Here is a 111,636-nt window from a genome sequence, read left to right on the forward strand (position 1 = left end):
CAATGTCGGATGAATTGTCGCAGGTGATGCAGGCATCGGCCTATGTAAATGCCGCCAGCGAGGGCCGTTTTGACACCACTATCGGCCCGCTGATTGAACTTTGGGGCTTTGGCGCACCCGGCGCGGCCGAGATGCCAAATCCCGACGCGGTTGCCCGCGCTATTGAGATGTCAGGTCAAGCCAACATGCTGTCCCTGGGCGCGGGCCAAATGGCGAAGCGTCAGGACCATGCGCAGGTTTACCTTGCCGGGATCGGGAAGGGCTACGGCGCTGACTATATCGGTCAGGTCCTCGAACGCTTTGGCGCGACTGATTATATGGTTGAGATCGGCGGTGACCTTTATGCATCTGGCCGCAACCCTGATGGGATGCCTTGGCAGATTGGGATTGAGACACCGAACGCGGCTGATCGCAGCGTGATTGATATTGTCGGTCTGTCCGGTCTTGGTCTGGCCACTTCGGGCGACTACCGCAATTATTTTGAGGTAGATGGTCAGCGCTATTCGCATCTGATCGATCCGGCGACTGGCTATCCGGTGACGCATAACACCACATCCGCAACCGTGCTGGATGAGAATGCGATGCTGGCGGATGCCTGGTCGACCGCGATGCTGATCCTGGGCCGTGAAAAAGGGCTTGAGATCGCTGAAGCCAATGGCGTGGCCGTGCAGTTCATCGAGCTTGATCGCGCGGGCGGGGCACCTACCTATAAGACAACGCTCAGCCCTCAATTTGAGGCTCTGACCGCGTAATCACTCTGGCTAAGGCAGCATCATGGCAACTTTCGCACTGACCTTTACGCTTCTTCTGTTGATCATGCTGGGCATGTCGCTTGGCGTGATCTTCATGAATAAACGGATCAAGGGCAGCTGCGGGGGGCTGAATGCCATTGGTGACGGGGATGAGTGCCTTGTCTGCCACAAGGAAATCGACCCGGATTCGCCGCTTCGGGAACGTCTGGAATGCCCGCGCGCCCGCAAAATGCTTGAGCGGGCGGGCCTGGACGAACAGGGCTAGCCGGGTACGGCGATCGGGATAAATCCCAATACCAGCAGCCCAGCAGCGGCGGTTATGCCGAACACCCAATATTGATAGCGCGGCCCTTCGGTTTTCCACACCCGGCGATAGCGGAAACCTGCGATGCAGGTCACGCAAAAGATAAGCGTGGCCAGCACGGGGCTTAGGGTGATGCTGCTTGAGATCATGATGCCTCTTTCGGATCAGGTGCCAGGTCGCCCTGGCGTATGTTTGACGTACATAATCCGTACAGAACCTGTATGTACAGTTTCCCGTTTGCGACCTGTACGGGAGGGGCACGTCACTTTTGATCAAACATAAATTGATACACTATTGATATATAATATATCCTGCGCTAGCGTCGGGATGTTCTCAGGGCGGGGTGAAATTCCCCACCGGCGGTATGGGGAAATCCCGAGCCCGCGAGCGCCCGGTTTCGACCGGGGTCCAGCAGATCAGGTGCGATGCCTGAGCCGACGGTTATAGTCCGGATGAAAGAGAGCGGGTAAGCCGGTGCGTGGATGCGCCCGGTATGTCCTGTTTTGCCTTGGGTCATACGCGGCAAGAAAGGACAATGCGATGATCCAGATGGAAATGAACCGGGCGCCACTTGTTGGGCCTTTCTATTTTATCACCGCCGGGGCGCTGTTCGCAGGGTCCAACACGGCGGTGCAGGGGGCCGGAATGCTGCATGGCGTTCCCGCCCCGACAATCGCCTTTTGGCAATATGCGATTGCGCTGGTTGCGGTTTTGCCGCTGCTATGGCGTGCCGGATTGCGGACCCAGCATCTGGTGGCGCATATCGGGCGGGTGGTCTTGGCGGCCATTGGGGTCCAGCTTTGGATTTCCGGCCTCGCGCATGTGCCGATCTGGCAGGCGGTCGCTTTGATCCTGACCTCGCCCGTGTTTGTCACTTTGGGAGCCTGGATTTTCCTGCGCGAGCAGATGACGGCCCCGCGGATTGTCGCATTGCTTGCAGGGGCGTTCGGGGGCTGCATCATTCTGGCACCATGGCATGATGATTTCACCTTCGCCGCCGTCTTGCCCGTGGCGGCGGCCGCATTCTGGGCCGCATCATCGCTTATCGCGAAACGCCTGACCGCGACCGAGAGCGCTGGCACCCTGACCTTGTATCTTTTTGTCCTGCTAGTGCCTATCAATTTCGCCCTGTCTTGGCAGGCAGGCTTTGCTGTAGGCGCGTCAGGGCTGTGGCTGGTGGCCCTGGCCGGGCTCGCGGTCGCGGCGGCGCAATATCTGTTGGTGCGCGCCTATGTGCTTTGCGACGCGGCCTATTTGCAGCCCTTTGATCATCTCAAACTACCGCTGAATGTGATGCTTGGCCTTATTTTCTTTGGCTTTGCGCCAGCGGGGACGATGTGGATCGGCGCTGCGATCATCATCGTAGCAAGTGCCTGGCTGTTGAGGGAAGAGGCTTGATCCGCTCAGGGCGCCATTGAAACGTCAGTAATGCTTACCTATATGGAGTCTATTGATGTAAATCAGGAGATTTCATGCACCGATTGAATAGTCGCTTTCCAACCGTATTGGCTGCCAGTTTGATGATGGCCAATGCAACAACCGCTGATCAAATTGCAGACGGCACGCGCCACGCCTATTTTGCACAATATACTGTTCTGGGGCCGCAACCGGGGTGTGAAGCGGCAGGAATGACCGCTTATCAATTGGATTTTGCGGCCTCCGACGTGCCGTTTGCGGTGGAACATCGCCCGACTGGACAGGTGCAGAGTTACCGTCAAGAAGACAAAAATAGAGTGCCGCAAACAGCGCCGAACGGCACCGCGCAACCCATCGTGGAGGCGATCGTCGTAGAGCCCGAAGAACGATGCTTCATTACGGAGCGGCGGGGCGGCGAACACTTCCAACAAGAGATCGCGTGCTCTGGTGACAGGCAAATCGTTGATCCCTTCGCTTTGCTGGAGGCGCAGGATTTGGCGTTGTCACTTTCCGGGCAGGCGATGGTCTGTGTCTCGTTGACCGGGTCTGCAGTTATGGGCGGGTCGTGGACGGCCAATCTGGACAGCGGCTTTGAACAGGTGTCGCATTCAGGCGCGTCTTTTGCGTCTAACCTGCGCAGTTGTGATGAGGAACAAGACGCACAACCCTCGGTGCGGTTCAATCATGTTATGCGCGGCATCTTGGGGAACCCGACAGAGTGGGGCGGTTACCGTATAAGAGAGGATGAACCAACGGCTGCGGGATTTCACCTGGCCCTGGACAATGTTCCCTTGCCGACCGAAAGCAGTATCGCTTCGCGCTTTAAGGTGCGCGCTAACGCCTATTTCTTTCCGACTTTTGAAGGCGATGCAGACTGCCCTGGTGGCATCTGCCGCGTGCCGACGTCAGAGCCTTGGCTCAGACCCCGACCACACCGCTTGATTTGTGATTAGAGTGGCGTGATCAGATACGGCGCATTTGTCGTCGATGATCTGGTGGTTCGACGCGAGGGGGAGGTCCCGGGTCAGGCCCGGGACGGGATGTCGCCCGTCTTTAGCCGTCCTCTGCCTCGAACGCGAGCGCAACCCCGTTGATGCAATACCGCAGCCCTGTGGGCTGTGGCCCGTCTGGAAAGACATGGCCGAGATGCGCATCACAGCGGTTGCAATGCACTTCGGTCCGTTTCATGAAAAAGCTGCGGTCGATGCTTTCGCCCACATTGTCCGGGTTAGCGGGCTGGTAAAAAGACGGCCAGCCTGTCCCGCTTTCGAATTTATGCGCCTGATCGAAGACGGGCATTTCACAGCAAATGCAGTTGTAAGTTCCTGGTTCTTTTGGAAAATCGTCATGGGTGCCTGCGCGCTCTGTCCCATGTTTACGCGTGACCTTATATGCCAGATCAGAGAGCTGCGCGCGCCATTCTGCATCGGTTTTGACAAGTTTTTCCATCTAACTTTGATATCCTTCCGTCGTCCTGCACTCTGACATAGAGTGCAGGTGAGATTTCGCCAAGGTGACCCGTGATGACAATTCCGTTTCAGAAAGGCCGCTATGCCCTGCGCTTTGCTGCCAATGCGGCGGATCGGTTGGCCTGTCAGCGTCTACGTCACGTGTGTTTCTTTGGTCGCCCGGGTGTCGATGAAGATGCGTTTGATGCGCGCGCGCGTCATGTCATGATCACAGATCCTGCGGACCGTCTTGTCGCCACGATGCGTCTGATGGACGGGGCTGATGGCTATACCGCGCAGTTCTACGATCTGACGGGTCTTGCAGAACGCGGTTTGCCAATGCTTGAGATCGGCCGTTTTTGCATTGCGCCCGATGTGCTTGACGCCGATGTGCTGCGGCTCGCCTGGGGCGGATTGACGGGATATGTTGCTGCCCGAGACGTGCAGATGTTGTATGGCTGTGCCAGTTTTTCGGGAACCGATCCTGCGGTTTTTGGGCGCGCGCTAGGCCGTTTGGGCCGCCATCGGGGGCCAAAAGAACTGCGCCCGCCGGCCCGGAATACAGCGTTGCCGCTTGCTGCCCTGTGTCATGGCACAGGCCAAGCTGCGTTGCCGCCATTGCTCCGCACCTATTTGGCGATGGGCGGCTGGGTTGGAGATCATCTTGTGATCGATAGACATATGCAAACCATGCATGTCTTTATGTGCCTTGAGATCGCGCGGGTTCCCGCCGCGCGCGTCCGGGCGTTGCAAGCGGTTGCGTTTGACCCGGTGATTAATGGGCATGGCGCTAGTTGATTTGATTGGGATGCGGTATGTTAGCTGCGATTTGGCGCAGCTTTGCGTGATTGAATGCAGCTAGCGTCTGACAAAACCGACATCTGCATAGGCGCCTGATCAGGCCAATTTGCTGTGCGTCTGGTCGTCAGGCGGCCAGAGTTTGGCGTCCCTGGACATCGCGCGACAGTGTAAATTGTTGGACCGACTGTTCGAGTTGCCCCGCATATTCATTGAGATTTTCGCAGGTCTCTCGGGCCTCTTGGACCATTGTGGCCGTCTTTTGTGTTACCGTATCCACCTGGCCGACGCCCGAGTTGATCCCCTCAAGTTCGGCAGCCTGTTCGACCGAACCTTCAGCCATACTTGAGACGAGGTTCGAGATTTGAGTGACTTGTTCGACGATGGATTTGAGTGCAGATCCGGCTTTGTTCACCAGATCGACGCCGCTGCTCACATGAGCGGCACTTTCGTCGATAAGGGACTTGATTTCCAAGGTCGCCTCGGATGAGCGTTGCGCAAGCGCGCGGACTTCGGATGCGACGACAGCAAAGCCGCGTCCCGCCTCCCCTGCGCGGGCGGCTTCAACACCGGCGTTCAGTGCAAGTAAATTGGTCTGGAAAGCAATATCTTCGATCAGCCCGATGATTTGCGCGATTTGTTCGGACGATCCTGAAATCTCTTGCATGGCGTCAATCGCCCGTTTGACTACCGGGTCACTTTCCAGCGCTTCTGCGCGGGCCGTTTGTGTTGTTTGGCGGACATCACCCGCATCTTTGGCGGAAGATCGGACGCTTGACATAACCTCTTGCAAGGTTGCGGCGGTTTGCTTGACAGTTTTCGCCTGTTCCTCTGCCCGCAAGGAGAGGTCAGCTGACGAATCCCGAAGCGCGTCAGAGCCGGAGCGGATGCTGATTGTCGCATCCGCCACGTCGCAAAGCGCCGAGTTCAGTCTGGCGACAGTCGTGTTGAAATCGCGCCGAAGACCTTCATATTCTTCGGGGAAGGCATCGGCGAAATGCTGAGTCAAATCACCCTCTGACAGCCGGTTTAACCCATTTCGGATGGCCGTCACGACCTGGTCCTGTTCTTGCTTGATCCGCTCTTGATCAGCTTTGAGGTTTTCAGCATTTTTTTGCATTTCAAGTGTGTCTTGCTTGAAGTGATAGATCGCGCGGGCCATCCGGCTCAGCTCATCCTTGCCGTCGATACCATCAATGAAAATCCCGAAATCACCTTTCGTGAATTTATGAATCACGCCAATGAGGTATTTGACGCGGGCGATCATTCTTTCGAAAGAGAACAGGGCGAAAGACAATACGAATAGGGTGGTCAATGAGCCAAAAATTACCAATCGTTGGAAAGAAGCGCCGACCTGTGTTTCGACCTGTGTCGCCAATTGCGTTACGTTATTCACAAGTTTGAGTTCTTCGGCACGCAGCAGGTCGATCCAGGCTGTTGAAATGGCGAACCACTGACCAGCGGTCAGCCCATCAAAATCGCCTGTTTCTGCACCGGTAAAGATCTGTTCGCGTGCGTTTTGAATGGCGTTGTAAGCATCGGATTGCTGTATATTTGCAAGCCATTGGGAATCGTGAAGAATGCTGGCAGCTTCCACAAGCAAGATAGTCTGCGCACCGTTCAGTTGAAGATATCGGTTGTAGACGCTCGTGTTAAAGCCGCCACCCAGACCCGTGGCACCCATGGCGCGTTCCAAACCTGCGGATTCCTTGGCCGATCCGATTAATGCGCGTGCCGTCATTGCAGCGACCATCTGGCCTTCGTCGCTTGCCGTTCCACCCGGGTGCGAAATCTCTAGCAACAGGTTGATGGTCCCGGTGTAGTAACGCACCATTTCCGGCACTGTCAGCGCCAAACGGTCAACGTCCGACCGGATTGTGCGAAGCTGATCCAACCTTGTCCTGATTTCCTGGGTTTCTTGTGGCCATAAATCGGCCAGAATCGAAAGCTCCGTTAAAAAAATGCGACGTTTTCGTCGGTTGCCCTGCGTTGTTCACCCAGTTCTTGTGGGAAGTTACCCCCAGCCGACGAAATGAATCCGGCAGAGTAACCCCGTTCCTTCTGCAATTCATGCACAAGTGATCCAGCAATTGCCCCTTCGGCGACCGTTACGCTGTTGGCATGTGCCTGAGCCAAAAGGGCCCTTTGCGCCCCGACTTTGTCAAACATCAGATACCCGGCCAGTGCAAAAAGAGGCCCGATAACGAGCAGCATAATCAAACGCAGTTTCATGGTTGGGTTCCGGTCTGGTAGCTGAATATTCAGGATGTCTAGCCACAATCTCCTTTCATTTCGTAAACTCGGGATCGGACATCTGATCACCAGGGGATGGATCGACCCTTGCGCCTTGGCTGGCGCTGGCATAGCAGGCGCATATGGCCCGTGCACCTCTTTTACAGCTCTCGCAGATTGCGCTGACATTTGGCGGCGATCCTGTGTTCGAAGATCTTTCATTGATTGTCCAACCGGCGGATCGGGTGGCTTTGGTGGGGCGCAATGGCTCGGGCAAATCGACCTTGATGAAGGTTATGGCCGGGCTGGTTGAGCCAGATACCGGCACCCGCGTGGCCGCCCCTGGTGTGCAGGTCGGCTATATGGAGCAGGACCCCAGCATGGCCGGCTGCGCCACATTGGGTGATTATGCCGCCAGCGGCCTGCCCGCAGAAGAGGCATATAAGGTTGATATGGTTGCCGAGGGCCTGAAATTTGACCCTGGCGGCGATGTTGCCACGGCGTCTGGCGGTGAGCGGCGCCGTGCCGCATTGGCCAAACTGATGGCCGAGGCGCCTGAGCTGATGCTGCTGGATGAGCCGACAAACCATCTGGATATCGAGGCCATCGCCTGGCTCGAACAAGAGTTGAAACAGACCCGCGCGGGCTTTGTGCTGATTTCGCATGACCGTGCATTTTTGCGCGCTTTGACCCGGGCCACCCTATGGATCGACCGCGGGCAGGTCCGCCGCGCCGAGCAGGGGTTTGAGCGCTTTGAGGAATGGCGCGACAAGATCTGGGAAGAGGAAGACCAGCAGCGCCATAAGCTGAACCGCAAAATCAAGGCCGAGGCCCGTTGGGCCGTCGAAGGGATCAGCGCCCGCCGCAAGCGCAATCAGGGCCGCGTGCGCGCCTTGCAGGAATTGCGTGCCGAGCGGGCCGCGCAGATTAAACGCCAGGGCACCGCCGCGCTGTCGTTTGAGGGCGGCCAGGCATCAGGGCGCAAGGTTATTGAAGCTTTTGGCCTGTCCAAGTCATTTGCGGGCAAGCAGATCGTCAAAGGCTTTGATCTGACCGTGCAGCGCGGCGACCGCATTGCTTTGGTTGGCCCCAATGGGGTTGGCAAGACCACCCTGATCAAGATGCTTCTGGGCCAGACCACCCCGGATGCGGGATCGGTCAAATTGGGGACCAATCTGGATATCGCCTTTTTCGATCAGACACGGGCCGCACTGAACGTGGATATGTCGCTTTGGGAAAACCTGGCCAATGATCCCGAACTTGGGGTCTCTGGCAAATCTGATCAGGTCATGGTGCGGGGCAATCCGCGCCATGTGGTCGGCTATCTGAAGGAGTTTCTATTCGATGAGGCCCAGGCCCGCGCGCCTGTTCGTTCACTGTCGGGGGGCGAAAAGGCCCGCCTGCTTTTGGCCCGGCTGATGGCGCGCGAAAGTAATCTTTTGGTGCTTGATGAGCCGACTAATGATCTGGACATCGAAACCCTTGATCTATTGCAGGATATCTTGGGCGAATATGACGGCACGGTGCTGCTGGTCAGTCACGACCGGGATTTTCTGGACCGGGTCGCCACGACCACAATCGCGATGGAGGGCAACGGCCAAGCGGTCGTTTATGCGGGCGGCTGGAGCGATTATCGCGCCCAACGTGGCGGTGATTTCGCCGAGGCCCCCGAGGCGCCCAAACCTGCGCCCAAGAAGGAAAAACAGGCCGAAAAGAAACAGGCCGCATCTGGTTTGTCCTTTACGGAAAGACACCGGCTTGAGGCGCTGCCAGCCGAGATCGATCGGCTGACGGCCGAGATTGCCAAGCTCGAAGAACTGCTGGCCGATCCCGATCTTTTCACACGCGAGCCGGTGAAGTTCCAAAAAGCCACCGACGCGCTTGTCGCGCGGCAAATAGCCCTGGGCGCAGCCGAGGACGAATGGCTGGAGCTGGAGGAAAAGGCGGCCAGTTGAAATCGGTGTTGTTGCCGACGGCGAGGCATTTACGGGACGACGCGGAAGTCGGGCGGACTTGCTCTGACGTGCGACTTGTGGCGTGGTCCACCTGACATGGAAAAACAACAGAAACTTTTCGTGCCAGAAACCTAGACACAATCCGAATGCGATCTGATGGTTCAGCTCTGTCGGTACCATGCTCAGGTACTGTATTCTGTCAGAAATAATTTTGACTTCGATAAGTGTTTTGCCAAGGTAAACCGTTGCGGTCAGGTTGGCCCAATCGTTTTCGTCTGCAAGAGCTTTGACGTGGTTTAACAGGCTTTCACCGATACCATTTCCGCGGTGTCCTTCAACGACATGAATGTCGACAATGTTTACAGGAAATGCCTTGAGTTTAGGGATAGAGTCCCGACGGGAAATCTGAATGTAGCCGACCACTTGATCGCCTTGCATTGCGACGAAAATGACCGGGCTTGTTTTCAGCGGGTGGCCCAAAGGATCCCAGAAAGCGCTTTTGATTGCTGGTGCGCTGAGCGTTTCATAGCTGTTTGTCGGAAAAGCAAACGGTTGCCGCAGTCGGTGTTCCTTGAAGGTCTGTTGACGTAACTCTTCGATCTTTGATTTCAGTGATCGCGGTGCGGGAATGGTTTTGATCGTCATAAAGGTGCTTGATACAAAAATGGCGGACGCTTATTGAAAAGCGTCCGCCACGTGTGATGGGGCAAGACCCATCTTACGGCTTAGTTTTTGGCTTTGTCGACCATCTTACCTTCGGAAATCCAAGGCATCATCGCGCGCAGTTTCGCACCAACCTGTTCGATCTGATGTTCGTCATTTGCCCGGCGGGATGCTTTGATCGTTGGCTGACCCACAGCGTTTTCCAGCATGAAATCACGCACGAACTTGCCGGATTGGATGTCTGCCAGCGCCTCTTTCATCGCCTTCTTGGTCTGCTCATAAGGCAGGATGCGTGGGCCGGTGACATATTGACCATATTCGGCAGTGTTCGAGATCGAGTAATCCATATTCGCAATCCCGCCTTCATAGATCAGGTCCACGATCAGCTTGGTTTCGTGCAGGCATTCGAAATAGGCCATCTCGGGCTCGTAGCCAGCTTCGACCAGTGTTTCAAAGCCCAGACGGATCAGTTCCACGATCCCGCCACACAGCACGGCCTGCTCACCAAAGAGGTCAGTTTCGCATTCCTGACGGAAGTTGGTCTCAATAATGCCCGAGCGTCCGCCGCCGATGGCTGAACAATAGGAGAGGCCGATTTCTTGGGCTTTGCCGGATGCGTCTGTGTCGACCGCGATCAGGCAGGGCACGCCGCCGCCTTTGGTGTATTCGCCGCGCACAGTGTGGCCGGGGCCTTTGGGGGCCATCATGATGACGTCGACGCCGTCTTTTGGCTCAATCAGACCGAAATGAACATTCAAGCCGTGGGCGAAGGCGATCGCTGAACCAGGCTTGATGTTGTCATGGACGTATTTCTTGTAGGTCTCAGCCTGCAGTTCATCGGGCATTGTGAACATGATCAGGTCGCACCATGCGGCGGCCTCTGCGATGCCCATGACCTGCAGGCCTTCAGCTTCGGCTTTGGCCGCGGAGGGCGAGCCTTCGCGCAGGGCGACAACAAGGTTTTTTGCGCCGCTGTCGCGCAGGTTCAGCGCATGGGCGTGGCCTTGGCTGCCATAGCCCAGAATGGCCACTTTTTTGTCTTTGATCAGGTTCACATCGCAATCGCGGTCGTAATAAACGCGCATGGGCTTGGTCCTTTGCTTGGTTGATTTGCGGCGTGTTTAGCGAAGTTTGGCGATGATTGTGAGTGTGAAAATTTGAGTATTTTTGGAAATGTGATGATTGCTATGCGCCGTTTTACGAATTAGTGGTGTTTTCATGCTTGATGATGTTGATCGCCGTATTCTGCGCTTGATGCAAAATGATCCCGCGCAAAGCCTGCCGGACCTGGCCAAGGCAATGGGCATGACGCCTGCGCGTGTGACCCGCCGCGTTGAAAAGCTGCGTACAGATGGCGTGTTGCAGCCTAGCCGTGCGGTGATCAATTGGCGCGCTCTGGGCTTTTCGATTGAGGTGAGCCTGCGCATCACCCTTGATAAGACCCAGCCGCGCGCCTTTGATGAATTTCTGGAAGCCGCCCGTGCGGTCCCGGCGGTCATTGAAATTCAGACATTTCTGGGCCGTGTTGATGTGCGTCTTTCGCTGATTGCCCGGGATCTGCCCGACTATCAGCGCCTTTATCGCGAGGCGATCCTGACCTTGCCCCATATCGCCGATATCGAGGCATTGATGACCGTGGCCAATGTTAAATCAGACGAAAGCCTGCCGATATGACCCTGGATGAGACGGACCGCGCAATCCTGCGCGCATTGGCGCAGAACGCTGATCAATCCACATCGCGGCTTGGGCAGAAACTGGGGCTCAGCCAGCCTGCGACCTGGCGCCGGATCAAGCGCCTGCAAGAGGCGGGCGTGATCGCAGGACGCCGCTTGATGCTGGATAGTGCCAGTCTTGGCTTTGGCGTCACCGTTTTTCTGGGTGTGAAACTGGCCACCAAGGGCCGGGTCAGTCTTGAAGATTTTGAGCGCGCCATTGGCGCGATCCCTGAAGTGCAGACCGTTGAGCATGTGCTGGGTCTTTATGATTACCGTGTCCGGGTCATTGCCCGTGATCTGGCCGATTTCGAACGTGTGCTGCGCCGCCGGATCATGACATTGCCGGGGGTCGGGGATGTTGAGGCCAATGTTCTTCTCAGCGAAGAGCGGTTATCTGGCCCCCTTGAGCAATGAAATAGATTTCCTACACGGCTGCGTTTCGTCTTTTGTGATGTCTTAACCGCACGTCGTTACAACGCCACCATGATCAATTTGCGGCATTTTAAGAATTGCTTGATGGTGACCATCTTAGCTTGCGTTGTCGCTGGGGGCGCAATGGGTGCGTTCGAATTTTTTGTTCATGGTCAGGGTGCAGTTGATCATCAGCATCGTCATCTTGAAACGGCTATGTTTGGTACAACAATTTTCACTCATGTTATTCTAACGGTCCTGGTCGTCGGGCCGGCGGCACTGATTGCCACGACATCGCTCCGGCGCGCGACGTTGATGTCTGATGAATTGTTGCGCCTTGTGAATTCGGACCGTTTGACCGGTGTCGCCACACGCGATTGTTTTTTCTCTGAATTGGCCCAATGTGAGGCATCTTTTGGCGTGTCACTGATGGTCGATATCGATCACTTCAAGCGTATCAATGATACCCATGGTCATTTGGCAGGGGATGAGGTTATCCGGTCCGTTGCCGAACGCCTGCGTCAAAATTTGCGGGAGGGGGACATCATTTGCCGGTTTGGCGGGGAAGAGTTTTTGATTTTTTTGGACCGGGCAGATCACCAACATTCTGTGCAGGTGGCCGAGCGGATGCGATCCAGTGTTGCCGATCAGAAAATCGAGGTTGATGGGGGGGCAGTTTTCGTGACCGTGTCCATTGGTGGGGCATCCAAGGCACAAAATGAAGATATCAATGCGGCAATCAAGGCCGCTGATGATGCGCTGTACTGGGCAAAGGGACTGGGGCGCAATCAGACTTACTTTATGACGGGTGCCCTTGCACGCACAGGCTGAACGATGTCTTTGCGCAACGAATTTTCCAATCGCGCATAGCATTTGGTATTGGCTGGCGTTGTCATGCTGGAATTTACTTTACCGCAATGATGGTGCACGAGTAACCGGCGACGAGGCAAGTAGGAGACGCAAATGGTTGATGCAGTCAGCACTGTTGACCCGGATGGACTAATGGAATTTTCGGTTGTCTTTACCGACCGGTCCTTGAACCATATGTCAAAGGCGTTTCAGGGCGTGATGACCGATATTTCAGCCATGCTGAAAGAGGTCTACAATGCCGATCAGGTGGCGATTGTACCCGGCGGAGGCACCTACGCGATGGAGGCTGTTGCCCGTCAATTTGGCGGCGATGCCCATGCGTTGATCGTGCGGAACGGCTGGTTTTCCTATCGCTGGACCCAGATTTTTGAGGCAGGCCAATTCACTGCCGAAACAACCGTACTGAAGGCACGCCAGACGGGCAATGACAGCCGCGCCCCCTTTGCTCCAGCCCCGATTGAGGACGTGGTTGCAGGCATTCGTGCGGCCAAGCCGGATGTTGTTTTTGCCCCGCATGTGGAAACCTCGGCCGGGATTATTCTGCCGGATGATTATCTTAAAGCCATGGCGGACGCTGCCCATGAGGTTGGGGCGCTGATGGTGCTTGACTGCATTGCCTCGGGCTGTGTTTGGGTGGATATGAAGGACACCGGTGTCGATGTGTTGATCTCGGCGCCGCAAAAGGGGTGGTCTTCCACCCCCTCTGCCGGGCTTGTGATGATGTCTGATCGCGCGGCGGCGCATATGGAAAAGACCAGTGCCAATTCCTTTGCCGTTGATTTGAAGAAATGGCACAGCATCATGCAGGCCTATGAAAATGGCGGGCACGCGTATCATACCACTATGCCCACGGACGGGTTGCGCGCCTTCCGCGATACGATGTTGGAAACACGCGCATTCGGATTTGCCAAGCTGAAGGATGCACAATGGGCCTTGGGTAATGCCGTGCGCAAGGTGCTGGCCGATAAGGGCATTCGTTCGGTTGCTGCTGAAGGGTTCGGCGCGCCGGGTGTCGTCGTCAGCTATACCGATGATCCGGGCGTTCAAAACGGGTCAAAATTCGCGGCAGAAGGCATGCAGATCGCAGCAGGGGTACCGCTGCAATGTGATGAACCCGCCGATTTCCGCACTTTCCGCTTGGGCCTGTTTGGTTTGGACAAGCTTTATGATGTGGATGGCACTTTGGCCCGGCTTGTGCCGGTGCTAGACCGGGTGCTTTAGGGCGATTGCCTTAGCGCGCGCCCAGACCCAGTTCCATCAGGCCGTGCCGCATGGGACTGATGCCAAAGAGCGTCTCAATCCCTTTGCGCCGTAGATCCTGCAATATCGGACTGCCTGCGATCGAAGCACGGTTGAGCGCGTCAATCCCTGCGACGCGCAGCCTGATATCGGGATGGCGCTGGCTTGCATAGGTATCCAGCATCTTTTGGCTGCCCAGCCGTCCGGGGCTGGCAACCGCGAGGTCCAGCAGACATGCCAAATCCTGCAGCGACATATTCAGCCCCTGCGCCCCGATTGGGGGCATCACATGGGCGGCTTCGGATACAAGCGCGCAGCGCGGGCCGGTGATTGTATCGGCGATCTGGCTGATAATGGGCCAAACGCTGCGACCCGTGACAAGCCGAAGCGGGCCGTAGGTGTCGGCGGCGCGTGCTGTTGCAGCGGCCTCAAACGCGGGAGCCGGTAGATCGGCCAGCGCCTGCACTGCGGGCCCGTTATCCATCCAGACAACGGCAGAGCATGGTTTGCCGCAGTGATCGGGCAATGGCACCAGTGTGAAGGGCCCGCCTTGCTTGTGAATTTCGGTGGAAATATTGCGATGCGGGGCGTCATGGGTGACTGCAAAGGTCAGGGCCTTTTGGCCGTAACGCGTTGTTTTCACGCCAATACCAGCGCTTTTGCGCAGGGGTGATGCACGCCCATCGGCCCCGATCACCAGTTTTGCATCCACTTGGGCGCCATTGCTGAGCGTGACGATAGCGGTCTGCGTCCGGGCCAGCATCCGGGCAAAGCCGGTGCCGGGCCGGAAATCGACATTGGGCAGGGCCGTCAGCCGCGCGACCATCTCGCGCCGCAATAGCCAGTTCGGCAGGTTCCAACCAAATGGCAGGTCCGAGATATCAGCGGCGTCAAAGTCGCGGATGACATGCGGCGTCGCGGCGGCATCGATGATCCGCATCACCTGGAGCGGGGTGGCATGTGGGGTGAGGGCGGCCCACAGTCCTGCGCGTTCCAGAAACGTCCGTGCGGGCTGTAAAAACGCGGTTGTGCGCAGATCAGAGCCGGGTGCGTCGGGGCTTGTCACCGGTGCCGCAGGATCGACGATGATGACGGAAAAGCCAGCCGTGCCAAAGGCCGCAGCGGCGGTCAGCCCGGCGACACCGCCGCCTGAAATCAGGATATCTGTGGTTTCACGCTTCATATGCCCCAGATAGGCCTGTTCGGTGCTTGCGAAAAGGGTTAGCGCGCCAGCTGCGACAAGAAAGCCGCCAGATCATCGGTGTGATGATGGATGTGATCGGCCTGAGCCTGCTGCGGGTGCACATGTACCGTGCGCATCCCCAAGGCGTGGGGCACTTTGAGATTGCGCGGCTCATCTTCAAACATGGCGCTGGATTTGGGCATAACCCCATCCTTGGCAAAGACCGTGTCAAAGGCGATCTGGGTCGGTTTTGGTTTGAAATCAGCATGTTCAACCCCGTAAACCGCATCAAATTGCGCGGTCAGGTCGCGGGCGGCCAGGACCCGCTTGGCGTGGTTGCTCGACCCGTTTGTATAGACGATCTTGCGCCCCGGCAGGGCGGTCAGGGCGGTGCGCAGCTGATCACAAGGGGTCAGATGTGAAATGTCGATATCATGCACATCGGCCAGAAAATCATGGGGGTCGATGTCGTAATGTTCCATCAAGCCAACCAGTGTCGACCCGTAGGCCTGCCAATAGTCCTGGCAAAGCGTATAGGCCGCGGGTTGATCCAACCCGGTGATGCGCTGCACATAGGCCGAAAAACGGCTGTCCATAAGGCCGAACAGATCAGCAGATGGCGGATAAAGCGTGTTGTCGAGGTCAAAGACCCAGGTTTTCACATGGGCAAAATATGGTGCGATCATGGGCGCAAGATAGGCGCGGGGGCAGGGGCATGCAATCGCTTTGGCTTGTGGCGCTTGGGGCAGACGCGTATGCTGCGCTGATCACAAGAGGTTCCACGCCATGCAAGACCCCCGTGCCGCGCATAAAGATGCCTATACCCTCATTCTTGAGGCGATTGACAACCACACTTACACCCCCGGGGATCGGTTGGTTGAAAGCGAATTGGCTGAACGTTTCGGCGTCTCGCGCACACCGATCCGCGAGGCATTGCAGCGCCTTGAAACCCAATCGCTGCTGACGCGCGATGGCCGTTCGCTGATCGTCGCTTCGCTTGATCATACGCAATTGTCCGAACTTTACGTGGTGCGCGGCGAGCTTGAAGGGTTGGCGGCCCGGTTGGCGGCCCGCCATGCAGCACCTGAGGAAATCAAAGTGCTGCGCGATATGTTGGAAGAAGATCGCAAGTTGGTAGGAGATCCCGCTGCACTGAGCCGGGCGAACCGCCGCTTTCACAGCCAAATCCACCTTGCTTCGCATAACCGGTTTCTGATGCGCCAACTTGATTTGGTGCACCGGTCCATGGCGCTATTGGCGACTACATCGCTTGCCGCCGAGGGGCGCAGCGCTGAGACGCTGGAAGAACATAGCGTCATCGTTGCCGCGATTGAGGCCGGTGACGGGGACGCGGCAGACAAGGCGCTGCGCGATCATATCTCAGAGGCCTATGTCACCCGTCTAAGACTGGACGCCCAAGCTGTTGAGGCGGCGCAGTAGTTTTGGCGTGCCAGCCCTTTGGCAGCAACACACCATGGGCGGTTTTATCCCAATAAAACGGCCTGCGCGCCAACTCCCAAAGCCCCTTATAGGCGGCCATTGCCCCCAGCGGAAAATAGAATTGCAGGGTGAGCGCCCATTTGATCAGCCAGGGTTTTTCCGCCTTGCGCAGACCTACGATTGCGGCGGCAAATCCCACCAATTCGGACAGTATGAAAAGCCCCGCCAAGGCCCAAAAGCCCCATGACGGCAGCAAGCCGCTGAGCGGATGCGAAAACCCAAAGGGTGAAAGCCAGAAGCTCCATAAAAGGGGCGCCAAGACGAATTGCGATAGCGTGCCCAGAAACAAAAGCTGCACCCCGAAGAACCGCCAGCCGCCCAGATCCTGCCAGAGCGCGCCGGGATCGCGCATATGCACCCCATAGGTGATCGCATATCCCTTGAGCCAGCGAGAGCGCTGTTTGACCCATGGCCAGGCGCGGCCATTTGCCTCTTCCTCGGTGACGGTTTGGATCAATTCGGTGCGATAGCCATGCCGGGCCAGCCGGACCCCAAGATCGGCATCCTCGGTCACGTTATGGGCATCCCATCCGCCCAATTCCTCAATCACGCCACGCCGGAAAAACAGGGTTGTTCCCCCCAGCGGGATGACCAGCCCCAGCCGTTGTAAGCCCGGCAGGATCACCCGAAACCAGCTGGCATATTCGATTGTAAAACAGCGGGTCAGCCAATTGGTGCCCGCGTTGTAATAGTCCAGCGTGCCTTGCAGGCAGGCCACCTCGGGCCCGTGTTTGGCAAAATGGTCCGCAACGATACGCAATTGATCGGGGGCGGGTGCATCTTCGGCATCCCAGATCCCGATGATGCTGCCGCGTGCGAAATCCAACGCGTAATTCAAGGCACGGGGTTTGGTTTTCACGGTCCCTTTGGGCACGACAATTGCGCGCATCCAGGTCGGCAGGGTCGTGCGGCCCAGCGTGGCGCGTGTGGTCGTATCATCCGCCTCAAGCACAAGGCAAATATCCAAAAGCGCCCGGGGGTAATCGAGCGCTTTGAGCCGGGCAAGCAGATGCTCGGCGATGGCGGTTTCATTATAAAGCGGGACGAGCACGCTGATCACAGGCAGGCGGGCGGGGGTGACATTGGGGGCCGGAACGGGGCGTGTGCGCCAGCCGATAAAGGCCGCGACGGCCTTTAATGCGGTGGTCAGCACCAGCGTAATGATGGCCCAGCCGGTCAGCAGGGCGATAAAGGCCTGCGGCGCGAAGATGGATGCCAAAATGGCCGCCAGAAGGATTAAGATACCGACCCAAAGCGCGCGGCCTGGGTTCCAATCGCGGCAGCTTTCTGAAGGCCGGACCTTGGTTTCTGCGGCTTCGACCAGCAGGTCACCGCAAAGCGTATTGATCGAGCGGTACAAATGTTCCCGCGTCGTGACTGCCATGCGAACCGGCCCAAAAATTGCGCGCAATGTGGCGCTGTGTTGGGAAAACCATTCGGGGCGTGTCGTCAGAACAATCGTTTCGCTGCCGATCTGGCGCCAGGGCATGAGCCCGTTGCGCAGGCAGGATTGCGCCCCGTAACGCAGGATCAGGCTAAGATCGGGGCGCTGTTCGACCGGGTTGATCAATTGGGTTCCGGCCCGTTCCGCCAGAAGACCCGCAATTGAAAATTCGGGGACGTCAAAAGTGCGCCACAAAACATCATGAAGCGGCACCGCCTGCCGGCGGGCAATCTGCCGTGCCTCTGCCGCGTCCTGCGGTGTCAGCAGACCGTCATGGATCAGCTCTGTGGTCAGATCATCATGATCGACCACAGGCAACCTGCGCGCATCACCGTCGCTTATCTGATCGCCGAAATGCAACATACGAACCCTAAAACCCAGCCGGCAAAGGATCGTATAGCTTGGTTAAGCAAGAGTTAAACCGCTAGGAGACACTGGTCTTTTAGGAGACACTGGCCTTTTTCGCCTTGTCCATGGCATCGGCAAAGCGCTCAAACAGATAATAGCTGTCTTGTGGGCCGGGGCTTGCCTCGGGATGATATTGCACACTGAAGACTGGACGCCCCTCAAGCCGGATACCGCAATTGCTGCCGTCAAACAAAGACACATGGGTTTCGACTACACCGGCCGGCAGGCTTTGCGCATCCACCGCAAAGCCGTGATTCATTGATGTGATCTCAACCTTGCCGGTTTCCTTGTCTTTGACCGGATGGTTCGCCCCATGGTGGCCGTGGTTCATCTTAACCGTTTTGGCCCCCAGCGCTAGGGCGAGCATTTGGTGCCCCAGGCAAATCCCAAAGACCGGGATATCGGTGTCCAGAACGCCCTTGATCATCGGCACAGCATAAGCGCCCGTTGCCGCCGGGTCGCCAGGACCGTTGGACAGGAAGACCCCATCGGGGTTCAAGGCCAGCACGTCTTCAGCGGTGGCCGTCGCGGGCAGCACAGTGACATCGCATCCGGCACTGGCCAGGCAGCGCAGGATGTTCCGCTTGGCGCCATAATCAATGGCAACGACCTTGAATTTGGGGTCCGTTTGGCGCGGATAGCCATCCGGCCAGGCCCACCGCATTTCATCCCAGTGGTACGACTGGGCGCAGGTGACGTCTTTGGCCAGGTCGAGCCCTTCAAGCCCTTGGAAAGCCCGGGCTTTTTGGACCAGCTTTTCGATGTCGAAATTGCCATCGGGGTCATGGGCAAGCGCCACATGCGGGGCGCCTTGCTGGCGGATCGCGCGGGTCAGACGCCGTGTGTCAACACCGCCCATCCCGATCCGGTCGCGGCTGACCAGCCAGTCCGTCAATTCCTGTGTTGCCCGCCAGTTTGAGGCAAGGGTCGGGTCCCATTTGACGATCATGCCTGCGGCAAACGGATCGGCAGTTTCGTCATCCTCGGGGGTGACACCGGTATTGCCGATATGGGGGAAGGTGAAGGTAACGACCTGTCCGGCATAGGACGGATCGGTCATGATTTCCTGATAGCCGGTCATGGCGGTGTTGAAACACAGCTCAGCCACGGTTTCGCCGGTTGCACCAAAGCCGACCCCATAGAAGATCGTGCCATCCGCGAGGGCCAGACAGGCGGTCGGTTTCTGCGTCATTGCGGGATCCTCAATTTGCCAAATTGGCCCGGGTTTAAGGGGGCTGGCGGGCAGGGTCAAGGCGCAGATGTCTGCCTTGCAAACAAGGCTGACCCGACGCAAGGGGCGCTTGTCACTGGGCGGCGGCACAGGTAAGCTGAGGTTTCGTTTGACGGGACAGAACGGAACAGATCAATGGACATGCGCGACCGGGTCAATGCGGCCCTCAAGGATGCGATGAAGGCGAAAGAGGCTGATCGCCTTTCAACTTTGCGGCTGATCAATGCCGCAATCAAAGACAAGGATATCGCGCTGCGCGGCTCGGATAGCGAGGCAAGCGGTGTCGGCGATGCCGATGTGCTGACGATCATGGGCCGTATGGTCAAACAGCGCCAGGAAAGCGCACGCGCCTATGAAGAGGGCGGGCGGCTGGAACTGGCTGAAAAAGAGTTGGCTGAGATCAAGATCATCGAAGAATTCCTGCCCCGGCAATTGGATGCCGATGAAACCTCGGCTGCTGTTGATACTGCGATTGCGCAGGTTGGCGCATCCAGCATTCGGGATATGGGCAAGGTCATGGCCGCGCTAAAGGGCGAATATACCGGCCGGATGGATTTCGGAAAAGTCGGGCCGATGGTCAAGACAAAGCTGGGGTAAGGTTATGCAAGATGGGTTCAAAGCCTATCTTACGTGGCTAAACGGGTCGTAGCGCCCGTTTGAGATCGTCGTAAAGTGCAAGCCGCTCAGCCGCATCGAGAAACGCGCCGATCTCAACCTCGCGGTCGCCGCCTCGCAAGGTGATATAGTTTTCAACCGGACCGCCTTTGGGGTGCATATGCACGGTCACCCAATACCGATTGGCTTTCCATTCCTGCCGGTCCCCGGTCGGATTATGCCGGACCAGGGCGGCCTGCGTTTCGCCCACGGTAAATTCTTCCAAAATCTCGCCCCTCCGGTAGCTGACATGCAGGGCGAACCACAGGCCGGCGATCATCATCGCAAAAAACGGCAGCAGCGCCCAAAGGACTGCAGTGCCCAGTACAGTGATCAGCGGCAGGCTAACGAGCAGCGCGGTAGCCCCGATGAACAGGACAAAATCCTTGCGCAAAAGCGATCTGTAAGGCCAAAGGCTCAGCTGCCATTGGGGGGCTGCATCCGGCTGTTTCGGTGACCATTCGTAAGGCATACGGGTTCTTACGCCAAAGCAGTAACGCAGGACATGCGTGTTCCTGTCGCGGATGTGGGCTTTACCCTAGGGCGCGATGCCTGTCCCCGACCCGTTTTCCAGCCAATCCCGATCTGAGGCTGTCAGTTGCGCATCCATCATGTGATCATATGCGGTCAGTTCTTGATCGCTCAGCTTGCCGCGCCAGGTCCCGTGTGTGCCACTGTGAAAGAACGCCGAATCCGATTTGAAAAAGCCCCGCCCGCCCGCAGGCGCGTAGCGCGCGGCGTGCTGTTTCATATGGTCAAAGCCAGCGGCCTGCACCAATGCAGCCATTGTGTCTGTGTCATGGGAAACATCCAGCAGGCCCGCGAGTTTGCTGAAAACCCCCGGCAGATCCCGTTTCATATCCGCATAATGTATCAGCGTGACATTGGGCCGCGCATCCCGCGCCTTGGCCGCTTTGTAGTGCCGCAGCAGATGGGCCAGGGGCAGGGCGTCGCAATCATCGCCCGCCGCCTGACCATTGAGAAAATGATGAAATGCGGCGGTGCCTGTTTCATCTGCGGGGTACCAGTTCTTAAATAACGGCATCTGAATATTTGCCACATGCCGCCGAAAGGAAAAATGCGCATCAAGCGGGTGACGAAAGACGCAGATGTAATGCGCCTGTTCATCAATGGGCAAACCGTCCAAAGGTGTATGGCTTTTCATGCTGCGCCGCTCGGACATGGCCGCAAGCCGCCCGGCCAGTTCGGTGATGTCCCTGTGTTTGATATCGACCCAAGGCATGTTGGTTGAAATATCGGGCGCAATATCCGGATCACCCGAAAGCAATAGCGCCACAATCGTTTGCATCCAGGTCGTACCGCATTTGGGCGGCGTCACGACAAACACGTCATCGGGCCGGATGGTGATCTGGTCCCAGCGGCTGCTATCGGTCAGCGGGCCAAGATAGTGTTGTCGGCTTGTCATCATGAAATGCTCCACCTCTTATCGCCCTATAGAAAAGCGGCTGTTGGGGCAAAACGCAACAGTGCGAGGGAGGGGAAAACAAAAAGCCCCGCCAAATTATTGGCAGGGCTTCTTGTTTTGGATTGCAATGGCTTAGTGAGCCGGTTGCTTGTCCCAATCTTCCTGCTTTGGCAGGATTTCAAATGTATGCTCTGGCGGTGGGCTGGGCAGCGTCCACTCAAGCGTATCGGCATACTCGTTCCACGGGTTGCTTTCGGTCACACGTTTGCCTTTGGTCAGGGTCCAGACCATCACGCCGATGAAGAACACGAATGACGCGAAGGACAGGAAAGCACCCCAGCTTGAGACATAGTTCCAGGTCGCAAATGCCTCTGGATAGTCGATGTAGCGGCGCGGCATGCCCTGACGGCCCAAGAAGTGCTGTGGGAAGAATGTCAGGTTCGCACCGATGAACATCGCCCAGAAATGCAGCTTGGCCGCCCATTCAGGATACATCCGCCCAGCCATTTTTGGCAGGTAGAAATAGATACCTGCGAAAATCGCGAAGACCGCCCCAAGCGACATCACATAGTGGAAATGCGCAACCACGTAATAGGTGTCGTGATAGACCCGGTCGACGCCTGCCTGTGACAGCACGATACCGGTGACACCGCCCACGGTGAACAGGAACAAGAAGCCAAAGGCCCAAAGCATCGGTGCCCGAAACTCAACCGAGCCGCCCCACATCGTGGCAATCCATGAGAAGATTTTCACCCCTGTTGGTACCGCGATCACCATCGTGGCCAGCATGAAGTAAGACTGCTGTGTCAGCGACATGCCCACGGTGTACATGTGGTGCGCCCAGACGACGAAGCCCAACACCCCGATGGCAACCATCGCATAGACCATTGGCAGATAGCCAAAGATCGGCTTACGGCTGAACGTGGCGATCACGTGGCTGATGATCCCAAAGCCGGGGATGATGATGATGTACACTTCGGGGTGACCAAAGAACCACAGGATGTGCTGGTAAAGGATCGGATCGCCGCCTTGCTCAGGCTGGAAAAAGCCGAAGCCAAAGTTGCGGTCCATCAAAAGCATGGTGATCGCACCGGCCAGCACGGGCAGGGCCAGAAGGATCAGCCACGCCGTCACGAAGATTGACCAAGCGAAAAGCGGCACCTTGTGCAAGGTCATGCCGGGCGCACGCATGTTCAGGAAGGTCGTAATCATATTGATCGCGCCGAGGATCGATGAGGCCCCCGATAGGTGAACCGCAAAGATTGCCAGATCCATCGACATCCCACCTTCGCTGGTTGAAAGTGGTGGGTAAAGCACCCAGCCAACGCCTGAGCCAAGCTGCCCGTTGCCGCCGGGGGCCAACATTGACGCGACGCCCAGTGCAGCACCGGCGGTGAACATCCAGTAGGACAAGTTGTTCAGACGTGGGAACGCCATGTCTGGCGCGCCGATCTGCAAGGGCATGAAATAGTTACCAAAACCGCCGAACAAGGCCGGGATCACGACGAAGAACATCATCAAGACGCCGTGGTAGGTGATCAACACGTTCCACAAATGACCGTTTGGCGTACAGGGCGATGATGCGTCCGCGAACATGCGGGCGCCTTCGAGGCACATATACTGCACGCCGGGGTTCATCAGTTCGAGCCGCATGTAGACAGTGAAGGCGACCGAAATGAAACCAAGAGCACCTGCGGTGAACAGGTACAAAATTCCGATATCCTTATGATTTGTCGACATAAACCAGCGGGTGAAAAAGCCCCGCTCGTCCTCATGTGCGTCGCCGTGGATGGCTGCGTCGGCCATGATGGCTCTCCTCGTATTGGCTACAACTGTGCACCCGCGATTCATCGCCAGGCGCGCATTTGGCCCGGTTCTAAAGCGTTGTGCTTAAAGGAGCAATAAAGGAAGCGCATTTGCACATGGGATATATTGGCGCAGGCTGGGGCAACCCGACGGGGTGCAAGAGGGCGTACAGAAGCTGTACAGAATGCGTATGTACATGTGACGCCCGGCCCGAGCGTTAAGCAACTTGCGCGTCGGGGGCGGGCAGGCGGTGTTGACGGCACGACGCGGCTCGTCCACTGATTGAAGTGTATTCTGAAATGCAATTTTGACGTGGTTGATCATGCCGACATATCTTGAGGGCGTCGCTGTCCAGTTCTACCGGGGCATCGGCCCCGAGACCCAATACATCGCGCCGTTCTCGGACATGAACTTTTTCGTGGGGCCGAATAATGCGGGGAAGTCGGTTGTTCTGAATTTGATTAAGGATCGATTGCCATCATTCAAGGGTGATGTTCGTGCCAGACGTCGAGAGTCAACGAACCCCGGACTATCGGAAGCGGAGAGTTATCGAGGAGCCGAGACAGGCCAATTCCGCGCCTTGTTGGGCAGATCGATTAACAGTTTCGCTTGGCAGGAGATCAATCGACTTCGTGAAAATCTTGAACAACAATCCCAGCTCCGCGGGAATTCAAATGTGGAGCTTATGGATTTTCTTGAAGCAAGCCTCGTCGATCTGGCAATAGACGTGTCAAATAATGAAGCAATGTGGTTCGGCACTACGACCGACAAACTTACATTTTCGACCGACGACCACCCCGATTTCGACGCCGCTGCCGCTCGGCGTGATATGGGCGTGTGGCGGATTTTGTTAAGGCAGCTTGGCAGGGTCCGACAAACCAATCCAGTACAGGCCGCTAGGGCTGTGATTGAAGCGATTGCTACAGGTATGGTTTTTGATTTTCCAGTCCGGATGCTCATCCCAGCGAAGCGACAGTTAGAGGCTGGGGCCGATCCTTTTGATGACTTATCTGGCAAAGGACTTATCAAACACCTCGCAGAAATCCAGAACCCCGATCATCACGAACGTGAACGCAAGGAAGTCTTCGATCAAATCAATACATTTGTTCAAGAGGTTACTGGTAAGCCAGACGCGCTATTGGAGGTTCCCAACCACCGTCAACATCTGTTGGTCCATATGGATGACAAGGTGCTGCCCCTGGCTTCGCTCGGGACGGGGATACATGAGGTGATCTTGATCGCGGCTTTCTGCACTATTCACCAGAAAAAGATCATGTGCATCGAGGAACCGGAGATCCACCTCCACCCTGTGCTGCAGCGTAAGTTGATCCGGTATCTGCAAGACAAGACCGAAAACCAGTACTTCATTGCCACGCACTCGTCTGCGTTTATCGATACGCCAAATGCCTCGGTGTTTCGTGTCCATAACGACGGCGTGCAGACCTATGTGACCCCGGCCATCACCAAAGGTGCGCAGCGGCAGATTTGTGATGATCTGGGCTATCGCGCCTCTGATATTTTGCAGGCCAATGCGGTGATCTGGGTCGAGGGGCCGTCGGATCGGATTTACATCCGCCATTGGTTAGAGGCCGTGAGCCCTGATCTGATCGAAGGTGTGCATTACACGATCATGTTTTATGGGGGTGGGCTGATCAAGCACCTCAGCGCTGATGATGACGCTGCGGCGGACTTTATTCGGTTGCGCGATCTTAACCGGCATATTGCCGTTGTGATCGACAGTGACAAAGAGGGGCCACGGGCAGGCCTGAAACCAGCGGCGCAACGGATCAAGGACGAGATGACTGGTGACGACAGCGTCGTTTGGATCACCAAGGGGCGCGAGATAGAGAACTATGTGAAGCCCGATGTTCTGCATGAGGCCTTGGCCGCTATTCATACTAAGGTCTATGGCGGGATGCGGGATGTCGGCCCCTATGACCACGCGTTCTACTTTTCCAGGAAGGGACCGAAAGCAACGACTGACCCGGTTTATAAGGATGGCGACAAAGTTGGCGCGGCAGAGCGGGTTTGTCAGCAGGCGGCTGACTTGGATGTGCTTGATTTGCGCGAACGGGTTACGGCATTGGCCGCTATGATCGCAAAGGCGAATGGGTTGATAGAGCCGGATTGATGTGGGTTTCACCCACCCTACATTATGGTTTCGAATGTGTGCCGTAGCGCCACGTCCACATCCTCCATCGTCACGGGTAGCCCAAGATCCACCAGCGAAGTCACCCCGTGGTCGCTGATCCCGCAGGGGACGATGCCGTCGAAATGGCCAAGGTCCGGTTCCACGTTGATCGATAGCCCGTGGAAGGACACCCATTTGCGCAAACGGATCCCCAGAGCGGCGATTTTGTCTTCGGCGGGGCTTCCATCGGGTTGGGGCGGCTTTTCCGGGCGCTGGACCCAGACGCCAACGCGGCCCTCGCGGATTTCGCCTTTCACGTTGAATGTCTCCAACGTGGCAATCACCCAGTTTTCGAGATCTTTGACGAATTGCCGCACATCGCGGCCGCGTTTGCCCACATCCAGCATGACATAGGCCACCCGTTGCCCCGGGCCATGATAGGTATATTCGCCGCCGCGCCGCGCCTCATGCACGGGAAAGCGGTTGGGGTCGATCAGATCGGCCGCGTTGGCCGAGGTGCCAGCGGTATAAAGGGGGGGATGTTCGAGCAGCCAGATACACTCATCCGCGGTGCCACCAATGATGCCTGCCACGCGGTTTTCCATGAAGGTCAGAGCCTGATCATATTCGGTCAGCCCGTCTGAGATGATCCATTCCACCATGCCTGTCGGGTAACCCTGCGGGGCGCGGATGAAAAGGGGATGATTTCCCTCTTGGCATCGGAAAACACGTCGTCTATGAGTGCCGCACTTACCAGCTAAGATCGTGCGGTCGTGGCGGAATTGGTAGACGCGCAGCGTTGAGGTCGCTGTGAGGTAACACTCGTGGGGGTTCGAGTCCCCCCGACCGCACCATTTCAAAAAACATGTTTATAATCAATAACTTACGACTACCGCGGGTTCTTCGGGGAATAAATATTTAACATTTTAAATCAGTAACTTAGCGCCATCCCCTCATATTTTTTGGCAAGTTATCAACTACGCCTAGATTACGCCTGGGGCGTAATTTTTCATATCGCCCTTCAGGCCTTTATTATCCTACCCGCATACGGAAATTGTCTCTGGCTAGCACTGCGGCGTTAGCCCTAAGTAACCTGCACCAGCATGCAAACCACTTTGCATGGTTGGAAGACAACAGCCGCACTGACAACGGCACGCTGGCGCATATCGTTGTGTCTAATGCGATGGACGCACCTGTAAGCCTTAACTGGAAGAGGTATTGCAGCGGGCGGAGTAGGGTTGCACCACCAAAGATTGCGCTGGATATATTGAGTCAACCACGCCATAACTAATTTTTAAGATTTTAGCTTTAGAGAGTTTTGAGATGTTTGACGCCGATTGGCTAAAGGAATTCCGCCTGTTAGTAGCGGATCTTGGCCTAGGTCCCTACCAGACACTTGCTTTGCTGGTGGCCCTCATGATCACTCTACGTATCGGAACTGTGTTAAAACATCGCCGTGAGATGGCTGAAATAAAGGCTGATTCTGCCTTAGAAAATGCTAAATTACAAGCTAAGATTAAACGACAGACCTCTAAGAGAGAACATAAGCGTTTGAAAAGTAAGAAAAAAGGTGGATCAGACAATGATTGAGTGGGTTGGGGTTATCATCCTCGCGGCCTTATTTTTGTTGGGTTTCGAGCTATATTTGCGAGCTCGCGGCCTGGCGAACCGGGTAATGGAGAACGCATCACGTGACTTTTTTGAATCTTCAAACAGCATGATGGATACACCTGACGATGTCCCGGACATGGTGTTGGACATCCTTTCTCAAATGGGGAATATGGCTCAGGATAAATCCGTTAGCTTTGATCTGGCACGCGTTGGTACGAAACTACGGGCGGGCGGAGCGGCCTCATCGGAAGAAGTTCTAGTGTTTCGGGCTGAAGTAGAGAGCATGCGCCCAGAACTGAAAGAACTCTTCAAAAAGGCCGTCACCGCATGGTTGGGCTATGTAACACATCAAAACGTATTTAACATGCTACGAATATACTATGCTGAATTGCGGTACCGCTCTCAAGGAATGCGGCGTGAACAGGCCGAAGAGGCTGTAGGTTTGCAATTTTTGGGCATGGCTGGCGGACGTCTTTGCTAGACCTACAACAAGCGACGGGATCGGCGGGTTTTGTAACCGTCCACAAACACCCATCCGGTCCGAAGTCCTGCACCACACGCGTTACCTTCTGTTCCTACTACGGGCTCTAACTGACCTTATTGTGATGACCAGCCTCGCTCATAGTGGTCAGAGAACCCGAAGAGGTGGCAGCTGGCGCGCGCGAAGAGCATCAAATCGAGGCAGAAAAACAAAAAAATGATTACGATTAGATCACGTTTGCGGGTTGTAAGATATTACTTTTATTATAGTGGCGGATGCACTCCGACCGCACCAATACTTCTTTGAAAACTTGACCGGGTGATGTGATTTGGGCGCGGTGCCATGGGTTTGGCAGGATGCGCCCTCAGTTCGAAGTCCGTTGGGCGTCTTCTGTGTCGTTGTCCCAAGCAAAGAACTTGATCGTGGCACGTCCGATTACGATCAGCGTGACGCCCCACCCTCGAGCACATGTTCAGAGACAGCAGTGTAACGGCAACCATGTATGAACCCCAACACAAAGCGGTTATGCGCTTTGTGTTGGGGTTCAGTTCCCGTTTTGTTGGAACATGCGCGCATCTGCTGCCGCTTTGCGGATCGCTTTGGATTTATGCACGGTTTCTTGATATTCAGCCTCGGGGTCGCTGTCATAGACCACGCCGCCGCCCGCCTGGATATAGAGCTTTTCGTCTTTCAGCACCGCTGTGCGCAGCGCGATGCACATGTCCATGTCCCCATTCGCGCTGAAATATCCGCAGCCGCCGCCGTAGATGCCGCGCTTTTCCGGCTCAAGCTCATCGATGATTTCCATGGCCCGTACTTTGGGTGCGCCTGAGACCGTTCCGGCCGGCATCCCCGCAAAGAATGCGCTGAGCGCGTCTTGATCATCGGCCAATTCGCCTACCACGTTTGAAACGATATGCATCACATGGCTGTAGCGTTCGACAATAAATTTTTCGGTCGGATGCACGCTGCCGATTTTGCTGACCTTGCCGGTGTCGTTCCGTCCCAGATCGAGCAGCATCAGGTGTTCGGCCAGTTCTTTTTCATCGGCGAGCAGATCGGCTTCTAGCGCTGCATCCTCTGCCGCTGTTGCTCCGCGTGGCCGCGTTCCGGCGATGGGCCGGATCGTCACCTCTTTGTCGAAAACACGCACCAGAATTTCCGGGCTGGCGCCCACCACCTGGAACCCGCCGAAATTAAAATAGAACATGAAAGGCGAGGGGTTGGTCCGCCGCAAGGACCGGTAGAGCGCGAAGGGCGGTTCAGGAAAATCCTGTGTCCAGCGCTGTGAAGGTACGACCTGAAAGATATCGCCCGCCCGGATATATTCCTTGGCCTTTTCGACGGCTGCCAGATAGGCGTCATGGGCGAAATTGGACACGGGCGGTGCGATTGGAGCCGGTTCCGCAAAGCTGCGCGCCTCACTTGGCATTGGCCCTTCAAGTGCGCGCTGTGCGTCCATCACCCGCTCAGCCGCTTGTGCATAGGCCGCCCGCGCGGACAGGCCAGAGTTCACATAGGCCGGTGCCACCAGAATCACGTCGCCTTTGACCCCGTCGAGCACCGCAACAACCGAAGGCCGCAGCATGACCGCATCGGGGACATTTAGCGGATCGGGATTGATATCGGGCAGATGTTCAACCAGCCGGATCATATCATAGCCCAGATACCCGAACAGCCCGGCGGATGCCGCAGGCAGGTCGGAGGGCAGGTCGATCTTTGATTCGGCCAGAAGCGCCCGCAGCGCTGTCAGCGGATCATCATCTTGGTCCACAAAACCAGCATCATCAAACCGCGCATTGCGGTTGATCCGCGATGTCGTTCCCCGGCATTCCCAGATCAGATCAGGGTTCATCCCAATGATCGAATACCGCCCCCGCACTTCACCGCCCGTGACGCTTTCCAGCATGAAAGCGTTTTTGCCCGCCCCGGAGAGCTTGAGCATCAGTGAAACGGGTGTGTCCAGATCGGCGGCAAGCCGGGTATAGACGATTTGGTTTTCGCCCGCTTCAAAGCCAGCGGCGAAACGGTCGTAATCAGGCAAGAGGGCCATGTATCACCTATTGAAACAGCGCGTTGACCGCGTTGACGGTGGTTTGATTGATATTGACCTCAGTGTCTTCCTGAAGCGCTGTTGCATAGGCTTCAAAAATGTCCTGTCTGATCCCTGCGGCGGCCGTATCCGCAATCGCTTCGCGCTGTGCGATTGTGTCTTCTGCGGTCTCATCGGGTGCTGCGATATCGTCAAGGCGGACGATGATGGCCCGGTCGAATGCATCGATGACCCGCGTTTCGCCGATGGTCATTTCAAAAAGCGCATCATTGAATGCAGGCGGGGTGCCTTCGACGAAGCTGCGCCGTGTCAGCGCTTCTTCGGTCAATGGTTCCAGGTCCAGCGTGCTGAAATCAGTCAGTGGCTCAATGGATGCGGCGATTTCTTCGGCGCGTGCAATCACGGCTTTTTGGCGTGCCTGGGTCTGCCATGCATCGGTGACCGCTTCGCGGACGTCATCAAGTGGCTGCAGCGTGGGCGGGGTGATTCCGTCAAGCCGCAGCACGAAGATGCCGCCATCTGACAGATCCTGTAGTTCCGGAAAATCGCCTTCGGCGACGCTGGCCGCTTCGCGCCGGAACGTATCATAGGCAGCGATCCCTTCAGAGAGTTCGCTGGTCCAGTTGATCATGCCCAGTTCAAGGTCCGTCCGTTCGGCCAGATCTTCGGGGGTTGCACCGCCCGCCAGTAGATCGACGATCCCATCGGCGCTGTCATTGATAAACTCGCGCGCCGCATTCCCGGCCAGCTCTTCGCGCAACCGCGGTGTTGCTGCTTCAAGCGTTGTTTCCTGCGCGGCCAGGATCGCGTTCATGCGGAACAGTGCGGGCCCAAGCGGCGTGTTGAACGGCCCTACGACGTCGCTGGGGTCTGCGGCGAACACAGCCTCACCCGCATCGCGCAATTCGTCCTGGCTGACATCGCCCAGATCGATGTCGGATAGCGCGAGCCCGCGCTCGGCCACGAGATCTTCGAATGTGGCCTCGCCCGCGTCCAGCTGTGCCATGGCAGCTTCAGCCCGGGCCTGATCGACATAAACGAGCCGTTCGACCAGCCGCCGTTCGGGCTGCACAAATTCACCGATCCGCGCCTCGTAAAGTGCTGCGATTGCCTCATCCGTGACCTCCATCTGATCCTGGATCATCGACGGTGTCAGCCATGCATACGTGATGTCACGGGTTTCGGGCAGGGTGAATGCCTCGGGGTTTGCATCGTAATAGGCTTGTTGATCGGCCTCTGTCGCGCCCGGCACAGGCGATTGCAAAGCGTCCGCAGTGATCGTGGCCCATGTGATGCTGCGCTGCTCGCCGATATATTGGACAAGCGCGTCTGCATAGGCATCAATCGGAGGTACCCCGCCCACAACAGCGCCCTGAAGCAATGTGCGCGCGATTTCTTCGCGCAGACCGGTTTCATATTCGGCCTCGGACTGGCCCGATTGTTGCAGAGCAAGCCGATAGGTGTCGCGGTTGAATCCGCCGCCGCCCTGGAAGGCGGGGTTATCTTGCAGAACGTCAAAAACGGCTTCGTCACCAGCCGAAATGCCCAGCTGAGTTGCTTCGTTATCAAGTGTGCGGAACAAGATGATCTGGTTCAGCGCGCTTTGATCAACGCCAAAGGAATGCGCCTGTTGAAAAGAGATCGCTGTGCCGAATTGCTGCGACAGCGCCCGAATTTGTTGGTTCAGCGCTTGCTGATAAGAGGCGACGCTCACGTCCTTTTCGCCAACCGTGCCGAGACTGCGCACATTTCCGGTCAGCCCACCAGTGCCAAAACCGGCCAGACCCACAAGAACCACGCCGACAACAATCCAAGCGCCGTACCGTTTATTGCCTTTTTGTGCCATTTGAATGCCTGTTCCGCCGGTTGAGGTTGCGCATGAATAGGGCGATGCGCGGGGCGGTGCAAGGGTCAGTAGGGCAAGTCTGAAAGCCGCTCGAACAGCGTTTCGATTCCACTGCGATCAATGTTGGCAAATGCGATCCGAAATTGCGTCTCGCTGCCAGGGATGTCGGCTGGCATGAACATTGTCCCTGGCAGCAGCAGCACGCCCGCATCGCGCACCAACTGGGGCGCCAGTTGGTCTGATGGCTGCCCAAACGGGTGCCTTGCATAGGCGAAATAGGCCCCAACGCCCAAAAGGTCCCAGCCTTGCGCGGCCAGTTTGGGGAAATTGCCTGTGATTGCCGCGCGCCGGTCTAAAATCTCATGCCGTTCGCCCGCCAGCCAATCCTGTAGGTTTTGCATACCCCAGAGCGCGGCCCTTTGCCCCAGCTGGTTTGGGCAGATCGCCACCGTATCAAGAAACTTTTCGATCTCGGCCAGTCTTGTCTGATTGGCGATGACGGCCCCAACCCGGTGCCCCGTCAGCCGGTATGCCTTTGAAAAGGAATACAGATGCACCAGCGTGTCGCCCCAATCGGGGTCCATAAACAAATCATGCGGTGCGCCGCTGCGGCTGTCGAAATCCCGGTAGGTTTCATCGACAATCAGCGCGATTTTATGTTTGCGTGCCAGATCCATAAAAGCCCGCAGTGTTTCTGCCGGGTATTCAACACCGCAAGGGTTATTGGGACTGACAAGGGCGATGGCCCGCGTGCGCGCTGTGATCAGCTTTTCGGCGGCAGGCGCTTCGGGGAGCATGGCCGCATTGGTCATCAGCGCCACGGTTTTCACACCGGACATATCCAGCCACATGCGGTGGTTAAAGTAATAGGGCACGGGGATGATGACCTCATCCCCTTCGGTGCACAGCGTGGCGATTGTGGCCGCGAAGGCCTGATTGCAGCCCGACGTGATGGCCACCTGCGCGGGCGCAATGCTGCCTTTGTAGGCCGCGCTCCAATTCTGGGCGACTTCGGCCCGCAGGGCAGGGAGCCCGAGCACCGGCCCATATAGATGTGTTTCGGCATCATCGACGACCATCCGCGCCATCGCTTCGCGCATGTTCAGCGGGGGCGGGTCAACCGGTGCGGCCTGTGAGACATTCAGCAAGGGGCGGCTTGCTGGATGATCAACACCGTCAAGCCAACGCCGTGCCTCCATCACCGGGGGTGGAAAGGTATTTGCCGTCCGGGACAGGGGCATCGCAGGATCCTTGCGTCAGAATGGAAGGGCTAGTCTTTGCCCCGGTAGGGTTCGACATATTGCAGTGCCATGTCCCACGGAAAGAAGATCCATGTGTCCTGGCTGACTTCGGTGATGAATGTATCGACCTGCGGGCGCCCTTTGGGTTTGGCGTAAACAGTCGCGAAATGCGCCTTTGGATAAATATCCCGCACCAATTCAAGCGTTTTGCCGCTATCAACCAGATCATCGATGATCAGAATACCAGTGCCATCCCCCATCAAAGCCTTATCGGGTGATTTGAGCACTTGCGCCTGTGATTGGTCCTGATGATCGTAGCTTTTGACGCTGATCGTGTCGACGGTGCGAATATCCAGCTCGCGCGCGGCGATCATGGCCGGGGCCATGCCGCCGCGTGTAATCGCAACGACCGCTTTCCATGCGCCATTATCGGGCCCCTGACCGTCAAGGCGCCAAGCGAGCGCCCGGCTGTCGCGATGCAGTTGGTCCCAGCTGATGTGAAAGCCTTTTTCGTGGGGCAGGCGGTCTGTCATCTTGCTGTCCTATTCCTTGGTAATGTCTGGCGCGTCGACCGCTTTCATGCCGACGACATGATAGCCTGCGTCCACATGATGCACCTCGCCGGTGACGGCGCTGCCCAAATCAGAGAGCAGGTAAAGCGCTGATTTGCCCACCTCTTCTTGTGTGACGGTCCGGCGCAGGGGCGAATTATATTCGTTCCAGCGCATGATCAGCCGAAAATCGCCGATGCCAGAGGCGGCCAAAGTCTTGATCGTGCCAGCGCTGATGGCGTTCACGCGGATGCCGTCTTTGCCCAGATCTTCGGCCAGATAACGCACCGATGCTTCCAAGGCGGCCTTGGCCACACCCATCACGTTGTAATGCGGCATCACCTTTTCGGCGCCATAGTAGGTCAGCGTCAAACAAGAGCCGCCGGGATTCATCATTTTCTCGGCACGCTGGACCACCGATGTGAAGGAATAAACCGAGATATCCATCGACATCAGGAAGTTGTCGCGGCTGGTATCTACATAGCGTCCACGCAGTTCGTTTTTGTCCGAAAAACCGATAGCATGCACAATAAAATCAAAGGTTCCCCATTTGTCGCGCAGCGTATCGAACAGCGCATCGACCGAGCTTTCATCCGCCACATCACAGGGCAAAACCAGATCGGAACCCAGCGAGGCCGCCAGCGGCCCCACACGCTTTTTCAGCGCTTCGCCCTGATAGGAAAATGCGAGCTCTGCGCCGGCATCCGCGCAGGCCTTGGCAATGCCCCATGCGATTGACTTGTCATTGGCGAGCCCCATGATCAGGCCTCGTTTGCCCTGCATCAATTGAGAGGTCATACGCGATATCCCTTCATCGGTAATTTTTCGTTTCGAACCATTTAGGCGATTGCACGTCCATCAGCAAGAGATTGAACACGCGGCCAAAAACGGTTGCCTGCCTGCGGAATTGACCCTACTCCTACGGGCGGGGACGTTTTGAGGGATCGGTCATGCCTGATCGGGACAGTATTTTTGCGGGGCGTGATCCTCTTGCTATTGCCCAGCAATGGCTTGAAGACGCACGCGAAACTGAGCCTAATGACCCCAACGCCATGGCGCTGTCGACAGTCGATGACACAGGTATGCCGAATGTGCGCATGGTGCTGCTAAAGGACATTGAAGCAAACGGCTTTGTCTTTTACACCAATTACAACAGTCAAAAGGGCACCGAATTGGAACATTCGGCAAAAGCCGCTTTTGTGCTACATTGGAAGTCGTTGCGGCGGCAAATCCGGGTTAGAGGCCTGGTGTCCAAGGAAGACGGTCCGCAGGCGGACACATATTACAGGTCCCGTTCTCTCAAAAGTCGTTTGGGAGCATGGGCATCACAGCAATCGCAACCGCTGTCATCACGTGAGGCATTGATGGCGGAAGTGGCGAAAGTGACAATGCAAAAGGGTACGGATCCGAAACGACCGCCCTTTTGGGGTGGTTATCGTATCGCACCTATCGAGATCGAGTTTTGGTCCGATGGTGCATTCAGATTGCATGACCGGTTTCGGTGGTCACGCAAAGCGGTCGACGATGGGTGGGAGGTAACCAGGCTAAGCCCGTAATTTCACGTATCGTGAAATTCTGACGCTTGCAGTCAGGTTAATTTTCTGTTGGAGATCGTTTGGTACAAGAAGTGAAGGGCGCACAAGCCACGACGTGACGCTCTGAGGAAGAAAAATGGATACGCAGGACACCAGCGAAACGCGCCGGGTGCAGGGACAGGTTAAGTGGTTCGACCCTTCAAAAGGGTTTGGTTTTGTGATCGCCGATCTCGGTGGACCGGATATTTTATTGCATGCCAACGTGCTGCGCAATTTCGGGCAAGGGTCAGTTGTGGATGGGTCCACGATTGAAATCATGGTCCAAGACACTCAGCGCGGTTTACAGGCCGTTGAGGTGCTTGCCATCACGCCGCCCCAAAGCGACAGCTCTGTGCCGCTACGCGATATGGTCGAGTTTTCGGCAGATGACATCGCCAACCAGCCCATTCATCCGGCCCGGGTGAAGTGGTTCGATAAGGCCAAGGGCTTTGGTTTTGCCAATGTCTTTGGCAATAATGAAGACGTGTTTGTGCATGTCGAGGTATTACGCCGGTCGGGTTTGTCCGATTTGCAGTCAGGCGAGGCCGTTGGCCTGCGTATGGTTGACGGTGAACGTGGCCGTATGGCGATTGAGGTCGTCGGCTGGGAGCTTGCTGCAAAGTGAGGCTATTTTTCTCAGCTCTTGCTTTGCTTGCTTCGGCGCATCCGGCTTTGGCCGCATGTGCCGATGATAAGGTCACCATCCAAGGCGATTGGGGCCAGGCCCATTTCACCGTTGAGATCGCCGATGATTTTGACGAACGCGGCCGCGGTCTGATGTTCGTTGAGCAGATGCCGATGCTGTCGGGCATGCTTTTCATCTATGAACGGCCGCAATCGGTGAGCTTCTGGATGAAGAACACGCTGATCCCGCTGGATATGATTTTTACCGCCCCAGATGGTGAAATCCTGTCGATCCATGAAAATGCGATACCGCATGATACAACCCCGATCCAAGGCGGTGATGGGGTGCAGATGGTGCTGGAAATCAATGGCGGTTTGTCATCGCGCCTGGGAATCGCTGTGGGTGATGTGATGCAGCATCCCAGCTTTGGACCGGATGCGATCCTGCCCTGTGAGCTGGCATCTGAAGGGTAGTGGCCCCTTTTGCCAATCTTAATCGACCTGTTTGGCGGGGCTGACACCCGTGCCTTCGCTGAATGTGCGATGAAATCTGAAGCGGCATCAAAGTTTTGCTGATTTGGGGCTTTTCAAATCAGTTTGGTGGGTCTAAAGACACTCTCGGTTCGGGGCGTAGCGCAGCCTGGTAGCGCATCTGTTTTGGGAACAGAGGGTCGGGAGTTCGAATCTCTCCGCCCCGACCATATCACCAAAGTAATGGTTCAAATGAACGCTCTGCCACAGCAGAGGCGTTCGTTTGGTGTTTGGTTTTGGCGCCTGTATGTTCATTTATATAGGAATGAACGAAGGGGCCGATGATGGTTGTTCGGCGTATTGTCGTGGATATTGCAGCGGATAATGTCGCAGAGCTGCGCCGCTTTTATGAAGCATTATTTGCGCTGAAAACGGTGATGGACCAGGGATGGATCGCGACCCTGGCCGCAGGCACGGACGGTCCGGTGCAAATCAGTGTCGCCCGTGAAGGCGGGTCGGGGACTGCTGTGCCCGATGTCTCGATCGAGGTTGATGATGTTGATGCGCTATATGCCAAGGCGCGGTCCCGTGGTCATACGATTGTCTACCCGTTGACGGATGAGCCTTGGGGTGTGCGCCGGTTTTATCTGCGTGACCCGGCAGGCAAGGTGCTGAACATTTTGTCCCATATCGGCGACAGCCACGAAGTCGATCACCTTTTGTCACAGAGGTGAACGCGGCCAACATGGAAGAGCGGACATTCGCGCACAGTGCAGCGAAGCGCGGGTTTGAGCCCATACCAACAGCGTTTCCGCGGTACGACGAACGTCTGCTTCGTCAAAATCTCGCCCGCGCATTGTAGTCTCTACAACAATTAATTATACTGTGTATAATATCAAGCTTTGGAGACTATTATGCCTACTGGACACGTCATGATGGCCATCACGTTAGATGGATACGTCGCGCGAAAAGACCATTCGCTAGATTGGTTGATAAAGCAGAACACTGCCGATGAAGATCATGGGTTTGCAGAGTTCCTCGACAACATTGATGTGATTGTTATGGGCAGCGGATCATACCGCACAGTGCTTGGCTTTGATGCTTGGCCATATGAAAAACCTGTTGTCGTCTTGAGCAATTCACTCACGAGCGAGGACGTACCGCCCGAATTGTCTGATAAAGTGGAAGTCGTGAAGTTATCGCCGCAGGAACTGATGGCCGAGATGGAAAGCCGAGGATGGCAGCGCATATATGTTGACGGCGGCGCTATCGTGCAGTCGTTTCTCAAATTGGGGCTGATTGAAGACTTCAAATTGGCGATCGTACCCATTCTGCTTGGAGACGGCATTCGGTTGTTCGGTGACCTTTCGTCAGATGTAGACCTCGAGCTAACGCATACGAAAGCCTTCTCATCAGGATTGGTTGAATTGAGATATAAAGTGACCTGATCTGTGCCTGAGGTGAAACGCAGAGGAAGACCAAAGAAGCAGTCGGGAGGTGTCGACAAAGCGGCCGTGCTGCGCTGTGCTCAGTCAGTCCTCGAAACACACGGACTGGAGAAACTGACCTTTCGTGCACTTGCGGCCAAGCTGGGTGTAACAGCAATGGCCGCTAAGTATCACGTTGGTAGCCGGGACCAATTGCTGAGTGATCTGGCCGCTCAGATATTCGAGGGAATTGATGCCGGTGATGCTGGTGAAACACCAAGCGCAGAGCTTCGACAATTGTTGGTTCGCTATAGTGAGCTTGCCCTGAAGAACGCCGATCTCGTTCGATTTCTGCTGAGCAATCCGAATTGTATGCCAAAGGCACTCGGCGAATTTACGACCCAAGTCCGGCGAAGAACACAGGCCATCAATCATGGTGATGCCGGCGATGTAATGCTGAACTTGTTGATCGACTATGTTCACGGCTTCGTCTTCGCAGCAGACGCAGCTCCAACGGGGGTTAATCTCACCTTGGATAACTGCATGAGTAGCATCGACTGGCTGATGGATGTCATGGAGAGCAGACGTTGAACTGACGTAGGTGAAAGGGCGCTTTGTCCCGCTTGGTAGACATTGCCCGCGGACCAGTTGAACGGCCGCCTTTCGGAAATGATGCGGTTTTCGGTGTTGGGAGCGTTCACTGACATTGACTGTACGTGATTAATCTCAATGATCGTGGGTGTCCAATTGGCTGACTGCCGCCATCATTTCGCGCCGTAACCTTGGGGAGGGCACGGATCGGTTTTGTTTGCTGGCGCGCCTTCACGATCTTCGGATCATACATCAGCTTCGTGTGCTGATTTTCTTCCCATGCGGTTCCGATTCGGCGGAAAATTGATGACCCACATCTTGTAGGCGAGTTGTGCAGGGCGCCCGCTCCCGCCCGGTTAATACTTTGTTAATGCTGGTTAATTGACCCACAAGCTGGCGCTCAAGTTCACATCTTGGCTCAAGCATTTGCGCTAAGTGGGCCGAAGATAAGGGCTTTCCCAATTTTGTGAACAACGTTGTGTTGTGGATAAGCTTGTGCGTGAATCATGTCGGCCGCGCGGGCAAAACACGCTCTTTTGCCGTCAAGCGATTTAATCGACATTTAGTATTAAAATTCCGTTGACCCCCTAGGCCTAGATGCGTCAGTTTGTGCGGGCCAACAGAACGGACACAATATGTGGTGTTGGCACGGGGAAGTTTCAATATGATGGGGAATCGCGGCGAGGCGACCTCAACGCTGATAGCGGGCTTTTGGTCTGCTCTCAGGAGGCGGCGGCGCTTTCTCAAGTGAATGGTTTTAGGGATGCGTTACGCGTCCAAAATGATGTTGGGCCGCAACGACGGTCAATAAAACAAAGGGGCAGATGCAATGAAAATCGAACGCAATTTTACCAAGGCAGGGCAAGATGCGTACGCGGAACTGGAATTTAAATCCACGACCTCGGAAATCCGAAACCCTGACGGGACGGTTGTGTTCAAATTGGATAATTGCGAGATCCCAGGCGGATGGAGCCAGGTTGCATCTGATGTCATCGCCCAAAAGTATTTTCGTAAGGCGGGTGTCCCTTCTGAAGTAAAGCCAGTGAAGGAAAAGGGTGTTCCTAAGTTCCTATGGAAGTCCGTTCCGGCCAAAGGCGCGACATTCGGCGGTGAGACATCGTCAAAGCAAGTGTTTGATCGTCTGGCTGGTGCCTGGACGTATTGGGGCTGGAAGGGCGGCTATTTTTCCTCTGAAGACGACGCGCGCACCTATTTCGACGAAATGCGCTATATGCTGGCCACACAGCGCGCAGCCCCCAATAGCCCGCAATGGTTCAACACCGGCCTGCATTGGGCCTACGGTATCGATGGCCCTGCCCAAGGGCACCATTATGTCGATTACCAAACCGGCGAGCTGACCAAATCTGCATCCAGCTATGAGCACCCGCAACCGCATGCCTGCTTTATCCAGTCTGTCGATGATGATCTGGTCAACGAAGGTGGCATCATGGATCTTTGGGTGCGCGAGGCGCGCCTGTTCAAATATGGCTCTGGCACAGGCACGAACTTTTCATCCTTGCGCGGTGAGGGTGAGCCTTTGTCCGGTGGCGGTAAATCCTCGGGCCTTATGGGCTTTTTGAAAATTGGTGACCGCGCTGCGGGCGCTATCAAGTCTGGCGGCACCACTCGCCGCGCCGCCAAGATGGTCATCGTCGATGCTGATCACCCGGATATCGAAGAGTTTATCAACTGGAAAGTCATTGAAGAACAAAAGGTTGCGTCCATCGTTGCCGGTTCGAAAATGCACGAACGGTATCTGAATTCGATCTTCCAGGCGATCAAAACCTGGGACGGCGACGAAACGGCCGCCTATGATCCCAAGACGAACGAAACCCTGGCCGCAGCCGTAAAAGACGCCAAGAAATCGGCGATCCCGGAAACCTATATCAAACGGGTTCTGGATTACGCCAAGCAGGGCTATTCCAGCATCGAATTCCCGACCTACGACACCGATTGGGATAGCGAGGCTTACTCCTCGGTCTCGGGCCAGAACTCTAACAATTCAATCCGTGTGACGGACGCCTTCCTAGAGGCCGTCGAAAAGGACGCGAACTGGAAGCTGATCAACCGCAAGAACGGTGAGGTTGCCAAAGTCATCAAAGCCCGCGAGCTGTGGGAGCAGGTGGGTCATGCGGCTTGGGCATGTGCCGATCCGGGCATTCAGTACCACGACACCGTGAACGCCTGGCATACATGCCCAGAAGACGGTGAAATTCGCGGCTCAAACCCTTGTTCTGAATACATGTTCCTGGATGACACAGCCTGTAACCTGGCATCGATGAACTTGCTGACTTTCTATAAGGACGGCGTGTTCCAGGTCGAAGACTACATGCATGCCACGCGTCTTTGGACCGTGACATTGGAAATCAGCGTGATGATGGCGCAGTTCCCATCCAAGGAAATCGCGCAGCGGTCTTATGACTTCCGTACCTTGGGTCTGGGTTACGCCAATATCGGCGGCCTTCTGATGAATATGGGCCTGGGCTATGATAGCGATGAGGGCCGCGCTATGTGCGCTGCGCTGACCGCGATTATGTCGGGCGTATCCTATGCCACATCTGCCGAAATGGCAGGCGAGCTGGGCCCGTTCCCAGGCTATAAGAAAAACAGCAAGCATATGCTGCGGGTGATCAAGAACCACCGGCAGGCGGCCTTGGGCAAAGATACCGGCTATGAAAAGCTGGCGGTCAAGCCTGTCGCCTTGGATCATGCAAACTGCCCCGATCCGCGGCTGGTCGAACTTGCCGTTGGCGCATGGGATGAGGCGCTGAAGCTGGGCAAAGAGCATGGCTATCGGAACGCACAAGTATCCGTTATTGCGCCAACCGGCACCATCGGGCTGGTGATGGATTGCGACACAACCGGGATTGAGCCTGATTTCGCACTGGTGAAATTCAAGAAGCTGGCCGGTGGCGGTTACTTCAAGATTATCAACCAATCTGTTCCGGCGGCCTTGGAAAAACTTGGCTATGGTTCTGCCCAGATTGAAGAAATCATTGCCTATGCGGTTGGCCATGGATCAATCGGGCAGGCCCCCGCGATCAACCATACCTCGTTGATCGGCCATGGTTTTGGACAGGCTGAACTGGACAAGATTGAAGGGGCGCTGGCCTCGGCCTTTGATATCCGGTTCGTGTTCAACCAATGGACGCTGGGTGAAGAGTTCTGCACCAAAACATTGGGTATCCCCGCAGAAAAGCTGAACGATCCATCCTTCGATCTGCTGCGCCATTTGGGCTATAGCAAACAGGACATTGACGCGGCCAATGATCATGTGTGCGGGACCATGACACTGGAGGGCGCACCGTTCCTGAAAGACGAACATCTGGGTGTCTTTGACTGTGCCAACCCTTGCGGCAAAAAAGGCAAGCGTTACCTGAGTGTAGACAGCCATATTTATATGATGGCGGCAGCGCAGTCGTTCATTTCGGGTGCGATTTCGAAGACGATCAACATGCCAAATGATGCCTCGATTGAGGATTGCCAGAAAGCCTATGAGCTGTCCTGGTCACTGGGTGTGAAAGCCAATGCGCTTTACCGCGACGGATCGAAACTGTCGCAGCCACTGGCGGCGGCATTGGTCGAAGATGATGAGGAGGCTGCGGAAACGCTTGAATCTGGATCGCCGCAGGACAAGGCTGCGGTTCTGGCCGAAAAGATTGTCGAAAAGATCGTGATCCAGGAAGTGCGTAACCGCGAGCGTGAAAAGATGCCGCAACGCCGTAAGGGATATACCCAAAAGGCGATTGTAGGTGGTCACAAGGTGTATCTGCGCACGGGCGAATATGAAGACGGCCAACTGGGCGAAATCTTCATCGATATGCATAAAGAGGGCGCTGGTTTCCGCGCGATGATGAACAATTTCGCCATCGCCGTGTCAGTCGGCCTGCAATATGGTGTGCCGCTTGAAGAATTCGTGGATGCTTTCACTTTCACCAAGTTTGAGCCTGCAGGCATGGTGCAAGGTAATGATAGCATCAAGAATGCCACCTCGATCCTTGACTATATCTTCCGCGAATTGGCTGTGTCTTATCTTGATCGGACAGATCTGGCCCATGTGAAGCCGGAAGGCGCATCTTTTGATGATGTGGGACGGGGGGAAGAGGAAGGCGTATCCAACATCCAGGCGCCGACCGAGAATGCGGCGACACGGTCTTTGGAGGTGCTCAAGCAGATCTCCTCAACCGGGTATCTGCGTAAGCGGATGCCGCAGGATTTGGTTGTCTTGCAGGGCGGTGTTGCAGGTGCGACAGCCTTGTCGACGGGGACAGACCCAAGTGCGGCGTTGCAGACGCTGGTGCCTGAGGTGCAACCAAGCACGACGGTCGCAACAGGGACTGCGACAACTATCTCGGCCCGGGACAAGGCCAAGATGCAGGGATATGAGGGGGATCCATGCGGTGAATGCGGGAACTACACGCTGGTGCGCAATGGAACCTGTATGAAGTGCAATACATGCGGATCGACGTCCGGGTGTAGCTAAGATTTTTCGCGAAAAATCTTAGCGCAGAAGAAATTTCTCGAAATTTCTTCGCTGCAAAGAGTTCCAAGGCGGGTGCGCTCGTCTTTGGCGCGGATCGGGCCGCAGGCAATAAACCGGGCGGTACATAATGAGTGAGCCTGATCAGCGAAACTACGGGAGGGACTGCGGTTCCTCCCTTTTTTATTTTGGGGAAGGCGCATCGCCATCGCCATGCATTGAATTACCATGATCGCGTGATTATTCTTGAATAAGTGATTTATTTTGAAAGGAAATATTATGCAGTGTCATGAGGTTGACTATGAGATTTTCGGCGACGACATGCAGATCGTCGAGGTCGAACTGGACCCGCGCGAGACTGTGATCGCCGAAGCTGGCGCTATGAATTACATGGAAGACGGGATTGGTTTTGAGACCAAAATGGGTGATGGAGCCAGCCCGTCCAGCGGCATGATGCAGTCCCTGCTGAATGTCGGAAAACGGGTGCTGACGGGCGAATCCATCTTCATGACCCATTTTACGAACAATGGTCACGGCAAAAAACGCGTCGCTTTTGCAGCACCTTATCCGGGAAAAATCGTTCCTGTTGACATGGCAAACGTCGGGCAAGAGCTGATTTGCCAGAAAGATGCATTTCTTTGTGCGGCCTTTGGCACGACAACCGATATCGCGTTTCAGCGCAAACTGGGCGCCGGTTTCTTTGGCGGTGAGGGATTTATCCTGCAACGTCTGCGCGGCGACGGCATGGCCTTTATCCATGTCGGCGGCACGGTGATCAAACGCGAGCTACAGCCCGGTGAAGTCCTGCGCGTCGATACGGGCTGTATTGCTGCCTTTGATGCGGGGGTGACTTATGACATCGAACGCGCAGGGAACCTCAAATCCATGATTTTCGGCGGCGAGGGTATTTTTATCGCCACGCTGCGCGGTCCGGGGACTGTTTACTTGCAAAGCCTGCCATTCTCGCGTCTTGCAGATCGGATTATCCGCGCTGCAGGGCCGGGGGGCAGTAAGGGCGAGGGGTCGGTCTTGGGCGGTCTTGGCGATATGTTCGGCGACCGTTAAAGCGGGATGTCAAAGCCGGGCGCGGCTAAGGTGAAGCCTTCGAACTGAAATCCGGGCGAGACGGTGCACCCGACCAATGTCCAGTCGCCGGTCGTCTGCGCGGCTTGCCAGTGGCCCTCGGGGACGATTAATTGCGGCACTGCGCCGGTTGCCAGGTCTGGTCCTAGTGTCAGATCACGGCGCGGCCCGGCCTGCGTGTCGGCTATCGACAGGATCAGCGGCGCGCCTGCGTAATAATGCCAGATTTCAACGGCATCGACCCGGTGCCAATGGCTGGCCTCGCCGGCCTTCAACAGAAAATAGATGCAGGTTCCGTGGGGCCGCCCGTCATTATTTGCGGCCCAAGTCTGACGGTAATGCCCGCCTTCGGGATGCGGTGAAAGCCCCAGCTGGGTGATGATATCGTCTGCTGTCATAAAGAGGCAGTCTATCGTCTGATTGATGCGGGACAACCGCTCATTCGCCCCGGTTGGCGCATGTATCACCTGTTCTGCCCTCTGAAGACCAATGATATAGATCAACGTGCCGTCAAACTTGTCCTGAACGGTCTTGGCGTTGTAAGGGTCGACATCATCTTTGTCGGGCCGTATGTCAGGCACCCACCGGAAGTTTTGCGTATGAAGCCTGTCAGATGAAGCGACGTTGAAATGGTAGATAGATCAACAAGACGAGACATGCGCGACGCATCACGCCTCTCCGTTGCTCCGATGATGGATTGGACAGATCGGCATTGCCGCTACCTGCATCGCCTGATGTCCCGCCATACGCTGCTTTATACCGAAATGGTCACAGCCCCTGCCGTCTTGCACGGTGACCGTGAACGCCTTCTTGGGTTTGATCCGGCCGAGCAACCCGTTGCGCTACAATTGGGCGGCGCGGACCCCGCCCAATTGGCACAGGCGGCCCGTATTGGCGCTGATTTGGGCTATTGTGAAATTAATCTCAATTGCGGCTGCCCATCCGACCGGGTCCAGTCTGGGCGGTTTGGTGCGGTTCTGATGGAAGAACCGCAGCTGGTGGCTAATTGCGTTGCCGCCATGCGCGATGCGGTCGATGTGCCTGTCACTGTGAAATGCCGTATCGGTGTGGACGACCAAGACCCGCATCAGGTTCTGCCTGATTTTCTGGCTCGGGTATCATCTGCCGGGATCGATCACTTCGCAATCCATGCCCGCAAAGCCTGGCTGCAGGGGCTGAGCCCTAAGGAAAACCGCGATATTCCACCCTTGGATTATGATCTGGTGTTGCAGATGAAGGGGCTGTTTCCGCATCTGACGATCGCGATCAACGGTGGTATCACCTCACTCGCGCAGGCGGAACGCCTTTTGGCGCAGGGTCTTGATGGTGTCATGATCGGTCGGGCCGCTTATCACACCCCTAGCGATATCCTGCTGCAAGCCGATGCCCGGATCTTCGGCGATGATACGACACCGCGAAGCGCCGAGGAGGTGGTCCATCTGATGCTACCCTATATCGATGCGCATCTGTCTGCGGGTGGCCGCCTGGGGCAGATCACCCGCCATATGCTGGGTCTGTTTCAGGGCCGCCCAGGCGCGCGCGGTTGGCGCAGACATCTTTCCGAGAATGCCCATCAAGACGGTGCTGATACGCAGGTCGTTTTGGCCGCGCTTGACCATGTGACGCGGCAGGCCGCATAAGGATTTCCATATGAATGAGATAATGATTTTGATCGCCATGGGCGCGATGCTTTTGGTCTTGGGCGGCATTGCGGGCGTATTGGCCGGGCTGTTGGGCGTTGGCGGCGGTATCATCCTGGTGCCTGCTTTCTTGATGGTTTTCACCCTGTTGGGGTTTGACAGCCCGGATGTCATGCAGATGTGCCTTGCGACATCGCTTGCGACGATTGTTGTGACCTCGGTCCGGTCGGTGCTGGCCCATGACAAACGCGGTGCCGTAGACTGGGCGGTCCTAAAGACCTGGTCAATCGGGCTGGGCGTGGGCGCTGTGCTGGGCGCGTTGACCGTATCGGTGCTGGGCTCTGCCTTGCTGCAGGCGATTTTTGCAGTACTGGCTGGCTTGGTGGGCGCTTACATGACCTTCGGTCGGAGCAATTGGCGGGTGGCGCAGCGCATGCCGACGGGCGTGCTGCGCGCGATCTATTCGGCTGTAACAGGGTTTTTGTCGGTTCTGTTGGGGATTGGTGGCGGCTCGCTCGGGGTGCCGCTGATGAGCTTGCATAATGTGCCTATTCACCGCGCTGTGGGAACGGCGGCGGGGTTCGGTCTGATCATTGCTGTGCCGTCGGTCTTTGCGTTCCTTTTTGCCGATGTGACGGGGGCGCCGCCTTTGACCTTCGGGTCGGTGAACCTGATCGCCTTTGGTCTTGTGGTGATTTCGACAATGATCACGGCCCCTTGGGGGGCTGCATTGGCGCACCGGATGGATGCTGCACCGCTCAAGCGGTTCTTTGGGATCTTTTTGATCCTCGTGGCGCTGAATATGTTGCGAAAAGTGCTGTTTGGATAAAGCCGTGCGCCGCGCCTAGTATTTTGCAAGCCAGCGGCGCAGTGCTCGCGGCATCCGGCTGCGGCGCATGGCCCGGTTCTTGAGCTCTTCTTTGCGGTCGCCGTTCACCGCGCAGATGTCTTCAATGCGGCAGATTTGAACGACATTGCTGTCGATTTCATCAGGGTTGATCGCGTCATAATCGATGCTCGGAAATGTGATCCCAAATGCATCGCGCAGCCAGAACAGATCCGGGCCGCGCCAGTTGATCACCGCTTGCACGGCATCTGGGCGGAGTTTGGGTTTGGTTGGGTTTTCCAGCTTTTGATCTAATCGCGCAACATATTGTGCCAGAAGGCGACGATTATGGTGCCAGGGAAAATGCTCCATCACTAAATCATAGAGGACCGCCATCGCCTCGGCTGAGAGTGAGGTGTTCAGTTCGGCCGGACCGCGGTCGAGTTGGTCCATATCGACGAATGGCAGATGCTTGGTCATGAAATCGGTATAGATGTCGCCGTCTTTCATGATCTGTCGATCAAACTGCTCTAGTTTAATCTGGCCTTTCCAGTTTTTCATCAACGGGACCAGAGTATCTTTGAATTGGGTACGCGAAAACCGACCAGGGGTTTGAACATGCTTCAGTATTTCCTGCGCTGAGGACAGGAACATCGCGTCAGGCGCACGCAGGTAGGCCACAAGCCGCTTATGTTCTGCAACTTGATCGAGAACTTGCCCAACCTCCTGCCATTTTGCACCAGTCATTGGTCTGAACAGCATCTCGTTGCTCAACAGCAGTGTTTTGGGCGGATCATTTGCGACCTCTTCGCAAATACGGTTCCAATCGGCATGCCCCCTTTCAATGAGCCCGGCTAGATCGGTTTGCAGCCATTGCATATTGGCGCCGCCATGGGCCCGGGCGCCAAAGAGGGATGCCGCGATTGCGGCGGCACGCCCGCCGCCGGGATAGGTCAATGGCAGCATAACACCTTGCCCGCGCAGAACATTATGATTGGCGCGCCAAATCTCTTGCAAGGTGGTGGAACCGGTTTTCGGATGACCGATATGGAGCAGTAATTCACCCGCTTTCATACTGATCTGCCAACTGAGCGATATCCTATCAATTTTAGTCGGAGCTTTGCATGAAGTTCATGTAACTAGTGTTTGGCAAGCCAACGCCGCATGATGAAGGGCAACCGCCCCCGTCGCATCGCACGGCGCTGCAGTTCTTCTTTGCGTTCCATATTCACTTCGCAGATATCTTCAATCCGGCTGACATAGTTGACGTTGCTGTCAGTGTCGCCCACGTCAATGGCGTCATAGTCGATGCTTGGGAATGTGATGCCATGCGTGTCACGAAGCCAGAACAGATCAGGCCCGCGCCAGTTGATCGCGGCTTGTTTTGCATGTGGGCGCAGCTTTGGTTTCGTTGGGTTTTCCAGACGACGGTCAAAGCGCATCACTTCGAGCGCGAAGCCACGCCGGTCATGGTACCACGGGAAATGCTCCATCACCAAATCATATAGAACGGCCATTGCTTCTGCTGAGAAAGACGTATTGGAGGCCCCGATATGGCGATCAAGCTGCGTCACGTCGACATCGGGCAAATGCTTAGCCATGAAATCAGTGAATATGTCGCTCTCTTGCATGCATTGACGTTCAAAAAGCTCAAGCGAGATGTCACCGGTCCAGTGTTCCGCGATCGGCACAAGCGTGTCTTTGAAATATGTCCGCGAGGTGCGCGTTGGTATTTGTGGCTCTTTCAAAAGCTCCTGCATGGATGATAAAAACATTGCATCAGGTGCGCTCAAATAGGCCACAAGTCGTTTGCGCTGTGCCACCTTGTCAAAGATCCCATCGACCTCTTGCAGCTTGGCACGAGGGAATGGCCTGAAAAGCATTTCATTGCTGATCAGAAGTGTCGTGGGGGGATCGTTGGCTACGTCTTGGCTGATACGTGTCCAGTCATCCTGACCCTTTTGGGTAAGTCCCGCGAGGTCGGTTTTGAGCCATGTCATGCGATGCCCATCATGCTGGCGCATGCCAAACAACGACGCCTCAATCGCCACGGCGTGTCTTTTGTTTGGGTATATGAGTGGCAGCATTACCCCTGGGCCCGCAACCTGTCCCTGTTTACATCCCAGATCCGTTGCAGTGTGGTCGTGCGAGTCTTCGGGTGACCGATGTGAAGAAGCAGTTCGTCCGCTTTCATGGTGATGCCCTTGTTCCTGCGCCCTTTCCGCCTTTATGACGTGGTCTGGCTCTAGCGACAACCGGATCAATTCCGCTGCTGCTTTTGTGCATTGAAATCGCGCAGCGCTTTTCCGGGTTCATCGACGAATAGGCTGGGCAATACCCGCAAGGCGCTGATTTGATCCACCCTTAATTCGTCAAAACCTTTATGTTTTTCGCACCAGACCACGCACGTCCAAAGCCGCCCCCAATAATCCAATTGCAGCGGGCGCACGGTGCGCTCTTCGCCCTGATGTGTCAGTTCCATCTTTTGCCGGGTGCGGATCGCTTGACGCAGGCTGGGCAGGTGTTGAAAGCCCCGGGCTGCATCTGCGAAGGGGTAAATCGCAAATCCATAGCCAGAGGGCGCGCGGCTGCGGTCTTCGGGCATGACGGCATCCAGCTTGGCCGATAGCGCCTGGGCGGCAGCGGACAGTTCAGGGTCGTCGCTTTGGCCAACGGCGCTAAGACCAAGGTGCAGTGCCTCAACCTCGGTCATGGTCAGGTTGAGCGGGGGCAGGGTGATCGCGGCTGTCACGCGGTAACCGATGCCGCGCTCGCCCTCAATCGGGACCCCTGACGCGGCCAGCGTTTCCATATCACGGTAGATCGTCCGCAAAGAGACACCCGTTGCCGTCGCCAGATCACCGGCCCGGTGCAACGCACCATCGCGCAAAATTTGAACAAGCTGCATCAAGCGGTCAGCGCGGCGCATTTGATTCCCCCCGTCATGCCACTAGTTTTGTCAATTTTCTGACAACTGACAAGTATTTGTCATAAATGATGAAAAACCTTTGTGAAAAAGGGCTTTGCGCGCTTCTTTTGCTCTTTCTTCGGCCGTGGAACGGCCCTATGTGTAATATCAAACGCAATCGACGATGCGCCCGCATCTCGAACGAAGGAGAGAAAAATGATCTATGCGATGCCCCATTTGGGTTTGATCAACAATATTGGCCCCATGGGGATGGTGGTCATTGCTGTCGTGGTGCTGGTCCTGTTTGGACGCGGCAAGATTTCCAGCCTGATGGGCGAAGTCGGCAAAGGCATCACCGCTTTTAAGAAAGGCGTGGATGACGGCAAGAAAGAGATCGAAGACAGCATGGCCGAGGCGCGCGATGTCACGCCTGAAGAAGACAAAGACAACGCCTGATAGAGTAGGACGCCCGCGATGTTTGGCCTAGGCTGGAGCGAGATGTTGGTCGTCGGGATCGTGGCTTTGATCGTGATCGGCCCCAAGGACCTGCCCGGTATGTTCCGCACGCTGGGGCAGTTGACCGGCAAGGCCCGGATGATGGCGCGTGAGTTTTCCCGCGCTATGGAGCAAGCCGCCGATGAATCCGGCGTCAAGGATGTCAGCAACTCGCTTAAGGCCGTGTCAAACCCGCAGAAATTCGGGGTCGATAAGATCAAGGAAGCGACCGGGATGACAAAAGGTCCTGCGACCCAGGCCTTGTCGGAAGAGCGGCAGGCCGCCAAAGACAAGATCGGTGGCGCCATGGCCAAGGCCGCACTTGAACGCCAAGCCCTCGAAGCCGAAGAGGCGGCAATCGCCGCAGGTGAGCCGCCTGCGCCGCCACCCCCTAAGATCGCGAAACCAAAGGCAGATACATGAGCGCCGCAGACGATATCGATGACAGCGCCGCCCCGCTGATTGAGCATCTTGCCGAGCTCCGCCAGCGCCTGATCTACGCTGTTTCCGCGTTTCTGGTCGCGATGGTGCTGTGTTTTTCCATTGGCAGCACATTGCTGGATTTCCTGCTGGGCCCGATCGAAAAGACGATGCGCAGCCTGGGTAATCCCAATCCGGTGATGCAATATACGGCGCCGCAGGAGTATTTCTTTACGCTGATCCGCATCTCGGTTGTGGGCGGTTTGACGCTGTCTTTCCCTGTGATTGGCTACCAGCTTTGGCGTTTTGTGGCCCCCGGTCTTTACCGCAATGAAAAGAATGCGTTTCTGCCCTTTATCATTGCCTCGCCCTTCCTGTTTTTGCTGGGTGCGGCCTTTGCCCATTACGTGGTCATTCCGCTAGCGATGGCCTTTTTCCTGGGCTTTGCCGATTTGCCGTCTTTTGTGACCGCCATCATGAGCGAGGCCGTGCCGCCGCCCGCCGGTGCCGAAGTTGCCCCTGTGGTGCGCGAGACGGGTGTTGATATCGTCTTTAACGGCAAGGTGAACGAAACCCTTGATATCACATTGAAAATGATTGTCGCCTTTGGCGTTTGTTTTCAGTTGCCGGTGCTGCTGACCCTGCTTGGCACCGCTGGTCTGGCCAGTTCGCGCGGGCTGCGTGCCACCCGCAAATATGCGATTGTAGGCATCTTGATTGTTGCTGCGCTGGTGACGCCGCCGGATGTGACAACCCAATTGATCCTGTTCGTTGTGGTCTATGGTCTTTACGAAATTTCCATCCATCTGGTCGCTGCTGTTGAACGCAAGAAAGACCGTGCTGCCCGCGCTGAAGGCGTGATCGGAGAGGGTGAAAGCCTGTTTGATGTTGACCCCGAAGATGAGGATTTGGGCGAGGCGGATGAGGCTGCAGCGGATGTCGCCGATGCCGATGAGACAGATCAGGCCCCTAAATCATGAGCAAGAAGATCCTGGGCCGGATTGCAAACGCGCTTGAGCGGATGGCGCCAGAAGCCGCGCCGCCACCTGATTTTGCAGCGGCCAGCGCTTTTGTCTGGCAAAGCGATCCAGATTGCCTGATCCCTGTGCCAGAGGTGAACCGGGTGGATGTCAGCCTGCTGGTTGGCGTGGATCGATCGCGTGATACGTTGATGGCCAATACAGCCCAGTTTGCCGCAGGGCTTCCGGCCAATAACGCACTTTTATGGGGTGCGCGGGGCATGGGAAAATCAAGCCTTGTCAAAGCGATACATGGTTCTTTGCATGTAGATCATCCCACCTTGAAGATCGTCGAGGTGCAGCGCGAAGACCTGCCCAGCATCGGGCGTTGTCTGTCTTTGCTGCGCAATGCCGATGCGCGCTTTATCCTGTTTTGCGATGATCTGTCCTTTGGCCATGATGATGCCCATTACAAATCGCTGAAAGCGGTGTTGGATGGCGGGATTGAGGGGCGCCCTGAGAATGTCGTGCTGTATGCCACGTCAAACCGCCGCCATCTGATGCCCCGCGACATGATCGAAAACGAGCGCTCGACTGCGATTTCCCCATCCGAGGCGGTGGAAGAGAAAGTATCGCTATCGGACCGCTTCGGGCTGTGGCTGGGTTTTCATCCCTGTGATCAAGACGATTATCTGGCGATGATCCGGGGCTATTGTGATGCTTACGGTGTCACGATTGGTGATGCCACCTTACGCGCCGAGGCGATTGAGTGGCAGGCCACGCGCGGCAGCCGGTCAGGCCGGGTCGCGTGGCAGTATTTTACCGATTTGGCGGGGCGCAAAGGTGTCAGCCTTTCGTAAGGTGGGTTGCACCCACCCTACGGGCCGGTGTGCTTTTTATGGCAGATAATCTGTCGGATCGACGCTTTGCAATCCGCGCCGTACTTCGAAATGCAGGAAGGGTGTTTCTGCCGCCCGAACTTTGCCGATGGTCTGACCGCCGCTGACCGTGTCATTCTTGGACACGGACAGGCTGTCCATCTGCGTATAGACCGTCAGCAGCCCGTCGCTGTGTTTGATCACGACGATGGACCCACCGCTGGTGTCGGTGGTCACAGCCGCGACCGTACCGCTGCCTGCGGCTTTGACGTCGGTGCCAGCGGGCACCCCGAAATCAACCCCATCATTGCTGCCCGGCGCATAGCCTCGGATGATGCTGCCCTGTACGGGCGCCGTAAAGCGCGCTGAAGCTGTCGCCGGTTCGGCGGGTGTGCCGATATCGGGGGCAGGCGGCGCGGCAACCGGTGCGGCCACTGGCGCGGCGGCCGGCAGCCCGGTTGAGGCGCTTGGCGGAACAGGTGTCACCGTGCCTTCGCCTGGTTCGGTCACGACAGCTGCCGCTTGTGTTGGCGCTGTGCCGCCCTGCGGGATCAGCAGGAATTGACCTTCGCGGATGGTAAATTCGCTGTCCAGCCCGTTCCATTCGGCGATATTGGCCACTGGCACGTTGTAAAGACGCGAGATGGAGAATGCGGTTTCGCCGCGTGCGACCTGGTGGCGGATCGGCTCGGTTCCGCGCTGTACGGGGGTGTCAGGCGTGGCGATCGCAGCTGGTGTGGCAACTGTCGCCGTCTCAGCGGGGGCCAGCGTTGTGGCTGTCACTGTGCCTGCCGCATCTGCCCGTTCAAGTGCGGATGTTGCGACCGCACTGACATCAAGCGGCTGGATTGGCCCGGTGCCGATGGCACCCGTCGCCGGTGACGGTTCGGTGACGCGTGAGGGCAGGGCGATGATTTCATCGCGCCGCAGGATCGTGTCAGGTTCAATCCCGTTATATTCGGCCAACTCATTCGCATCGAGCCCAAGCCGGATGGCAATCCCGCGGATCGTGTCATCACGCCGGGCCACGACAACCTGATAGTTGGGGTAGGAAATCACGCCCCGGTCGTCAGGCCGTGGCCGGTTTGGTAAATCCTGCACAGCGCGCGTTGTATCAAACCCACCGCCATTGTCCCGCAGGTCAAAATCGAAATCCTCACAGGCTGCCAGCGCCGCTAAAGCCACGCCTGCCAACAATACACGTTTTACCGGGGTCTGCCGTTGTCCCATCATACCGCTCCTTGTGTCTAGCCGCCCCTTGTTGCCGGGGTCGTACCATATTTTGTGTTAGTTTACTCTTGTCCGAGCCCTTCTAGCAAGGGGACAAAGCGGACAGAGCGTAATTCATCGTAGTCATATCCATTTTCAAGCCGTGTGACCCGGATCAGGCTTTGCACCGCATCCGATTGTCCGACCGGCAGCACCATGATCCCGCCAACCCGCAATTGCGCCAAAAGAGGCCCGGGCGGGTCTTCGGCGGCGGCGGTCAAAAGGATCCGGTCAAAGGGCGCTTGTTCTTCAAAGCCGTGGCTGCCATCGGCTGTAAACGTTGTGATATTGGACATATCGCGCGCCTCAAACACGGCCCGCGCTGCATGCACCAGGCGGCGGTAGCGGTCCACGGTATAAACCCGGCGTGCCAGTTTCGACAGGATCGCGGCCTGATAGCCTGATCCGGTCCCGATTTCGAGCACCTTGTCCCGCGGCTCGACCTTGAGCGCCTGTGTCATCAATCCCACAACAGAAGGTTGGCTGATTGTCTGCCCGCAGGCGATCGGCAGGGGCATGTCCTCATAGGCGCGGTCGGCAAAGGTGCCTTTGACGTAATCGGCCCGGTCAACCTGCTCCATCGCCGTCAGCACGCGCGTATCGGTTACGCCTTTGCTGCGCAGCGCATAGAGGAACTGCATTTTTGTCGCGGGATCAAAGCTCACTTCAGGGCCTCGTCCAATCGCTCGGTCATCTTGTAATCGGTCAAATCAGCGCGCATGGGCGTGATCGAGATATAGCCATCAAGGTTTGCTGCCGCATCGGTGCCTGGCGCGGTCGGCTCATGCTGGGGGCCGCCCCGCACCCAAAGAAATTGACGCCCGGTTGGCGATGTTTGCGCCTCGGCCCGGAACCGCGTGTTGGCCCGGAAGCCTTGGGTTGTGGCCTTGGTTCCTTTGACGTCTGCCGCAGGGACGGGCGGGAAATTGACGTTGTAAAGCAGCCGGTAATCGGCATCATCCCATAGATCGTCCCGCAAAAGGGCGCGGATCGTTGCGGCCCCATGCGCGGCTGCAGCTTCAAACGGGTTGTCCAGCTTGGCATTGGCGGGCCCGTAAAACTGTGACAGCGCAATAGAGCGCACGCCTTGTAATGCCCCTTCGATACAGGCCCCGATCGTGCCGGAATAAAGCGTGTTTTCAGCGGCGTTATTGCCCCGGTTGACGCCCGACAGGATCAGATCGGGCGGATTGTCTTGCATCACGTGATAAAGCCCGGCGATGACGCAGTCTGCGGGCGATCCTTCGGCGGCAAAGCGTCGTTCGGACAATTCCGCAATCATCGTCGGATGGGTATAGCTGATGCAATGGCCCACGCCAGATTGTTCAAAGGCGGGGGCCACGGTCCAAACCTCGCCGGAAGGGCCTGCGATTTCGGTCGCGATCTTGGTCAGAACCTCAAGCCCAGGGGCGTTGATCCCGTCGTCATTTGTAATGAGAATCCGCATATTTGCCCCCTTCGCTTTGTTCCTAAGCGAGGGGGCACGGCGCGGCAAGCTGCCATGGTCAGTTGACCCGCGCTTTGTGCAGACCGTAGAGGCTCAGCAACGGTATTGCTAAAAAGATCACCCATTGTGGCATTGGCCAGGGCGAATTCAGCATGGTGATCCCGTAAAACAGAAACAGCCCGGCCCAGCCCAATTGTATGACGCCGACAACCGCCATCACTGCGGTGGAAGGGTATTTGGACAGCCACAGATAGGCTGCGGCGAAGACAAGCAGATTGATCGTCACAGCATGCCACAGCACCGCCGCCATCGATGCAAGATGCTGGTTTGGCAGTTGGGTTTGAAAACTGCTGTGATATTCGGGCCCACCGGCAAAGACATGAATGCCTGCTGTCAGCAACATAAGCCCGCCCGCGGCGGCGTAGGGGATGTTCATTTTTTATTCCTTTCCAAGCCATACGCTACCGTATGTTTGTCAATTACTTGCCAGAGTCAATACGCATGCGTATGGTTAGGGATGGCTGAGAAAAAGAAACGTTTAGAGCGTCAGGATTGGATCAATGCGGGGTTTCGCGCACTGACCGTGAAGGGGCCGGAGGGGCTGCGGGTAGAGCCTATTGCACGCGAGCTTCGGTCTACAAAGGGTTCATTCTACTGGCATTTTAATGACCTGAATGATCTTCATTATAGCATGTTGGAATATTGGCAAAGCGCGGCGACAGAGCAGATTATTGCCCGATTGCAGGCGCTACCGCGTGGCTTGCCCCGCCTTCTGGCCCTGGTGCAGGCGGTCAATATGCCGCATGAGGCGCAAGGCGGTGCGGGCGCAGAAGCGGCGGTGCGTGCTTGGGGGCAAAGCTATGTCCCTGCACGCGACGCCATGCGGGCTGTTGATCAGAGGCGTTTGGCGTTTTTGTCAGAATGTTTTGCCGATATGGGCCTTACCGACCCGGAACTGCCGCGCCTGCTTTATGCCGCGCATCTGGGGCTTGAGCAGTTGTCGATGCACGCAGATGTGGATCCGGCCAGAACGCTGGCGCATCTTGTGTCTTTGCTGGCAGAAGAATCTTCGGCTTAACCTAAGATATCGGGCAAAAGCTGTGCAGCAACGGTGTCTGGTGGGGCAAGCGGGCTGCGGTCCTCGCCTGGATAAAACCGGGCGCGCAGCGCGGTGGGCATGGGGGCAGGTTCAAGGATCTGCACCTTTGGCCCGGTTTTGACCGTCTCGGCCTGCCAGCTGCGCGCAAGCGACATTTGGGCGGCCTTGGTGGCGCCATAGGCCCCGAAGAACTGCTGCCCGCCGCGCGGGTCATCAAAGAAGACCGCTTTCCCATCGGCGCCCAATAAAGGGCTGACATAGGTGATCAGCCGGGATGTGGCCTCAATATTCACGGACATGGATTTGGCCAGATCCTTGGGGCCGATATGTCCGGCCGGTGCGAGAGGGGCTGCATGGATGGCAGGGTGCAGCCACAAATCAAGGCGGCCCCAGCGATCAAAGATACCTCGGCAGAGCTGCTGCATCGCCTCATCCACGGTGATATCCATTGGGGCCAGTGTTGCGCTGCCGCCCATGGCTTTGATCGCATCATCAAGGTCTTCCAAAGCGCCGACTGTTTTGCCGACGGCAATGATGTGATGGGTTGGGGCAAGGGCTTTGGCCAATGCCGCCCCAAGGCCGCGCGATGCGCCGGTGATAAGTGCTGTCTTTGTCATGCTGCAGGGATGTGCTGAACCGCGCGGAAGGTCAAGTGCCTGCCAGTCCAAGCGCGTAAAGCTGGCCCTGCCGCCCGATCAATTGCACCTGATCATCACCAATGGCGGCAACCCGATAGCCAAAGGCCTGTCCGCCCGTCTGTACCCGCGCGATTTGCCCACGTCCTGAACGCAGCAGGGCGGCAGGCCCATCAAAAGCGTGCATCACGCCAAGCAAAGTCAATTGGCGCAGGTCGATTGCATCCGCAATCGTTGCCTTTTCCGCAACCTGCGGAGGCGTTTGTTCTGACATGGGTTCACCGCTTATGGCTTTGCTGGGGGCTGTGATGTGCCAGAGAGTTGCGGCAGACAAAAGGCAGCCGACCCGACGTCAGCTGCTATGTTTTGTCACATTTGACCTTATTTTATTGCGCTTACGCACGGTCAGGGGCCAGTTGCAGCACCTTCCGCAGCGGCAATTAATCGTCGCGCCCGGGCTCATTGGGATTGCTTGAAAATATCGCGATTTTGTTGCCCTGCGGGTCGCGCAGATAACAGACGTAAAAGCGCGGCCCATATGCGGGCCGAAACCCAGGTGCGCCCTCATCCGTGCCCCCGGCTGCCAAAGCCGCCGCGTGCAGATCGCGCACTTGCTGCTGATGCGAGGCTTCGAAAGCGGTCATCGACCCGTTGCCAGCCGTGGCATGCTGGCCGTTATAGGGTGGTTTGACGTAAAAATCGGGCCCCGCAGGGGGCTGGCCCGGCGCGATGGGCAAGGCATAGCTTAACCCCTCGGGGCCTTCATCGCATGTATATCCCAATGCGGGCAGGAATGCCGCATAAAAGCGCTTGGCCAGCGCGATGTCATCCGCGCCGACAGCGACATAAGCGATCATGGCGCTGGTTCGGCGATCAAAGCTCCATCTTCTTTGTAGACAGGCTCTGTCAGCGGATTTTCCAGCAAAGGCAGTACCGCTTCGGAAGGGCGGCAAAGTGCTGTGCCTTTGGGCGTACAGACGATGGGGCGGTTGACCAGAACCGGGTGTGCGATCATCGCATCCAGCAAGGCCTCTTCGCTGACGGCGGGGTCGAGCAGGCCAAGTTCTTCGGCAGGCGATTTGGATGTGCGCAAAGCCTCGCGCGCGGTGAGGCCTGCGGCAGCAAACAGCGCCTGCAATTGCGGGCGTGTCCAGCCAGCGTCGAGGTATTCGATCACAATCGGGTCGGTCCCGCTGGCCCGGATGACGGCAAGAACATTGCGGGAGGTGCCGCAGGCGGGGTTGTGGTGGATGACGGTAGTCATGTGATCCTTTCGGGTCGTTAGGTTACATATTGCCGGTACAATTCGGCCCGATGATACCATGACCATAGAAATGTAACAGTTCTGCCAAACCAATAAAGCAGCATATGCTGAACAGTCTTTCCATTTTGGCCTGCTTGCCGCTGTCGAAAGCTTGCACCAAAGACTAGAAATATCTGGTACCAAGCGTGCCCCGAGCCTCGAAGGTAAGTCTGGCATCGCAACAGGTTCCAGAACGGTTCAACATGGGGTTGCGTAAAGCGGCTATTCAGCCGCCACTTTGAATTGCAGCCCTTGTTCGGCCATATCGGTCAGTTTGATCGGGTATTCACCCGTAAACACCGCATCGTAATAGGCTGGCGCGTCGGGGTTGCGGCCCTCTTTTTCGCCCAATGCGCGATAAAGCCCGTCGATGGACAGGAATTTCAGGCTAGAGACACCAAGATAGTCGCGCATTTCCTCAAGGCTCATTTTCACGGCCAACAGATCATCGCGGCTGGGCAGATCGACGCCAAAAAAACAGGGCCATTTTACAGGTGGGCTGGCGATGCGATAATGCACCTCGGCGGCGCCCGCCTCGAGGATCATGTCCTTGAGCTTGCGCGATGTTGTTCCCCGCACGATGGAATCGTCCACCAAAATGACCCGTTTGCCCTGCACCAGCGCGCGGTTCACGTTCAGCTTTAGCCGGACGCCCATGTTCCGAATTTGCTCGCTTGGTTCGATAAAGGTGCGGCCCATATATTGGTTGCGCACAATCCCCATCTCAAAGGGAATACCGGATTCCTGACTGTAACCAATCGCGCCGGGCGTGCCGCCATCGGGCACGGTGCAGACCATATCAGCCTCAACTGGGGCTTCGCGGGCCAGCTCGCGGCCAATCTCGCGCCGCACCTCATAGACGGATTTCCCGCCAAGCACCGAATCCGGGCGGCTGAAATACACATATTCGAAGATGCATGGTTGCGGGCGTCTGGGCGGGAAGGGACGGTGGCTTGTGATCCCTTTTTCGGTGATCACAACCATTTCGCCCGGTTCAATCTCGCGGATGAACTCGGCACCGATGATATCGAGCGCGCAGGTTTCTGAGGCCAGAATATACCCGCCGCCAAGCTGGCCCAGCACCAGTGGTCTGATGCCCAGCGGATCGCGGCAGCCGATCAGCTTGGTGCGTGTCATGGCCACAATTGAAAACGCCCCTTCGACGTGGCGCAGTGCCTCTTGCATCCGGTCGGGAATGTTTCGCCCCATTGAGCGCGCCATCAGATGAATGATGCATTCGCTGTCCGATGTGCTTTGAAAGATCGAGCCGCGCTCAATCAGCTCGCGCCGCAGCGACATCGCATTGGTGATGTTGCCGTTATGGGCGACAGCTGCGCCGCCCATAGAAAATTCGCCAAAGAAGGGCTGCACGTCACGGATTGCGGTTTGCCCTTTGGAGCCCGCCGTCGAATAGCGCACATGGCCAATGCCAATGCTGCCGGGCAGGATTTTCATCGTATCGGCGCTGGTGAAATTATCGCGCACCAGCCCCATGCGGCGGGCCTGGTTAAAGCCGGTTTCAGGATCATGGGTGACGATCCCGCCTGCCTCTTGCCCGCGATGCTGCAGAGCGTGCAGGCCCAGGGCCACGAAATTCGCTGCATCTGATACGCCAATCGCACCGAATACGCCGCATTCCTCCCTTGGTTTGTCATCATCAAAGGGATGGGCGGGGGACATCTGGTTGGACAAGAGAGCAGCTCCGAATCCGTTTGTACTGGTCTGCCCCTGTCTTAGTGGGTCACAGGCGGCGTGTCACGAAACGATCATGGTTGCGGGTTATGAAAAAAGGTTGTTGCCCGGTGATCACGCGTCAAAGCTGCCTTCAGCGGCACAATGGTGATCAGGGCAGGGGATTGATGCCAATCCGGCCAAAGAAAAAAGCCACCGCATGCGCGATGGCTTTCGTCAGTTTCAGTACGCGGGCGCGCTGTTACTGCGCGGGTGCGCCGCAGGTTCCGACCAATTGCTGGTACTGCTCTGTGATCCAGCCAAGCGCCTGCTCTGGGTTCTGTTCTTCGATGCGCCCGGTCATTTGGGCAAACACCTCAGCCGCGCGGCTGTCATCGATGGCGGCAAATTGCTGGGTCGTAAAGATCGTGTCGTAGACAAAGAACGCTACCGCAACCAGCAGGATGCCCCGCAAGACCCCAAAGAAGAAACCAAGCGCCTGATCCACCCCGCCAAGCGCCGAGCGCTGCACAACCGATGAAAAGAGCGGTGTGAAGATCGAAACAACCACCAAGGCCACAGCGAAGACCGCCGCGAAGGCCGCGATGATCGCCAGCTCACAGCTGTCGCCGATGAAATCGCCGATCACGGGGATCTGGCGGACCAGCGGTTCGACCTGATCTGCAAAGATGAAAGCCACGATCGTCGCGCCGATCCAGCCAAGGATCGCCATCGCCTCGCGCACAAAGCCCCGGCTGTAAGCCAGCACGCCTGACAGTAAGATGATAATCGCGACGCCTGCGTCAACGAGTGTGAAGCCTTCCATGGTTCTTCTCCTGCCCCGGCGCTAGCGTGCGCCAAATACTTCTTCTACAAATCCGGCAAGGTCACTGGCTACGCGCAGGCCCAGACCGGCCACCGCTGGCTGTTTCGCCTGATGCGGTATGATCGCAGTCGTAAAACCAAGTTTCTGCGCCTCTTTCAATCTATTTTCCGTTTGAACGACAGGACGAAGCGCGCCCGAGAGGCTGATTTCGCCAAAAACCACCGCTTCGGCGGGCAGGGCAGCATCTTCGCGGGCCGAGACCAGCGCCGCTGCAATCGCCAGGTCCGCCCCCGGCTCTGAGATGCGCAAACCCCCTGCTACATTGAGGTATACGTCCAATCCGGCAAAGGGGACGCCGCAGCGCGATTCAAGCACGGCAAGGATCATTGCCAGCCGTCCGCCGTCCCATCCGACCACTGATCTGCGTGGTTGGCTGTGTGGCGAAGGTGCCACAAGTGCTTGGATCTCGCAGAGCATCGGTCTGGTGCCTTCAAAGCCTGCAAACACCACTGACCCCGGGGCAGGGGTGCCCCGTTCGGACAAAAACAGGGCCGAGGGATTCTTGACCTCCGCCAGCCCTTTGCCGGTCATTTCAAAGACGCCGATCTCATCGGCGGGACCAAATCGGTTCTTGACGCTGCGCAGAATGCGGAACTGGTGGCCGCGTTCGCCTTCGAAGTAAAGCACCGTGTCGACCATATGTTCGACCACACGCGGGCCCGCTATGGCCCCTTCTTTGGTCACATGGCCCACCATGATCACGGCCATGCCGTTGCGTTTGGCGAAGGTCGTCAGCTCATGCGCGGAGGACCGGACCTGGCTGACGCTACCGGGGGCCGAATCTACATTATCTGCCCACATGGTTTGGATTGAATCGATGATCGTCAGGTCGGGCTTTTCCGTCTCAAGCGTTGTCAGGATATCGCGCAGATTTGTCTCGGATGCCAATTGTACCGGGCTTTTTTCAAGCCCCAGCCGATGCGCGCGCATCTGCACCTGGGCGTTCGATTCCTCGCCGGAAATATAGATCACTTTCAACCCGTTGCGGGCAAAGCGGGCCGCGGCCTGTAGCAAAAGGGTGGATTTTCCGATCCCCGGATCACCGCCTACCAAGAGGGCCGAAGCTTTGACCAACCCGCCGCCAAGCACCCGGTCCAGCTCGGTCACGCCGACCGAGGTCCGCGGCGGTTCTGCCTCTTGTGTTTCCAGATCTGTCAGTGGGATGGCTTTGCCGCGTTGACTGCCCAAGGTCTTGCCCTTTGGCCCGCTGGCTAAGGCCTTGTCTTCGCTGATGGAATTCCAGGCGCCGCAGCTGTCGCAGCGCCCTGACCACTTGCTGAAAGATGCGCCGCATGCACTGCAGGAAAAGGTAAGGTCTTTGGCCATGTTCACCTTTTGGCCCAAATGGGCCGCGCCTGCAATGGCCTTTGCACTGGCCGCCCGCATCAGGCGGCCAGAACTGGATCTAAGACTTACGTGGAAACGCTGTATTTAGCTGTCCAGCTTACCGGTTTTGAACAACAACCCAGCCGCAACAGCCCCGATAATAGGCGCGACGATAAAGAGCCACAGCTGCCCGATGGCCTGCGTACCTGCAAAAAGCGCAGGGCCGGCAGAGCGGGCCGGGTTGACCGAAACGCCGGTGATGTTGATGCCAACAAGATGGATCACCACCAGTGCTAATCCAATGGCCAGCCCTGCAAATTGGGCAGGGGCACCGGGGCCTGTGGCGCCCAGTATCACGACCATGAACAAAAATGTTGCAACAACTTCAAAGACAAAGGCCGCGCCCATCGTGTATTCGCCAAGATAGCCAGCGCCCCAACCATTCTGGCCTAACCCGTTTTCGGCAACCGAATAATCCGCCTTACCATTTGCGATCAAAAGCAAGACGATTGCCGCGGCAATGGCCCCGGCGACTTGCGCGATAATGTAGCGGACTGCCTCTGGCATGTTCATCCGTCCGGCGGCGACTGCGCCAAGTGAAACGGCGGGGTTGATATGACATCCCGAAACCGGACCGATCCCGTAGGCCATGCCGATCAAGGCAAGCCCGAACGCAAAACTGATGCCGAAGAACCCGATTTCACCGCCTGCGATGACGGCCGAGCCGCAGCCCAGCAATACGAGTGTGAATGTGCCGATAAACTCGGCGATTTCTTTTTTCATGGTCTTTTCCTCCGTGAAGATGGGACTTCAAGAAAGCGAAAGACCTATCCTATCAAGGGGAAAAACCAGGCAGGCGCGTCAGGTTTCGGGCTGCGCTGCCTTGGCTTTGGGCGTTAATGCAGAGATCACGATAGAGGCCAAAATACAGGCGGTGAACATATAAAGCCCCCAACCGGTTTCGACTTTACCGATGCCAACCCCTTTGAAAACAACGACATAAAGCGCGATCAGGAAAACATCGGCCATGGCCAGTTTTCCGATCCATGAAAGAACAGGAATTGTTTTATCTTTCAATAGGTTGAAGTGTACAAGTGCGATGCCAATCGTCTTAAGATACGGCGCGAATAACGCAAAGGCCGTCACCAGTAGCGCCAATGCCACATCGCTTTTCCAAAGCGATTGCATGCCCGAGATCACGCTGATCTCGCTCAGCCCGAATAGTGGCAATAACCCCGCCCGCATCAGCGGTGCGAACCATGCGATAGGAAAAAGGATTAATAAAGACAGATTGGCGATGCGCAGGGCGTTTAACATAGGGAACCTTAAAGAAGTCTGACCGCTAAGTGACAATCCTTAAGCCGGATTACAACCGCGTTATTTCCCAAATGTCTTGCGGCTATAGCGTCGGCCCAGCTGCGTCAGCACCTCATAACCGATGGTGCCGGCTTGTGCGGCTAGGTCATCGACGCTTTGTTGCGGCCCGATCAACGTCAGTTTTGTGGGGGCCTCGCCCGCATCCGTCACATCGACCGTCAGCAGGTCCATCGATACCCGCCCGATCACCTTACATGGCTGATTGCCATGATAAAGCGTCGCGCGATCTGAGAGGAAGCGAAAGATACCGTCTGCGTAACCGCCTGAGACGGTCGCGATTCGCGATGGCCGTTCGGCCTGCCAGGAATTGCCATATCCGACAACCTCGCCCTCGGCCACGTCGCGGATTTGGATCACGGGCAGATCAAGCTCAACGGCGGGGGCGGCTTGCGCGAAGGGCAGGCCGCCGTAAAGCCCCACACCGGGCCTTGTCAGATCAAAGTGATATTCGGGCCCCAACAGAATGCCCCCCGTGGCTGCAAGCGAGCGGGGTGCGCCGATCCCATCAGTCATTTTCCTAAAGTTATCAAGCTGATAGGTATTCATCGGGTGGTCGGGCTCATCCGCGCAAGCCAGATGTGACATCACCAAGGTTGGCCCTTGTGACAGGGCAAGTTCGGCCACTGCTGCCCATTCCTGCATCTCCATCCCAAGCCGGTTCATGCCGGTATCAAGCTGCACGCCAAAGGGATGTCCCGGCAGGACCTCTAGATGCTGGGTCAGCTGCTCAACCGAGTTCAGCATCGGCGTCAGGCGCAATTCACGGATCAGGTCCGTGTCGCCTTTCATATGGCCGGAAAAGACGTTGATATCGGGCTTTGGGCCCAGTTCCTCGCGGATGGCGATAGCCTCTTCGGCGACGGCTACAAAGAACTGACGGACACCTGCCTTGAACAGCGCTTTGACCACATTTGCCGCGCCCAGCCCATAGCCATCGGCCTTGACCACGGCAGCGGTCCGGCAAGTGGTCATATCGTCCAGGGCGCGCCAGTTGGCGACCACAGCGTCGAGATCAATTATCAGTCGTCCAGTGCTCATAGGCACCTTTTGGCAGGGCCGGGACGATGCGGCAAGAGGTTAACGTATCGGGTGTGCCGTGGGCCACTCGTGCAGAGGCATGGCGGTTTTGGGCCGAGATTCACCTGCAAACCTGCGTACATACAGCGTACAGATGCTGTATGTACGGCCTGCCGCATTGATATTCGTTCAGGTCCGATCGGTGGAAATCCGCCGTGCTGCAAATGCGATGGTCCGTTAACGCGCGCGTTTCAGGATCGCTGCGATTTCGTCCATTTGGTCCGGGGTGAGCGGCCCTTTGTCCAACGCTCCGCAAAGATCGTGCACCTGTTCGGTTGTCCGAAATCCGGGAATGGGGATCGCATTTGGCGTGCGCGCCCAAAGCCACGCAAGCGCCCCCTGCGCCAATGTTCGCCCATCCGCGCGCAGCGTTTCGCGGACCCCGTCCAACTGCGCAAGATAGGCATCCGTGATCTTGCCGTCTTTGAAATAGTCCTGCCAGCCGGGGTTGCTGCCCCGGATTTCATCACGGCTAAACTGCGTTTTCTGGTCATATTTTCCGCCCAGCACCCCCATCGCAAGCGGTGAGCGGATGAGCGAGAGGAGCTGTTGCTCTTCTATCAGTGCGACGATCTGATCCGCTGGTTTCAGCACGTTCATCGCATGTTCGATACAGGTAAAGCCCGGGTAATCGGCGAAAGCCTTGGCGCTTTCGGGGAAATCCGTGGACCAGCCAAAGCCGCCAATCACGCCGGTCTCATAAAGCGTTGCCAGCATATCGAAGGCGGGTTTTGCGGTGTCGATAGGCAACTCATTATTGTGATGCAGCACCATATCAATCCGGTCGCGACCCAGCCTTTTGCGTGAGTCGTCAATGGATTGCCGGATTTCTGCAGCATCCGTGATCGGACCGGTCAATTGCTTGCTGGCGGTGTCGATTCGCAAACCGATCTTGGTTGCGATGGCAACATCAGTATGGCTCTTTAGCGCGTCGCCCAGGATGGTTTCCGAATGCCCGCAGCCATAGGCCTGCGCCGTGTCGAAATGGGTGACACCCTTTTCGACAGCGGCTGCGATGGCGGCTTTAGATACCTGATCGTCGACCGCGCCCCATCCGACGGCGCGCCCATCCATAAAGAAAGGCCCGCCAATGGCCCAGCAGCCAAGACCCAAGGTTGGTTTTGAGGGAATCGTTTTGAAATCAGTCATTTGTAACCTCCAATGCCGTGCGATAGATGCCTATTTTGTGGGTCAGGTAATGTTTGCACGCGTCGAGTTCGGCTTGCCGGTCCTGCAAGATCGTCGCGTGTTTTTCGAGAAGTGAGAGCCGGAGCACCTGCTGCCTGGGGCTGTCTTGATCCGGCGCATGTGCCGATTTTGCAAAGCGCTTTACATCATCAAGCGGCATTCCGGTCGCGCGGAGCCGTTCGAGCGTTGTCAGCCAGTCGATATCGCTTTGGCTAAAAACACGCCAGCCGCGCCCATCCCGCGTGATCGCGTTGAGCATACCGGATTTTTCATAAAATCGGATCGTGTCCTGGGTCAGCCCGGACCGGGCTGCGGCTTCTTTGATTCGCATCGCTGTCCTCCAATGGCAACCGAGGTAGCCTATTGGAGTGACTCTAGGTCAAGCGTGTTTTTGGTGAAGCTGTTGTGGCCGCAAACGGCTTTTGATGCCGCGCCCCTGCAATTCGCCCGGCCTACGTGGTATAACCCGGGTGGCTGTATCCGTTGGCATGACGATGGCATCTTCGCTGCGTGTCTGTACTGCCGGGGCAGGGCGGGGCGTTTTCTGTTGCGGTTCAATTCCTTTGCGGACCCGGACGACAGACAGAATAAAGGCACGAACATCAAAACTGCTGTCAGCCGCAGCCCGGTCAAGGGCCCTTTCCAGCGCGTTATTTGACAATGCCTTGGCGATCCGGCTTTTCAGATTGCGTCTGGCCACAGCGTTATTGGCCCGCACATATCCTGCCGGCGGGTTGCCCGTGGGCGCAGAAAACCCAAAACCGGTTTCTTCGAGAAAGAGCCGGACGACAGCGGGCGATGACGTGACAGCGTCGGCTGTTTCCTGATCGCGAAAGATGGCGATCAGATCACCATCTTGATCATCGTCATGTGAAGTCGTTGCTGCGGTTGCTTTGCGCGATCCGTTCGTGCGCGACGACTGATAGATGTCAAAAGAATAGCTTAACACGGTAAAATTCCGATCAATACCATTGAACCATACGACAACATGCGTGAAACGACAACTCGGATCTGGTCGATCACAACTGATCACAAAGTTGCATGTGATCATTAAGATTGTGTTAACGGGATACCGGCAGCTTTAACGTGTATCAAAAATCTTGCTCGGCCCCTTGCTGCCAAGGCTTGACCAAATCTCCAAAGCGCGTGAATTCGGCGGTAAAGGCCAGTTCGACCGTGCCGATGGGACCGTGCCGCTGTTTGCCGACGATCACTTCGGCTTTGCCGTGCAGGCTGGACATTTTGTCCTGCCAGGCGGCCATGGCCTCCATGTTGCTGTCATCGGGCTTTTCGCGCTCGACATAGTATTCGCCGCGATAGACGAACATGACGACGTCGGCGTCTTGCTCAATCGAACCTGATTCCCGCAAATCCGAAAGTTGCGGGCGCTTATCGTCCCGGCTTTCGACCTGACGCGACAGCTGGGACAGGGCGATGACGGGGATGTTGAGTTCCTTGGCGATGGCTTTGAGCCCCATGGAAATTTCGCCGATTTCCTGCACCCGGTTGTCGGATGTCCCGCGCACCAGCTGCAGATAGTCAACGATCAACACGTCCAGCCCGTGCGTCCGTTTCAGCCGCCGTGCTCGTGCGGCCAACTGGCTGATCGGGATCGCGGCGGTGTCATCGATAAAGAGCGGGCAGGATTCGAGCTGTTTGGCTGCCTCGACAAAGCGCCGGAACTCGCCCTCGGTCATGTCGCCCTGGCGGATTTTATGCGATGAAATCTCGGACGCTTCGGCCAGGATACGGCCTGCAAGCTGCTCGGCGCTCATCTCAAGCGAGAAGAACCCGACAACGCCGCCATCAACGGCCCCTTCGGTCCCATCCTGGAGCTGACCGCGTCTGTAGGCCTTGGCAATGTTATAAGCGATGTTGGTTGCCAGCGAAGTTTTCCCCATCGATGGCCGCCCGGCAAGGATCAGAAGGTCAGATTTGTGCAAACCGCCCAGTTTCTTGTCCATGTCAGAAAGGCCGGTCGAGATCCCCGCAAGCCCGCCATCGCGTTGGTAGGCGGTGTTGGCGACATTCACCGCCTCGGTCACGGCGGCTAGGAAACTTTGGAAGCCCTGTTCAGACACGCCTTGTTCGGCAAGGGAATACAGCGCCTGTTCGGCCTCAACGATCTGTTCTTTGGGTTCGTGTTCGACATCGACCTTGGCGGCCTTGTCGGCAATGTCGCGCCCCAGCTGGATCAGCTCGCGCCGGGTTGCCAGATCATAGATCATCTGGGCGTAGTCGCGCGCGGCAAAGGCCGAGATCGCCGCACCGGCCAAGCGCGCCAGATAGGGGGGGCCGCCCAGTTCTTGCAGGCCTTCATCATCTTCCATGAACGCTTTCAGCGTGACAGGGCTGGCCAACATGTTCTTGCCGATCCGCGTTGCCGCGGTTTCGAAAATCCGCGCGTGAACCGGGTCATAAAAATGCTTGGGCCCGATCACCGATGCGACGCGGTCAAAGACGTCATTATTGGTCAGGATCGCGCCGAGAAGCTGTTGTTCGGCTTCGATGGAGTGGGGCATCAGATCGGCTGAGGCCTCTTCGACGCCGGTTGCATTGAATGTTGTTATCTCGTTCATCGCTCACCTCACCTTGACCCGCATGCCTCTTAACAGGTGCCGCCGCGCGCTGACCATCTGGAAATGATCGGGGATAAGTTGCGGGATAACTCTGTGGGTTTTTGCGGCTTTGCCTGATCATACTATAACTGGTGGGGCTATGGGAACAAAACACGAAATGCAGGTTGGTTCCTGATTCCTGCAAATTTAGCTGTGGACAAGTTTTTGGTTTAAGGTGCATGCCGTGTCCGCAGATAGCGGCTGTGCGCGGGCATGAACATATGGTATTCGACCATAAGTTGATCCGCATTGATGCGGTCCACCCATGAAAAGGCCCTTTGGGAGATCCCAAGTTGGAACATGTATCCATCCGGCAGCTTGACCGGCAAGAGCTGGCCCGTATTCCGGACCCGCTTGAACGGCGCACCGCAATTGCGCTGCATGCTGCCCAGATTGGCGTGTTTGAGTTTGAGCCGCAAACTGAGCGCGTGTTTTGGGATGACCGCTTGCGCGAATTGTGGGGTGTGACGCTGCATGAAGACATTACATATGATACCGTGATTGCGCAGGTGCATCCGGAGGATCGCGATGCGCATAATGCGCAGACCCAATTGGCGCTTGACCCAAGCGGTCCGCGCCATTTTGATTTGGAATATCGTGTGCTGCCCCGTAACGGCCACCCGATGCGCTGGATCCATACGATTGCTGATTGCCATTTTGACGGTGATCGCCCCGTCCGCCTTGTGGGCACTGTGCAGGATGTTACCGCCCGCCGGATGGCCGAAGACCATACCAAGATGCTGCATGATGAGTTGGAGCATCGGGTCAAAAACATGCTGGCCACTGTTATTTCGGTGGTCAAACTGTCCCGCCGCGGCCAGCACGACGTGAACGATTATGCGGCGGCGATTGAAGCGCGGTTGCTGTCTATGTCCCGATCCCATGATTTACTGCGGGCCAATCAATGGCAGCCGGTTGATTTGCTGGCGCTGATTGATCGCGAGGTCAGTTCTTTTCTAGGTGCAGCGCACAGCCGTGTGACGATTGCGGGATCATCCCTGATCCTGCCGGCCCGCCATGTGCTGACCATGAGCATGGCGCTGCACGAACTTTTTGCCAATGCCAGCCATCATGGTGCGCTACAGACAGAGACTGGCACGATAGCAATTGCGATTGAGCGAGACGGCGAGAATGCGCGCTTCCGCTGGGCCGAGACTGCCGGGCATCCGCCACCCCAGGATCCGACAGAGCGCAGCGGTTTCGGTGTGCTTTTGTTGACCCAGGCCGCGCCGGCTGAACTGATGGGCAAAGCGGAATACAAGATGCGCCCGGGCGGCTTGCATTACGGTCTTGATTTTCCTGTTGATCCTTTGGTGCAGTACGGCGCTTAGGGTCAGGACCCATTCATCTTGCATCGTCAGTTTGTCGGATTTTTTCTCTGACAAGAAGCATCTGCGCAGGAATAGAGGTTCTATTTCAAGAAGATGTGCCGCAGATCAGAGAGAAAATCCGGCAAACCCACCGGGCGACGATTTCACTTCATCTTAGCGGCGTGCGCCGCTTGGCCGTAGACTAACTATGGCTGCACGGCGCAAACCACTGACATTTCGTGAAATCGCCGCTGACGGTGTAAGATTAATGGGTCCTGACCCTAGGGCTTAATCCCGCCGGATGTCCTGCCCGAACAGATCCCTGTCAATCGGCTGATCCAGCATCTTTTCCGATTCAGGTAACCCTTCGCGGGACAACAGAACCGCTAGCGGGCGCAGGTTGGGCACATGGCTGCAAACAACCAGCAGCATCACCATGATGGGCACCGACAGGAACATACCCGGGATGCCCCAGACCGCCCCCCAGAAGGCCAGCGAGAGGATGATCCCGAAAGAGGACAGGCGCAGCGCCCGTCCCATCAGCATCGGGTCGATCACCGATCCGTTTACGAACTGGATCAGTCCTGAGATAAAGAAGATCGCCAAAGTGGTGGTGGGGTCTTCCAGCTGCACATGGGCAACAAGCGCGATTAATGCGGTCGCCACGATTGATCCGATATTGGGAATGAAATTCAGCACAAAGGTGATGATCCCGATCGACGTGGCCAGTTCCAGTTGGAACGCTGTCGCAAGCACATAAATCATGGCACCGGTCACCGCACTGATCATCGTTTTGACCAGCAGATAGTAGTTCACCCGGTGGATGATCGATTGGATGATCTTGCCAACCCTTTCGGCCTGGGCCTCATCCCCGACCAGGTTGGTCAGTTTGGTTTCAAACCATATCCGTTCAGCAAACAGAAAGCCCACAAAGAGGATGACCAATACGGTCGCCTGGGTCAGTCCGCTGGCCTGGCTGGCCGCCGTGCTGAGATAGCTTGATACATCAATGCTTTGCAATGCGCCCACGATGGCGACTTCGCTATCTTCGCCCAGCCAGCTGAAGAGTGACGCAATCGCGGATGGCGCACGCTCGGTATAGGAAAGGGCGGTGACAAGCACCGTATTCACCTGCGCCAGCAAGATTGATGTCAGGATCAAAAGCGCCACGGCAATCAGCAGCATCGCTGCGATACTGGCTAGCGCGTTGGGAATACGAAAGGGCCCAATCCGTTGCCGGGCGATGAAACTGATCACATCACTGGTCAGGCTGAAAAGAATGATTGCGGTGGCAAGCGAGATCAGGATGAACCGGGCCTGGACCATCAAAAACAGCACAACGGCAAAGGCGATGATGACAAGGGCGCCCGTTTGGAGGCGGGCGGCATTGGGCCGCTTTTGTTGATCATTGGCCTTGGGAGGGTCGTGCAGCATCAGGGGCGTTCTCTTCGCATTTGCAGAAAACTATACTGCGCGCAGGAACGGATGGTAAACCGTTGTTACAAACATATCTCTGGGGGCTTGCGTTTCTACCCGGGTTGCGGCTAAACCGCCGCCAACGGACAGGTGGCCGAGTGGTCGAAGGCGCACGCCTGGAAAGTGTGTAGGCGGGAGACCGTCTCCAGGGTTCGAATCCCTGTCTGTCCGCCATCCACCACTTTCACTTAATGAGGTTAGGTTGTTTATAGGTGCCTATGTACCTATAATTGTTGGCGTAATTGCATTCATTGTGCCTTTTGGCTTTTCTTCGATTATGCCTTTTTCCATTCATTGCGTGGTACGAAGTGTGGTATCAATGGTTGCCCTTAGCGGTAAATTGACAAAAAAATTGGTCCGAACCTTGGGGCCTGGTCGCCATGGCGATGGAAGCGGTTTGTACCTTGTCGTGGATCCATCTGGAGCGCGTCGGTGGATCGTGCGAGTTACAGTAAAAGGTCAGCGTAACCGCGAAGGCAAGCCTTTACGCACAGACTTCGGCTTGGGCGGCGCTGATGTCGTTACGCTGAACGAAGCACGTGACCGGGCCTTAGAATACCGGCCGTTGGCAAAACAAGGCATCAACCCGCGCTACAACGGGCGGCAAGAAATCCCTTGTTTTGAGGAAATCGCCCGTCAGGTCCACATCAAGCGCCTGCCGACTTGGAAAAACCCAAAGCATGGCCAGCAGTGGATCAACACGCTGGCAGAGTATGCCTTTCCAAAGATTGGTCGGTTGCCAGTGTAGGAACTCGGCCAGCCAGAGATTTTACAGGTATTGCTTCCTGTTTGGACCGAAAAGCACGAGACTGCTAAGCGATTGGCGCAGCGCATCAAAGCTGTCCTGGACGTCGCAAAGTCGAAAGGCTACCGGGATGGCGAAAACCCTGTGATGACCATCCGCGACGCGCGCGTGCTGCCTCAAGTCAAACAGAGGGTTCAGCATCACAAAGCTATGAAGTGGCAAGATGTACCTGCCTTTTATGCGGAACTAGCGACCAAGGATGCTATGGCGGCTAAGGCACTTATGTTCACTTGTTTGACGGCAAGCCGCACTAGTGAAGTGTTGAATGCCAGATGGGAAGAACTCAATTTTGATCAACAGCTTTGGACTGTTCCCGCTAAGCGAATGAAGGCAGACTAGGAGCACCGCGTTCCGCTGACAACTGCGATGCTGGATATCCTAGAGCCGTTAAAAGCCCTTTACTCAGAAGTCATTTTCGAAGGTCAGAAACGCCATAAGCCAATGAGCAACATGGCAATGCTCATGCTTTTACGGCGCATGAAAGCTGAAGGTATCACCGTACATGGTTTCCGTTCGACCTTTAGAGACTGGGCCGCTGAACAACCTGGTATTTCTCGCGAAGTGGCTGAGATGAGCCTTGCCCACAAAGTCGGATCTGATGTGGAGAGGGCTTACGCGCATTCTCGACCGGAACTTCGCTGCACGGTGCATCAATGACTACAAGGCGAGACTTTGCCGACATTGATGTTTGGGCATTTGCTGACGCAGTATTTATTCGTGAGCGAAGCGGCCGCATTTTGCAGCGCAGCAGATTTCACCAGAGCGGCCATTGAGAGGGTCAAAAATTAGGTATTCCCAAACTACCCTTTCGCCGCGCGTGGTTCTAACAATAGCGTCGCGGGACAAAACCGACTTTCACCGGATTTTTATTCAATGCCTGCTTTAGCCACAGGATTAGTTGTATTGTGCGTTCTACATCATCAGCTATTCGTCCGCAGTGATCAAGTTCCTGAATGATGTGGACGTAGAACTAGCTCAGATGACGGTACAACGGAGCGCAGAAACGCCTGCGCTAGTAGATATCCCGGAGAACCTGCCGGAACTTTGCCGCGAGTTGTCTGCATCTGTTGAGTTGCCAGTTCTTAAATTTAGAAAAACGCTCACTGTGGGACTAGAGAAATTGGCAATTCCTGTGTGTGTTTAACCAAAATCACTTTCGACAAATATTCCTCTTTTGGGAACCAACCCGACGCGTCATCTCGGAAAGTCATACTGATAAATATCAAACCGATGGAGGTGGAGCAGATTCGCGCGTGACTTGGTTCAGGCATTGCACGGCTTTCTCGATGAATGTGCCCTCATATTCGCGCAAAAACGACGCAGATAGCGAGAGCGAATTGGGCGTCCAGCCCGGGTCAAACAACGTGACCCGTCCGCTTTTCATGCTGCGGTGCGACGTCATCTTGGGAAAGGCCCCTGCGCCAATGCCAGCTCCCACCAATTCGAACCCTGTTGACAGCGCACTTGTCGGAAAAACGCGTACACCGGACCCGTGCAGCCGCGTCAAATAGGCGTGGATTTCTTGGAACGGTCGCGACTTACGGTGAAAAGTAATGACCGGCGTTTTAGAAAGATCAGGATCGTCCGTGCCGGCCTGTTTAAACCAGCCCATTTCGACTGACGGAAGGGCCATGTTGGTGATCGTGTAATCCGAAATCGGCCCCATCAACACCGCAAGATCAAGCGAGCGTTCCAAAATTTGTTCGCGCAGGTTCACGGAGATATCTACAGACACTTCGACCAGCACGCGCGGGTACAAGCGGTGAAAACGGGTGAGAAATTCAGCGAGCCAACTTTCCGCGGCGGTCTCGATCACGCCGAGGCGCAAAACAGATTCGAACAATTCTGAAGAGACGAGCTCAGACCGGATTCGGTTCATCGTCTGCTCTAACACTTCTGCATGGGGGACCAGCAGAATGCCTGCGCGGCTCAGTTGCATGCCGCCGCCACTGCGATCAAACAATGTGATACTCAAATCCTTTTCTAGCGCCAGAATGCGATTTGAAACAGCCGGTTGCGACAGGTTCAACGCCGCTGCCGCCCGTCGGACTGCCCCCAACCGCGCGACTGCCAGAAACGTTTTAACTTGGTCAAAATTCATGGATGTTTCGCACCTTGTGATAGCCTGATGTTATCACTTTATATCAAATAACAGAATTTGACAAAATCATCCCCGGCACAAAGTCTTATCGCAAGGATGCTGAACTTGCGTCCATTTCCAACAGAGGTCACACCATGAATAAAATTACATTTACGCTCATAGCGCTTTTACTGGGCACCGCCGCTCACGCCCAAGATACGCTGTCCGTTGTCGGCAGCTGGAGCGGTTTGCCGCTGCACAAAAACTACGAAGCGCCGTTTTGGACGACCGGTTTGCCAGACGCCGTTGGCGGCGATCTTGAGGTTGCCCTGACCACGCATGACCAGATGGGCATTTCCGGTGGCGACGTGTTTCGCATGATGTCGCAAGGCGTGTTCGATGTCGGCATGACAGCGGCAGATTACGCTGTTTCCGACAGTGCTGCACTTGAAGGCTTGGATGTGCCGCTGGTGGCCAGCGACGCTAACGAGGCTAAAGTCGCCCTTGATGCAGCCCGCCCGATGATGAATGATATTTTTGAAACTGTTTTTGACGCGCACGTCATCGGCACAGCGCCATACCCCGCACAAATCGTTTTCTGCAACGCACCAATCACCGGCCTTGCTGACCTAACTGGTCTAAAAATCCGCGCGTCCGGCCGAATGACGGCAAATGTCCTTGAGGGTTTGGGTGCGGAAGCTGTGACAATGGCATTCGGTGAAGTCCCCGGTGCGCTGCAGCGCGGTGTCATTGATTGTGCCGTTACGGGTGCGGGTTCCGGTTACAATTCTGGCTGGTGGGAAGTCTCCACACACCTGCTCCCGCTCGCGCTTGGCGGATGGGATCCGGTTGTTGCAGCGATCCGACTGGACCGCTGGAACGCTATGGACATAGAGACGCAGGACACGTTGACAACATCCTTCGTTGAACAAATCGAAGCACCGGCATGGGCTGAAGCACAGGCAAACATGTCCGCTGAAATCGCTTGCTTGACGGGCGGCGACGAATGCCCCTTGGGTGAAACGCGCGACATGACATTGGTAGAGGCCACGCTGGCCGACGAAGAACTCGTTAAAGACCTGCTGATAACAACGATCCTGCCAGAATGGTCCGAACGCGCTGGCGGCGATTGGGGGCAGCGTTGGAATGATACCGTCGGTGCTGCCACTGGCGTTACGTTCGTCGCGAACTAAGGCGGACAACATGCAAAGTTTTGTCCAAATTCTGGTGCGTATCAATGGCTACATGGCCCTTGCCGCAGGTACACTGTTGTTGGTTGCGGTGATTGTTATCCTCGCAGATGTGGCGATGCGCGCCTTCGGGCATCCATTGGGTGGCACGGATGAACTGTCCGGCTACGCAATGGCCATCGCGACCGCTTGGGGTGCCAGTTACGCCCTGACCGAGCGGGCACATGTGCGCATCGAACTGATCCGCAACAAACTGGTCCCTGCGGGACGTGCTTGGATGGACTTAATCTCGCTTGGTGCTTTGGCAATCACAGCCGTGGTTATCGGGTGGCGTGGGTGGGGGGTATTAGCCTCCACCCTCGCCAACGATTCCCGCGCAAATACCGCGTTGGCCACGCCATTGGCATGGCCGCAAACCCTGTGGTTTGCAGGGTGGCTGTGGTTCGCGGTTTCTGCCTTGCTTCTTTTGATCTCCGTCATGGCATTTATGTTCGAACGAGACTGGACCGCCGTTGAAGACGCCGCCGGCTTTAAGGGTGAATTATGATCCTATTTACAACAACGGGCCTGTTCACGCTGCTTTTGGTGTCAATTCCTGTGGGCATCATTTTGATCCTGCTCTCCATCGCGCTTGATACATTTTTCTCACCGTTTCCATTAATGCGCGGGTTGGGCCAAATCGTCTGGTCGTCGTCCAATTCGGGCACGTTGATCGCTATTCCGTTCTTTGTGTTGCTTGGCGAAATCCTTGTGCGTAGCGGCGTAGCCAGCCGGACGTATAATGCGTTGAACAGTTGGTTGTCGTGGCTGCCCGGCGGGCTGATCCACGCCAATATCGCCACGTCGACGTTGTTTTCCGCAACCTCTGGCAGCTCGGTCGCGACTGCGGCAACCGTTGCGACTGTGGCCACGCCGCAGGGCGACAGGCTTGGCTATGATCCGCGTTTGTTTACCGGCGCAATCGCCGCAGGCGGTACGTTGGGGATCATGATCCCGCCGTCCATCAACCTGATTGTTTACGGGTTCCTCACAGAAACTTCGATCCCGCGCCTGTTTTTGGCGGGCCTCCTTCCGGGTATTCTGTTGGCCTTCATGTTCATGGCTATTGTCATTGCCCTGTGCGTATGGAAACCGTCCCTTGGCGGGAAGCGCCCTGAATATACGTGGGGCGAACGGATGCGCGGGTTGCCCGACCTGTTGCCTGTAATGGGCCTGTTCGCAACCATCGTTGTCACGATTTATGCAGGCATCGCCACGCCGACTGAATCCGCGGCCCTTGGCGTAGTGTTTGCGCTGGTTATTGCCGCGCTGAACCGCGCCGTGACGTTGCAAATGCTAGACGAGGCGCTGCGCGGAACGGTCAAAACCACGTCCATGATTATGCTCGTCGTAATCGGGGCTTATGTATTGAACTTTGCGCTGACCGCGTTGGGCATCAGCCGTCAGTTGCAGCAACTCCTCGAGGGGCTGGGTCTGGGCGCATATAGCACCTTGATGGTGATCGTGCTGATCTACATCGTCTTGGGCTTTTTCATCGAAACCTTGTCGCTGATGGTTGCGACCATTCCGATCGTTGTCCCGATCATCGAGAGCTTTGGCTTTGAAAAAATCTGGTTTGGCATCCTGATGATTGTACTGATCGAAATGGCGCTGATCACACCGCCCGTTGGCCTCAACCTTTACGTCGTTCAATCCGTACGCAAACGCGGGAAAATGGGCGATGTCGTTGCGGGCGCTGTTCCGTTTGTTCTCGTCATGCTGGGCATGGTCGGGCTCCTTATCCTTGTTCCCGGGCTGGCCCTTTGGCTACCTGACACCCATTAATTCCACAGGACATTTATGCAGTTTGAAACACCCACCGGCCCCGTCACGTTTGACATCAATCACTTTGTCGTTGCGGGCTGGACCGGACGCGACCACGACAAGGTTCAACACCATATTGATGAACTTGCGTCAATTGGCGTGGCTCCGCCGTCACAGGTGCCGCTGTTCTACCGCACATCCGCGACCCTGCTTTTGCAAAGCGACTGCATCGAAGTTTTGGGCGCAGGCACATCGGGCGAGGTCGAACCTTTGGTCATACATGCGAACGGTGCGGTGTGGCTGGGTCTGGGGTCGGATCACACAGATCGCCCACTTGAGGCGCATTCCGTCGCCGCATCAAAACAGGCCTGCGCCAAACCGGTGGCGTCGGTGCTTTGGCCTATGGACGAGGTTAAAGACCATCTTGATGACTTGGAATTGCACTGCGATATTCGCGAAAGCGGCGCATGGGTTGCATACCAGACGGGTACAATGGCCAGCATCCGCCCCCTTGCGGACCTTGTTGCAGCCTGCGAATTGCCCGAAGGCGGTGCAATGTTGTGCGGAACTTTGGGCGCGATTGGCGGCGTGCGTGAAGGCGAAGCCTACCGGATGCGCCTGACAGACCCCGTACTAAAGCGCGAAATTACATTGGAATACACAATAAAAAACCTACCAGTAATCGCATGACACACACAGACCACGCCAACACCACAGACGCCGAACGCATCGCCCGCGCACAAGCCAGCAAGCACGTTTTCACGACACTGATGCCCGACGAATTTGCCCAGTCCGCCGGACGCGACGGCCCCCTGAAAGACAAGGTGCTATCCGTCAAAGACCTGTTCGACATCAAAGGTCAGATCACGCGCGCAGGCAGCCCAGTTCTGGAAGATACCAAACCTGCCCGCCGAGACGCGACTGCCGTAGAACGGTTGCGTAGCGCAGGGGCACGCGTGATCGGGCGCACAACCATGACCGAACTGGCCTATTCGGGCTTGGGCCTTAACCCCCATGACGGCACGCCGGAAAATCCATTGTTTGCAGGCCATATTTCCGGGGGGTCCACGTCAGGCGGGGCTGTCTCGGTTGCGACGGGTTTGGCAGATATTGCCCTTGGCAGTGACACGGGCGGGTCGTTGCGCATTCCGGCCGCGTTTTGCGGGCTTGTGGGGTTCAAACCGACCCAATCCAGCGTGCCGATGGCGGGTGCGATGCCGTTGTCGGACAGCCTAGACAGCGTCGGCCCTATGGCGCGCGATGTCACGACCTGCGCGAACGCATGGCACGTTATGGCAGGGCGCCCCGTTACAGATTTGCCCCAACAGCGCCCCGAATTGGTCGTGCCTTTGAATTTCGGTCTGACCGATCTGAGACTCTGCCGTGGCTGCCGGCTTTGCCAAACTGCGGAACGCCTTGACCATCGCAGGCTGGAAAATCCGCGAGGTGACACTGCCGGTGTTAGACACCTACGGCACCTTGCCTGTCTGGCAATTCAGCGCCTTTGAAAGCCTACGCCGTTTTAAAGACAGACTTGCTACACATGGTTCAAAAATGGATCGACGCGTACGCGTGCGCATGGAACGAGGGTTTGAAATCTCCGAGGCGGATTTTGCGGCAACTCTGGCGAAGCGTGCAGAATTGATTGCCGCATTCCGCAGTGAAATCGGCGATGCGCTTGTGCTTTTGCCAACGGTCGTCATTCAGCCACCGCACTTTGATGATGTTGACACAGATGAAGGGTTTTCGCGTTTGAATCTGCTGACCTTGCGCAACACCAGTCTCGCCAATGTCATGGATGGGTGCAGCATTAGTTTGCCGTATGGTCAGGGCGATGGCTTGATTGGGGCTATGCTGACCAGTTCTGGCGGGCAGGATGAAACCCTCCTCGGCGCGGCCCTGGCGATGGAGTCCGATCTGACCAATGGATGACCTGCCCCTCACCCTGCGCCGCATCGATCCGACACGGTTCGCGGCGCGGCGTGCGGCATTGCTTAACCTGGCAGGCGGGCGGCCCATTGTCTGTTTTGGCATGGGCAGTGCACTCGGGGCAGGCACGCGATCACATGGGGGTATGCGATTTCTAACGGGCTGGGACAGCCATGAATCCAGCGCAGTTTTGCTGCTTGGATCGCAAACATCCCGCCTTCTGCTGACAAGCCCGTTCATGGTTCCGTCAGCTATGGACGTGGTGCCGGAGTTATCGCCCGAATACCTGCCCGCGCCGCTCTGGCCGCAGGCAATCGCCAATTTTCGATCCGGTCAGACACCTGCGCTGATCGGCGTGGATGAAATGCCAATGGGGATATACCGCAATCTGGCCCGGCATTTGGATGATGGTGTTGATATTACAACCCGCCTCGATGATCTGCGGCAGGTGAAAGACAACGCCGCGTTGGATCTGCACCGGTTTGGTGCATCGATTTGTGACGAGGTGTTTGCGGCCTTGCCTGAGGTTATAAAAACGGGCCGTAGAGGTCGTGAAAGCCAGCGGATCCTTGAAAACCTGGCACGTCAACACGGGGCCGAATATTGCCGCACGTGGCTTACTTTGCGCCCGCAGGCAGACCACCCGCGATACTGGCCCGAAGAAACGGAAAAGGCTGCTGAAACAGGCGACCAGATGTTGTTTGGTGTCGCCTTAACGGTCGATGGTCACTGGGCGCACGGCTTGCGGATGGGGCACATCGGCCCTGCCTTCGATGCGGTGGCTCAGTTGCATGAACAGGTCGCCGTGGCGTTGAATTTGGGGATGGACGCTTTGCGTCCCGGTCGTTCGGTGTCAGAGGCTGTGCACGCCATGGCCAGCAGCCTTACCTCCCTAACGGGCGCCGCCAAAGGCCGCCCAACCAGAAGTTTTCGCGCGGGGCACGGTCTTGGCCTGACGTACGAAGAGCCGGGATTGACGGCTGCGTTTGCACAGACGTTCGGGGCCTATCCTGGTGCCCCACCCGAGGATGCAGGGCCGATCCTCGAACCCGGCATGGTGCTTGAATTGCATCCGAATGTGTTTGTTGACGGAATTGGTGGCGCTGCACTGGGCCAGATGATGGAAATTACGCAGACAGGCGCTAAACCGTTTCTGGGCGCACCGTTAGAGCTGGTAACACTGGGATGAATACGCGGTTTTTAGAAACCTTTGTCGCGGTTGCTAATTTGGGTAGTTTTCGCGCGGCGGCTGACCAACTGAATGTAAGCCAGGCGACAGTGTCCAGCCGGATTTCTGCGCTGGAAACCGAACTGCGGGTCAGGCTGTTTGATCGTGAATTTCACGCCACACGCATCACTGTTGCCGGTGCGATGATTCTGGACAAAGCGCAAGAGATGCTGGCAACCGAACGCACCCTGCGCAACACGCTGTCCGATCCCACCGAAGCTGTAGGTCGTGTGCGCCTTGGGCTGGTGTCCTCCGTCGTTCACACGTGGCTGTGCGATCTTATCGAAGAGGTGGCGCGCTATTATCCCCGTCTGGGACTGGAATTGACGGTGGAACCCACGCCCAACATCGCCGCTGCATTCGAGCGAGGGGCGCTGGATATGTTGCTGACCACCGATGACCGTCATGATGAAACCTGCGTTTGCGCCGATCTACCGCCCCTAGCCATGGGCTGGTTCGGTCCAGAGGGCATGTGTGATGAAACCTTGACGCTTGCCGATGTTGTCGGCAGTCCGTTGATTACGTTTACCCGAAATTCCCGCCCCCATACCAATGTTTTAGCTCTGTTCAGCGAGCGCGGACTTAGGCCGTCCATCGTGCATTGCATCACGTCTATGGCCGCAATCGCGCGGTTGACCCAGCGCGGCCTTGGCATAGCAACATTACCACTGGCGAGTGACTTGTCCGGACCAGAATTGTTCTCCATCAACGTGGATGCGCAATTGCCGCCGCTGCCCCTGTATTGCATCTGGCGACGCAGTTCGGATGCGGCCACTTATACGGCAATTGCCGATCTGGCGCGGGACTGCGCCGAGCGCCATCAACGGCTGGCGCAGCGCCCCGTCGGACATCATTAACAAACCCGATCACCCCCCCCTGAATTATTCCGTTTGTGGAAAATTTGCTTTGTGGCGAAGCTGTTTTAACAGAAATCGACATCACTGACCCATCAGGACGCAGGCCGGCAGCCCCGCCGCGTAGAGGGAGAGTTTTGTTCACAGATCAGGATGCAGAATGAACAAGATCCGTACGACAGATCAGGCACAGCTTTTCGTCTGGAGCGATATTGATCCCGACCATGAGGCAGATTTCAACCTGTGGTATGACCGCGAACATATGGAAGAACGCGTCCGGATTGATGGATTTACCGGTGCGCGTCGATATCGTGCCATTTCCGGTTCTGCGCGTCGTTATCTTGCCCTGTATCGAGCAACGGGTCTTTCAGATTTCACGACTGACGCCTATCGCAAGGCCTTTACCAAGCAGACCCAGTGGTCGGTCTCCAATTTTGGCCGCATGTCAAACACCCGCCGTCGCGTGATGCATGTGGCGCAGGAAGGTGGTTTTGGTTGGGGGGGCGCATTGGTGCTGATTGAACTGGTCCCCGATGCCATGACATCCGGTGATATCACCGCAGTTTTAGCGGGCATGATGGCAAAGGACGGGGTTCTGCGTGTCCATTACATGGTTCCCGACAAAGTCCTTTCCACACCGCTGCCGTCCGAAAACCCCGAAGGCCGCGTACTGGCCCCGTGCATCGCGGTCGACGTATCTTCAGAACCGATTGCCGAAGCCACGTTGCGCCAATTGCGTGAACAGCTCGGTGGGGCTGTGCGCGAATCCGAAACATTCGGCCTGATGTGGTCGTTGGACGAACACGATCTGCCTCCGCTGGAAGATTGAATTGAACCAACCGTCTCGTACGGCAAGCAAACGAACGAAAAAAAACGATCAAAATCAACAAGGAGAGACCTAAAATGAAACATTTTCTTATCGGAACAGCCATCGCGGCCCTGACAGCGGGCCTTGCCCATGCCGAAACATGGCAGATGTCGGCGGACGCCCCTGACGGCAACTATCTGACCCAAAACATCCGCGCCTTTGCCGATGATGTGGCCCGCCTGTCAGACGGCGAACTGGAAATCGACGTTGTGTCCAATTCTGTGCTGCTGGCACGCACTGAACTTAAGCGTGGCGTGCAGCGTGGCATCGTCCCCATCGGCGAAGTTCTGATCTCTGCTCTGGGCAACGAAGACCCTGTTTATTCGGCCGACGCAGTTCCGCTTATGGCGACAACATTCGATGAGGCGCGCGCACTTTGGGCGGCGTCCCGCCCGATATTTGAGGAAAAGCTGGCCGAAGACGGACTTGTTTTGCTCTATGCAGCGCCTTGGCCACCGCAGGGTGTCTACATGAACAATGAGGTGATCGATGCGTCATCTTTCGACGGGGTTAAATTTCGCGCTTACAACCCGTCTACCGCACGTCTGGCCGAACTTTTAGGCGCGGTGCCTGCCACAATCGCCACATCAGAAATCAGCCAAGCGTTTTCGACCGGTGTCATCAATGGCATGATCACGTCGCCATCAACAGGTGTGGACAGCCAAGCGTGGGATTTCGTGGACTACTACTATGATGTGCAGGCCTTCCTGCCCAAAAACATGGTGATCGTAAACCAAAGCGCCTATGACGCCCTGTCTGACGACGTCAAAGCGGCGCTGCAAGAAGCCGCTGCATTGGCCGAAGACCGTGGCTTTGAGATGGCTGAGGTTGCCACCGTTGAAGCAACGCAGACCATGGCGGACAACGGCATGACCGTTTTGCCAGCACCAGAAGGTTTGGCCGCTGACTTTGAAGCCATCGCCGGCACGATGAGCGCTGAATGGCTGGAACAAGCTGGTGAAGACGGGCAGAAAATCGTCGAGGCAATGAACTAAGCCTAATCGGGGTCTGGGCGGTCAAACGCCCGGGCCTCTTTCTATATTTGCTAGGGTGCCCGCCACCGCCCCCCATTTGGAGCCTGCAGCCATGCTACTCACACGCCATATATTCAACTTTTGTGGCGCCTTGGCCGCGCTTTCCTTGATGGGGATTGCCGTTTTGATCTTGTCGCAAATCGGTCTTCGACTGATTGGCCACCAGATACCGTCCGCCGATGATTTTGCGGGTTGGGCGTTGAGCGCGTCCATCTTCCTCGCGCTGCCCGCTACGCTGGTGCACGGCGACCATATTCGTGTGACGTCTTTGCGCCAGCTTTTGCCTCCTAAAATAGGCCACGTCGCCGATATTCTGGCGGCGGGTTTTGCCATTGTGATGATGGGGTGGGTCACTTGGGCGATTTTTGGTTATGTATCAGAAAGCTGGATCTACAATGAACTGAGCCAAGGTGTGATCGCGTTGCCGCTTTGGATACCGCAATCAGCAATGGTGCTGGGTTCTGCCCTTTTTACCGTGGCGTTTGCGGAACGCACTGTGCGCTTGATCCTTGGATTGCCTGTCGAAATCAAAAAACCTGACACCCTTTTGAGGGGAGAATAATCATGGATATCCTTCTGCAATCGGGCGTTCTTGTCGCGACTTTGCTTGTGCTTTTGGGCTTGGGTGTGTGGGTCGGCGTTGCGCTTATGGCTTCCGGCTTTGTCATCTTTTCGCTTTTCACCTCTACACCTGTTGACGCCATTCTTGGCACGGTCATGTGGGTGCATTCGGCAAGCTGGACGTTGACCGCGTTGCCGCTGTTCATCTGGATGGGTGAAATCCTGTATCGGACACGTTTGGCCGAAAACTTGTTTTCCGGCCTCGCGCCGTTGCTGGGGCGCTTGCCGGGTGGTTTGGCCCATGTGAATGTTGTTGGCTGCGGAATCTTCGCCGCAGTGTCCGGCTCATCCGCCGCAACCACGGCCACCGTGGGCCGCATTTCCCTTCCCGAACTCAAATCACGCGGCTATGCGGACCGCCTTGCCATCGGGTCGTTGGCCGGATCGGGCACGCTGGGCCTGTTGATCCCGCCATCGATTGTGATGATCGTTTATGGCGTCGCAGCACAGGTTTCAATCAACCGTTTGTTCATTGCGGGCGTCATTCCCGGTTTGATGTTGATGGCGCTGTTTTCGAGCTATATTGCGATTTGGTCAAAACTAAATCCGGACGGCGTGCCAGCCCCGGAACCACGCGTGCCAATGGCGGAACGCCTGCTCCGCTTACGCATGTTGCTGCCCGTAGTCGGGTTGATCGTTGGCGTGATCGGGTCAATTTACGCAGGCATCGCAACTGCAACCGAAGCTGCAGCCATCGGCGTTTTGGGCGCGCTGATCATCGCCGCCTTTGGCAAATCTCTTTCGCTAAAGGCATTTATCGAATCCCTTATGGGGGCCACGCGCACTTCAGCCATGATCGGGTTGATCCTGCTGGGCGCAGCATTTCTCACCTCCGCGATGAGCTTTTCCGGTTTGCCCGGACAGTTGGCCGAAATCATATCAGCCAGCGGGCTTGGGACGTCTGGGTTGATCGCGGTGCTGACGGTGTTCTTCGTCCTGCTTGGGTGTTTCCTTGACGGGATTTCGATTGTTGTGTTGACGACCTCAGTCGTTATGCCCGCTGTGATTGCCGTGGGGATCGACCCGATCTGGTTCGGCATCTATCTGATCATCGTTGTAGAAATGGCCCAGATCACGCCGCCGTTGGGGTTCAACCTGTTTGTCATCCAGAATCTGACCGGAAAATCCATCTTCGAGATCACCCGCATGGTGGTTCCTTATTTCTTGATTCTCGTTCTGGCGGTGATCCTACTGACCGCATTCCCCGGCATCGCGACGTGGCTGGTAGAACAGACCTACTGATGCCCCAGCTCGACGCCAATCCCTCGCAGCCCACGGCTTATGTTGCCTTGGGCGAGCAGCGTTACCGCGTGGCCCATTTTGTTGAAACCGTTCTGGCTGGAATCAGCGATGTTGCGGTACTGGGCGACAAGGTCATCGTGCTGAGACGGCAATCACCGGAACTGGTCGTGCTCGGGCTGGACGGGAAGCTTTCGGATCACAGTGTCGCGTTGCCGGATTTTGCCTGTGGCCACGGGTTGCGCAACATCGGTGCTGGTCAATTGGCTGTTACCGATATGGACCGGCATAAGGTCATCATAGTCGATACAACCCTGCAAGAGGTCGCGCGTATGCACTGCGACGACCACCCGCAATTGGGTCGCCCGTTTAACCATCCGTGTGACTGTGCGCGGGGGCCGGATGGCCGACTTTATGTCGCCGATGGCTATGGCAACAGCGCGGTTCACATTTTCAGCGCCAAGCTGCAGCATCTAAAAACCTTCGGTGTGCCGGGCACGAACGCAGGGGCATTCTCGACCCCCCATAGCGTCTTGTTTGATAGGCAGGATCGGCTGTGTGTGGCAGATCGCGAAAACAATCGCGTTCAGCTGTTCGATGCAGAGGGCAATTGGTTGACGCAAATTGAAGGGGTCCACAAACCCATGGCTCTCGCGCTGACGCCTGATGGTATGTTGTTGGTGACCGATCAAACCCCAAGGCTGTCAGCCTATGATGCCGATGGACAATTGGTAGGGCGCTGTCGGACGTTTTCGACCTATGGACACGGGCTGGCTGTGCAGCCGGACGGTACAATTGTTATCGCAGACATGATCCCAGACCGCCTGACATTTCTGATCCCCACGAGGCCCGCATCCAACTAGGTCGAGACAGGGTGAGCTTATCCTCTGCTTTCCACAACGTTGTCCATGCCGCCCTGTACAAGCCCCGCGCAAACGCTGTGACACTATATCGATGATCGCTACTGCGGTCCGCATGAGATATCCACGGTAGATTCAGAATTGGTATCGCCTCTTGTGCGCAACAATTGGGGATGGCCAGCCGACATTCAAGCTCTGTGCAGCATCTGTTAGTAATGGGATGTACCGGCTGCTTCACTCAGCAGGTTAGGCCTACTGTTGTAACTTGCATGGGGTGGCTCCTCCGTTGAGCAGTTTCTGACAACTGCAGTATGGCGCATTGCAACGCCGACGGGCGCAGGAGCCATCCATCCCATCTGCAGTGCGTAAAATTGATCCCTGCTGCACTCTGCACGAATGGCCGCTTTTCCGGCCGCCCGGCAGGTCCGTACTTTACGTTGACACAGCATTTTCCACGCTGCGAGCGCATGCAGGGAGAAAACCAAATTCACAAAATGGGCTCGAGCCCGACATTCGCTGCGGAACATATGAACGTCATCTTTTGGTATGCCGCCCAGTCTTAGTAAGATTGGGCGGCAACGTTGTCGGGATCGGGTCGGCAATCAACTGAGAATATGCAATAGTCGAATTTGAACCCGGCGTGGTGTATTTTGTGGTATGATGGTGTATTCTCTGTAAATAATATATTTAATTCATTAACTTACGGGTTTAGTGCGTAAGACTGTCTGTCCGCCACCACACCCTTGCTATACTTCAAATTGCTTTTGGCGGGCGGTGTTTGATTTTGATTTTGCGTTGGACGGCCCGAAAAAGCCAACTCAGTGCAGTGGCAAAACTGCGTCCGAAACCGTTGCAGCGGCGCCCAAAAGGCGCTTTGCTTAGTCATAGCCTCTGGCGGGCCTATTACGCACGTCGCGGGTCCAGGCACGACCGATATCAAGAATGTCATGCCAGGCGCTGCGGCACTGCTGGAGGCGCAATTTATCTCAGAAATCACGGGCATCGTTGATGCAGACACAATTGAATGTCCGGTCTACGCAGGAAATGCTATCCAGGCCGTCAAGGTCGTGGCCCCATGATCCAAACGCCTTCGCCCGGAGCGTTGTCGATATCAGTAGCTGACCTCTTAAGCGCCTAGCGCGCCGCAGGCCAAGTAGCTGATTCTATGTTTGAAACGTGTTTGGTCGCTCAATTTGGTACAGCGGGCCACAAAACCAGTGGGCGATTGCGCGGGAAATCGCTACTTCTTCTGATTGCTACTGTCCTTTAGTATATGTCGGTGATTTTTCGCCATCGCGAGAAGGCTGGACGATCTTGGTTTTGGATAGGCGATTGTTTCCGGGTTTTGGTAAACTGCGGGCGCTGAGTCGCGCTTTTGTTGCGGGGCTAGTCCAATCTTTATTTGGTAGCAGCAGGGCTGGCTTAACGAGGAAATCGGGTGATTGACCGAAGTTGAATGGTGCTGCAGTCTGGATTAAGTTACTGATAAAATTATAAAAAGTCTTTTTCGAGTGGATCTTCGGCAATCCTGAACAAGTTATCGTAGTCGAGATTCGAGCTGCCGGACACTCAAAAAACAGTAGATCCCTTAACGATTTTTCGAGGCCAATAGGATGGATTTCGGTTTTCAAAACTGATCCGGTCTTGGTGCGGCAATGGGGAGATTTCCCCAGGTTCTTTCCGAGTTGCCGTAGGCGGGATTTTCTCTAGAACTTTGCGCGCGTAAATACGGCATTGTGGGGATGCTGGTGGGTAATTGGGGAATCGGAAATGAATTTGAGTGGAATAATGACTACGGCGTCGCGAATAGCAGCGTCGACCATATTTGTGATTGGGGCAACTGTTGCCCATGCGCAGGATGCGTCTCTTTCTATTGCAAAGGTTGATGCAGGACCGGTCGGATCATTGGACCCGGCGGGTTATGTCGTTGCAGATAATGTTCTGCCATTTACGAGTGAACAGACGGGTCAATGGTCCGACGGTGGGGTGATTACCTACACCTTTACCGTTGTGAACACCGGAGACGTCAATATGACGGATGTCGAGCCTGTTGAGGCTGGCGTTGAAATTGACGGTGCTCCTGGTACGGGCACCTTATCCGGTTTCACAATTGTATCCCAAGCAGGGTTCGTGGACACTGACCTGAATGGGGATGACCGCGTTGATACCCTGGCCCCCAATGAACAGGCCTTGTTTACGGCAACCTACGCAATGTCTGACGCCGATTACGCTGCGATGATCAACGCGGCAAGCCCGGCGACGGCAGTTACCAATTCAGCTACGGCGACTGGCGTTCCCGCAGCCGGTGTTCTGGCCGCTGTGACGGCTTCGGAGACGGCCACTGGGCTGGCGCCTTATCAGCCGACGCTGCCGACCGCTGTCTGCGAGACCGGTTATGCAAGCTGGGGCTATGTCACGACTGTCAACAACCCCGAGGACAACCCGAACCGCGGCGTCAACGCCTACCCCAATGCGGGCTGGATTTATGATGCCAATGGTCTTCCGATCCGTGCACAGACACCTGCTGTCACCGGAACGATCGTGGGGCAGTTGCCAGAATATACGAATGAAAACAACACGCGAGCGATCGAGACGCATTTGGCAGTGACCTATCTGACCGGCGATGCCGGAACAGAAGAAACGGTGACGATGGTCGACCCTGCTTCGCTTGAGCACAAAGTCTATGCCGTTTTTGATGGCAATGGCAACTTGTTGTCGGACAGTGTGGGCACCCCGGCACAGCTGCCTGCGGGTGGGAACAATTCGATATACGGTGCGAATTCTGACGATTACGACCTTACTTTTGTTGTTCCAGCTGATGGCAACTACTACGTCTATAGCTGGATGGTCGATTATGATCAGGCTGGGACGATTTCCTTTATCAATTGCCAACCGCCCGTTGCCGAAGACGATGAGTTTGATGATGGGGCTGCTATTGGCGACACGGTGACGGGTCTTGATATCCTGGACAATGACACAGTTGGCGACACTGATCTGGACCCAACCAGCGTTGTGTTCACGCTGACCGGTTTGCCAGCGGATGCGACTTTGTCGGACGATGGTAAGACATTGACGGTGCCGGGCGAGGGCGTTTGGACTGTTGATGATGATGGTCTGGTGAGTTTTGATCCTGAGGATGATTTTGAGCAGAACCCAACCCCGCCATCCTACACAGTCGATGACGAGGACGGTGATACGTCGAACGAGGCCACGATCACGTTGATCTACAACACGGCAGCCGTTTCTGGCACTGTGTTCCTCGACAATGATGCCAGCGATACGTTTGATCCTGCCGATGGCGAGGTCGGCTTGGGCGGTTATACGGTCAACCTTTACGATCCTTCGGGTGTTTTGGTTGGTACCGCCGTGACGGGTACGGACGGCACCTATCAGATCGCGGGATTTGTGCCGGAGGCGGGTGATTACACAATCGAATTTGTCGACCCGGATAGTGTGACAATCAATAGCTATCCGCTTGGTGTCGATTTCACGACCGATCCAATCCAGACGGATATCGATCAGCCGATCCTGCCGACCGATACGCCTGATGTAACTTTGGAGAAGATTGCCTCGGTTGCGAGTGTCGTGATTGGCGAGACGGTGACCTACACGATCACGGCGACCAATCTGGGCGCGACGGCTTACACGCCGTTGACAATCATCGACACTTTGCCCACCGGCCTGACCTATACGCCTGGTACGGCGACGGTTGACGGCGTGGCTGTTGAGCCTGATGTCACGGGTGCGGGTACCTTGACCTGGGACGGTTTGACCTTGGCCGCTGGTATCGGTTCGACCATTGAAGTTACACTGGATGCCCGCGTAAGCGCTTCGGCTCCTTATGGATCGCTGGTGAACACCGCCAATCTGTTGGATGAGAATACCGATGAACCGATAACAAGCGCTGCGACCGCTGTTGTTACTCTGGCACCTGAGGCTGTGTTTGATTGTACGGCTTTGATTGGCAAGGTTTTTGATGATCGCAATATGAATGGTTATCAGGATCAAATTGGGTCTGCCCCTGTTGTCAGCACCCGCGGCATTACCGATCAAAGCTTTATCACCGGTAAGTTTAGCAATGATCTGGTGGAACGTGATGAAAGCGAGCCGGGTCTGCCTTATGTGCGACTAGCCACGCCCACAGGCACGATCATCACCACCGATCAGTTTGGCCGGTTCAGCGTTCCATGTGCGGAACTCCCTGGTGATTTGGGCACGAACTTTTCGCTTAAGCTGGATACGCGGTCGTTGCCTACGGGCTACCGCGTGACCACCGAAAACCCGCGCACGATGCGTCTGACCGCTGGTATCTTTACAGAAATGAACTTTGGTGCATCAATCGGCCGGATCGTTGATGTCGATCTGACGGATGCGGCTTTTGCGCCAGGCGCGGACACACCCGGGGAGGCTTTGGCGACAGGGGTGACCGGTTTGCTCCAGCAAATCGCGGACACGCCATCGATGCTGCGTATCTCGTATTTCATTACAGGCAGCGAAGATGCGCGGGTTGCGCGTGACCGTATGGATGCGGTCGAAGCGTTGATCCGTAATCAATGGCGTGATGTTGGCGAGTACCGACTTGTGATCGAACGCACAGTCAAACAGTTCCAGTAGAGGTGAGACAGATGAGAATGCAAAAGAACCCCACCTTGCGGGCCACTTTGATGAGCGCAACGGCACTGGCCTGGATGGCTTTGCCTGCGCAGGCACAGGAACTGGATTGTGTGGAAACACTCGGCCAGCCGTTGCCAGAGAATTGCGAACAGCGCAATGCGGGGCTTGTGGTCGAAATGCCCATCGGTCAACAAACCGAGTTTGACACTGGCCCCATCACCAACAACGCGGGCTTTGTACTGGCTATTGATGGTGCGCCCATCAATGCGGATCCCCGGATTGAGGACCAGATCCGCCGCACGGATATCGCCCTGGCCGAGGCCAATGTGCAAGTCATGTTCGACGGGCTTGACCCGCAGCCACGCCTGAACGTGGAGACAGCCGGCGCCCCCCGCGCGTATCGTGCGGGTGACACGGTCACGTTGCGCAGTGAAACCAACTATCCAGCCTTTATTGATCGCGCCGAGATGCGCATCATTGATCGGGCCGCAGCGGGCGGCGCCCGTCTTGTGGCCCGGGTGCCTGTTGATGCCAACGGTAACGTCAGCTTTGTCGTACCTGAAGGGCGCGATCTTGTTGTTGTGCACCGGGTTTATGACGCCGCAGGCCGGTACGACCAGACTGAGCCGCTGCCTTTGGGCCGCGCCGATGATCGCGGACTAACCGCTGCCGATGATGGGTTTGATTTTACCGCCGAGCGCAATTTGCGGATCAATGGCGGCACCGTGCGCGTCGCGGCCGATAGCTTGCAGCCCGGTGCAACCCTGTCGACCCTGGGCGAAACAGTGCGCCCTGATCGGGGTGGCCGGTTGGTGATCGAACGGATCCTGCCACCGGGTGATTACGCCGTTGATGTGGCGGTGAACGGCAATGGCGCCAACACGAACCTGTCGCGCGAGGTACAGGTCCCTGGGGCTGAATGGTTCACCTTTGGCGTGGCCGACCTGATGCTGTCACGCACCGAAGATGACGCCACCGGCGAGACGGTTGATACCGCAACGGGCCGTTTGCAATACTATATTGATGGTGAAACCGCTGGCGGTCTACAGATCACCTCGTCGCTGGACACGGGCGAGGAAGAGCTGCGCGATATCTTCCGCCGTCTGGATGAGCGTGATCCGCGATCCATCATTGGCGACATCGAAGACAGCTATCTGACTTATGGGGATGACAGCGAGATCGTGGATAACACCCCAACCTCGGGCAAGTTCTATCTGCGTGTTGAGCAGGACGGGAATTTTGCGCTTTGGGGTGATTATCAGGCACGGGTTGCCGGATCAGGTTATCTGCGCAATGAGCGTACGCTTTACGGCGCACAGGGCCATTATGCGACGGACGCAACCACCGAACGCGGTGAGGCGCGGGCGAGCGTTGATCTTTATGCCTCGCAGCCAGATCAATTGGTCGGTCGCGATACATTCCTGGGTACCGGCGGATCGGTTTACTTCCTGCAACGGCAGGCGATCACGACCGGCACCGAAACGCTGAGCGTCGAAGTGCGTGATGCCGATACGGGCCGGGTCACCGCCCGCCAGACCCTGGTGCAAGGGCGCGATTACGACATCAACTACACCCAAGGCAGCATCACGCTGTATAGCCCGTTGTCGTCGTCCACGGTTGGCAATCTGATTGAGACCAATCCCGGCGGCGACGCCGAGGTCTATCTGGTGGCGCAATATGAGTTTACGCCCACGACAGCGGATGTTGACGGGTTCTCAACCGGTGGCCGCGTTGAAGGCTGGGTCAGCGATGACGTCCGGGTGGGTGTCACTGGTTTGCAGGATGATACGGGCACGGCGGATCAGACCGCTGTGGCGGCTGATCTGCGCTATGAATATGGTGAAAACAGCTTTGTGCAGCTTGACTATGCTGAAAGCGACGGTCCCGGTTACGGGTCATCTGTCTCGACCGATGGCGGTCTGACGATCGACAATACCGCAGCTGTTGCAGGCAGCGGCACGGCGGCCAAGATCGAAGGTCAGCTTGACTTTGGCGATCTTGGATCAGAGCGCGGCGGCGTGCTGGGCGGCTATTACGAAGAGCGTAGCGCAGGCTTCTCGACCCTGGATTATCAGGTGGCCGCCGATGAGACGCTTTACGGCGTCTATGTGCGCAGCACCCCCGAAGAGGGGCTGGGCTATGCGGTTTATGCGGATGTCTATGACAGCGATGCTGGCGTCGAAAAGCAGGAGATCGGGGCCGAGCTAAGCGGGGCCATCACCCAGCAGCTGTCTTACGCGGTTGGCGTTGAATATCTTGATGAGGTCACAGCCACCACAAGCGGCGACCGGGTGGTCGCAGCCGGGCGGCTGACCTATGCGCTGTCTGAGCAGACCAGCATCTATGGCTTTGGTCAACAGACCATCGAGAACAGCGGCCTTGATGCCTATGACCGCTATGGTCTGGGGGTCGTGCAGAGTGTCTCAAACGGTTGGGCCATCACGGGCGAGCTGTCAGACGGCACCGGCGGTGTTGGCGGGCGGATCCTGGCCGAGCGGCGCAGCGACAGCAATAACAGCACCTATTTTGGCTATGAGCTGGATCCGGGCCGCGCCTTGGACGCCGGTATCTCGACCGCCGATAATGGCGGCAAATACGTGCTGGGCGGCCGTCGCCAGATCAGTGATGACACGCAGGTCTTTGCAGAAAACACCTATGATATCTTTGGCAGCGCCCGGACGCTGACGGGGGCCTATGGTGTGGAATACCTTGCATCAGACTTCCTGACCTATGATGCCGCGCTAGAGCTGGGGCAGGTTGAGGATGACATCAACGGTGATTTTGACCGGCGTGCGGTGTCCTTCGGGGTGCGTTATGCCAGCCAAAGTGTCACAGCGCGGGCGCGTTTGGAATATCGCCAGGATGAAGCTGATGATCTGTCGGTGCGCTCTGATGCGGATACAGTGATCGTGACCACCGATCTGCAATATCAAATCGACGATGCGCGCCGTGTGCTGTTCAGCCTGGATCTGGCCGATACGGACACCGACGAAAGCGCGATCCTGGATGGCACATTGGCTGATCTGCGGCTTGGGTACGCGTTGCGCCCCGTGTCGCATGAGCGGGTGAACATTCTGGCCGGCTATCGCTACCTGTATGATATGTTTGGTCAGGAAGTAGACGGCGTGGCCGGAAGCGGCCCAGTGCAGGAAAGCCATATCGTTGATATCGCAGGTAATTACGACATCAACCGGCATTGGACCATCGGCGCCAAGCTGGGCGCCCGTCTGACCGACAGCGCCGCAGATAGCACCATGGAGCTGACAAGCAACGACGCCTGGCTGGGCGTGATCAATGCGCGCTACAACGTGGTGCATAACTGGGATGCTTTGATCGAGCTACGTCATTTGGAAACGATCGATGCAGAGACCAGCGACACGGGTGTGTTGGCAGCCGTTTACCGGCACTTCGGGAACAACGCCAAAGTCGGGGTCGGGTACAACTTTGCATCCTTCTCGGATGATCTGTCAGACCTGACATTCGACGACCAAGGCGCATTCATCAACATCATCGCAAAGTTCTAAATACCAAGACAAAGAGGCTTTGCGCCCAAAATAGAAGGTCCCGGCCGATCAGTTGCAGCTGACTACGGCGCGGTCGGCGCGGTTCGACCGGGGCGACGCAGGCGGTTTCGAAAACAACGAAGCGAAACAAGAGCGCGAACTTAAGAAGGCGATTATCCGGTAGGGGTGGACCTGCCCGACGTGCTGACGCTGGCCCTGTCGTCACCCTCACAGAGCGTCGTGGACGTTCTGTGAGGGGAAAGGGCTAGGCGACCTTGACCTTGCCGCCGTGGCGGTCTTGGCGGTGCCCTTGTGGGCACTGCCCGTTGCCGACCGGCCTATCGTTGCGGCCTTGTGCGAACACCCCTGAACCCAAGTGCCAAGGGCAACTTGCCGCGCGAACTGCGCGACATTTTCTTTACCTTCCTAGCGGTCGAATACGCGGTTCGATACGCTCTGGCACGTTGTAGGCTTGAACCGTGATGGAAATTTCACGGTTGGCGTCGTCTTTGTGACCGAAAAGGTAGGTCCAACTGCTTTCCGAACGCTGCTTCACCAACTTCTTGAAGTTTGCATGGTTCGGCGTGCTGCTAGAAATTTTCTCAAGAACACCTGTGAAATCTTTGTTTCGGCTGAACATTAGGACTGCGGCCTTTGTGTCGCGCCAACTCAGGTAGGAAAGCACTTGGTCCAACGTTTCTAGATACGCCTTCTCGCCAGTCCAGAACTTGCATTCGCCGATGAAGATGTTTCGGCCATCGACCTTGATGAGAATATCAGTCTTGCCTTCGTAATTGAATGTTTCCCCGGTCGCATCGCCGGAGAAATGGCCGTTCAACTGGACCAAAAAATGTGTCCGTAGGCTTTCTTCGTCAATCTCTCTGAAAGCGCCGGGGCTTTGCTCCATGACTTGAACCATATTTTCAAGCACTTTCAAAATATGTTCGTAGTTATCGCTTGTAAGTGTAGGTTCCGGTTCGAACGGTGCCCTAGACGCTTTTGGCTTCGGTGTGGCAGGTTTGATCTTACGGCGGACGGAAGGCGCGGCAAAGGTCTCCGACGCACCGGGCCTTTCTTTCATCTTGAATCCCAAGCCCGCGACTAGTGACCTGTCTTTAAGGAGCTTTTCGTTACGGCGCTCAATAGTCTGCGTCGCTAGAGCCAACAATCCGGCGTTGTATCCCTGCGCATCCTTTGTCAACCATTCAAGATGTTGCTTGATCGACGAAACGCGGCTGTCAACTTCCTTCCGCACGTGGTCCGCTGTCAAATTTATTCCAGTGATGGAAAACTTGAGGCAATCGCTAGCAACATAGGCACGGGGATTGTTGTAGTTTCTGGTCGTCGGTTGAATGTCGAAACCAGTTTTGTTCCCGGTGTAAGGCAGTTCTACGTCAACCGCTGTTCCTGTAACTGTCCGTGTTCCACCATAACCATCGTAGAATGGATCGTTACGACGGCCTACTTCAACTTCAGCTTCGCGCTGATCCGCAACGATTTCGTCGGGGAGGATCGTAGGAACGTCAAACTCAAACTCAGAAGCATAGTAGTTTGCCAAGTCTGACGTTGAAGTGTTCAGCAATTCGTCGCCGTTCATGGCCTCAATAGATGCCACTAACTTCTGTTCCCACGCTTGCTGCGTGGCGAACCAATCGCCTTTGTGAAAAAGGTGGTCTTCTGGAGTTGAACTGTAGCGTCGCATAACAAACTCGCATTGTGCATGAGCTCTTGCGACCAACCATATGTAGAGTGAAGTTGAATGCCAACGCACAACTTACACTTTCAAACCGGCAAAATTACCGGTTGAAAAAGAGTAGTAGAGCGTTGGTAGATTTGGCAAATTGCCGAATTTCTAAATGAAATCAAAGGCAAGTGGCGGAGAGACAGGGATTCGAACCCTGGGTACCCGTGAAGGCACAACGGTTTTCGAGACCGCCCCGTTCGACCACTCCGGCACCTCTCCGCGGGGGTCGCTGCGTCGTAATCTGCGGGCGTCCGCTCTGCAAGGGTAAATCGCGCCCGTTGACAAATCCGTGCCATGCGCTTGGAAAACCGGCCTGTCCGGCGTATTTCATCTAAGAACCTTTTCAGCAGGAAGGACAATTCATGCTGCGTATTATCGCGACCGCGACCTTTTTCATCGGAACCTTTGGTGCCGCCTCTGCACAAGAGGCCTCGCCTGCCAAGGTGGACGCCTTATTTGACGCTTTGGGCCTACCCGAGATGTTAGTGATTATGCAGGAAGAGGGCGTCGAATATGGGATGACCCTTGCCGATGATATGTTTCCGGGCGGCAATTCGGCCGCTTGGTCAGCCGCTGTTACCCAGATTTATGATATCGATATGATGTATGAAGAGGTGCGCGGCGCTTTTGCCAAGGCGCTTGAAGGTGATGATCTTGATGCGATGCTTGCCTTTTATACATCCGAGCCTGGCGCGACGATCATTGATCTGGAGGTGAGCGCCCGCCGCGCTTTGTTGGATGAGGCAGTTGAGGCGGCGAGTAAGGATAACGCCGCCATTGCGATGATGGACGAAACGCCCCGGTTTCAGCTGGTGCAAGACTTTGTCGATGCCAACGATCTGATTGAAACCAACGTGGTCGGCGCGCTTAACTCCAATTACGCCTTTTACATGGGGTTGATCGATGGCGGTGTCGCGCTGCCCGGCGTCACGGCCGAGACCGCGTTGAAGGATGTGTGGCTTCAAGAACCTGAGATACGCGCAAACACAACCGAATGGGTCTATTCGTTCTTGCTGATGGCCTATCAGCCGATTTCGGATGCGGACTTGCAGACCTATATTGCCTTTTCAGAAACCGAGGCGGGGCAGGATATGAATGCGGCGCTGTTCATGGCCTTTAACGGGATGTTTGATGATATCTCACGCGGGTTGGGGCTGGCCGCGTCGCGCTTCATGATTAGCCAGGAACTTTAAGGCGGCGCGCGGCTTGGCATTCCGGACCACTGCGGTATTACTAGCGGCAAGGAAGTTTCGAAAAGGAATATTGCTTTGTCCCGACCTCTGTTTCTTGGCGCCACGCTGACGCTATTTGCGGCTTGTGCGCAGACACCGGCCATCGCACCGCAACCTGAATTGCCGCTGGATGATCCGCGCCAGCAGGCCTTGGTGATTAGTGAATGCGCGATCTATTTTGCCGCGGTTCAGCAGCTGGAAAGCGAAGGGCGTAGTGCCAATGGTAATCCAACCCGCGATTGCCCGGACGAGGCGCGTGGCCGTGCCGCTGATATCAACCCCCGCGTCAGCGTGCCGCCTGTCAGCGAGGGGTATCCGCAAACGCTTTATAACCGGATGATTGCGCGTGGCATTCCAACCGACTTGGCTGATGATATCGCAAAATCACAGGCTTTCTGGAACCTCGTGGCGCAGCGCGACTCGGCCTTGGGTACGTTCTGAGCGAACCATTTTTGAAATTGCGGCGCTGGCGGTCCGCGGCTGGCAGCGCCTTACTGGGCGCGTTGGGGTTGGCCGAAAGAAAATGGTCTTGTTACCCCGATTGAGTATCTTTCAGTACAGTCGCGCAATTCGCCTACGGTTAGTCTGATTTATATATCAGATGGAGAGCCGTATGGTCAGTGTCAGAGAAAATAGTGGCGTAACGGCACCGGTCGGCGACGTACAGCCGCTGCAGGCCGATGAACAACCAAACGCAGGTTTTGATCCTGCGGATAACCCGCCGCCGCCGCAAGTCGATGCCCCCCGCAAGAGCATGATGTCGCGCTTTTTTTCGATTCCGTCGAAGCTGAGGGCCGGTTTGAAAAGCTTTGGTGCAATCTTTGGACGTCAGGTCGCGAAGCCCGTTGCAGACAAGCTGGAACCAAAGTTGGAGCAGCGTCTGAACATGATCGACAAAATGACCGTTGGTGAGCCAATCCCTCGGGAAACCAAATTGATGATGGCCAAGAACGATGCGTTGATGGAAAAGCTTGGTCAGTTCAAGGAGGCTGGTTTTAAGCTTCAGCTGGTGCGCGCAGGGCAGGGGGCGTTTACGCCACTTGACGAAAAGAACAGCACGATCAATTTGTCTTTTGAATTGGCTGAAACGAACCCTGAGGCCTTTGTGAATACGCTTGATAGCCAACTCGATACGTTTGTGAAGGGGCAAGAAGACGCGCTATTGCATTGGGAACTTGAGGCGCTGCCGGACGATGTTGAAACGGAAACTGTAGCGGCGAGTGATACCCGACAGATCGAAGAGGGATCAGATGAGCGGCCGACACAAAAGCCGGAAAGCCCTGTCGTAACTGGCGCGAGCGACGACAAAACGCGGACCATCGATAGTGGTGGTACAGAAAGACTCGCTGCTCATATCCAGACCTTGGATCAACGAAATCAGGATTTGAATGAGCGGATTGATCAGCTGGAACGTCAGGTGGCGCAAGGTGACGCGGAAAAAGATAAAGTCACCGCTGAAAAGCACAAATTGTTAGGCCAGCTTGCCGCCGCCAAGGCATTCAACAGGGATTTGCAGAATGAGAAATTTGAACAAGAACTTGCAAATTTGCATTTGCGCCTCGCCAATCTGAAAGCTTAGGCGTCTGCGCGACCCTAGCTACCAGATCATCATCATGCCGTGCCTTTTACTTATAAGGCGCGGCATTTTTTTGCGGTCAAAAAAGACAAATAGCTGCAAATAGTACCTTACGGCACAACCCACCCGAACGCGCCTGGTATTCTGACTTCAGACAAAATGGAGATAGGTCAATGGTTGAGAGAACCGCAGGTATGGGCACTGCTGCAACGGCTCAGATGAACGCAGCAAATGTTGCGCCGAACAATAATGATGGACAGAATGCCGGTTTTGCCCCGGCCGAGCGTGGCGGACCTGAGGGGGGCCACAAAATCCGTGACATGTTCAAAAATATCATGTCAAAGATCAGCAGCGGTTTTCAAGCCGCGAAAGCCTTTGTGTTGGGCAGATTTTCCCCCGTAACGGATAGGCAAATTCCACAGGCGCAAACAAATCCAATGCGCGCCGAAAGGAATTTTGGAAGACCTAACAGCGCTGAGCGTGTTGCTTTGGATCGTCTGTCCATAGATTCTGATGCGACTGATGCTTCCGAATTGATGGAACTTACCGCGAAGCTCCAGGAAACAGGAGCTTACGATACTGTTAACAAACAAATGGATGGTTTGTGGGCGAACCGCGCGGTCATCGAACAACGTGATGATCAGCCTGCAGAAGAGGCGGGCACACCGCGCTTTGACGTCAATGTCGATGGTGCACACGCCGACCCTGACCGTCTGGCAGCGGACGCTAAGCGAGGTACCAATCCTGGCGTTGAGAATGCCAACACGGATGACGCCAATGTAGCGCCAACGGACGAAGACGCGCAAAATGAAGCAGAATTTGAAGCACTGATGGCGCCTAACCCCAATATGCGGATGCGTACCCCCGCTGACGATGCCATTTTGAGCAGGCTGCATTTCGCCGCGGATAAGCCCCTCAAGGAATAATGCGATCGCTGCGCCCCTGTTTCGGGGCGCAGCGCTTACCCGCCATAGACCATAAGCGCGACCACCAATGCACCAGGGTTTTGTGCATAAAGTCCGATATCCGATTGCAGTTGGATGATCCGTGTGGGCCTATCGGCCTCGGGCACTTCAGCTGCATTCATGGCGTCGGTCAGAACAGGCCCGCCACCTGCGTTGAGATCACGCAAGATTGCTGGGTAATTGGATTTCACAATCACCTCGACCCGGCCGCGCCGTTCGTTATACGCTGCATTGCCAATGGCCGTTGATAGCCCGCTTACAGGAAGCAATAATGGATTGCCGAGGTGGTTGGCCTCATTTGAACAGGCGGCGAGCGCCAGAGTGGTCATGAGAATGATCCGCATGGGCTTTGGGGCCTTCTTATGGGTTGACTTATTCATCTATTGGTCACATAAGCCGCCATCCCTGCAAGGTACTTGCCGGGCTTTATGCGAAATTACGCCCACGGGCGCGCTGTTCACAGGTACCAAACGCCGGTTTGATCCGGGGCCTCAGAGACGCGGAAAACAAAGGAATACCATATGTTTGCGGTTCTCAAAACCGGCGGCAAGCAGTATAAAGTGGCCTCTGGCGACGTATTGCGTGTCGAAAAGCTAGCCGCGCAAGCTGGCGACAAAATCCAATTCAACGACGTTCTGATGGTCGGCTCAACTGTGGGCTCACCTTTTGTTGAGGGCGCTGGCGTCCAGGCAGAAGTGATCGATCAGATCAAAGGCGAAAAGACGATCAACTTCGTTAAGCGCCGTCGTAAGCACAGCTCGGCCCGGAAAAAAGGCCACCGTCAGCAACTGACATTGGTGCGCATTTCCGAGATCCTTGAAAAAGGCGCCGACAAATCTGGCGTTATGGCTGCCGTTTCCGGTGCTGGCGTTGTCGCAGCAGCTGCTGCCAAGCCTGCCGCGAAGAAAGCGGCGCCGAAGAAGGCTGAACCCAAGGCAGAGGCCCCAAAGGCAGAAAAGCCTAAGGCCGCCCCAAAGAAAGCTGCCCCTAAAAAGGCTGAAGGTGGCGATGACCTGAAGCAATTGTCAGGTGTTGGCCCCGCATTGGAAAAGAAACTGCATGATGCGGGTGTGACAACATTCGCCCAAATCGCAGCATGGACCGAAGACGATGTAGCTGCTATGGACGAAAAACTGTCGTTCAAAGGCCGGATCGAACGTGAAGGCTGGATCGCGCAAGCGGTTGAGCTGGCAAAAGGCTAAGGAGAGACCAAATGGCACATAAAAAAGCAGGCGGTTCATCCCGTAACGGGCGCGACTCAGCTGGTCGTCGCCTTGGTGTAAAGAAATTCGGCGGCGAAGCCGTCATTCCCGGCAACATCATCATGCGTCAGCGTGGCACAAAGATGTGGCCAGGCACCGGCGTTGGCATGGGTAAAGATCACACAATCTTTGCAACTGTCGATGGCGCTGTGAAATTCCACAAGGGCCTCAAAGGCCGTACGTTTATTTCGGTTCTCCCAGTGGCGGAGGCCGCTGAATAAGCCGAAAATCTCAGGTAACGCATTTGAGGGGATCGGTGAACACCGGTCCCCTTTTTTATTCATATTTCTGCCACCATATCTGTTTAGGGGTGCGCGAGACCGTTCATGTTTTCGGGGAGGGAAGGCAATGAAGCACGAGGAAATCACTGTGCAGGATACGATCACGGCAGACCGGTTTGTGCTGCGCCCCTGCCGGAAATCCGATGCCGGGCTTATTGCGATGTATGCCAGTGATGATCGTGTGGCCCGTGGCACCCGCGCGATGCCGCACCCATTGCCCCCCGGCACCGTTGAGGCGATGATTGAAAGGGCCAGCCAACCTGACAGGACAGAGGATGTCTGGGTCATGGACGGCGCCGCCCATGGTCACGCCGAGGCATTGGGCCTGATCAGCCTTGAACGGATGGATCGTGCCCAGTCCGAGATTTTCTATTGGATCGCGCCTGCCTTCTGGAACACCGGCTTCGCGACCGAGGCGGTGCGCAGCCTGATCGCGGCCAATCCACACCGCTCTGACCGGATTTTTGCCGAGGTTTTTCAGGATAACCCGGGTTCGGCCCGTGTGCTGACCAATTGCGGCTTTGATTATCTGGGCGACGCAGAGGCCTTTTCCGTGGCCCGCAACGCGACGGTGCCAACATGGACCTACACGCTTAAGACGGGGCAATGACCCTTTCCACATTGCAGACGAAACGGTTGACCTTGCGGGCGCTCGCGCCGCGAGATGCGCGCGTTATTGCAAAAGCCTTGAACAACTTTGCTATCAGTAAGTGGCTGACGATGGTCCCGTTTCCTTATGGGGTCACGGATGCGGAATGGTTCATCAATGAAAACCTGAAGGGCCGGTTCAACGCACGCCTGATCTGGCGGGGCGACAGTTTGATCGGGACCGTCGGTTTGGACAGCGAACTTGGTTATTGGCTGGCCGAAGACGCTTGGGGGCGTGGATATGCGACCGAAGCGGCGCAGGCCGTTGTGAATGATCACTTTGCGGCGAATGACAGTGCCATCTACGCAAGCCATTTCACGGAAAACAAAGGCTCGCAAAACGTTCTGCAAAAACTGGGGTTTGTCGATATCGGACCAGATGTCCATTTTTCGATGGCCCGTCAGGAAGACGTCCCTGTCCGCAACATGGAACTGACCCGCGCCGGGTGGGCGGTGCGTCATAGTGATTGATTTAACCTATCGTTTTTTGCGCGAGGATGATTTTGAGGATCTGCACGCGCTTGCTTCGATTTGGCCGGTTGTGCGCCAGTTGGGCAGTTGGCCGTGGCCACCGAGCAAAGCGTTCACGCAAAGCCGTTGCAGGCCCTACCGGGGCGAGGGTTTTATCTGGGCCATGTGTGACACTGATCGTCTGATTGGTACGCTAGGGGTAACGGGGGGTATCGTTGGTTACAATCTACATCCCGATTATCATGGGCAGGGGATTATGACCGGTGCTGTAGCCGACGCGATTGAGCAGGCCTTCATGACCACCAAACGCGACGTCCTGACCGCGTCCACCTGGCACGACAACGCCGCATCTGCGTGGGTGCTGGCAAAACAAGGCTTTGTCCATTGGCAAACGCGCTATACCCATGCGCGGGCGCGCGGGGTTCCAACGTTGATCCATGATCACAGGCTGTCGCGTAACACATGGCAACGCTTGAGAAGCACCGACGATTAGAGTATCGCGGCGCAAAGACAGCCAGAAAGCAGCCCAATGAAGTTTCTCGATCTTGCCAAGGTCTATATCCGCTCCGGCGCGGGCGGGTCGGGTTGTATCTCGTTCCGGCGCGAGAAATATATCGAATATGGCGGGCCAGATGGGGGCGACGGCGGCAAAGGCGGCGATGTGGTGGTTGAGGCTGTCGAAGGCCTGAACACGCTGATCGATTTTCGCTATCAGCAGCATTTCTTTGCAGGGAACGGGCAGGCCGGGATGGGCAGCCAGCGCACCGGCAAGGATGGCGATGATAAGGTCTTGCGCGTGCCTGTGGGCACCGAGATCATTGACGAGGACGAAGAAACCGTCATCGCCGATCTGACAGAAGTTGGCCAAAGGATCATTATCGCCAAAGGCGGTAATGGCGGCTGGGGCAATCTGCGCTTTAAATCGGCGACCAACCAGGCCCCACGCCGGGCCAATCCGGGGCAGGAATGCATTGAACGCACCATCTGGCTACGGCTTAAACTGATTGCGGATGTAGGCCTTTTGGGCAAGCCAAATGCGGGCAAATCTACCTTTCTGGCCGCCACCTCCAACGCGCGGCCCAAAGTGGCGGATTATCCGTTCACTACATTGATTCCGAACCTGGGCGTTGTGGGCATTGATGAAGTCGAGTTCGTCGTTGCTGATATCCCCGGCCTGATCGCAGGCGCGTCTGAGGGTAGGGGGTTGGGCGATATGTTCCTGGGCCACGTGGAACGCTGCGCCGTTCTGCTGCATCTGATTGACGGGACCTCAGGCGATCCTGCGGGCGATCTGACCACGATAATCCAAGAGCTTGAGGCTTACGGCGGCGAGCTCGCAGAAAAGCCGCGCATCACGGTGCTCAACAAGATCGACACGCTTGATGAAGAAGAACGCGCCTTTCTGACCGAAGAAATCGCAGCTGTGGCCAATGGCCCTGTGATGCAAATGTCCGGTGTCAGCCGCGAGGGTATTCCGGATGTGCTGCGCGCCTTGCGTGCGCAGATCGACGACACACGCCTGCGTCACCGTAAGGAGGCCGAGGCGGATGAGGAAGATGCGCCATGGCAACCTTAAGCGACGCAAAACGGCTGGTCGTCAAAATCGGCTCGGCGTTGTTGGTTGATGTTGAAACCGGCAAGCTGCGGCAGGACTGGCTGACATCACTGGCCGATGACGTCGCCCGCATCCGGGCGCGGGGCACGGATGTGATCATCGTCTCATCGGGCTCAATCGCGCTGGGGCGGGGTGTGCTAGGGTTGCCGCAAAGCTCGCTCGCGCTGGAACAATCACAGGCCGCGGCGGCGGTCGGGCAAATCCAACTGGCCCGCGCCTATGAGGCGGCACTCCAGCCGCACGGGATTACTGCGGCGCAGGTCCTTGTCACTTTGGAGGATTCGCAGGATCGGCGCAGGTATCTTAACAGCCGGGCCACGCTTGAGACGCTACTGGGTCTTGGTGTCACGCCGATTGTGAATGAAAACGACACGATCGCGACCGATGAAATCCGCTATGGCGACAACGACCGGCTCGCTGCGCAGGTCGCTGTGACCGTTGGCGCGGATCAACTGGTGCTTTTGTCGGATGTCGATGGGCTTTATACCGATAATCCCAAGGTGAGCCGCGCCGCGCAACATATTGCAGATGTTGATAAAATAACGCCAAAGATCGAGGCGATGGCAGGGGACGCAGGTTCTGGTCTGTCCAAAGGTGGGATGATCACCAAGATCATGGCCGGGCGCATCGCGACCGAGGCGGGCTGCGCCATGGCGATTGCTTTGGGCACCGAAGCGCATCCGCTCAAGACGCTGGAACAAGGCGGCCGGGCCACATGGTTCGCCGCGCAAACGGATCCGCAAACGGCGCGTAAAAGCTGGATATCGGCCATGAAACCGCGTGGGACGATCACGATTGATGCTGGTGCCAAAGATGCGCTGAGCCGTGGCAAAAGCCTGCTGCCTGCAGGCGCCGTGCAAATCCACGGCAGCTTTGGACGCGGTGACCTTGTCGCCATCGAAGACCAAGAGGGCACGCAGATTGGGCAGGGGCTTGTCCGCTACACCAGCGCCGAGGCCCGGCAAATTATGGGCCACAGGTCCGCTGACATTGTGGGCATTTTGGGATATGAAGGCCGCTCGGCCATGGTGCACCGCGACGATATGGTGCTGTAGAAGGGGTTTGTGATGAATGATCATGATGCAATCGGGCCTATGATGGCTCAGATCGGGGCAGATGCCCGCGCAGCTTCTGTGGCCCTGGCAACTGCCCCGGCAGAGGTGAAGGCCAAAGCCCTGACCTTGGCCGCTGACGCGGTATGGGCCCAGCGTGATGCGATCATTGCCGCTAATAAGAAAGACTTGGCCTTTGGAGCCGACAAGAGCTTGTCACCTGCCATGATGGACCGGCTGATGCTGGATGAGCCCCGTATTCAGGGCATCGTGGATGGTCTGCGCGCTGTCGCTGCGCAGGACGATCCCATTGGTGCGGTGACCGAAGAATGGACCCAGCCCAGCGGGTTGCATATCCAGCGGGTGCGCACGCCCATTGGTGTGATCGGCGTGATCTATGAAAGCCGCCCGAATGTGACCGCTGATGCGGGCGCACTTTGCCTGAAATCCGGGAACGCGGTGATCCTACGCGGTGGATCGGAAAGCCTGCATTCTTCCCTTGCGATCCATGCCTGCATGGCTGAAGGGCTACGCGAAGCGGGCCTTCCCGAGGCGTGTGTGCAGCTTGTCCCAACGCGCGACCGCGCGGCGGTATCGGCCATGCTGCAGGCTACCGACCATATCGATGTGATCGTGCCGCGTGGTGGCAAAGGCCTTGTTGGTTTGGTCCAACGCGAGGCCCGCGTGCCCGTCTTTGCCCACCTTGAGGGTATCTGTCACATTTATGTCGATGGTGATGCGGACCCGGAGAAAGCCAAGGCGGTGCTGGTGAACGCCAAGACGCGCCGGACGGGCATTTGCGGCTCGGCCGAGACTGTGCTGGTGGATCAGGCTTTCCGGGCCAAGCACGGGGATATGCTGGTCACAGCGCTGTTGGAGGCCGGTGTTGAAGTGCGTGCTGGCGGTGATTTATCGGCGATCGACGGCACGGTGCAGGCTGCTGCCGATGACTTTGGTCAAGAATTTCTCGACATGATCATCGCGGCGAAAACCGTCGATGGTGTGGACGAGGCCATCGCCCATATCCGGAGGTACGGCTCGAACCACACAGATGCGATCATTACCGAAAATGATAGCGTGGCTGATCAGTTTTTCCGCGATCTCGACAGCGCCATTCTGATGCGCAACGCCTCGACCCAGTTCGCTGACGGGGGCGAATTTGGCATGGGGGCCGAGATTGGGATTGCCACAGGCAAGCTGCATGCACGCGGGCCGGTTGGGGCCGTACAACTGACCAGCTTTAAGTATCTGGTCACCGGCGACGGGACGATCCGGCCCTAAAAACGGGCGGTGATCTGGGTGCTTGTTGTGGTGATTTGCAGGCTGCGCGCCGCTTCGCGAATAAAGCCGGGAAGCAATGCAAACTGGACCTGGGCTGCGGTATAGTCGTGGCGCAGTTGAGGGTTGGTCAGGCTGTCCCACAGATCGTGATCGATGCTTTGCCTTGTGCCTTCCGCACGCAGGAACCAGTTGCCGCTTTCCTCTTCGATATGAATATCGCCGCCGACGGGCAGGGCGCTTTCGAAGCATTGCATCAGCAGCAGGGCGCAGCGCACAAGGCGGCGGTGATGATCGCCCTGCACCTGCCAAAAATATGTAAACCGCCCGCCGCGCGCGGTCGCGGCCAGGATCGATAGAATTTCGGACCGGCTGATCGTTTGATCGGCAGAGGCGGCACCATATGCGATCCGGAAATAGCGGATGCGTGCATTGGCATTTTGCACGCTTTCATTGATTAATTCCATCTCGGCGCCGGTATCACCATCGGTCAGGGCCAAAAGTTCAACCCCATTGCCGATCGCGCCAATTGGGCTGATAAGGTCGTGACAGATACGAGAGCCGACAAGGGCAGCAAGATCAGGTGTCATAATAATGGCTCCATTAGGAAAGGCGACATGGCAAACGATCTTAACACAATTTTGGAACCTGGCATGTTTGTCCGGCATCCCGATGCGCCCGAATGGGGTGTTGGGCAGATCCAATCCAATATCGGTGGTAAGATCACCGTGAATTTCAGAGAAGCCGGTAAAGTTGTCATTGATGGCTCACATGTCGCGCTTGTTATCGTTTACGATCCTTGAACACAACCCACGGTGGTTTTCCGTGCTGGCCTGTCAATGTTTCGACCTTAACCATTTCGCAGGAGGGTTAGTAAATGGTTAACAGATTGAAGCTGGTGCGATTTTCACGCAGAATAGTGCGACCATGACGACAATGCTATCACCAGATTTCGACGTCAGCTTGGCGGTGTCAGCGGACGATCTCGACGCAGCTAAACGGTTGCGCTATGACGTCTTTGTCACCGAGCTTGGTGCCGACGGGCCAGGTGTTGACCATGCAGCCTATCATGAAGAAGACCGCTTTGATCCCTTTGCCAAGCATCTTCTTTTGCGCGATCGCAACCTGCCGGCGGGGCGCGATGTGGTGGGCGCCTATCGGCTTTTGACCCAAAAGGGTGCAGCGGCGGCTGGGCAGTTCTATTGCGAAGATGAATATGACCTAACGCCTTTAAAACGTAGCGAAAAGCCGCTGCTCGAGCTGGGCCGTTCCTGTTTGCACCCAGACTATCGCGGCGGCGCAGGGTTGATGCATCTATGGCAGGCGGTGTCCGATATCGTTGCCCGCGAGAAAATTGGTATTCTCTTTGGTGTTGCATCTTTCCATGGCACCGATGCGGATGGGTTGGCAGGGCCCCTTAGCCTGCTACATCACCGACACCTTGCGCCGCCGCATTTGCGTGTCACCGCAAAGGGCGATGCGGCACGCCCGTTGAATACCGTGCCGGAAGATCAAATTGACCGCGTTGCGGCGATGCGTCAGACGCCATCACTGATCAAAGCCTATCTGCGGCTTGGCGGATGTGTTGGGCAGGGTGCCTTCGTGGATCACGCGTTTAACACGACCGATATTTGCCTGATCTTGGATACCCATAATCTGACTGCGCGCGGGCGCAAACTCTACCAGGGCGGGATCACAGCTGATGTCTGAAACATGGCGCAGCCCGGACCCGCTTGAAGATGCGCGGATCGGTCTGGCGGGATGGCTCCGCGCCATATTACGGGCGATTCCGCTGGTGCTGCTGGTCTTTGGGGGTCTGATCATTTTGTTGGTCATCCGCCTGTTTGAGCGTCCGTTTTTTGGGTTACGTCGCCCTGTTACGCCTTTTGTGACGCAAGCTGTTTGCCGATTGGCCTTTGTGTTGTTGGGCATCCGTTTCGAAACGCAAGGATCGCCGATGCGCGGGGCAGGGGCAGTTGTCGCAAATCATTCCTCCTGGCTGGACATTTTTGCGTTGAATGCGCGTAAGCGGATCTATTTCGTCTCAAAATCCGAAGTCGCCACTTGGCCCGGTATTGGCTGGTTGGCCCGCGCGACAGGCACAGTGTTTATTCGGCGCGACCGGCGCGAGGCGGCATCGCAGGTGGGTATTTTCAAGAACCGCCTGGAGGCCGGGCATAAACTGCTGTTCTTTCCAGAAGGCACATCGACCGATGGACGTCAGGTACTGCCGTTCAAACCGACTTTGTTTGCAGCATTTTTTGACGAACAGTTACGCGATCATCTGCAAATTCAGCCGGTGACGGTGAATTATACCGCGCCCGCCGGCGCCGATCCACGGTTCTACGGATGGTGGGGGGATATGGAATTTGGGCCCCATTTGTTGACCACATTGGCCGCAAAGCAGCAGGGCAAAGTGCGTGTTTGTTATCACTCGCCCGTCAATGTCCGGGATTTTGCAGACCGCAAAGCGCTTGCGAAAGCCACCGAAGAGACCGTGCGCGCAGGGCTAGATCATTTCAGCCTTTAGGTTTGCCAGCGTCTTGGCAGGATCGTCCGTGGTCCAAATCTCATCCCCGATGCCAAAGAAATCGGTATGCGGGGTCAGTTTGCGGATCAGGTCAATATCAAGCGCCCCTTCCGCGACCACGGGGACCTCGATCATCATGGACCACCACTCAAAAAGCTCTAGCTCGGCTTGGCGTCCATCGCCAAGCGGGGTCACACCGACGGGGCCAAAGCTGACATAATCAGCGCCAAGCTCGCCTGCGGTCATGCCGTCATGGCGCGAATTGGCGCAAAAGCTGCCAACAATCGCATCATCGCCCAGATCCTTGCGTGTCTTGTTCACCGCACGTGCCCCATCGGCCAGATGTACGCCGTCCAGGCCCAGTCTTTCGACCATCAGGATGTGGCTGTCGATCACCAGCGCCACGTCGCGTGCATGTGTCACTTCACGCAGCGCATCGGCGGCCTTGGCGATCCGGCTATCATCCTTGGTCGCAAGGGACAGGCGCACGCAGGCCACCTCGGTTTGATCAAGGCAAGCGGCCAGTTGGCCTGGAAAGCTGGAAAGATCAAATTCCGGCGGCGTGATCAGATAGATTTGAGGGGCGTCTGGGGCGTCCGTCATGCGTGTATTTCCAAAAGAGTCGTTGTTTCAAAACGTTGTAGCCAGAATGGCATGGCTTGGCTATGCCCCAGCCGCCTGCGACTGTCTGAATTGGCGCCTAGCGCCATGGTGCGACCTGCGCAATCGCCTCGGCCAACCCGGCAGGATTGTCCAATCCCATCGCATGGCCAGCATGTGGGATCACGAAGGTTTCCACCCCATGCGCGGGCAAGAGGTCCAGATTAGGGTCGGGCAGATTATTCTGACCAATAAAAAAGCTCTTTTTGCCGCCGTGGGCATACAGCAGTTCCCGCCAGCTTTGCTGTCCGCCTTGAACCAATGATCGGGCGCCGCGATAGACCGCACGCGGATCACTCGCGCGCAACGTTGCTGCCCATGCGGTATTGCCGGTCTCAAGGGCCATTACGATGATGCGATCATGCCCCTGATCACAATAGGCCTCTTCAGTGCCGGCTGCGATGGTCTTGCTCACCAAGCCGATCCCTGGGTCCAAATTGGATTCAGCCAGGATAAGATGGGCGACTTGTCCATCCAAAAGATGCGCGGCCTCAATCGCGACGGCACCGCCCATGCTGTGTCCGAACAGGTCAAAAGACCCGAGATCCAGCGCCTGCACAAAAGCGGCCAAAGCAGCGGCGTGGTCACTGATGCTGTAACCAAAGGCCTTGGGCCGGTCACTATATCCAAAACCATACAGATCAAGCATCAGCACATGCCGATCGGCCAGTGGGGCCGTTTGGACGACATTCGGAAATTCGTAAGATGCCGCGCAGCCTAGCCCATGAAGCATCACCAGCGGTCTGCCTGCCCCGTCACGTTCATGATAGCGCAATGCACCATCATATTGAGGAAAATCGCGTGATTTCACATGCGGCTCCAGTTCGATTTTATCCAGCCTGTGTCCTGGATGAGAAAGGCGCTTTCTCATCGTTTTGAATGGGCATTGCAAGGACATGTTGGCGGGGCCAAGCCCGTGCAGGCTCATGCCTTGCTTTGCACCGCACTGCGCCGTATCACGCCGCAGATTGCAAGAGGAAACCAGATGCCGAATCCCGATCCCCAACCTGCCTTTGTTCTGATCCGGCCGCAGATGGGTGAAAACATCGGGGCGGCAGCGCGTGGGATGTGGAACTTCGGATTGGATCGGATGCGGATTATCGATCCGCGTGATGGCTGGCCCAATCAAAAGGCGGTTGCCATGGCCAGCGGGGCCGGGCGTCTTTTGGATGAGGCGCAGATCTTTCCAGACACGCCTGCGGCCATCGCAGATTGCGATTATGTTTATGCGACCACTGCGCGTCCGCGCGGGCTGACCAAGCCGGTTCTGTCCCCAGAGGCCGCTATGCAGGATGCGCGGGCACGGATTGCAGCGGGATCGCGGGTCGCGGTGATGTTCGGGCCTGAACGCTCTGGCATGGAAAACGACGATATTGCCCGGGCGAATGCGATCATCTCGGTCCCGGTCAATCCTGCGTTTCCATCGCTTAATCTGGCGCAATGCGTGCTTTTGACAGGATATGAGTGGCAGCGCGAGGCGCTGCCGGAAGCGCAGACGCGGGTCGATGCCTCCGGCGACTGGGCGGCGCAGATTGAGATCGAAAAGCTGAGCCAGCATTATGAAGAGCGGCTCGAGACGGCCGGGTTCTTTTTTCCAGAACACAAAGCGGCCAATATGAAGCAGAATCTGCGCAATCTGTGGTCGCGCATGCCGCTGACCCGGGCAGACACGCAGATGCTGCACGGGATCATGCGGCAAATGGTGCGCTGGAAGGAAAGAGACTAGCGTCATCCGCGTCACCCTGCCGCTTGCGACCTTGGGCCAGCGCGCATAAGTTCCGGCAAAGCAGGCAAAAAGGTCTTCCATGCCCACAAAACGCAGTATTTTTGAAGAGGTTGGCGATACGCCCAAACAAACAGCCGCCCCCGGCGTGATTGACCGGGGCGGGCAGGGCGCGCGCGGTGCGATCCGCGTTTGGCTGATGGCGCTTTTTGCCTTGGTGGTTGTCATGATCGTTGTGGGCGGTCTGACCCGGCTCACCGATAGCGGCTTGTCGATTACCGAATGGAAACCAGTGACCGGCGCGATGCCTCCGATGAGCGATGCTGCTTGGGCCGAGGAATTCGACAAATACCGCGCAATCCCTGAATATCAGTTGCAAAACGCGGGCATGAGCCTTGCTGAATTTAAGGTGATCTATTGGTGGGAATGGGGGCACCGGCAGCTTGGCCGCGTTATCGGGCTGGTCTGGGCCGCAGGGTTCCTCTTTTTCCTCGCGACCAAAAAGATCCCAAATGGCTGGACGGGGCGGCTGATCTTCATCGGTGCCTTGGGCGGATTGCAGGGCTTTATCGGTTGGTGGATGGTTTCATCCGGGTTGGAAGAGGGGATGCTGGACGTGGCCTCTTACAGGCTGGCGGCCCATCTGGGTTTGGCCTTTGTGATCTTCGGGTTCATTGCCTGGTATATTTACCGCCTCGGGCGTTCGCAGGCCGATATTCTACAGGCGCGGCGCAGCGGTGATACCGGTTTGGCCAGGCTATCGACAGCCCTGATTTGCGTGACGTTCTTGCAAATTGTCTTGGGCGCGCTGGTCGCTGGCATTGATGCGGGGCGCGCATATCCGGACTGGCCGCTGATGGCGGGGGGCTTTTTGCCGCCGCAGCCTTTCGACCTGGTTCCGATCTGGCGGAATTTCTTCGAAGATGACGGGCTGGTGCAATTTGTGCACCGTATGGTTGGCTACGGCCTGTTCCTGTTTGGTCTTTTCGTCTGGGCGCGGGCCCGCAAATCGGCCAATGGGCACACGCGGCGCGCGTATCATCTGATGATGGGAATGATGGTTCTGCAGATGGTCATTGGCATTGTCACCGTCATTCACTCGGCGCCCTGGCATATCGCAATCTCCCATCAATTGGGCGCCGTGATCCTGTGGGCGCTGGTCCTCTACGCCCGGTTCCTTGCACAATATCCTATCCCCCAAACAATCCGAGGCAATTAAATGACGGCATATCAAGAGCTGATGGCGTTTCAACGCGAGACCGAGGCACTAAGCCAAATCGCAGGCCGCCTTGGCTGGGATCAGGAAACGATGATGCCGGAGGGCGCGACCCCGCAGCGCGCTGAAGAACACGGCGCGATGGCCAATATCCTGCACGCGCGCCGGATCGATCCGCGCGTTGGCGACTGGCTTGAGACGGCCGTGCCCGCCGATGACGTGGCCCGGGCCAATTTGCGACATATCAAACGCAGCCTTGATCGGGCCTCAAAGGTGCCTGCGCGCCTTGCTGCTGAGCTGGCCAAGACCACATCACTGGCGCACCGGA

Annotated in this window: 113 protein-coding genes, 4 tRNA genes, 3 pseudogenes and 1 riboswitch (2 of these 121 only partly in view); of the genes and pseudogenes, 71 read left to right on the top strand and 49 right to left on the bottom strand. The window is 56.6% G+C overall.

Going from position 1 to position 111,636, the window contains the following annotated elements; translation table 11 throughout:
• A protein-coding gene (locus AABB29_RS14555; RefSeq protein ID WP_341366224.1) for an FAD:protein FMN transferase crosses the window boundary here: on the top strand, positions 1–752 show its 3' portion. 277 nt of this gene lie to the left of the window's left edge; 752 of the gene's 1,029 nt are visible here — the last part of the coding sequence; the start codon falls outside the window, past its left edge; it ends in the stop codon at positions 750–752.
• 22 nt (positions 753–774) lie between these two features.
• Positions 775–1,017: a (Na+)-NQR maturation NqrM gene (gene nqrM / locus AABB29_RS14560; protein WP_341366223.1), complete on the top strand. Its 243-nt coding sequence runs from the start codon at positions 775–777 to the stop codon at positions 1,015–1,017.
• On the opposite strand, the gene AABB29_RS14565 is transcribed toward nqrM, so the two are convergent.
• Complete coding sequence (locus AABB29_RS14565; RefSeq protein WP_341366222.1) at positions 1,014–1,205, bottom strand: hypothetical protein; 192 nt, start codon at positions 1,203–1,205, stop codon at positions 1,014–1,016. The genes nqrM and AABB29_RS14565 overlap by 4 nt on opposite strands.
• A gap of 176 nt (positions 1,206–1,381) precedes the next feature.
• A riboswitch (FMN riboswitch) is annotated at positions 1,382–1,524 on the top strand.
• A gap of 72 nt (positions 1,525–1,596) precedes the next feature.
• Between AABB29_RS14565 and AABB29_RS14570 the strand changes: the two genes are divergently transcribed.
• Entirely contained in the window at positions 1,597–2,454 is an 858-nt protein-coding gene (locus tag AABB29_RS14570) for a DMT family transporter (RefSeq protein WP_341366221.1), read from the top strand.
• 74 nt (positions 2,455–2,528) lie between these two features.
• Positions 2,529–3,425 carry a hypothetical protein gene (locus tag AABB29_RS14575; RefSeq protein WP_341366220.1) on the top strand — a complete coding sequence of 299 codons (897 nt, stop codon included), beginning with the start codon at positions 2,529–2,531 and terminating at the stop codon, positions 3,423–3,425.
• 100 nt (positions 3,426–3,525) lie between these two features.
• On the opposite strand, the gene msrB is transcribed toward AABB29_RS14575, so the two are convergent.
• A complete protein-coding gene (gene msrB / locus AABB29_RS14580) occupies positions 3,526–3,921 on the bottom strand; it encodes a peptide-methionine (R)-S-oxide reductase MsrB (protein ID WP_341366219.1) in 396 nt (131 codons plus the stop codon).
• A 74-nt stretch (positions 3,922–3,995) separates the two neighbouring features.
• Here msrB and AABB29_RS14585 point away from each other — a divergent pair, with 74 nt between their 5' ends.
• A complete protein-coding gene (locus AABB29_RS14585; RefSeq protein WP_341366218.1) occupies positions 3,996–4,718 on the top strand; it encodes a GNAT family N-acyltransferase in 723 nt (240 codons plus the stop codon).
• A gap of 127 nt (positions 4,719–4,845) precedes the next feature.
• On the opposite strand, the gene AABB29_RS14590 is transcribed toward AABB29_RS14585, so the two are convergent.
• Entirely contained in the window at positions 4,846–6,612 is a 1,767-nt protein-coding gene (locus AABB29_RS14590; RefSeq protein ID WP_373636595.1) for a methyl-accepting chemotaxis protein, read from the bottom strand.
• 59 nt (positions 6,613–6,671) lie between these two features.
• Positions 6,672–6,950: a nitrate- and nitrite sensing domain-containing protein gene (locus AABB29_RS14595; protein WP_373636596.1), complete on the bottom strand. Its 279-nt coding sequence runs from the start codon at positions 6,948–6,950 to the stop codon at positions 6,672–6,674.
• A 143-nt stretch (positions 6,951–7,093) separates the two neighbouring features.
• On the opposite strand from AABB29_RS14595, the gene AABB29_RS14600 reads away from it, so the two are divergent.
• The gene (locus AABB29_RS14600) at positions 7,094–8,905 is read left to right on the top strand and encodes an ATP-binding cassette domain-containing protein (RefSeq protein WP_341366215.1); all 1,812 of its coding nucleotides are present in this window, start codon (positions 7,094–7,096) and stop codon (positions 8,903–8,905) included.
• A gap of 264 nt (positions 8,906–9,169) precedes the next feature.
• Here the strand turns inward: AABB29_RS14600 and AABB29_RS14605 are convergent.
• Both AABB29_RS14605 and ilvC read right to left on the bottom strand, forming a co-directional pair.
• Positions 9,170–9,550: pseudogene (locus tag AABB29_RS14605) on the bottom strand (GNAT family N-acetyltransferase); the annotation flags it as partial.
• 80 nt (positions 9,551–9,630) lie between these two features.
• Positions 9,631–10,653, bottom strand: coding sequence for a ketol-acid reductoisomerase (gene ilvC, locus AABB29_RS14610; RefSeq protein WP_341366214.1), 1,023 nt, complete (start codon positions 10,651–10,653; stop codon positions 9,631–9,633).
• Positions 10,654–10,786: 133 nt separating this feature from the next.
• Between ilvC and AABB29_RS14615 the strand changes: the two genes are divergently transcribed.
• The 4 genes from AABB29_RS14615 to AABB29_RS14630 all read left to right on the top strand — a co-directional run bounded on the left by AABB29_RS14615 (position 10,787) and on the right by AABB29_RS14630 (position 13,785).
• A complete protein-coding gene (locus AABB29_RS14615) occupies positions 10,787–11,242 on the top strand; it encodes an Lrp/AsnC family transcriptional regulator (protein WP_341366213.1) in 456 nt (151 codons plus the stop codon).
• Positions 11,239–11,697: an Lrp/AsnC family transcriptional regulator gene (locus AABB29_RS14620; RefSeq protein ID WP_341366212.1), complete on the top strand. Its 459-nt coding sequence runs from the start codon at positions 11,239–11,241 to the stop codon at positions 11,695–11,697. Before AABB29_RS14615 ends, AABB29_RS14620 begins: the two co-directional genes overlap by 4 nt.
• Before the next feature lie 213 nt (positions 11,698–11,910).
• Entirely contained in the window at positions 11,911–12,525 is a 615-nt protein-coding gene (locus AABB29_RS14625) for a GGDEF domain-containing protein (RefSeq protein ID WP_341366211.1), read from the top strand.
• 132 nt (positions 12,526–12,657) lie between these two features.
• On the top strand, positions 12,658–13,785 hold the full coding sequence (locus AABB29_RS14630; RefSeq protein WP_341366210.1) for an aminotransferase class V-fold PLP-dependent enzyme: 1,128 nt from the start codon (positions 12,658–12,660) through the stop codon (positions 13,783–13,785).
• 10 nt (positions 13,786–13,795) lie between these two features.
• Here the strand turns inward: AABB29_RS14630 and AABB29_RS14635 are convergent, their stop codons facing one another.
• Both AABB29_RS14635 and AABB29_RS14640 read right to left on the bottom strand, forming a co-directional pair.
• Positions 13,796–14,986 (bottom strand): FAD-dependent monooxygenase, encoded by a 1,191-nt coding sequence (locus AABB29_RS14635; RefSeq protein WP_341366209.1) that lies wholly within the window; start codon positions 14,984–14,986, stop codon positions 13,796–13,798.
• Positions 14,987–15,024: 38 nt separating this feature from the next.
• Positions 15,025–15,672, bottom strand: a complete 648-nt coding sequence (locus tag AABB29_RS14640; RefSeq protein ID WP_341366208.1) for a pyrimidine 5'-nucleotidase — start codon at positions 15,670–15,672, stop codon at positions 15,025–15,027.
• A 100-nt stretch (positions 15,673–15,772) separates the two neighbouring features.
• Between AABB29_RS14640 and AABB29_RS14645 the strand changes: the two genes are divergently transcribed.
• Entirely contained in the window at positions 15,773–16,426 is a 654-nt protein-coding gene (locus AABB29_RS14645) for a GntR family transcriptional regulator (RefSeq protein ID WP_341366207.1), read from the top strand.
• Here the strand turns inward: AABB29_RS14645 and AABB29_RS14650 are convergent.
• Both AABB29_RS14650 and carA read right to left on the bottom strand, forming a co-directional pair.
• Positions 16,380–18,293, bottom strand: coding sequence for a glycosyltransferase family 2 protein (locus tag AABB29_RS14650; protein ID WP_341366206.1), 1,914 nt, complete (start codon positions 18,291–18,293; stop codon positions 16,380–16,382). The genes AABB29_RS14645 and AABB29_RS14650 overlap by 47 nt on opposite strands.
• 79 nt (positions 18,294–18,372) lie before the next feature.
• Entirely contained in the window at positions 18,373–19,530 is a 1,158-nt protein-coding gene (gene carA / locus AABB29_RS14655; RefSeq protein WP_341366205.1) for a glutamine-hydrolyzing carbamoyl-phosphate synthase small subunit, read from the bottom strand.
• A gap of 174 nt (positions 19,531–19,704) precedes the next feature.
• Here carA and AABB29_RS14660 point away from each other — a divergent pair, with 174 nt between their 5' ends.
• On the top strand, positions 19,705–20,166 hold the full coding sequence (locus AABB29_RS14660; RefSeq protein ID WP_341366204.1) for a GatB/YqeY domain-containing protein: 462 nt from the start codon (positions 19,705–19,707) through the stop codon (positions 20,164–20,166).
• A 37-nt stretch (positions 20,167–20,203) separates the two neighbouring features.
• Here AABB29_RS14660 and AABB29_RS14665 read toward each other — a convergent pair whose 3' ends face one another.
• The 3 genes from AABB29_RS14665 to ctaD all read right to left on the bottom strand — a co-directional run bounded on the left by AABB29_RS14665 (position 20,204) and on the right by ctaD (position 23,455).
• Positions 20,204–20,695 carry a DUF2244 domain-containing protein gene (locus AABB29_RS14665; protein WP_341366203.1) on the bottom strand — a complete coding sequence of 164 codons (492 nt, stop codon included), beginning with the start codon at positions 20,693–20,695 and terminating at the stop codon, positions 20,204–20,206.
• A 66-nt stretch (positions 20,696–20,761) separates the two neighbouring features.
• Positions 20,762–21,652 (bottom strand): sulfotransferase domain-containing protein, encoded by an 891-nt coding sequence (locus AABB29_RS14670; RefSeq protein WP_341366202.1) that lies wholly within the window; start codon positions 21,650–21,652, stop codon positions 20,762–20,764.
• Positions 21,653–21,781: 129 nt separating this feature from the next.
• Positions 21,782–23,455, bottom strand: coding sequence for a cytochrome c oxidase subunit I (gene ctaD / locus AABB29_RS14675; protein WP_341366201.1), 1,674 nt, complete (start codon positions 23,453–23,455; stop codon positions 21,782–21,784).
• Positions 23,456–24,140: 685 nt separating this feature from the next.
• Here ctaD and AABB29_RS14680 point away from each other — a divergent pair.
• Positions 24,141–25,586: an AAA family ATPase gene (locus AABB29_RS14680; protein ID WP_341366200.1), complete on the top strand. Its 1,446-nt coding sequence runs from the start codon at positions 24,141–24,143 to the stop codon at positions 25,584–25,586.
• A 17-nt stretch (positions 25,587–25,603) separates the two neighbouring features.
• On the opposite strand, the gene lipB is transcribed toward AABB29_RS14680, so the two are convergent.
• On the bottom strand, positions 25,604–26,248 hold the full coding sequence (gene lipB / locus AABB29_RS14685; RefSeq protein ID WP_373636597.1) for a lipoyl(octanoyl) transferase LipB: 645 nt from the start codon (positions 26,246–26,248) through the stop codon (positions 25,604–25,606).
• A gap of 105 nt (positions 26,249–26,353) precedes the next feature.
• On the opposite strand from lipB, the gene AABB29_RS14690 reads away from it, so the two are divergent.
• The 4 genes and pseudogenes from AABB29_RS14690 (at position 26,354) to AABB29_RS14705 (ending at position 27,678) form a co-directional block, all read left to right on the top strand.
• Positions 26,354–26,440, top strand: a tRNA-Leu gene (locus AABB29_RS14690).
• A 239-nt stretch (positions 26,441–26,679) separates the two neighbouring features.
• Positions 26,680–26,877: pseudogene (locus AABB29_RS14695) on the top strand (hypothetical protein); the annotation flags it as partial.
• A gap of 32 nt (positions 26,878–26,909) precedes the next feature.
• Complete coding sequence (locus AABB29_RS14700; protein ID WP_341366199.1) at positions 26,910–27,176, top strand: hypothetical protein; 267 nt, start codon at positions 26,910–26,912, stop codon at positions 27,174–27,176.
• Positions 27,169–27,678 carry a hypothetical protein gene (locus AABB29_RS14705; protein WP_341366198.1) on the top strand — a complete coding sequence of 170 codons (510 nt, stop codon included), beginning with the start codon at positions 27,169–27,171 and terminating at the stop codon, positions 27,676–27,678. Before AABB29_RS14700 ends, AABB29_RS14705 begins: the two co-directional genes overlap by 8 nt.
• 544 nt (positions 27,679–28,222) lie before the next feature.
• Here the strand turns inward: AABB29_RS14705 and trpE are convergent.
• From trpE to fabI, 5 genes are all read right to left on the bottom strand, one after another.
• Positions 28,223–29,731: an anthranilate synthase component I gene (gene trpE / locus AABB29_RS14710; protein WP_341366197.1), complete on the bottom strand. Its 1,509-nt coding sequence runs from the start codon at positions 29,729–29,731 to the stop codon at positions 28,223–28,225.
• A gap of 7 nt (positions 29,732–29,738) precedes the next feature.
• The gene (locus tag AABB29_RS14715) at positions 29,739–31,577 is read right to left on the bottom strand and encodes a peptidyl-prolyl cis-trans isomerase (RefSeq protein ID WP_373636598.1); all 1,839 of its coding nucleotides are present in this window, start codon (positions 31,575–31,577) and stop codon (positions 29,739–29,741) included.
• A gap of 65 nt (positions 31,578–31,642) precedes the next feature.
• Positions 31,643–32,818 (bottom strand): aminotransferase, encoded by a 1,176-nt coding sequence (locus AABB29_RS14720; protein WP_341366194.1) that lies wholly within the window; start codon positions 32,816–32,818, stop codon positions 31,643–31,645.
• Between the two features lie 29 nt (positions 32,819–32,847).
• Positions 32,848–33,351: a xanthine phosphoribosyltransferase gene (gene gpt / locus AABB29_RS14725; RefSeq protein WP_341366193.1), complete on the bottom strand. Its 504-nt coding sequence runs from the start codon at positions 33,349–33,351 to the stop codon at positions 32,848–32,850.
• A 9-nt stretch (positions 33,352–33,360) separates the two neighbouring features.
• Positions 33,361–34,167, bottom strand: coding sequence for an enoyl-ACP reductase FabI (fabI, locus tag AABB29_RS14730; RefSeq protein WP_341366192.1), 807 nt, complete (start codon positions 34,165–34,167; stop codon positions 33,361–33,363).
• Positions 34,168–34,319: 152 nt separating this feature from the next.
• Here fabI and pdxH point away from each other — a divergent pair, with 152 nt between their 5' ends.
• From pdxH to AABB29_RS14775, 9 genes are all read left to right on the top strand, one after another.
• A complete protein-coding gene (gene pdxH / locus AABB29_RS14735; protein WP_341366191.1) occupies positions 34,320–34,925 on the top strand; it encodes a pyridoxamine 5'-phosphate oxidase in 606 nt (201 codons plus the stop codon).
• A gap of 115 nt (positions 34,926–35,040) precedes the next feature.
• The gene (locus AABB29_RS14740) at positions 35,041–35,568 is read left to right on the top strand and encodes a cold shock domain-containing protein (protein WP_341366190.1); all 528 of its coding nucleotides are present in this window, start codon (positions 35,041–35,043) and stop codon (positions 35,566–35,568) included.
• Entirely contained in the window at positions 35,565–36,041 is a 477-nt protein-coding gene (locus tag AABB29_RS14745; RefSeq protein ID WP_341366189.1) for a DUF192 domain-containing protein, read from the top strand. The genes AABB29_RS14740 and AABB29_RS14745 overlap by 4 nt, the downstream gene beginning before the upstream one ends.
• A gap of 150 nt (positions 36,042–36,191) precedes the next feature.
• Positions 36,192–36,268 (top strand) — tRNA-Pro (locus AABB29_RS14750).
• 111 nt (positions 36,269–36,379) lie between these two features.
• Positions 36,380–36,772, top strand: coding sequence for a VOC family protein (locus AABB29_RS14755; RefSeq protein ID WP_341366188.1), 393 nt, complete (start codon positions 36,380–36,382; stop codon positions 36,770–36,772).
• A 198-nt stretch (positions 36,773–36,970) separates the two neighbouring features.
• Positions 36,971–37,486: a dihydrofolate reductase family protein gene (locus tag AABB29_RS14760; RefSeq protein ID WP_341366187.1), complete on the top strand. Its 516-nt coding sequence runs from the start codon at positions 36,971–36,973 to the stop codon at positions 37,484–37,486.
• A gap of 3 nt (positions 37,487–37,489) precedes the next feature.
• Positions 37,490–38,056 (top strand): hypothetical protein, encoded by a 567-nt coding sequence (locus AABB29_RS14765; protein WP_341366186.1) that lies wholly within the window; start codon positions 37,490–37,492, stop codon positions 38,054–38,056.
• 829 nt (positions 38,057–38,885) lie between these two features.
• Positions 38,886–42,539 carry a vitamin B12-dependent ribonucleotide reductase gene (locus AABB29_RS14770; RefSeq protein WP_373636599.1) on the top strand — a complete coding sequence of 1,218 codons (3,654 nt, stop codon included), beginning with the start codon at positions 38,886–38,888 and terminating at the stop codon, positions 42,537–42,539.
• Positions 42,540–42,815: 276 nt separating this feature from the next.
• A complete protein-coding gene (locus AABB29_RS14775) occupies positions 42,816–43,601 on the top strand; it encodes a TIGR00266 family protein (RefSeq protein ID WP_341366185.1) in 786 nt (261 codons plus the stop codon).
• Here the strand turns inward: AABB29_RS14775 and AABB29_RS14780 are convergent.
• On the bottom strand, positions 43,598–44,017 hold the full coding sequence (locus tag AABB29_RS14780; RefSeq protein ID WP_341369081.1) for a cupin domain-containing protein: 420 nt from the start codon (positions 44,015–44,017) through the stop codon (positions 43,598–43,600). The two genes, AABB29_RS14775 and AABB29_RS14780, sit on opposite strands and share 4 nt — an antisense overlap.
• Before the next feature lie 258 nt (positions 44,018–44,275).
• Between AABB29_RS14780 and dusA the strand changes: the two genes are divergently transcribed.
• Together dusA and AABB29_RS14790 are read left to right on the top strand one after the other, a co-directional pair.
• Positions 44,276–45,259, top strand: coding sequence for a tRNA dihydrouridine(20/20a) synthase DusA (dusA, locus tag AABB29_RS14785; RefSeq protein ID WP_341366184.1), 984 nt, complete (start codon positions 44,276–44,278; stop codon positions 45,257–45,259).
• A gap of 10 nt (positions 45,260–45,269) precedes the next feature.
• Positions 45,270–46,088: a sulfite exporter TauE/SafE family protein gene (locus tag AABB29_RS14790; RefSeq protein ID WP_341366183.1), complete on the top strand. Its 819-nt coding sequence runs from the start codon at positions 45,270–45,272 to the stop codon at positions 46,086–46,088.
• 15 nt (positions 46,089–46,103) lie between these two features.
• On the opposite strand, the gene AABB29_RS14795 is transcribed toward AABB29_RS14790, so the two are convergent.
• The 3 genes from AABB29_RS14795 to AABB29_RS14805 form a co-directional block, all read right to left on the bottom strand.
• Positions 46,104–47,159, bottom strand: a complete 1,056-nt coding sequence (locus AABB29_RS14795; protein WP_341366182.1) for a hypothetical protein — start codon at positions 47,157–47,159, stop codon at positions 46,104–46,106.
• Positions 47,160–47,224: 65 nt separating this feature from the next.
• The gene (locus AABB29_RS14800) at positions 47,225–48,085 is read right to left on the bottom strand and encodes a hypothetical protein (protein WP_373636600.1); all 861 of its coding nucleotides are present in this window, start codon (positions 48,083–48,085) and stop codon (positions 47,225–47,227) included.
• 260 nt (positions 48,086–48,345) lie between these two features.
• Entirely contained in the window at positions 48,346–49,014 is a 669-nt protein-coding gene (locus tag AABB29_RS14805; RefSeq protein WP_341366180.1) for an HTH domain-containing protein, read from the bottom strand.
• A 222-nt stretch (positions 49,015–49,236) separates the two neighbouring features.
• Between AABB29_RS14805 and AABB29_RS14810 the strand changes: the two genes are divergently transcribed.
• Genes AABB29_RS14810 through AABB29_RS14825 form a run of 4 tightly spaced genes read left to right on the top strand, consistent with a single transcriptional unit; the run spans position 49,237 to position 51,727 of the window.
• Positions 49,237–49,449 carry a twin-arginine translocase TatA/TatE family subunit gene (locus AABB29_RS14810; protein WP_341369080.1) on the top strand — a complete coding sequence of 71 codons (213 nt, stop codon included), beginning with the start codon at positions 49,237–49,239 and terminating at the stop codon, positions 49,447–49,449.
• Positions 49,450–49,467: 18 nt separating this feature from the next.
• Entirely contained in the window at positions 49,468–49,911 is a 444-nt protein-coding gene (gene tatB / locus AABB29_RS14815; RefSeq protein ID WP_341366179.1) for a Sec-independent protein translocase protein TatB, read from the top strand.
• Positions 49,908–50,888 carry a twin-arginine translocase subunit TatC gene (locus tag AABB29_RS14820; RefSeq protein WP_341366178.1) on the top strand — a complete coding sequence of 327 codons (981 nt, stop codon included), beginning with the start codon at positions 49,908–49,910 and terminating at the stop codon, positions 50,886–50,888. The genes tatB and AABB29_RS14820 overlap by 4 nt, the downstream gene beginning before the upstream one ends.
• On the top strand, positions 50,885–51,727 hold the full coding sequence (locus tag AABB29_RS14825) for an ATP-binding protein (protein ID WP_341366177.1): 843 nt from the start codon (positions 50,885–50,887) through the stop codon (positions 51,725–51,727). The genes AABB29_RS14820 and AABB29_RS14825 overlap by 4 nt, the downstream gene beginning before the upstream one ends.
• Before the next feature lie 36 nt (positions 51,728–51,763).
• Here AABB29_RS14825 and AABB29_RS14830 read toward each other — a convergent pair whose 3' ends face one another.
• From AABB29_RS14830 to AABB29_RS14845, 4 genes are all read right to left on the bottom strand, one after another.
• Complete coding sequence (locus tag AABB29_RS14830) at positions 51,764–52,975, bottom strand: peptidoglycan DD-metalloendopeptidase family protein (RefSeq protein WP_341369079.1); 1,212 nt, start codon at positions 52,973–52,975, stop codon at positions 51,764–51,766.
• A 62-nt stretch (positions 52,976–53,037) separates the two neighbouring features.
• Positions 53,038–53,679, bottom strand: coding sequence for a protein-L-isoaspartate(D-aspartate) O-methyltransferase (locus AABB29_RS14835; RefSeq protein WP_341369078.1), 642 nt, complete (start codon positions 53,677–53,679; stop codon positions 53,038–53,040).
• On the bottom strand, positions 53,676–54,461 hold the full coding sequence (gene surE, locus AABB29_RS14840; protein ID WP_373636601.1) for a 5'/3'-nucleotidase SurE: 786 nt from the start codon (positions 54,459–54,461) through the stop codon (positions 53,676–53,678). The genes AABB29_RS14835 and surE overlap by 4 nt, the downstream gene beginning before the upstream one ends.
• A gap of 58 nt (positions 54,462–54,519) precedes the next feature.
• Positions 54,520–54,897, bottom strand: a complete 378-nt coding sequence (locus AABB29_RS14845) for a hypothetical protein (RefSeq protein ID WP_341366176.1) — start codon at positions 54,895–54,897, stop codon at positions 54,520–54,522.
• A gap of 81 nt (positions 54,898–54,978) precedes the next feature.
• Between AABB29_RS14845 and AABB29_RS14850 the strand changes: the two genes are divergently transcribed.
• Positions 54,979–55,539, top strand: a complete 561-nt coding sequence (locus AABB29_RS14850) for a TetR/AcrR family transcriptional regulator (RefSeq protein ID WP_341366175.1) — start codon at positions 54,979–54,981, stop codon at positions 55,537–55,539.
• On the opposite strand, the gene AABB29_RS14855 is transcribed toward AABB29_RS14850, so the two are convergent.
• The 14 genes from AABB29_RS14855 to AABB29_RS14920 all read right to left on the bottom strand — a co-directional run bounded on the left by AABB29_RS14855 (position 55,536) and on the right by AABB29_RS14920 (position 67,602).
• Positions 55,536–56,177 (bottom strand): SDR family oxidoreductase, encoded by a 642-nt coding sequence (locus AABB29_RS14855; RefSeq protein WP_341366174.1) that lies wholly within the window; start codon positions 56,175–56,177, stop codon positions 55,536–55,538. The two genes, AABB29_RS14850 and AABB29_RS14855, sit on opposite strands and share 4 nt — an antisense overlap.
• Before the next feature lie 31 nt (positions 56,178–56,208).
• Positions 56,209–56,469 (bottom strand): pilus assembly protein PilZ, encoded by a 261-nt coding sequence (locus tag AABB29_RS14860; protein ID WP_341366173.1) that lies wholly within the window; start codon positions 56,467–56,469, stop codon positions 56,209–56,211.
• Positions 56,470–56,635: 166 nt separating this feature from the next.
• A complete protein-coding gene (locus AABB29_RS14865) occupies positions 56,636–57,052 on the bottom strand; it encodes a VOC family protein (protein ID WP_341366172.1) in 417 nt (138 codons plus the stop codon).
• Positions 57,049–57,459, bottom strand: coding sequence for an arsenate reductase (glutaredoxin) (gene arsC / locus AABB29_RS14870; RefSeq protein WP_341366171.1), 411 nt, complete (start codon positions 57,457–57,459; stop codon positions 57,049–57,051). Before arsC ends, AABB29_RS14865 begins: the two co-directional genes overlap by 4 nt.
• 261 nt (positions 57,460–57,720) lie before the next feature.
• Entirely contained in the window at positions 57,721–59,178 is a 1,458-nt protein-coding gene (gene purF / locus AABB29_RS14875) for an amidophosphoribosyltransferase (protein WP_373636918.1), read from the bottom strand.
• Between the two features lie 253 nt (positions 59,179–59,431).
• Entirely contained in the window at positions 59,432–59,995 is a 564-nt protein-coding gene (locus tag AABB29_RS14880) for a CvpA family protein (protein WP_341366170.1), read from the bottom strand.
• 21 nt (positions 59,996–60,016) lie between these two features.
• Positions 60,017–61,381, bottom strand: a complete 1,365-nt coding sequence (gene radA / locus AABB29_RS14885; protein WP_341369077.1) for a DNA repair protein RadA — start codon at positions 61,379–61,381, stop codon at positions 60,017–60,019.
• Positions 61,382–61,486: 105 nt separating this feature from the next.
• Positions 61,487–62,164: an aquaporin Z gene (gene aqpZ, locus AABB29_RS14890; RefSeq protein WP_341366169.1), complete on the bottom strand. Its 678-nt coding sequence runs from the start codon at positions 62,162–62,164 to the stop codon at positions 61,487–61,489.
• Positions 62,165–62,242: 78 nt separating this feature from the next.
• Complete coding sequence (locus tag AABB29_RS14895; protein ID WP_341366168.1) at positions 62,243–62,698, bottom strand: paraquat-inducible protein A; 456 nt, start codon at positions 62,696–62,698, stop codon at positions 62,243–62,245.
• A gap of 60 nt (positions 62,699–62,758) precedes the next feature.
• Positions 62,759–63,796: an alanine racemase gene (gene alr, locus AABB29_RS14900; RefSeq protein WP_373636602.1), complete on the bottom strand. Its 1,038-nt coding sequence runs from the start codon at positions 63,794–63,796 to the stop codon at positions 62,759–62,761.
• Between the two features lie 216 nt (positions 63,797–64,012).
• Positions 64,013–64,984: an aldo/keto reductase gene (locus AABB29_RS14905; RefSeq protein ID WP_373636603.1), complete on the bottom strand. Its 972-nt coding sequence runs from the start codon at positions 64,982–64,984 to the stop codon at positions 64,013–64,015.
• Entirely contained in the window at positions 64,977–65,354 is a 378-nt protein-coding gene (locus AABB29_RS14910) for a MerR family transcriptional regulator (RefSeq protein ID WP_341366164.1), read from the bottom strand. Before AABB29_RS14910 ends, AABB29_RS14905 begins: the two co-directional genes overlap by 8 nt.
• 48 nt (positions 65,355–65,402) lie before the next feature.
• Positions 65,403–65,972 (bottom strand): hypothetical protein, encoded by a 570-nt coding sequence (locus AABB29_RS14915; RefSeq protein WP_341366163.1) that lies wholly within the window; start codon positions 65,970–65,972, stop codon positions 65,403–65,405.
• Between the two features lie 142 nt (positions 65,973–66,114).
• Positions 66,115–67,602, bottom strand: coding sequence for a replicative DNA helicase (locus AABB29_RS14920; protein WP_373636604.1), 1,488 nt, complete (start codon positions 67,600–67,602; stop codon positions 66,115–66,117).
• Positions 67,603–67,934: 332 nt separating this feature from the next.
• Between AABB29_RS14920 and AABB29_RS14925 the strand changes: the two genes are divergently transcribed.
• Positions 67,935–68,972 (top strand): HWE histidine kinase domain-containing protein, encoded by a 1,038-nt coding sequence (locus tag AABB29_RS14925; RefSeq protein WP_341366162.1) that lies wholly within the window; start codon positions 67,935–67,937, stop codon positions 68,970–68,972.
• Positions 68,973–69,239: 267 nt separating this feature from the next.
• Here the strand turns inward: AABB29_RS14925 and AABB29_RS14930 are convergent, their stop codons facing one another.
• Entirely contained in the window at positions 69,240–70,385 is a 1,146-nt protein-coding gene (locus tag AABB29_RS14930) for an AI-2E family transporter (protein WP_341366161.1), read from the bottom strand.
• A gap of 126 nt (positions 70,386–70,511) precedes the next feature.
• On the opposite strand from AABB29_RS14930, the gene AABB29_RS14935 reads away from it, so the two are divergent.
• From AABB29_RS14935 to AABB29_RS14945, 3 genes and pseudogenes are all read left to right on the top strand, one after another.
• Positions 70,512–70,601 (top strand) — tRNA-Ser (locus AABB29_RS14935).
• 145 nt (positions 70,602–70,746) lie between these two features.
• A pseudogene (locus AABB29_RS14940) lies at positions 70,747–71,571 on the top strand (tyrosine-type recombinase/integrase).
• A 27-nt stretch (positions 71,572–71,598) separates the two neighbouring features.
• Positions 71,599–71,889, top strand: a complete 291-nt coding sequence (locus AABB29_RS14945; protein WP_341366158.1) for a hypothetical protein — start codon at positions 71,599–71,601, stop codon at positions 71,887–71,889.
• Between the two features lie 565 nt (positions 71,890–72,454).
• Here AABB29_RS14945 and AABB29_RS14950 read toward each other — a convergent pair.
• Complete coding sequence (locus tag AABB29_RS14950; RefSeq protein ID WP_341366157.1) at positions 72,455–73,333, bottom strand: LysR family transcriptional regulator; 879 nt, start codon at positions 73,331–73,333, stop codon at positions 72,455–72,457.
• Positions 73,334–73,467: 134 nt separating this feature from the next.
• Here AABB29_RS14950 and AABB29_RS14955 point away from each other — a divergent pair, with 134 nt between their 5' ends.
• The 16 genes from AABB29_RS14955 to AABB29_RS15030 all read left to right on the top strand — a co-directional run bounded on the left by AABB29_RS14955 (position 73,468) and on the right by AABB29_RS15030 (position 93,076).
• Positions 73,468–74,505 carry a TRAP transporter substrate-binding protein gene (locus tag AABB29_RS14955; protein ID WP_341366156.1) on the top strand — a complete coding sequence of 346 codons (1,038 nt, stop codon included), beginning with the start codon at positions 73,468–73,470 and terminating at the stop codon, positions 74,503–74,505.
• A gap of 10 nt (positions 74,506–74,515) precedes the next feature.
• Positions 74,516–75,049, top strand: a complete 534-nt coding sequence (locus AABB29_RS14960) for a TRAP transporter small permease (RefSeq protein WP_341366155.1) — start codon at positions 74,516–74,518, stop codon at positions 75,047–75,049.
• Positions 75,046–76,326 carry a TRAP transporter large permease gene (locus AABB29_RS14965; RefSeq protein WP_341366154.1) on the top strand — a complete coding sequence of 427 codons (1,281 nt, stop codon included), beginning with the start codon at positions 75,046–75,048 and terminating at the stop codon, positions 76,324–76,326. The genes AABB29_RS14960 and AABB29_RS14965 overlap by 4 nt, the downstream gene beginning before the upstream one ends.
• 15 nt (positions 76,327–76,341) lie before the next feature.
• Positions 76,342–76,995: a DUF2848 domain-containing protein gene (locus AABB29_RS14970; protein ID WP_341366153.1), complete on the top strand. Its 654-nt coding sequence runs from the start codon at positions 76,342–76,344 to the stop codon at positions 76,993–76,995.
• Complete coding sequence (locus AABB29_RS14975) at positions 76,992–77,813, top strand: amidase family protein (protein ID WP_373636605.1); 822 nt, start codon at positions 76,992–76,994, stop codon at positions 77,811–77,813. The genes AABB29_RS14970 and AABB29_RS14975 overlap by 4 nt, the downstream gene beginning before the upstream one ends.
• On the top strand, positions 77,722–78,237 hold the full coding sequence (locus AABB29_RS14980) for a hypothetical protein (protein ID WP_373636606.1): 516 nt from the start codon (positions 77,722–77,724) through the stop codon (positions 78,235–78,237). Before AABB29_RS14975 ends, AABB29_RS14980 begins: the two co-directional genes overlap by 92 nt.
• A complete protein-coding gene (locus AABB29_RS14985) occupies positions 78,230–79,423 on the top strand; it encodes a M24 family metallopeptidase (protein ID WP_341366151.1) in 1,194 nt (397 codons plus the stop codon). The genes AABB29_RS14980 and AABB29_RS14985 overlap by 8 nt, the downstream gene beginning before the upstream one ends.
• Positions 79,420–80,319 (top strand): LysR family transcriptional regulator, encoded by a 900-nt coding sequence (locus AABB29_RS14990; RefSeq protein WP_341366150.1) that lies wholly within the window; start codon positions 79,420–79,422, stop codon positions 80,317–80,319. The genes AABB29_RS14985 and AABB29_RS14990 overlap by 4 nt, the downstream gene beginning before the upstream one ends.
• 157 nt (positions 80,320–80,476) lie before the next feature.
• A complete protein-coding gene (locus AABB29_RS14995) occupies positions 80,477–81,145 on the top strand; it encodes a hypothetical protein (protein ID WP_341366149.1) in 669 nt (222 codons plus the stop codon).
• A gap of 74 nt (positions 81,146–81,219) precedes the next feature.
• Positions 81,220–82,179 (top strand): TRAP transporter substrate-binding protein, encoded by a 960-nt coding sequence (locus tag AABB29_RS15000; RefSeq protein ID WP_341366148.1) that lies wholly within the window; start codon positions 81,220–81,222, stop codon positions 82,177–82,179.
• Between the two features lie 148 nt (positions 82,180–82,327).
• On the top strand, positions 82,328–82,780 hold the full coding sequence (locus AABB29_RS15005; RefSeq protein ID WP_373636919.1) for a TRAP transporter small permease: 453 nt from the start codon (positions 82,328–82,330) through the stop codon (positions 82,778–82,780).
• Between the two features lie 2 nt (positions 82,781–82,782).
• Positions 82,783–84,081: a TRAP transporter large permease subunit gene (locus tag AABB29_RS15010; protein ID WP_341366146.1), complete on the top strand. Its 1,299-nt coding sequence runs from the start codon at positions 82,783–82,785 to the stop codon at positions 84,079–84,081.
• Positions 84,081–84,941 carry a hypothetical protein gene (locus tag AABB29_RS15015; RefSeq protein ID WP_341366145.1) on the top strand — a complete coding sequence of 287 codons (861 nt, stop codon included), beginning with the start codon at positions 84,081–84,083 and terminating at the stop codon, positions 84,939–84,941. The genes AABB29_RS15010 and AABB29_RS15015 overlap by 1 nt, the downstream gene beginning before the upstream one ends.
• Positions 84,942–85,759: 818 nt before the next feature.
• Positions 85,760–86,017 carry a hypothetical protein gene (locus tag AABB29_RS15020; RefSeq protein ID WP_341366144.1) on the top strand — a complete coding sequence of 86 codons (258 nt, stop codon included), beginning with the start codon at positions 85,760–85,762 and terminating at the stop codon, positions 86,015–86,017.
• A gap of 709 nt (positions 86,018–86,726) precedes the next feature.
• Complete coding sequence (locus AABB29_RS15025; RefSeq protein WP_341366143.1) at positions 86,727–89,552, top strand: isopeptide-forming domain-containing fimbrial protein; 2,826 nt, start codon at positions 86,727–86,729, stop codon at positions 89,550–89,552.
• 11 nt (positions 89,553–89,563) lie between these two features.
• Complete coding sequence (locus AABB29_RS15030; protein WP_341366142.1) at positions 89,564–93,076, top strand: hypothetical protein; 3,513 nt, start codon at positions 89,564–89,566, stop codon at positions 93,074–93,076.
• Between the two features lie 397 nt (positions 93,077–93,473).
• Here the strand turns inward: AABB29_RS15030 and AABB29_RS15035 are convergent, their stop codons facing one another.
• Complete coding sequence (locus tag AABB29_RS15035) at positions 93,474–94,757, bottom strand: hypothetical protein (RefSeq protein ID WP_341366141.1); 1,284 nt, start codon at positions 94,755–94,757, stop codon at positions 93,474–93,476.
• A 171-nt stretch (positions 94,758–94,928) separates the two neighbouring features.
• A tRNA-Ser gene (locus AABB29_RS15040) sits at positions 94,929–95,018 on the bottom strand.
• 143 nt (positions 95,019–95,161) lie between these two features.
• On the opposite strand from AABB29_RS15040, the gene AABB29_RS15045 reads away from it, so the two are divergent.
• From AABB29_RS15045 to AABB29_RS15060, 4 genes are all read left to right on the top strand, one after another.
• Positions 95,162–95,992, top strand: coding sequence for a DUF2059 domain-containing protein (locus AABB29_RS15045; RefSeq protein ID WP_341366140.1), 831 nt, complete (start codon positions 95,162–95,164; stop codon positions 95,990–95,992).
• A 75-nt stretch (positions 95,993–96,067) separates the two neighbouring features.
• The gene (locus AABB29_RS15050; RefSeq protein WP_341366139.1) at positions 96,068–96,472 is read left to right on the top strand and encodes a hypothetical protein; all 405 of its coding nucleotides are present in this window, start codon (positions 96,068–96,070) and stop codon (positions 96,470–96,472) included.
• A gap of 520 nt (positions 96,473–96,992) precedes the next feature.
• Positions 96,993–97,610 carry a hypothetical protein gene (locus AABB29_RS15055; RefSeq protein WP_341366138.1) on the top strand — a complete coding sequence of 206 codons (618 nt, stop codon included), beginning with the start codon at positions 96,993–96,995 and terminating at the stop codon, positions 97,608–97,610.
• A 191-nt stretch (positions 97,611–97,801) separates the two neighbouring features.
• A complete protein-coding gene (locus AABB29_RS15060; RefSeq protein ID WP_341366137.1) occupies positions 97,802–98,533 on the top strand; it encodes a hypothetical protein in 732 nt (243 codons plus the stop codon).
• A gap of 35 nt (positions 98,534–98,568) precedes the next feature.
• On the opposite strand, the gene AABB29_RS15065 is transcribed toward AABB29_RS15060, so the two are convergent.
• Positions 98,569–98,916 carry a hypothetical protein gene (locus AABB29_RS15065; RefSeq protein ID WP_341366136.1) on the bottom strand — a complete coding sequence of 116 codons (348 nt, stop codon included), beginning with the start codon at positions 98,914–98,916 and terminating at the stop codon, positions 98,569–98,571.
• Positions 98,917–99,093: 177 nt separating this feature from the next.
• On the opposite strand from AABB29_RS15065, the gene AABB29_RS15070 reads away from it, so the two are divergent.
• The 8 genes from AABB29_RS15070 to AABB29_RS15105 all read left to right on the top strand — a co-directional run bounded on the left by AABB29_RS15070 (position 99,094) and on the right by AABB29_RS15105 (position 105,182).
• Entirely contained in the window at positions 99,094–99,774 is a 681-nt protein-coding gene (locus AABB29_RS15070) for a 50S ribosomal protein L21 (RefSeq protein ID WP_341366135.1), read from the top strand.
• An 11-nt stretch (positions 99,775–99,785) separates the two neighbouring features.
• The gene (gene rpmA, locus AABB29_RS15075; protein WP_341366134.1) at positions 99,786–100,055 is read left to right on the top strand and encodes a 50S ribosomal protein L27; all 270 of its coding nucleotides are present in this window, start codon (positions 99,786–99,788) and stop codon (positions 100,053–100,055) included.
• A 127-nt stretch (positions 100,056–100,182) separates the two neighbouring features.
• On the top strand, positions 100,183–100,725 hold the full coding sequence (locus tag AABB29_RS15080) for a GNAT family N-acetyltransferase (protein WP_341366133.1): 543 nt from the start codon (positions 100,183–100,185) through the stop codon (positions 100,723–100,725).
• Positions 100,722–101,234: a GNAT family N-acetyltransferase gene (locus AABB29_RS15085; protein ID WP_341366132.1), complete on the top strand. Its 513-nt coding sequence runs from the start codon at positions 100,722–100,724 to the stop codon at positions 101,232–101,234. Before AABB29_RS15080 ends, AABB29_RS15085 begins: the two co-directional genes overlap by 4 nt.
• Positions 101,227–101,727 (top strand): GNAT family N-acetyltransferase, encoded by a 501-nt coding sequence (locus AABB29_RS15090; protein WP_341366131.1) that lies wholly within the window; start codon positions 101,227–101,229, stop codon positions 101,725–101,727. Before AABB29_RS15085 ends, AABB29_RS15090 begins: the two co-directional genes overlap by 8 nt.
• 36 nt (positions 101,728–101,763) lie before the next feature.
• On the top strand, positions 101,764–102,810 hold the full coding sequence (gene obgE, locus AABB29_RS15095) for a GTPase ObgE (RefSeq protein ID WP_341366130.1): 1,047 nt from the start codon (positions 101,764–101,766) through the stop codon (positions 102,808–102,810).
• Positions 102,798–103,904: a glutamate 5-kinase gene (gene proB / locus AABB29_RS15100; protein ID WP_341366129.1), complete on the top strand. Its 1,107-nt coding sequence runs from the start codon at positions 102,798–102,800 to the stop codon at positions 103,902–103,904. Before obgE ends, proB begins: the two co-directional genes overlap by 13 nt.
• A 12-nt stretch (positions 103,905–103,916) precedes the next feature.
• The gene (locus AABB29_RS15105; RefSeq protein ID WP_341366128.1) at positions 103,917–105,182 is read left to right on the top strand and encodes a glutamate-5-semialdehyde dehydrogenase; all 1,266 of its coding nucleotides are present in this window, start codon (positions 103,917–103,919) and stop codon (positions 105,180–105,182) included.
• Here AABB29_RS15105 and AABB29_RS15110 read toward each other — a convergent pair.
• Positions 105,179–105,769 (bottom strand): histidine phosphotransferase family protein, encoded by a 591-nt coding sequence (locus AABB29_RS15110; RefSeq protein ID WP_341366127.1) that lies wholly within the window; start codon positions 105,767–105,769, stop codon positions 105,179–105,181. The two genes, AABB29_RS15105 and AABB29_RS15110, sit on opposite strands and share 4 nt — an antisense overlap.
• A gap of 27 nt (positions 105,770–105,796) precedes the next feature.
• Between AABB29_RS15110 and AABB29_RS15115 the strand changes: the two genes are divergently transcribed.
• From AABB29_RS15115 to AABB29_RS15125, 3 genes are all read left to right on the top strand, one after another.
• Positions 105,797–105,982 carry a DUF3553 domain-containing protein gene (locus AABB29_RS15115; RefSeq protein ID WP_341366126.1) on the top strand — a complete coding sequence of 62 codons (186 nt, stop codon included), beginning with the start codon at positions 105,797–105,799 and terminating at the stop codon, positions 105,980–105,982.
• 124 nt (positions 105,983–106,106) lie between these two features.
• Positions 106,107–106,889 (top strand): GNAT family N-acyltransferase, encoded by a 783-nt coding sequence (locus AABB29_RS15120; RefSeq protein ID WP_341366125.1) that lies wholly within the window; start codon positions 106,107–106,109, stop codon positions 106,887–106,889.
• Entirely contained in the window at positions 106,882–107,709 is an 828-nt protein-coding gene (locus AABB29_RS15125; protein ID WP_341366124.1) for a lysophospholipid acyltransferase family protein, read from the top strand. The genes AABB29_RS15120 and AABB29_RS15125 overlap by 8 nt, the downstream gene beginning before the upstream one ends.
• Here AABB29_RS15125 and AABB29_RS15130 read toward each other — a convergent pair.
• Together AABB29_RS15130 and AABB29_RS15135 are read right to left on the bottom strand one after the other, a co-directional pair.
• A complete protein-coding gene (locus tag AABB29_RS15130) occupies positions 107,689–108,312 on the bottom strand; it encodes a thiamine phosphate synthase (RefSeq protein WP_341366123.1) in 624 nt (207 codons plus the stop codon). The genes AABB29_RS15125 and AABB29_RS15130 overlap by 21 nt on opposite strands.
• A 97-nt stretch (positions 108,313–108,409) precedes the next feature.
• Positions 108,410–109,180, bottom strand: coding sequence for an alpha/beta hydrolase (locus tag AABB29_RS15135; protein ID WP_341366122.1), 771 nt, complete (start codon positions 109,178–109,180; stop codon positions 108,410–108,412).
• A gap of 174 nt (positions 109,181–109,354) precedes the next feature.
• Here AABB29_RS15135 and AABB29_RS15140 point away from each other — a divergent pair, with 174 nt between their 5' ends.
• The 3 genes from AABB29_RS15140 to AABB29_RS15150 all read left to right on the top strand — a co-directional run.
• Positions 109,355–110,095, top strand: a complete 741-nt coding sequence (locus tag AABB29_RS15140) for an RNA methyltransferase (protein ID WP_341366121.1) — start codon at positions 109,355–109,357, stop codon at positions 110,093–110,095.
• A 79-nt stretch (positions 110,096–110,174) separates the two neighbouring features.
• Entirely contained in the window at positions 110,175–111,311 is a 1,137-nt protein-coding gene (gene ctaA / locus AABB29_RS15145; protein WP_341366120.1) for a heme A synthase, read from the top strand.
• On the top strand, positions 111,312–111,636 hold the start of the coding sequence (locus AABB29_RS15150) for a carboxypeptidase M32 (RefSeq protein ID WP_341366119.1). Its footprint extends 1,145 nt past the window's final position; 325 of the gene's 1,470 nt are visible here — the first part of the coding sequence; it begins with the start codon at positions 111,312–111,314; the stop codon falls past the right edge of the window.

Origin of the sequence: Yoonia sp. BS5-3 (assembly GCF_038069655.2) — a bacterium.
Classification (GTDB): Bacteria; Pseudomonadota; Alphaproteobacteria; order Rhodobacterales; family Rhodobacteraceae; genus Yoonia; species Yoonia phaeophyticola.

What these genes read in the sequence shown, in the direction of transcription:
- nqrM (WP_341366223.1), top strand. Translation starts at nt 775, where the DNA reads ATGGCAACTTTCGCACTGACCTTTACGCTTCTTCTGTTGATCATGCTG.
- AABB29_RS14565 (WP_341366222.1), bottom strand. Translation starts at nt 1,205, where the DNA reads ATGATCTCAAGCAGCATCACCCTAAGCCCCGTGCTGGCCACGCTTATC.
- AABB29_RS14570 (WP_341366221.1), top strand. Translation starts at nt 1,597, where the DNA reads ATGATCCAGATGGAAATGAACCGGGCGCCACTTGTTGGGCCTTTCTAT.
- AABB29_RS14575 (WP_341366220.1), top strand. Translation starts at nt 2,529, where the DNA reads ATGCACCGATTGAATAGTCGCTTTCCAACCGTATTGGCTGCCAGTTTG.
- msrB (WP_341366219.1), bottom strand. Translation starts at nt 3,921, where the DNA reads ATGGAAAAACTTGTCAAAACCGATGCAGAATGGCGCGCGCAGCTCTCT.
- AABB29_RS14585 (WP_341366218.1), top strand. Translation starts at nt 3,996, where the DNA reads ATGACAATTCCGTTTCAGAAAGGCCGCTATGCCCTGCGCTTTGCTGCC.
- AABB29_RS14595 (WP_373636596.1), bottom strand. Translation starts at nt 6,950, where the DNA reads ATGAAACTGCGTTTGATTATGCTGCTCGTTATCGGGCCTCTTTTTGCA.
- AABB29_RS14600 (WP_341366215.1), top strand. Translation starts at nt 7,094, where the DNA reads ATGGCCCGTGCACCTCTTTTACAGCTCTCGCAGATTGCGCTGACATTT.
- ilvC (WP_341366214.1), bottom strand. Translation starts at nt 10,653, where the DNA reads ATGCGCGTTTATTACGACCGCGATTGCGATGTGAACCTGATCAAAGAC.
- AABB29_RS14615 (WP_341366213.1), top strand. Translation starts at nt 10,787, where the DNA reads ATGCTTGATGATGTTGATCGCCGTATTCTGCGCTTGATGCAAAATGAT.
- AABB29_RS14620 (WP_341366212.1), top strand. Translation starts at nt 11,239, where the DNA reads ATGACCCTGGATGAGACGGACCGCGCAATCCTGCGCGCATTGGCGCAG.
- AABB29_RS14625 (WP_341366211.1), top strand. Translation starts at nt 11,911, where the DNA reads ATGTTTGGTACAACAATTTTCACTCATGTTATTCTAACGGTCCTGGTC.
- AABB29_RS14630 (WP_341366210.1), top strand. Translation starts at nt 12,658, where the DNA reads ATGGTTGATGCAGTCAGCACTGTTGACCCGGATGGACTAATGGAATTT.
- AABB29_RS14635 (WP_341366209.1), bottom strand. Translation starts at nt 14,986, where the DNA reads ATGAAGCGTGAAACCACAGATATCCTGATTTCAGGCGGCGGTGTCGCC.
- AABB29_RS14640 (WP_341366208.1), bottom strand. Translation starts at nt 15,672, where the DNA reads ATGATCGCACCATATTTTGCCCATGTGAAAACCTGGGTCTTTGACCTC.
- AABB29_RS14645 (WP_341366207.1), top strand. Translation starts at nt 15,773, where the DNA reads ATGCAAGACCCCCGTGCCGCGCATAAAGATGCCTATACCCTCATTCTT.
- AABB29_RS14650 (WP_341366206.1), bottom strand. Translation starts at nt 18,293, where the DNA reads ATGTTGCATTTCGGCGATCAGATAAGCGACGGTGATGCGCGCAGGTTG.
- carA (WP_341366205.1), bottom strand. Translation starts at nt 19,530, where the DNA reads ATGACGCAGAAACCGACCGCCTGTCTGGCCCTCGCGGATGGCACGATC.
- AABB29_RS14660 (WP_341366204.1), top strand. Translation starts at nt 19,705, where the DNA reads ATGGACATGCGCGACCGGGTCAATGCGGCCCTCAAGGATGCGATGAAG.
- AABB29_RS14665 (WP_341366203.1), bottom strand. Translation starts at nt 20,695, where the DNA reads ATGCCTTACGAATGGTCACCGAAACAGCCGGATGCAGCCCCCCAATGG.
- AABB29_RS14670 (WP_341366202.1), bottom strand. Translation starts at nt 21,652, where the DNA reads ATGATGACAAGCCGACAACACTATCTTGGCCCGCTGACCGATAGCAGC.
- ctaD (WP_341366201.1), bottom strand. Translation starts at nt 23,455, where the DNA reads ATGGCCGACGCAGCCATCCACGGCGACGCACATGAGGACGAGCGGGGC.
- AABB29_RS14680 (WP_341366200.1), top strand. Translation starts at nt 24,141, where the DNA reads ATGGATTTTCTTGAAGCAAGCCTCGTCGATCTGGCAATAGACGTGTCA.
- lipB (WP_373636597.1), bottom strand. Translation starts at nt 26,248, where the DNA reads ATGGTGGAATGGATCATCTCAGACGGGCTGACCGAATATGATCAGGCT.
- AABB29_RS14700 (WP_341366199.1), top strand. Translation starts at nt 26,910, where the DNA reads ATGTTTGACGCCGATTGGCTAAAGGAATTCCGCCTGTTAGTAGCGGAT.
- AABB29_RS14705 (WP_341366198.1), top strand. Translation starts at nt 27,169, where the DNA reads ATGATTGAGTGGGTTGGGGTTATCATCCTCGCGGCCTTATTTTTGTTG.
- trpE (WP_341366197.1), bottom strand. Translation starts at nt 29,731, where the DNA reads ATGGCCCTCTTGCCTGATTACGACCGTTTCGCCGCTGGCTTTGAAGCG.
- AABB29_RS14715 (WP_373636598.1), bottom strand. Translation starts at nt 31,577, where the DNA reads ATGGCACAAAAAGGCAATAAACGGTACGGCGCTTGGATTGTTGTCGGC.
- AABB29_RS14720 (WP_341366194.1), bottom strand. Translation starts at nt 32,818, where the DNA reads ATGCCCCTGTCCCGGACGGCAAATACCTTTCCACCCCCGGTGATGGAG.
- gpt (WP_341366193.1), bottom strand. Translation starts at nt 33,351, where the DNA reads ATGACAGACCGCCTGCCCCACGAAAAAGGCTTTCACATCAGCTGGGAC.
- fabI (WP_341366192.1), bottom strand. Translation starts at nt 34,167, where the DNA reads ATGACCTCTCAATTGATGCAGGGCAAACGAGGCCTGATCATGGGGCTC.
- pdxH (WP_341366191.1), top strand. Translation starts at nt 34,320, where the DNA reads ATGCCTGATCGGGACAGTATTTTTGCGGGGCGTGATCCTCTTGCTATT.
- AABB29_RS14740 (WP_341366190.1), top strand. Translation starts at nt 35,041, where the DNA reads ATGGATACGCAGGACACCAGCGAAACGCGCCGGGTGCAGGGACAGGTT.
- AABB29_RS14755 (WP_341366188.1), top strand. Translation starts at nt 36,380, where the DNA reads ATGATGGTTGTTCGGCGTATTGTCGTGGATATTGCAGCGGATAATGTC.
- AABB29_RS14760 (WP_341366187.1), top strand. Translation starts at nt 36,971, where the DNA reads ATGATGGCCATCACGTTAGATGGATACGTCGCGCGAAAAGACCATTCG.
- AABB29_RS14770 (WP_373636599.1), top strand. Translation starts at nt 38,886, where the DNA reads ATGAAAATCGAACGCAATTTTACCAAGGCAGGGCAAGATGCGTACGCG.
- AABB29_RS14775 (WP_341366185.1), top strand. Translation starts at nt 42,816, where the DNA reads ATGCAGTGTCATGAGGTTGACTATGAGATTTTCGGCGACGACATGCAG.
- AABB29_RS14780 (WP_341369081.1), bottom strand. Translation starts at nt 44,017, where the DNA reads ATGACAGCAGACGATATCATCACCCAGCTGGGGCTTTCACCGCATCCC.
- dusA (WP_341366184.1), top strand. Translation starts at nt 44,276, where the DNA reads ATGCGCGACGCATCACGCCTCTCCGTTGCTCCGATGATGGATTGGACA.
- AABB29_RS14790 (WP_341366183.1), top strand. Translation starts at nt 45,270, where the DNA reads ATGAATGAGATAATGATTTTGATCGCCATGGGCGCGATGCTTTTGGTC.
- AABB29_RS14795 (WP_341366182.1), bottom strand. Translation starts at nt 47,159, where the DNA reads ATGAAAGCGGGTGAATTACTGCTCCATATCGGTCATCCGAAAACCGGT.
- AABB29_RS14800 (WP_373636600.1), bottom strand. Translation starts at nt 48,085, where the DNA reads ATGACATGGCTCAAAACCGACCTCGCGGGACTTACCCAAAAGGGTCAG.
- AABB29_RS14805 (WP_341366180.1), bottom strand. Translation starts at nt 49,014, where the DNA reads ATGCGCCGCGCTGACCGCTTGATGCAGCTTGTTCAAATTTTGCGCGAT.
- tatB (WP_341366179.1), top strand. Translation starts at nt 49,468, where the DNA reads ATGTTTGGCCTAGGCTGGAGCGAGATGTTGGTCGTCGGGATCGTGGCT.
- AABB29_RS14820 (WP_341366178.1), top strand. Translation starts at nt 49,908, where the DNA reads ATGAGCGCCGCAGACGATATCGATGACAGCGCCGCCCCGCTGATTGAG.
- AABB29_RS14825 (WP_341366177.1), top strand. Translation starts at nt 50,885, where the DNA reads ATGAGCAAGAAGATCCTGGGCCGGATTGCAAACGCGCTTGAGCGGATG.
- AABB29_RS14830 (WP_341369079.1), bottom strand. Translation starts at nt 52,975, where the DNA reads ATGGGACAACGGCAGACCCCGGTAAAACGTGTATTGTTGGCAGGCGTG.
- surE (WP_373636601.1), bottom strand. Translation starts at nt 54,461, where the DNA reads ATGCGGATTCTCATTACAAATGACGACGGGATCAACGCCCCTGGGCTT.
- AABB29_RS14845 (WP_341366176.1), bottom strand. Translation starts at nt 54,897, where the DNA reads ATGAACATCCCCTACGCCGCCGCGGGCGGGCTTATGTTGCTGACAGCA.
- AABB29_RS14850 (WP_341366175.1), top strand. Translation starts at nt 54,979, where the DNA reads ATGGCTGAGAAAAAGAAACGTTTAGAGCGTCAGGATTGGATCAATGCG.
- AABB29_RS14855 (WP_341366174.1), bottom strand. Translation starts at nt 56,177, where the DNA reads ATGACAAAGACAGCACTTATCACCGGCGCATCGCGCGGCCTTGGGGCG.
- AABB29_RS14860 (WP_341366173.1), bottom strand. Translation starts at nt 56,469, where the DNA reads ATGTCAGAACAAACGCCTCCGCAGGTTGCGGAAAAGGCAACGATTGCG.
- AABB29_RS14865 (WP_341366172.1), bottom strand. Translation starts at nt 57,052, where the DNA reads ATGATCGCTTATGTCGCTGTCGGCGCGGATGACATCGCGCTGGCCAAG.
- arsC (WP_341366171.1), bottom strand. Translation starts at nt 57,459, where the DNA reads ATGACTACCGTCATCCACCACAACCCCGCCTGCGGCACCTCCCGCAAT.
- purF (WP_373636918.1), bottom strand. Translation starts at nt 59,178, where the DNA reads ATGTCCCCCGCCCATCCCTTTGATGATGACAAACCAAGGGAGGAATGC.
- AABB29_RS14880 (WP_341366170.1), bottom strand. Translation starts at nt 59,995, where the DNA reads ATGGAAGGCTTCACACTCGTTGACGCAGGCGTCGCGATTATCATCTTA.
- radA (WP_341369077.1), bottom strand. Translation starts at nt 61,381, where the DNA reads ATGGCCAAAGACCTTACCTTTTCCTGCAGTGCATGCGGCGCATCTTTC.
- aqpZ (WP_341366169.1), bottom strand. Translation starts at nt 62,164, where the DNA reads ATGAAAAAAGAAATCGCCGAGTTTATCGGCACATTCACACTCGTATTG.
- AABB29_RS14895 (WP_341366168.1), bottom strand. Translation starts at nt 62,698, where the DNA reads ATGTTAAACGCCCTGCGCATCGCCAATCTGTCTTTATTAATCCTTTTT.
- alr (WP_373636602.1), bottom strand. Translation starts at nt 63,796, where the DNA reads ATGAGCACTGGACGACTGATAATTGATCTCGACGCTGTGGTCGCCAAC.
- AABB29_RS14905 (WP_373636603.1), bottom strand. Translation starts at nt 64,984, where the DNA reads ATGACTGATTTCAAAACGATTCCCTCAAAACCAACCTTGGGTCTTGGC.
- AABB29_RS14910 (WP_341366164.1), bottom strand. Translation starts at nt 65,354, where the DNA reads ATGCGAATCAAAGAAGCCGCAGCCCGGTCCGGGCTGACCCAGGACACG.
- AABB29_RS14920 (WP_373636604.1), bottom strand. Translation starts at nt 67,602, where the DNA reads ATGAACGAGATAACAACATTCAATGCAACCGGCGTCGAAGAGGCCTCA.
- AABB29_RS14930 (WP_341366161.1), bottom strand. Translation starts at nt 70,385, where the DNA reads ATGCTGCACGACCCTCCCAAGGCCAATGATCAACAAAAGCGGCCCAAT.
- AABB29_RS14945 (WP_341366158.1), top strand. Translation starts at nt 71,599, where the DNA reads ATGCTGGATATCCTAGAGCCGTTAAAAGCCCTTTACTCAGAAGTCATT.
- AABB29_RS14950 (WP_341366157.1), bottom strand. Translation starts at nt 73,333, where the DNA reads ATGAATTTTGACCAAGTTAAAACGTTTCTGGCAGTCGCGCGGTTGGGG.
- AABB29_RS14955 (WP_341366156.1), top strand. Translation starts at nt 73,468, where the DNA reads ATGAATAAAATTACATTTACGCTCATAGCGCTTTTACTGGGCACCGCC.
- AABB29_RS14960 (WP_341366155.1), top strand. Translation starts at nt 74,516, where the DNA reads ATGCAAAGTTTTGTCCAAATTCTGGTGCGTATCAATGGCTACATGGCC.
- AABB29_RS14965 (WP_341366154.1), top strand. Translation starts at nt 75,046, where the DNA reads ATGATCCTATTTACAACAACGGGCCTGTTCACGCTGCTTTTGGTGTCA.
- AABB29_RS14970 (WP_341366153.1), top strand. Translation starts at nt 76,342, where the DNA reads ATGCAGTTTGAAACACCCACCGGCCCCGTCACGTTTGACATCAATCAC.
- AABB29_RS14975 (WP_373636605.1), top strand. Translation starts at nt 76,992, where the DNA reads ATGACACACACAGACCACGCCAACACCACAGACGCCGAACGCATCGCC.
- AABB29_RS14985 (WP_341366151.1), top strand. Translation starts at nt 78,230, where the DNA reads ATGGATGACCTGCCCCTCACCCTGCGCCGCATCGATCCGACACGGTTC.
- AABB29_RS14990 (WP_341366150.1), top strand. Translation starts at nt 79,420, where the DNA reads ATGAATACGCGGTTTTTAGAAACCTTTGTCGCGGTTGCTAATTTGGGT.
- AABB29_RS14995 (WP_341366149.1), top strand. Translation starts at nt 80,477, where the DNA reads ATGAACAAGATCCGTACGACAGATCAGGCACAGCTTTTCGTCTGGAGC.
- AABB29_RS15000 (WP_341366148.1), top strand. Translation starts at nt 81,220, where the DNA reads ATGAAACATTTTCTTATCGGAACAGCCATCGCGGCCCTGACAGCGGGC.
- AABB29_RS15005 (WP_373636919.1), top strand. Translation starts at nt 82,328, where the DNA reads ATGGGGATTGCCGTTTTGATCTTGTCGCAAATCGGTCTTCGACTGATT.
- AABB29_RS15010 (WP_341366146.1), top strand. Translation starts at nt 82,783, where the DNA reads ATGGATATCCTTCTGCAATCGGGCGTTCTTGTCGCGACTTTGCTTGTG.
- AABB29_RS15015 (WP_341366145.1), top strand. Translation starts at nt 84,081, where the DNA reads ATGCCCCAGCTCGACGCCAATCCCTCGCAGCCCACGGCTTATGTTGCC.
- AABB29_RS15025 (WP_341366143.1), top strand. Translation starts at nt 86,727, where the DNA reads ATGACTACGGCGTCGCGAATAGCAGCGTCGACCATATTTGTGATTGGG.
- AABB29_RS15030 (WP_341366142.1), top strand. Translation starts at nt 89,564, where the DNA reads ATGAGAATGCAAAAGAACCCCACCTTGCGGGCCACTTTGATGAGCGCA.
- AABB29_RS15035 (WP_341366141.1), bottom strand. Translation starts at nt 94,757, where the DNA reads ATGCGACGCTACAGTTCAACTCCAGAAGACCACCTTTTTCACAAAGGC.
- AABB29_RS15045 (WP_341366140.1), top strand. Translation starts at nt 95,162, where the DNA reads ATGCTGCGTATTATCGCGACCGCGACCTTTTTCATCGGAACCTTTGGT.
- AABB29_RS15055 (WP_341366138.1), top strand. Translation starts at nt 96,993, where the DNA reads ATGGAAAAGCTTGGTCAGTTCAAGGAGGCTGGTTTTAAGCTTCAGCTG.
- AABB29_RS15060 (WP_341366137.1), top strand. Translation starts at nt 97,802, where the DNA reads ATGGGCACTGCTGCAACGGCTCAGATGAACGCAGCAAATGTTGCGCCG.
- AABB29_RS15065 (WP_341366136.1), bottom strand. Translation starts at nt 98,916, where the DNA reads ATGCGGATCATTCTCATGACCACTCTGGCGCTCGCCGCCTGTTCAAAT.
- AABB29_RS15070 (WP_341366135.1), top strand. Translation starts at nt 99,094, where the DNA reads ATGTTTGCGGTTCTCAAAACCGGCGGCAAGCAGTATAAAGTGGCCTCT.
- rpmA (WP_341366134.1), top strand. Translation starts at nt 99,786, where the DNA reads ATGGCACATAAAAAAGCAGGCGGTTCATCCCGTAACGGGCGCGACTCA.
- AABB29_RS15080 (WP_341366133.1), top strand. Translation starts at nt 100,183, where the DNA reads ATGAAGCACGAGGAAATCACTGTGCAGGATACGATCACGGCAGACCGG.
- AABB29_RS15085 (WP_341366132.1), top strand. Translation starts at nt 100,722, where the DNA reads ATGACCCTTTCCACATTGCAGACGAAACGGTTGACCTTGCGGGCGCTC.
- obgE (WP_341366130.1), top strand. Translation starts at nt 101,764, where the DNA reads ATGAAGTTTCTCGATCTTGCCAAGGTCTATATCCGCTCCGGCGCGGGC.
- proB (WP_341366129.1), top strand. Translation starts at nt 102,798, where the DNA reads ATGGCAACCTTAAGCGACGCAAAACGGCTGGTCGTCAAAATCGGCTCG.
- AABB29_RS15105 (WP_341366128.1), top strand. Translation starts at nt 103,917, where the DNA reads ATGAATGATCATGATGCAATCGGGCCTATGATGGCTCAGATCGGGGCA.
- AABB29_RS15110 (WP_341366127.1), bottom strand. Translation starts at nt 105,769, where the DNA reads ATGACACCTGATCTTGCTGCCCTTGTCGGCTCTCGTATCTGTCACGAC.
- AABB29_RS15115 (WP_341366126.1), top strand. Translation starts at nt 105,797, where the DNA reads ATGGCAAACGATCTTAACACAATTTTGGAACCTGGCATGTTTGTCCGG.
- AABB29_RS15120 (WP_341366125.1), top strand. Translation starts at nt 106,107, where the DNA reads ATGACGACAATGCTATCACCAGATTTCGACGTCAGCTTGGCGGTGTCA.
- AABB29_RS15125 (WP_341366124.1), top strand. Translation starts at nt 106,882, where the DNA reads ATGTCTGAAACATGGCGCAGCCCGGACCCGCTTGAAGATGCGCGGATC.
- AABB29_RS15130 (WP_341366123.1), bottom strand. Translation starts at nt 108,312, where the DNA reads ATGACGGACGCCCCAGACGCCCCTCAAATCTATCTGATCACGCCGCCG.
- AABB29_RS15140 (WP_341366121.1), top strand. Translation starts at nt 109,355, where the DNA reads ATGCCGAATCCCGATCCCCAACCTGCCTTTGTTCTGATCCGGCCGCAG.
- ctaA (WP_341366120.1), top strand. Translation starts at nt 110,175, where the DNA reads ATGCCCACAAAACGCAGTATTTTTGAAGAGGTTGGCGATACGCCCAAA.